At 61.7% G+C, this 115,343-nt stretch carries 102 protein-coding genes and 4 pseudogenes (2 of these 106 running past the window's edge); 68 read left to right on the top strand and 38 right to left on the bottom strand.

Features of this window, described 5'->3' with window-relative positions; genetic code table 11:
• Positions 1 to 342: the 5' portion of a GNAT family N-acetyltransferase gene (locus P5704_001305; protein ID WOF79171.1), read on the bottom strand. Its footprint begins 294 nt before the window's first position; 342 of the gene's 636 nt are visible here — the first part of the coding sequence; it begins with the start codon at positions 340 to 342; its stop codon lies off the left edge, out of view.
• Between the two features lie 252 nt (positions 343 to 594).
• Between P5704_001305 and xthA the strand changes: the two genes are divergently transcribed.
• The 10 genes from xthA (at position 595) to xylB (ending at position 12,602) form a co-directional block, all read left to right on the top strand.
• On the top strand, positions 595 to 1,407 hold the full coding sequence (xthA, locus tag P5704_001300) for an exodeoxyribonuclease III (protein WOF79170.1): 813 nt from the start codon (positions 595 to 597) through the stop codon (positions 1,405 to 1,407).
• A 95-nt stretch (positions 1,408 to 1,502) separates the two neighbouring features.
• Positions 1,503 to 2,867 (top strand): substrate-binding domain-containing protein, encoded by a 1,365-nt coding sequence (locus P5704_001295; GenBank protein ID WOF79169.1) that lies wholly within the window; start codon positions 1,503 to 1,505, stop codon positions 2,865 to 2,867.
• 99 nt (positions 2,868 to 2,966) lie between these two features.
• Positions 2,967 to 3,899, top strand: coding sequence for a carbohydrate kinase (locus tag P5704_001290; GenBank protein ID WOF79168.1), 933 nt, complete (start codon positions 2,967 to 2,969; stop codon positions 3,897 to 3,899).
• Between the two features lie 66 nt (positions 3,900 to 3,965).
• Positions 3,966 to 4,871 carry an AraC family transcriptional regulator gene (locus tag P5704_001285; protein ID WOF79167.1) on the top strand — a complete coding sequence of 302 codons (906 nt, stop codon included), beginning with the start codon at positions 3,966 to 3,968 and terminating at the stop codon, positions 4,869 to 4,871.
• 297 nt (positions 4,872 to 5,168) lie between these two features.
• Positions 5,169 to 6,476: a sugar ABC transporter substrate-binding protein gene (locus P5704_001280; GenBank protein WOF79166.1), complete on the top strand. Its 1,308-nt coding sequence runs from the start codon at positions 5,169 to 5,171 to the stop codon at positions 6,474 to 6,476.
• A gap of 74 nt (positions 6,477 to 6,550) precedes the next feature.
• Positions 6,551 to 7,495, top strand: coding sequence for a sugar ABC transporter permease (locus P5704_001275; GenBank protein WOF79165.1), 945 nt, complete (start codon positions 6,551 to 6,553; stop codon positions 7,493 to 7,495).
• Between the two features lie 10 nt (positions 7,496 to 7,505).
• Positions 7,506 to 8,339, top strand: a complete 834-nt coding sequence (locus P5704_001270) for a carbohydrate ABC transporter permease (GenBank protein ID WOF79164.1) — start codon at positions 7,506 to 7,508, stop codon at positions 8,337 to 8,339.
• Between the two features lie 38 nt (positions 8,340 to 8,377).
• Positions 8,378 to 9,481, top strand: a complete 1,104-nt coding sequence (gene ugpC, locus P5704_001265) for a sn-glycerol-3-phosphate ABC transporter ATP-binding protein UgpC (GenBank protein ID WOF79163.1) — start codon at positions 8,378 to 8,380, stop codon at positions 9,479 to 9,481.
• A gap of 107 nt (positions 9,482 to 9,588) precedes the next feature.
• Positions 9,589 to 11,067 carry a mannitol dehydrogenase family protein gene (locus P5704_001260; GenBank protein WOF79162.1) on the top strand — a complete coding sequence of 493 codons (1,479 nt, stop codon included), beginning with the start codon at positions 9,589 to 9,591 and terminating at the stop codon, positions 11,065 to 11,067.
• Positions 11,068 to 11,078: 11 nt separating this feature from the next.
• Entirely contained in the window at positions 11,079 to 12,602 is a 1,524-nt protein-coding gene (gene xylB, locus P5704_001255; protein ID WOF79161.1) for a xylulokinase, read from the top strand.
• 191 nt (positions 12,603 to 12,793) lie between these two features.
• Here xylB and P5704_001250 read toward each other — a convergent pair whose 3' ends face one another.
• Positions 12,794 to 14,020, bottom strand: coding sequence for an acyl-CoA dehydrogenase (locus P5704_001250; protein ID WOF79160.1), 1,227 nt, complete (start codon positions 14,018 to 14,020; stop codon positions 12,794 to 12,796).
• Positions 14,021 to 14,166: 146 nt separating this feature from the next.
• Here P5704_001250 and P5704_001245 point away from each other — a divergent pair, with 146 nt between their 5' ends.
• The gene (locus P5704_001245) at positions 14,167 to 15,078 is read left to right on the top strand and encodes a LysR family transcriptional regulator (GenBank protein ID WOF79159.1); all 912 of its coding nucleotides are present in this window, start codon (positions 14,167 to 14,169) and stop codon (positions 15,076 to 15,078) included.
• Between the two features lie 24 nt (positions 15,079 to 15,102).
• Here the strand turns inward: P5704_001245 and P5704_001240 are convergent, their stop codons facing one another.
• From P5704_001240 to P5704_001225, 4 genes and pseudogenes are all read right to left on the bottom strand, one after another.
• Positions 15,103 to 16,122, bottom strand: coding sequence for a LacI family DNA-binding transcriptional regulator (locus P5704_001240; GenBank protein ID WOF79158.1), 1,020 nt, complete (start codon positions 16,120 to 16,122; stop codon positions 15,103 to 15,105).
• Positions 16,123 to 16,180: 58 nt separating this feature from the next.
• Entirely contained in the window at positions 16,181 to 17,197 is a 1,017-nt protein-coding gene (locus P5704_001235; GenBank protein WOF79157.1) for a TRAP transporter substrate-binding protein, read from the bottom strand.
• Positions 17,198 to 17,261: 64 nt separating this feature from the next.
• Complete coding sequence (locus P5704_001230) at positions 17,262 to 18,539, bottom strand: TRAP transporter large permease subunit (GenBank protein ID WOF79156.1); 1,278 nt, start codon at positions 18,537 to 18,539, stop codon at positions 17,262 to 17,264.
• A 51-nt stretch (positions 18,540 to 18,590) separates the two neighbouring features.
• Positions 18,591 to 19,720: pseudogene (locus P5704_001225) on the bottom strand (gluconokinase, GntK/IdnK-type).
• Positions 19,721 to 19,896: 176 nt separating this feature from the next.
• Between P5704_001225 and P5704_001220 the strand changes: the two are divergent.
• Complete coding sequence (locus P5704_001220) at positions 19,897 to 20,175, top strand: peptidylprolyl isomerase (GenBank protein ID WOF79155.1); 279 nt, start codon at positions 19,897 to 19,899, stop codon at positions 20,173 to 20,175.
• A gap of 8 nt (positions 20,176 to 20,183) precedes the next feature.
• On the opposite strand, the gene zapE is transcribed toward P5704_001220, so the two are convergent.
• On the bottom strand, positions 20,184 to 21,293 hold the full coding sequence (gene zapE / locus P5704_001215) for a cell division protein ZapE (GenBank protein ID WOF79154.1): 1,110 nt from the start codon (positions 21,291 to 21,293) through the stop codon (positions 20,184 to 20,186).
• 41 nt (positions 21,294 to 21,334) lie between these two features.
• Positions 21,335 to 22,243 carry a LysR substrate-binding domain-containing protein gene (locus P5704_001210; protein ID WOF79153.1) on the bottom strand — a complete coding sequence of 303 codons (909 nt, stop codon included), beginning with the start codon at positions 22,241 to 22,243 and terminating at the stop codon, positions 21,335 to 21,337.
• A gap of 121 nt (positions 22,244 to 22,364) precedes the next feature.
• Between P5704_001210 and P5704_001205 the strand changes: the two genes are divergently transcribed.
• From P5704_001205 to P5704_001190, 4 genes are all read left to right on the top strand, one after another.
• On the top strand, positions 22,365 to 23,609 hold the full coding sequence (locus tag P5704_001205; protein WOF79152.1) for a D-amino acid dehydrogenase: 1,245 nt from the start codon (positions 22,365 to 22,367) through the stop codon (positions 23,607 to 23,609).
• A 21-nt stretch (positions 23,610 to 23,630) separates the two neighbouring features.
• Entirely contained in the window at positions 23,631 to 23,984 is a 354-nt protein-coding gene (locus P5704_001200; GenBank protein WOF79151.1) for a RidA family protein, read from the top strand.
• A gap of 75 nt (positions 23,985 to 24,059) precedes the next feature.
• Positions 24,060 to 25,040: a TAXI family TRAP transporter solute-binding subunit gene (locus P5704_001195; GenBank protein WOF79150.1), complete on the top strand. Its 981-nt coding sequence runs from the start codon at positions 24,060 to 24,062 to the stop codon at positions 25,038 to 25,040.
• 67 nt (positions 25,041 to 25,107) lie between these two features.
• Complete coding sequence (locus tag P5704_001190) at positions 25,108 to 25,989, top strand: aldo/keto reductase (protein ID WOF79149.1); 882 nt, start codon at positions 25,108 to 25,110, stop codon at positions 25,987 to 25,989.
• A gap of 88 nt (positions 25,990 to 26,077) precedes the next feature.
• Here P5704_001190 and P5704_001185 read toward each other — a convergent pair whose 3' ends face one another.
• The 3 genes and pseudogenes from P5704_001185 to P5704_001175 all read right to left on the bottom strand — a co-directional run bounded on the left by P5704_001185 (position 26,078) and on the right by P5704_001175 (position 28,762).
• Entirely contained in the window at positions 26,078 to 26,872 is a 795-nt protein-coding gene (locus tag P5704_001185) for an SDR family oxidoreductase (protein WOF79148.1), read from the bottom strand.
• Positions 26,873 to 26,939: 67 nt separating this feature from the next.
• A complete protein-coding gene (locus P5704_001180) occupies positions 26,940 to 27,845 on the bottom strand; it encodes an NADP-dependent oxidoreductase (GenBank protein WOF79147.1) in 906 nt (301 codons plus the stop codon).
• Positions 27,846 to 27,908: 63 nt separating this feature from the next.
• Positions 27,909 to 28,762: pseudogene (locus tag P5704_001175) on the bottom strand (SDR family oxidoreductase).
• Positions 28,763 to 28,852: 90 nt separating this feature from the next.
• Here P5704_001175 and P5704_001170 point away from each other — a divergent pair.
• The 7 genes and pseudogenes from P5704_001170 (at position 28,853) to P5704_001140 (ending at position 34,816) form a co-directional block, all read left to right on the top strand.
• On the top strand, positions 28,853 to 29,242 hold the full coding sequence (locus P5704_001170; protein ID WOF79146.1) for a helix-turn-helix domain-containing protein: 390 nt from the start codon (positions 28,853 to 28,855) through the stop codon (positions 29,240 to 29,242).
• Positions 29,243 to 29,432: 190 nt separating this feature from the next.
• Complete coding sequence (locus P5704_001165) at positions 29,433 to 30,053, top strand: TetR/AcrR family transcriptional regulator (protein WOF79145.1); 621 nt, start codon at positions 29,433 to 29,435, stop codon at positions 30,051 to 30,053.
• A gap of 145 nt (positions 30,054 to 30,198) precedes the next feature.
• Entirely contained in the window at positions 30,199 to 31,137 is a 939-nt protein-coding gene (locus P5704_001160) for an alpha/beta hydrolase (GenBank protein WOF79144.1), read from the top strand.
• Between the two features lie 44 nt (positions 31,138 to 31,181).
• On the top strand, positions 31,182 to 31,949 hold the full coding sequence (locus tag P5704_001155; protein ID WOF79143.1) for an SDR family oxidoreductase: 768 nt from the start codon (positions 31,182 to 31,184) through the stop codon (positions 31,947 to 31,949).
• On the top strand, positions 31,946 to 32,809 hold the full coding sequence (locus tag P5704_001150) for a pirin-like C-terminal cupin domain-containing protein (GenBank protein ID WOF79142.1): 864 nt from the start codon (positions 31,946 to 31,948) through the stop codon (positions 32,807 to 32,809). The genes P5704_001155 and P5704_001150 overlap by 4 nt, the downstream gene beginning before the upstream one ends.
• A 165-nt stretch (positions 32,810 to 32,974) precedes the next feature.
• Positions 32,975 to 33,192, top strand: a pseudogene (locus tag P5704_001145) (site-specific integrase).
• A gap of 34 nt (positions 33,193 to 33,226) precedes the next feature.
• Complete coding sequence (locus tag P5704_001140; protein ID WOF79141.1) at positions 33,227 to 34,816, top strand: ABC-F family ATPase; 1,590 nt, start codon at positions 33,227 to 33,229, stop codon at positions 34,814 to 34,816.
• Between the two features lie 87 nt (positions 34,817 to 34,903).
• On the opposite strand, the gene P5704_001135 is transcribed toward P5704_001140, so the two are convergent.
• Positions 34,904 to 35,863, bottom strand: a complete 960-nt coding sequence (locus P5704_001135) for an alpha/beta hydrolase (GenBank protein WOF79140.1) — start codon at positions 35,861 to 35,863, stop codon at positions 34,904 to 34,906.
• 93 nt (positions 35,864 to 35,956) lie between these two features.
• Complete coding sequence (locus P5704_001130; protein ID WOF79139.1) at positions 35,957 to 36,787, bottom strand: undecaprenyl-diphosphate phosphatase; 831 nt, start codon at positions 36,785 to 36,787, stop codon at positions 35,957 to 35,959.
• A 270-nt stretch (positions 36,788 to 37,057) separates the two neighbouring features.
• Here P5704_001130 and P5704_001125 point away from each other — a divergent pair, with 270 nt between their 5' ends.
• The 6 genes from P5704_001125 to P5704_001100 all read left to right on the top strand — a co-directional run bounded on the left by P5704_001125 (position 37,058) and on the right by P5704_001100 (position 41,978).
• Positions 37,058 to 38,692 carry a methyl-accepting chemotaxis protein gene (locus tag P5704_001125; GenBank protein WOF79138.1) on the top strand — a complete coding sequence of 545 codons (1,635 nt, stop codon included), beginning with the start codon at positions 37,058 to 37,060 and terminating at the stop codon, positions 38,690 to 38,692.
• A gap of 399 nt (positions 38,693 to 39,091) precedes the next feature.
• Positions 39,092 to 39,361 (top strand): hypothetical protein, encoded by a 270-nt coding sequence (locus P5704_001120; GenBank protein ID WOF79137.1) that lies wholly within the window; start codon positions 39,092 to 39,094, stop codon positions 39,359 to 39,361.
• Positions 39,362 to 39,500: 139 nt separating this feature from the next.
• A complete protein-coding gene (locus P5704_001115; protein ID WOF79136.1) occupies positions 39,501 to 39,782 on the top strand; it encodes a hypothetical protein in 282 nt (93 codons plus the stop codon).
• A 75-nt stretch (positions 39,783 to 39,857) separates the two neighbouring features.
• Positions 39,858 to 40,550: a DUF421 domain-containing protein gene (locus P5704_001110; GenBank protein ID WOF79135.1), complete on the top strand. Its 693-nt coding sequence runs from the start codon at positions 39,858 to 39,860 to the stop codon at positions 40,548 to 40,550.
• A 102-nt stretch (positions 40,551 to 40,652) separates the two neighbouring features.
• Positions 40,653 to 40,817 (top strand): hypothetical protein, encoded by a 165-nt coding sequence (locus P5704_001105; GenBank protein ID WOF79134.1) that lies wholly within the window; start codon positions 40,653 to 40,655, stop codon positions 40,815 to 40,817.
• Positions 40,818 to 40,877: 60 nt separating this feature from the next.
• The gene (locus P5704_001100) at positions 40,878 to 41,978 is read left to right on the top strand and encodes a DNA topoisomerase IB (protein ID WOF79133.1); all 1,101 of its coding nucleotides are present in this window, start codon (positions 40,878 to 40,880) and stop codon (positions 41,976 to 41,978) included.
• A gap of 168 nt (positions 41,979 to 42,146) precedes the next feature.
• Here the strand turns inward: P5704_001100 and P5704_001095 are convergent, their stop codons facing one another.
• The 4 genes from P5704_001095 to P5704_001080 all read right to left on the bottom strand — a co-directional run bounded on the left by P5704_001095 (position 42,147) and on the right by P5704_001080 (position 47,224).
• Positions 42,147 to 43,103 carry a diguanylate cyclase gene (locus P5704_001095; GenBank protein WOF79132.1) on the bottom strand — a complete coding sequence of 319 codons (957 nt, stop codon included), beginning with the start codon at positions 43,101 to 43,103 and terminating at the stop codon, positions 42,147 to 42,149.
• Between the two features lie 2 nt (positions 43,104 to 43,105).
• Positions 43,106 to 44,089: a response regulator gene (locus P5704_001090; GenBank protein WOF79131.1), complete on the bottom strand. Its 984-nt coding sequence runs from the start codon at positions 44,087 to 44,089 to the stop codon at positions 43,106 to 43,108.
• A 151-nt stretch (positions 44,090 to 44,240) separates the two neighbouring features.
• On the bottom strand, positions 44,241 to 44,825 hold the full coding sequence (nfuA, locus tag P5704_001085; GenBank protein WOF79130.1) for a Fe-S biogenesis protein NfuA: 585 nt from the start codon (positions 44,823 to 44,825) through the stop codon (positions 44,241 to 44,243).
• Positions 44,826 to 44,944: 119 nt separating this feature from the next.
• The gene (locus P5704_001080; protein ID WOF79129.1) at positions 44,945 to 47,224 is read right to left on the bottom strand and encodes a fatty acid cis/trans isomerase; all 2,280 of its coding nucleotides are present in this window, start codon (positions 47,222 to 47,224) and stop codon (positions 44,945 to 44,947) included.
• Positions 47,225 to 47,387: 163 nt separating this feature from the next.
• Between P5704_001080 and metH the strand changes: the two genes are divergently transcribed.
• A complete protein-coding gene (metH, locus tag P5704_001075; protein ID WOF79128.1) occupies positions 47,388 to 51,080 on the top strand; it encodes a methionine synthase in 3,693 nt (1,230 codons plus the stop codon).
• Positions 51,081 to 51,137: 57 nt separating this feature from the next.
• Positions 51,138 to 51,458 carry a DUF5629 family protein gene (locus P5704_001070; protein ID WOF79127.1) on the top strand — a complete coding sequence of 107 codons (321 nt, stop codon included), beginning with the start codon at positions 51,138 to 51,140 and terminating at the stop codon, positions 51,456 to 51,458.
• A 7-nt stretch (positions 51,459 to 51,465) separates the two neighbouring features.
• Here the strand turns inward: P5704_001070 and P5704_001065 are convergent, their stop codons facing one another.
• Positions 51,466 to 52,578: an acyltransferase gene (locus P5704_001065; GenBank protein WOF79126.1), complete on the bottom strand. Its 1,113-nt coding sequence runs from the start codon at positions 52,576 to 52,578 to the stop codon at positions 51,466 to 51,468.
• 236 nt (positions 52,579 to 52,814) lie between these two features.
• Here P5704_001065 and pnuC point away from each other — a divergent pair, with 236 nt between their 5' ends.
• Both pnuC and P5704_001055 read left to right on the top strand, forming a co-directional pair.
• Positions 52,815 to 53,378 (top strand): nicotinamide riboside transporter PnuC, encoded by a 564-nt coding sequence (gene pnuC / locus P5704_001060; protein ID WOF79125.1) that lies wholly within the window; start codon positions 52,815 to 52,817, stop codon positions 53,376 to 53,378.
• Positions 53,375 to 53,899: an AAA family ATPase gene (locus P5704_001055; GenBank protein ID WOF79124.1), complete on the top strand. Its 525-nt coding sequence runs from the start codon at positions 53,375 to 53,377 to the stop codon at positions 53,897 to 53,899. The genes pnuC and P5704_001055 overlap by 4 nt, the downstream gene beginning before the upstream one ends.
• Before the next feature lie 13 nt (positions 53,900 to 53,912).
• Here P5704_001055 and P5704_001050 read toward each other — a convergent pair whose 3' ends face one another.
• Complete coding sequence (locus tag P5704_001050) at positions 53,913 to 54,821, bottom strand: DMT family transporter (GenBank protein ID WOF79123.1); 909 nt, start codon at positions 54,819 to 54,821, stop codon at positions 53,913 to 53,915.
• Between the two features lie 107 nt (positions 54,822 to 54,928).
• On the bottom strand, positions 54,929 to 55,228 hold the full coding sequence (locus P5704_001045) for a DUF1883 domain-containing protein (GenBank protein WOF79122.1): 300 nt from the start codon (positions 55,226 to 55,228) through the stop codon (positions 54,929 to 54,931).
• Between the two features lie 330 nt (positions 55,229 to 55,558).
• On the opposite strand from P5704_001045, the gene P5704_001040 reads away from it, so the two are divergent.
• The 7 genes from P5704_001040 (at position 55,559) to P5704_001010 (ending at position 62,437) form a co-directional block, all read left to right on the top strand.
• On the top strand, positions 55,559 to 56,707 hold the full coding sequence (locus P5704_001040; protein WOF79121.1) for an MFS transporter: 1,149 nt from the start codon (positions 55,559 to 55,561) through the stop codon (positions 56,705 to 56,707).
• A gap of 22 nt (positions 56,708 to 56,729) precedes the next feature.
• On the top strand, positions 56,730 to 57,770 hold the full coding sequence (locus tag P5704_001035) for an RNA methyltransferase (GenBank protein WOF79120.1): 1,041 nt from the start codon (positions 56,730 to 56,732) through the stop codon (positions 57,768 to 57,770).
• Positions 57,771 to 57,853: 83 nt separating this feature from the next.
• Complete coding sequence (locus tag P5704_001030) at positions 57,854 to 59,170, top strand: leucine-rich repeat-containing protein kinase family protein (protein WOF79119.1); 1,317 nt, start codon at positions 57,854 to 57,856, stop codon at positions 59,168 to 59,170.
• Positions 59,171 to 59,195: 25 nt separating this feature from the next.
• Complete coding sequence (locus P5704_001025; GenBank protein ID WOF79118.1) at positions 59,196 to 59,645, top strand: 3-phosphoshikimate 1-carboxyvinyltransferase; 450 nt, start codon at positions 59,196 to 59,198, stop codon at positions 59,643 to 59,645.
• 87 nt (positions 59,646 to 59,732) lie between these two features.
• Positions 59,733 to 59,948 (top strand): DUF2970 domain-containing protein, encoded by a 216-nt coding sequence (locus P5704_001020; protein WOF81143.1) that lies wholly within the window; start codon positions 59,733 to 59,735, stop codon positions 59,946 to 59,948.
• A gap of 346 nt (positions 59,949 to 60,294) precedes the next feature.
• Positions 60,295 to 61,953, top strand: coding sequence for a nitrite/sulfite reductase (locus P5704_001015; protein ID WOF79117.1), 1,659 nt, complete (start codon positions 60,295 to 60,297; stop codon positions 61,951 to 61,953).
• On the top strand, positions 61,937 to 62,437 hold the full coding sequence (locus tag P5704_001010; GenBank protein WOF79116.1) for a DUF934 domain-containing protein: 501 nt from the start codon (positions 61,937 to 61,939) through the stop codon (positions 62,435 to 62,437). Before P5704_001015 ends, P5704_001010 begins: the two co-directional genes overlap by 17 nt.
• Before the next feature lie 57 nt (positions 62,438 to 62,494).
• On the opposite strand, the pseudogene P5704_001005 reads toward P5704_001010, so the two are convergent.
• The 3 genes and pseudogenes from P5704_001005 to sohB form a co-directional block, all read right to left on the bottom strand.
• Positions 62,495 to 63,472 (bottom strand): annotated as a pseudogene (locus tag P5704_001005) (transposase domain-containing protein).
• 316 nt (positions 63,473 to 63,788) lie between these two features.
• Positions 63,789 to 64,781, bottom strand: coding sequence for a YhdH/YhfP family quinone oxidoreductase (locus tag P5704_001000; protein WOF79115.1), 993 nt, complete (start codon positions 64,779 to 64,781; stop codon positions 63,789 to 63,791).
• Positions 64,782 to 64,794: 13 nt separating this feature from the next.
• The gene (sohB, locus tag P5704_000995) at positions 64,795 to 65,817 is read right to left on the bottom strand and encodes a protease SohB (GenBank protein ID WOF79114.1); all 1,023 of its coding nucleotides are present in this window, start codon (positions 65,815 to 65,817) and stop codon (positions 64,795 to 64,797) included.
• Between the two features lie 180 nt (positions 65,818 to 65,997).
• Between sohB and P5704_000990 the strand changes: the two genes are divergently transcribed.
• The 4 genes from P5704_000990 to P5704_000975 all read left to right on the top strand — a co-directional run bounded on the left by P5704_000990 (position 65,998) and on the right by P5704_000975 (position 69,168).
• Positions 65,998 to 66,696, top strand: a complete 699-nt coding sequence (locus P5704_000990) for a histidine phosphatase family protein (GenBank protein WOF79113.1) — start codon at positions 65,998 to 66,000, stop codon at positions 66,694 to 66,696.
• Positions 66,697 to 66,756: 60 nt separating this feature from the next.
• Positions 66,757 to 67,071 carry an SCP2 sterol-binding domain-containing protein gene (locus tag P5704_000985; protein WOF79112.1) on the top strand — a complete coding sequence of 105 codons (315 nt, stop codon included), beginning with the start codon at positions 66,757 to 66,759 and terminating at the stop codon, positions 67,069 to 67,071.
• A 206-nt stretch (positions 67,072 to 67,277) separates the two neighbouring features.
• Positions 67,278 to 68,345 (top strand): phosphotransferase family protein, encoded by a 1,068-nt coding sequence (locus tag P5704_000980; protein ID WOF79111.1) that lies wholly within the window; start codon positions 67,278 to 67,280, stop codon positions 68,343 to 68,345.
• Positions 68,346 to 68,400: 55 nt separating this feature from the next.
• Positions 68,401 to 69,168, top strand: coding sequence for an SDR family oxidoreductase (locus tag P5704_000975; GenBank protein ID WOF79110.1), 768 nt, complete (start codon positions 68,401 to 68,403; stop codon positions 69,166 to 69,168).
• 82 nt (positions 69,169 to 69,250) lie between these two features.
• On the opposite strand, the gene P5704_000970 is transcribed toward P5704_000975, so the two are convergent.
• Positions 69,251 to 69,898 (bottom strand): hypothetical protein, encoded by a 648-nt coding sequence (locus P5704_000970; GenBank protein ID WOF79109.1) that lies wholly within the window; start codon positions 69,896 to 69,898, stop codon positions 69,251 to 69,253.
• A gap of 193 nt (positions 69,899 to 70,091) precedes the next feature.
• Here P5704_000970 and P5704_000965 point away from each other — a divergent pair, with 193 nt between their 5' ends.
• On the top strand, positions 70,092 to 70,877 hold the full coding sequence (locus P5704_000965) for a TSUP family transporter (protein ID WOF79108.1): 786 nt from the start codon (positions 70,092 to 70,094) through the stop codon (positions 70,875 to 70,877).
• On the opposite strand, the gene nudC is transcribed toward P5704_000965, so the two are convergent.
• From nudC to dnaQ, 5 genes are all read right to left on the bottom strand, one after another.
• A complete protein-coding gene (nudC, locus tag P5704_000960; protein WOF79107.1) occupies positions 70,845 to 71,675 on the bottom strand; it encodes an NAD(+) diphosphatase in 831 nt (276 codons plus the stop codon). The genes P5704_000965 and nudC overlap by 33 nt on opposite strands.
• Positions 71,675 to 73,357, bottom strand: a complete 1,683-nt coding sequence (locus P5704_000955; protein ID WOF79106.1) for a ferrous iron transporter B — start codon at positions 73,355 to 73,357, stop codon at positions 71,675 to 71,677. Before P5704_000955 ends, nudC begins: the two co-directional genes overlap by 1 nt.
• A gap of 37 nt (positions 73,358 to 73,394) precedes the next feature.
• Positions 73,395 to 74,207: a crotonase/enoyl-CoA hydratase family protein gene (locus P5704_000950; protein ID WOF79105.1), complete on the bottom strand. Its 813-nt coding sequence runs from the start codon at positions 74,205 to 74,207 to the stop codon at positions 73,395 to 73,397.
• Between the two features lie 180 nt (positions 74,208 to 74,387).
• Positions 74,388 to 76,640: an Orn/Lys/Arg decarboxylase N-terminal domain-containing protein gene (locus tag P5704_000945; GenBank protein WOF79104.1), complete on the bottom strand. Its 2,253-nt coding sequence runs from the start codon at positions 76,638 to 76,640 to the stop codon at positions 74,388 to 74,390.
• A 116-nt stretch (positions 76,641 to 76,756) separates the two neighbouring features.
• Entirely contained in the window at positions 76,757 to 77,506 is a 750-nt protein-coding gene (gene dnaQ / locus P5704_000940; protein ID WOF79103.1) for a DNA polymerase III subunit epsilon, read from the bottom strand.
• Between the two features lie 119 nt (positions 77,507 to 77,625).
• On the opposite strand from dnaQ, the gene P5704_000935 reads away from it, so the two are divergent.
• The 13 genes from P5704_000935 to P5704_000875 all read left to right on the top strand — a co-directional run bounded on the left by P5704_000935 (position 77,626) and on the right by P5704_000875 (position 93,698).
• Positions 77,626 to 78,834, top strand: a complete 1,209-nt coding sequence (locus tag P5704_000935) for a site-specific integrase (GenBank protein ID WOF79102.1) — start codon at positions 77,626 to 77,628, stop codon at positions 78,832 to 78,834.
• Entirely contained in the window at positions 78,831 to 80,504 is a 1,674-nt protein-coding gene (locus tag P5704_000930) for a site-specific integrase (GenBank protein ID WOF79101.1), read from the top strand. The genes P5704_000935 and P5704_000930 overlap by 4 nt, the downstream gene beginning before the upstream one ends.
• Positions 80,501 to 82,564 (top strand): integrase, encoded by a 2,064-nt coding sequence (locus tag P5704_000925; GenBank protein ID WOF79100.1) that lies wholly within the window; start codon positions 80,501 to 80,503, stop codon positions 82,562 to 82,564. Before P5704_000930 ends, P5704_000925 begins: the two co-directional genes overlap by 4 nt.
• Complete coding sequence (locus P5704_000920; protein WOF79099.1) at positions 82,557 to 82,997, top strand: hypothetical protein; 441 nt, start codon at positions 82,557 to 82,559, stop codon at positions 82,995 to 82,997. Before P5704_000925 ends, P5704_000920 begins: the two co-directional genes overlap by 8 nt.
• A 284-nt stretch (positions 82,998 to 83,281) precedes the next feature.
• Positions 83,282 to 85,234, top strand: coding sequence for an ABC-three component system protein (locus P5704_000915; GenBank protein ID WOF79098.1), 1,953 nt, complete (start codon positions 83,282 to 83,284; stop codon positions 85,232 to 85,234).
• Between the two features lie 2 nt (positions 85,235 to 85,236).
• Positions 85,237 to 85,830 (top strand): ABC-three component system middle component 1, encoded by a 594-nt coding sequence (locus P5704_000910; GenBank protein WOF79097.1) that lies wholly within the window; start codon positions 85,237 to 85,239, stop codon positions 85,828 to 85,830.
• Positions 85,827 to 86,627: an AAA family ATPase gene (locus P5704_000905; GenBank protein WOF79096.1), complete on the top strand. Its 801-nt coding sequence runs from the start codon at positions 85,827 to 85,829 to the stop codon at positions 86,625 to 86,627. The genes P5704_000910 and P5704_000905 overlap by 4 nt, the downstream gene beginning before the upstream one ends.
• The gene (locus P5704_000900; GenBank protein WOF79095.1) at positions 86,621 to 88,819 is read left to right on the top strand and encodes a chromosome segregation protein SMC; all 2,199 of its coding nucleotides are present in this window, start codon (positions 86,621 to 86,623) and stop codon (positions 88,817 to 88,819) included. Before P5704_000905 ends, P5704_000900 begins: the two co-directional genes overlap by 7 nt.
• A gap of 428 nt (positions 88,820 to 89,247) precedes the next feature.
• Positions 89,248 to 90,075, top strand: a complete 828-nt coding sequence (gene phnC, locus P5704_000895) for a phosphonate ABC transporter ATP-binding protein (protein WOF79094.1) — start codon at positions 89,248 to 89,250, stop codon at positions 90,073 to 90,075.
• Positions 90,072 to 90,935: a phosphate/phosphite/phosphonate ABC transporter substrate-binding protein gene (phnD, locus tag P5704_000890; GenBank protein WOF79093.1), complete on the top strand. Its 864-nt coding sequence runs from the start codon at positions 90,072 to 90,074 to the stop codon at positions 90,933 to 90,935. Before phnC ends, phnD begins: the two co-directional genes overlap by 4 nt.
• 8 nt (positions 90,936 to 90,943) lie before the next feature.
• The gene (gene phnE / locus P5704_000885) at positions 90,944 to 91,771 is read left to right on the top strand and encodes a phosphonate ABC transporter, permease protein PhnE (GenBank protein ID WOF79092.1); all 828 of its coding nucleotides are present in this window, start codon (positions 90,944 to 90,946) and stop codon (positions 91,769 to 91,771) included.
• A gap of 8 nt (positions 91,772 to 91,779) precedes the next feature.
• Positions 91,780 to 92,790, top strand: coding sequence for a phosphonate dehydrogenase PtxD (ptxD, locus tag P5704_000880; GenBank protein WOF79091.1), 1,011 nt, complete (start codon positions 91,780 to 91,782; stop codon positions 92,788 to 92,790).
• Complete coding sequence (locus P5704_000875; protein WOF79090.1) at positions 92,784 to 93,698, top strand: LysR family transcriptional regulator; 915 nt, start codon at positions 92,784 to 92,786, stop codon at positions 93,696 to 93,698. The genes ptxD and P5704_000875 overlap by 7 nt, the downstream gene beginning before the upstream one ends.
• On the opposite strand, the gene P5704_000870 is transcribed toward P5704_000875, so the two are convergent.
• Together P5704_000870 and P5704_000865 are read right to left on the bottom strand one after the other, a co-directional pair.
• A complete protein-coding gene (locus P5704_000870) occupies positions 93,695 to 94,294 on the bottom strand; it encodes an inositol monophosphatase family protein (protein ID WOF81142.1) in 600 nt (199 codons plus the stop codon). The genes P5704_000875 and P5704_000870 overlap by 4 nt on opposite strands.
• A gap of 239 nt (positions 94,295 to 94,533) precedes the next feature.
• The gene (locus P5704_000865) at positions 94,534 to 94,983 is read right to left on the bottom strand and encodes a hypothetical protein (protein ID WOF79089.1); all 450 of its coding nucleotides are present in this window, start codon (positions 94,981 to 94,983) and stop codon (positions 94,534 to 94,536) included.
• Between the two features lie 85 nt (positions 94,984 to 95,068).
• Here P5704_000865 and P5704_000860 point away from each other — a divergent pair, with 85 nt between their 5' ends.
• A complete protein-coding gene (locus P5704_000860) occupies positions 95,069 to 95,359 on the top strand; it encodes a helix-turn-helix transcriptional regulator (protein WOF79088.1) in 291 nt (96 codons plus the stop codon).
• A gap of 416 nt (positions 95,360 to 95,775) precedes the next feature.
• Here the strand turns inward: P5704_000860 and rnhA are convergent, their stop codons facing one another.
• Both rnhA and P5704_000850 read right to left on the bottom strand, forming a co-directional pair.
• Positions 95,776 to 96,231 carry a ribonuclease HI gene (rnhA, locus tag P5704_000855; GenBank protein WOF79087.1) on the bottom strand — a complete coding sequence of 152 codons (456 nt, stop codon included), beginning with the start codon at positions 96,229 to 96,231 and terminating at the stop codon, positions 95,776 to 95,778.
• Between the two features lie 38 nt (positions 96,232 to 96,269).
• Positions 96,270 to 97,040: a methyltransferase domain-containing protein gene (locus tag P5704_000850; protein WOF79086.1), complete on the bottom strand. Its 771-nt coding sequence runs from the start codon at positions 97,038 to 97,040 to the stop codon at positions 96,270 to 96,272.
• A gap of 109 nt (positions 97,041 to 97,149) precedes the next feature.
• On the opposite strand from P5704_000850, the gene gloB reads away from it, so the two are divergent.
• Entirely contained in the window at positions 97,150 to 97,929 is a 780-nt protein-coding gene (gloB, locus tag P5704_000845) for a hydroxyacylglutathione hydrolase (GenBank protein WOF79085.1), read from the top strand.
• A gap of 100 nt (positions 97,930 to 98,029) precedes the next feature.
• Complete coding sequence (locus P5704_000840) at positions 98,030 to 99,586, top strand: LysM peptidoglycan-binding domain-containing protein (protein WOF79084.1); 1,557 nt, start codon at positions 98,030 to 98,032, stop codon at positions 99,584 to 99,586.
• Between the two features lie 11 nt (positions 99,587 to 99,597).
• Here P5704_000840 and P5704_000835 read toward each other — a convergent pair whose 3' ends face one another.
• The gene (locus tag P5704_000835; GenBank protein ID WOF79083.1) at positions 99,598 to 101,049 is read right to left on the bottom strand and encodes an HDOD domain-containing protein; all 1,452 of its coding nucleotides are present in this window, start codon (positions 101,047 to 101,049) and stop codon (positions 99,598 to 99,600) included.
• Positions 101,050 to 101,188: 139 nt separating this feature from the next.
• Here P5704_000835 and P5704_000830 point away from each other — a divergent pair, with 139 nt between their 5' ends.
• Genes P5704_000830 through fabI form a run of 6 tightly spaced genes read left to right on the top strand, consistent with a single transcriptional unit; the run spans position 101,189 to position 109,445 of the window.
• The gene (locus tag P5704_000830) at positions 101,189 to 103,018 is read left to right on the top strand and encodes an extracellular solute-binding protein (GenBank protein ID WOF79082.1); all 1,830 of its coding nucleotides are present in this window, start codon (positions 101,189 to 101,191) and stop codon (positions 103,016 to 103,018) included.
• Positions 103,015 to 104,910, top strand: a complete 1,896-nt coding sequence (locus tag P5704_000825) for an extracellular solute-binding protein (protein ID WOF79081.1) — start codon at positions 103,015 to 103,017, stop codon at positions 104,908 to 104,910. Before P5704_000830 ends, P5704_000825 begins: the two co-directional genes overlap by 4 nt.
• Before the next feature lie 2 nt (positions 104,911 to 104,912).
• On the top strand, positions 104,913 to 105,986 hold the full coding sequence (locus tag P5704_000820) for a microcin C ABC transporter permease YejB (protein WOF79080.1): 1,074 nt from the start codon (positions 104,913 to 104,915) through the stop codon (positions 105,984 to 105,986).
• 1 nt (position 105,987) lies between these two features.
• The gene (locus P5704_000815) at positions 105,988 to 107,007 is read left to right on the top strand and encodes an ABC transporter permease (protein ID WOF79079.1); all 1,020 of its coding nucleotides are present in this window, start codon (positions 105,988 to 105,990) and stop codon (positions 107,005 to 107,007) included.
• A 16-nt stretch (positions 107,008 to 107,023) separates the two neighbouring features.
• Entirely contained in the window at positions 107,024 to 108,670 is a 1,647-nt protein-coding gene (locus tag P5704_000810) for an ABC transporter ATP-binding protein (protein ID WOF81141.1), read from the top strand.
• On the top strand, positions 108,651 to 109,445 hold the full coding sequence (gene fabI / locus P5704_000805) for an enoyl-ACP reductase FabI (GenBank protein WOF79078.1): 795 nt from the start codon (positions 108,651 to 108,653) through the stop codon (positions 109,443 to 109,445). The genes P5704_000810 and fabI overlap by 20 nt, the downstream gene beginning before the upstream one ends.
• Before the next feature lie 355 nt (positions 109,446 to 109,800).
• Here fabI and P5704_000800 read toward each other — a convergent pair whose 3' ends face one another.
• The gene (locus P5704_000800) at positions 109,801 to 111,576 is read right to left on the bottom strand and encodes a PQQ-dependent methanol/ethanol family dehydrogenase (protein WOF79077.1); all 1,776 of its coding nucleotides are present in this window, start codon (positions 111,574 to 111,576) and stop codon (positions 109,801 to 109,803) included.
• Positions 111,577 to 111,854: 278 nt separating this feature from the next.
• Between P5704_000800 and P5704_000795 the strand changes: the two genes are divergently transcribed.
• The gene (locus P5704_000795; GenBank protein ID WOF79076.1) at positions 111,855 to 113,093 is read left to right on the top strand and encodes a substrate-binding protein; all 1,239 of its coding nucleotides are present in this window, start codon (positions 111,855 to 111,857) and stop codon (positions 113,091 to 113,093) included.
• Between the two features lie 52 nt (positions 113,094 to 113,145).
• Here the strand turns inward: P5704_000795 and P5704_000790 are convergent, their stop codons facing one another.
• The 3 genes in view from P5704_000790 to P5704_000780 are tightly spaced (at most 52 nt apart) and all read right to left on the bottom strand, a layout consistent with a single transcriptional unit that may run on beyond the window.
• Positions 113,146 to 114,075, bottom strand: coding sequence for a quinoprotein relay system zinc metallohydrolase 1 (locus tag P5704_000790; protein WOF79075.1), 930 nt, complete (start codon positions 114,073 to 114,075; stop codon positions 113,146 to 113,148).
• A gap of 52 nt (positions 114,076 to 114,127) precedes the next feature.
• Entirely contained in the window at positions 114,128 to 114,874 is a 747-nt protein-coding gene (locus tag P5704_000785; protein ID WOF79074.1) for a quinoprotein dehydrogenase-associated SoxYZ-like carrier, read from the bottom strand.
• Positions 114,875 to 114,924: 50 nt separating this feature from the next.
• Positions 114,925 to 115,343, bottom strand: the 3' end of a protein-coding gene (locus tag P5704_000780) for a transporter substrate-binding domain-containing protein (GenBank protein ID WOF81140.1). 496 nt of this gene lie beyond the right edge of the window; 419 of the gene's 915 nt are visible here — the last part of the coding sequence; its start codon lies off the right edge, out of view; the stop codon is at positions 114,925 to 114,927.

The raw sequence follows: 115,343 nt of genomic DNA, 5'->3' as shown, positions 1-115,343 counted from the left end.
GTAGTCCAGATAGCGCCTGGTGCAGCGGAACCCAGCGGTCAGAAGCATACGCGCGCGCCAGGCCCAGCTTTCGGTGACATCCAGCCGCCGTTGCGGCGGTGCGATCAGCGCGACGGCGATCAGCCGGTCGTCCAGCAGCAGCCCGAGCGCAGGTTGTTGTTGCAGAAAATGCTGGTTCACCAACTCCCGCACCGTGGCGCGCACGCGCTGTTGATAGCCGGGCCGGTCCGCCTCGAACAGGTAGGCGAAGGTCGGTTCGTGACGGTAGGCGTGATACAGCAGCGAGCGGGTTTCGCGGTCATAACCACTATCGAGTGTGCGAACCTCGGCAGACATCGGCATGGCAACTCTCGGCTTTTTCCAGAGGGATGCTTGCAACTTAGCAGCGCTTCGCCCGCCCCGCCACGCCGCCGGATCACCCGCCTTTCAAGCTCCTCGAAAGGCAATGCGGTAGCCGTCCGTTTCAGCGCGAAACGTGGAAAGCACGGTGGCACGGCTCTAGAATCGGCCTTCTTTGCCCATGGCAGATCGGCATCGGCAGCGCCGTGCCGGGTGCCCTTCCACTTGAGCCTCAGCCAGACTTCACGGAATCCCATGAAAATCGTCTCCTTTAATATCAATGGATTACGCGCAAGACCTCACCAACTTTCTGCGATCATTGAAAAGCACCAACCGGACGTCATCGGCCTTCAGGAAACCAAGGTTTCTGACGAACAGTTTCCCCAGGCGGAGATCGAGGCGCTCGGCTATCACGTGCACTATCACGGGCAGAAGGGCCACTACGGCGTCGCCCTGCTCTCGCGCCAGGCTCCGCTGGAAATACACAAGGGCTTTCCCAGCGACGGCGAGGAGTCGCAGAAGCGCTTCATCTGGGGCCGCTTCGCCGATGCCGATGGCCAGCAGGTGACCGTGATGAACGGCTACTTCCCCCAAGGCGAAAGCCGCGCCCACCCGGTGAAGTTTCCCGCCAAGACCAAGTTCTACGCCGACCTGCAGGCACTGCTCGAACAGCAGTTCCGCTCCGAGGAATCCCTCGCGCTGATGGGCGACTTCAATATTTCCCCGCAGGACTGCGACATCGGCATCGGCGAAGTGAACGCCAAGCGCTGGCTGCGCACCGGCAAGTGCAGCTTTCTCCCCGAGGAGCGCGAGTGGCTCGAGCGCCTGAAGGCCTGGGGGCTGCAGGACAGCTTCCGCACCCTCAACCCGGAAGTCGTCGACCGCTTCAGCTGGTTCGACTATCGCAGCCGCGGTTTCGAGGACGACCCGCGCCGCGGCCTGCGCATCGACTACATCCTCACCACCGCAGCGCTGCACCAGCGCGTGACCGATTGCGGCGTCGACTACGACATCCGCGCGATGGAGAAACCTTCGGACCACTGCCCGGTGTGGATCGAGCTGCGCTGACGACCGCTGCGCAATTCCGCCTGCGCCGCCCGCGCTGTCATTTATTGGTAACCGAACCGTCTTAATCTCGCGGCCTTCTACAAGGAGGTCGCGAGATGACGCCACGAGTGTTTGGACGGTTCTGGAATCGGGCATTGCCCCTGCTGTTGCTCACGCTGGGCGGCGCCTCCGGCAACAGCCTCGCCGCCCCACCCACCCCGCCAGACGGATCGGCCGTACTGCGTATCCACGGCTCCAACACCGTGGGGGCCAAGCTGGCACCGATGCTGGTGGCCGGCCTGTTCGAGGCCAAGGGCCTGCAGTCGGTCCGCATCGCCCCGGCCGGCCAGGAAAACGAGCAGCGCGTCACCGCCCTCGACGAGCGCGGCAGGACCGTGCAGGCACTGGTCGCCGCGCATGGCACCGGTACCGGCTTCTCCGGGCTGAAAGACGGTGCTGCCGACCTCGCCGCTGCTTCGCGACCGATCAAACAGAGCGAAGCGCAAAGCCTCGCCGCCCTGGGCGACATGCGCAGCGCCGAGAGCGAACAGGTCATCGCCATTGATGGCCTGGCGGTGATCGTCCATCCCGACAATCCTGTGCAATCCCTCAGCGTGGAGCAGGTGGCACGCCTGTTCGCCGGTGAGATCGCCAACTGGCGGGAGCTGGGCGGCGCGGACGTTGCCGTCGAGCTGCACGCGCGTGATGACCAGTCCGGCACCTACGACACCTTCAAGGAGCTGGTGCTGAACAGTCAGGGGCAGGCATTGGCCACCAGCGCCGTGCGCTATGAATCCAACGACGCCCTGTCCCAGGCGGTCAGCCGCCGTAGCGGCGCCATCGGCTTCGTCGGTCTCGCTTCTGTCGGCAAGTCGAAAGCACTGGCAATCACCGACGGCGATTCCCAACCCATGCCACCGAGCCAGGCGCTGGTCGCCACCGAGGACTACCCGTTGTCACGCCGGCTGTTCCTCTATGCCGACCCCAAGAAGCAGTCCGCATGGACCCGCGAATTCCTGAGCTTCGTGCACAGCCCGGAAGGACAGGCCATCGTCGAGAAATCCGGCTACGTGGCCCAGGCTATCGCGCCGATCCGGCTGCCGCTGCAAACGACGATGCCCGAGGCCTATCAGCAGCTGGCCAAGGAGGCACAGCGACTGACCGTCAACTTCCGCTTCGCCGAAGGCAGCGCGCAGCTGGACAACAAGGCCCAGCGCGATGTGCAGCGTTTGATCGACTATCTCAACAGCCACGACAAGCAGATGAACGCGGCGGTGCTGGTCGGCTTCGGCGACGCCCGCAACGATCCCGCGCGGACTGCATTGCTGTCCAAGCTGCGCGCCATGGCGGTGCGTCGCGAACTGGCGCGTGGCGGCATCCTTGTAAAGGAAATCAACGGCTTGGGCGATCAACTTCCAGTGGCATCTAACAGCGAAGCTGGTCGCATCAAAAATCGCCGCGTCGAAGTCTGGGTGTACTGAAACGAGTGCAAGATCGTATCGGCCGCCAGCCGCGGGCGTACTGTCCCGGTGCAGGCGTCGGGTTTAAGCTCGGGCGATTTCCGCCAGCAGGAATCGTCCATGTACCTCGTCTGTGGTGAAGCGCTTTTCGATGTGTTCGCGGCCTCGACTGACAGCCGCAGTCGCCTGAATCTGGAAGCCGTCGCAGGTGGCTCGCCGTTCAACGTTGCCGTCGGGCTGGCCCGGTTGGGCGCGCAGGCCGCGCTGTTCGGTGGGCTCTCGCGCGATCATTTCGGTCAGCGCCTGCTAGAGCTGCTGCAGGAAGAAGGCATCGCCACCGAGCACCTCGCCATCTTCGATGCGCCGACCACCCTGGCGATGGTCGCCATCGGTGCCGATGGCAGTCCGGTCTACAGCTTTCGCGGTGAAGGCTGTGCCGATCGCCTGTTGCACACCGAACAGCTGCAGCCGTTGCCTGCTGGCATTCGCGGCATCCATTTCGGTTCCTATTCGCTGGTGACGCCGCCGATTGCCGATACGCTGCTGGCCTTGCTGCATCGCGAGCATGCCCAGCGCCTGATTTCACTCGATCCGAACATTCGCCTCAACGTCGAACCCAGCCTCGAACGTTGGCGCGAGCGGGTCGAGGCGTTCGCCGAACGCGCACATCTGATCAAGGTCAGCGACGAGGACCTGGCCCTGCTCTATCCAGACATGGCGCCAGCGAGCATCGCCCAGCGCTGGCTGGACCATCACGCCGAGCTGGTGGTGCTCACCCGAGGTGCCGAAAGCGCACAGCTCTTCAGCCGCAAGCACGGCCAGTTGCACGTGGCAGCGCAGGCGGTGACGGTGCGTGACACCGTGGGCGCCGGCGACACCTTCCAGGCCGCGTTGCTCGCCTACCTGGCTGAACAGCAGCTGGACTCGCCGCACGGACTCGCACAGATGGCGCCTGCGCAACTGCAGGCCATGCTCGCCTTCGCCAGCAGCGCCGCCGCCATCACCTGTTCAAGGCGTGGTCCGGACCTACCCTACCGATACGAAATTGCCTGACCGTTTTGGCCGTTGCGCCTTCAGCGGCTATAACCCTTCGTGGCCTTTCACGACAACGGACCCTGCATGAGAGCGTTGAAGATTACCGACCCGTCCTACGAGCTGATGGACGACCACCACGGCAACTCGCTGATCTATCGCGAACATGGTTTCCCCTGCCCGCTGGTGCGGTGGCACAACCACAAGGAATACGAACTGCATCTGATCGTCGCCAGCTCCGGCAAGGTCTTCGTCGGCGACTACGTGGGCAATTTCGGCCCGGACAGCCTGTTTCTCACCGGCCCGCACCTGCCGCACAACTGGATCAGTCAGGTCGAGGACGGCGAGGTCGTGGCCAAGCGCGACATGCTGGTCAACTTCACGGACGAGATGCTCGAGGCGGGCCATGCCGTCTTCTCCGAGCTGCGGACCTTCACGCCGATGCTCGAGCGCTCGCGCTACGGCATCGAGTTTCGCTGTCCGCAGACCATCGCCCAGGCACGCCAGCTGATGCAGCAGATCGCCGACAGCCGCGGCGCCACCCGCCTCGGCTATTTCCTGATCATGCTCGAGCTGCTTGCCAGGTGCGACGACTACCAGCTGCTCTCCGGCGCCACCTCGGCACAGTTGAGCGACGAGCAGCAGGCCGACCGGACCAACATGGCGGTCAACTACATCTTCCAACACTACATGCGCGAGCTGCCGCTGGAGGAAGTCGCCAGCCATCTCGGCATGAAGCCCACCTACTTCTCGCGCTTCTTTAAGCGCGCCACCGGGCGCTGCTACGTCGAGTTCGTCAACAGCCTGCGCATCAGCAAATCCTGCGAACTGCTGCTCGATCAGGACAAGCCGGTCACCGATGTCTGTTTCGAATCGGGCTTCAACAACCTGTCCAATTTCAATCGCCGCTTCCAGCAGCTCAAGGGCATGACCCCGTCGTGCTATCGACGCCTGGTCGAACAACGCCTGACCGAGCAGAACCTGGCCAGCTGATACGCTTCCGGCCGGGCGGGTTCAGCGCCCTCTTCCTGGACTGTCTCTGCGTTCACGCCATTACGGTTGTGGCAAAGCCTCATTCTTGAGCCCCGGCGACGGGTCTGGTCGGTGCCGCTGCGAGCAGCCCGCCTCGCTCAACCGAGTGCAAAAAAGTATCGAAGCGAGTGCAGTCACGGCTTTGTCGCACGACCACTGCCGGCGTTGTAATGCCTGCCAGACGCTCGTAGCGCAGTACGCGGGTAACAACAAAAACAATAAGTGCTTCCAGGCCCCGATCTGGAAGAGGAGTTCACGATGAAAGCATTCAACTTGCTGCTCGGTACCGCCTGCATGGCCTCGATTGCGCTGGCCCAGGCCGCCGAAACCCTCACCGTCGCCACCGTCAACAACGCGGACATGATCCGCATGCAGCGCCTTTCCAAGACCTTCGAACAGCAGAATCCCGACATCAAGCTCAACTGGGTGGTACTCGAAGAGAACGTGCTGCGCCAACGCCTGACCACCGATATCGCCACCCAGGGCGGCCAGTTCGACGTGCTCACTATCGGCATGTACGAAGCCTCGTTGTGGGGCGACAAGGGCTGGCTGGCTCCGATGAAAGACCTGCCCGAAGGTTACGATCTGAACGACGTATTCCCCTCGGTACGCGAGGGCCTGTCGGTGGACGGGACGCTGTACGCCCTGCCGTTCTATGCCGAAAGCTCGATGACCTACTACCGCACCGACCTGTTCGAACAGGCCGGTCTGGACATGCCCGAGCACCCGACCTGGTCGCAGATGGCCGAGTTCGCCGAAAAGCTGCACTCGCCTGGCGAGGACCAGTACGGTATCTGCTTGCGCGGCAAGGCCGGCTGGGGCGAAAACATGGCGCTGGTCACGACCGTCGCCAACGCCTTCGGCGCGCGCTGGTTCGACGAGAAGTGGCAACCCGAATTCGACGGTCCCGAATGGACCAAGGCCGCCAACTTCTATGTGGACCTGTTGAGCAAGTACGGCCCGCCCGGCGCCTCCAGCAACGGCTTCAACGAAAACCTGGCGCTGTTCAACAGCGGCAAGTGCGCCATGTGGGTCGATGCGACCGTCGCCGGCTCCTTCGTCACCGACACCTCGCAGAGCAAGGTCGCCAACAAGGTCGGTTTCACTTTCGCCCCGCAGGAAGAAACCGACAAGGGCTCGGCCTGGTTGTACTCCTGGGCACTGGCGATCCCCACCAGCTCGCAGCAGCAGGACGCGGCCAAGCTGTTCACTGCCTGGGCGACCTCCAAGGACTACGCCAAGCTCGTTGCCGAAACCGACGGCGTGGCCAACGTGCCACCGGGCACTCGTGAATCGACTTATAACGACGAGTACATGGCCGCAGCGCCGTTCGCCAGAATCACGCTGGAGTCTCTGAAGCAGGCCGATCCCGCCTCGCCTTCGGCCAAGCCGGTACCTTATGTCGGTATCCAGCTGGTGACCATCCCGGAATTCCAGGCCATCGGCACGCAGGTCGGCAAGATGTTCTCCGCGGCGCTGACCGGGCAGATGCCGGTCGAGCAGATGCTCACCGCGGTGCAGCAATCCACGACGCGGGAAATGAAGCGCGCCGGTTATCCCAAGTAGGCATTTTCTTCCGAAGATGAAACCGGACAGGGCTCGCCCGAGCCCTCAAGGCCTTCTTTCAGCCGGAGCACACCATGGCCACCCCATCTGCAGCCTTGCCCAAGGCACCTGTCACCGATACGGCAAGCGAGCCGAGCGAGCGCAAGCCACGCCGCTTCGGCCCCAGCTGGTTTCTCGTCAGCCCGTCCGTTGCACTGTTGCTGTTGTGGATGCTGGTTCCGCTGTCGATGACCGTCTATTTCTCGGTGATCCGCTACAACCTGCTCTATCCCGGTGAGAACGATTTCGTCGGGCTGGAGAACTTCCATTACTTCCTGACCGATGCCGGCTTCATGCCCGGCATGACCAATACCCTGATCCTGGTCGGCAGCGTGCTGCTGATCAGCGTGGTATTCGGCGTGCTCATCTCCGCGCTGCTGGAGGCGGCGGACTTCGCCGGCCGCGGCTTCGTCCGTGTGCTGCTGATCTCGCCGTTCTTCATCATGCCCACCGTCAGCGCGCTGGTCTGGAAGAACCTGATCTATCACCCGGTCTCGGGCATTCTCGCGGCGGTGTGGAAATTCTTCGGCGCGCAGCCGGTGGACTGGCTCGCACAGCATCCGCTGGCGTCCATCGTGATCATCGTGTCCTGGCAATGGCTGCCCTTCGCGATCCTGATCCTGATGACGGCCATGCAGTCCCTCGACCAGGAGCAGAAGGAAGCCGCCCGCCTCGATGGCGCCGGCCCCATCGCGATCTTCTGGCACCTGACCTTGCCGCACCTGGCGCGCCCCATCGCCGTGGTGGTGATGATCGAGACGATCTTCCTGCTTTCGGTATTCGCCGAAATCTTCACCACCACCAGCGGGGGCCCCGGCTACGCATCCACCAACCTCGCCTACCTGATCTACAACCAGGCGCTGCTGCAGTTCGATGTCGGCATGGCCTCGGCCGGCGGCTTGATCGCGGTGGTGATCGCCAATATCGCGGCGATCATCCTGGTGCGGATGCTCGGCAAGAATCTCACCGAAAAATACTGAGGACAGACCGATGCTGACGCTCAAACAAAGTCGCCGCCTCAATACCCTGGTGGTCGGGCTGCTCGCCTGGGCCGTGGCGCTGCTGCTGTTCTTCCCGATCTTCTGGATGCTGCTGACCAGCCTGAAGACCGAGATCGACGCCTTCGCCACGCCGCCGCAATTCATCTTCACGCCCACGCTGGAAAACTACCTGCACATCCAGGACCGCAGCGGCTACTTCAAGTACGCCTGGAACTCGGTGACCATTTCCTTCGGCGCGACCGCGCTGGGCATGCTGATCGCCATTCCCGCTGCCTACTCGATGGCCTTCTACGAGACCAAGCGCACCAAGGGCACGCTGCTGTGGATGCTCTCGACCAAGATGCTGCCGCCGGTGGGCGTGCTGGTGCCGATCTACCTGCTGGCCAAGCAGTTCGGCCTGCTCGACAGCCGCGCGGTGCTGATCATCATCTACACGCTGATCAACCTGCCGATTCTGGTGTGGATGATCTACACCTACTTCAAGGACATCCCCCGCGACATCCTCGAAGCGGCCCGCATGGACGGCGCCACGCTGCTGCAGGAGATGCTTCGCGTGCTCCTGCCGATCAGCAAGGGCGGGCTCGCCTCGACCATGTTGCTGTCGCTGATCCTGTGCTGGAACGAAGCCTTCTGGTCGCTGAACCTGACCTCGTCCAATGCCGCGCCGCTGACCGCGCTGATCGCCTCGTACTCCAGTCCCGAAGGCCTGTTCTGGGCCAAGCTCTCGGCCGTCTCCACCCTCGCCTGCGCCCCCATCCTGATCTTCGGCTGGATCAGCCAGAAGCAGCTGGTGCGCGGCCTGTCGTTCGGCGCCGTGAAATGAGCGCCGCCTGACAATCAAGAACAACGGAGGATTCGAACATGGCAGACCTGAAGATCCACAACCTGAAGAAAGGCTTCGACGGCAACGAGATCATCAAGGGCATCGACCTGGACATCCGCGACCGCGAGTTCGTCGTCTTCGTCGGCCCCTCCGGCTGTGGCAAGTCCACCCTGCTGCGCCTGATCGCCGGGCTCGAGGAGGTCAGTAGCGGGCGCATCGAACTGGACGGGCGCGACATCACCGATGTCAGCCCGGCCAAACGCGACCTGGCCATGGTGTTCCAGACCTACGCGCTCTACCCGCACATGACGGTGCGCAAGAACATGTCCTTCGCCCTGGATCTAGCCGGGGCCGACAAGCAGGAAGTGGCGCGCAAGATCGAAGCCGCCGCGCGCACCCTGGAGCTGGAACCGCTGCTCGAACGCAAGCCGCGGCAACTGTCCGGCGGCCAGCGCCAGCGCGTCGCCATCGGCCGCGCCATCGTACGCAATCCCAAGGTGTTTCTCTTCGATGAACCGCTGTTCAACCTCGATGCCGCGCTGCGCGTGCAGATGCGCCTGGAGCTTTCGCGCCTGCACCAGGAACTGCAGGCCACGATGATCTACGTGACTCACGATCAAGTCGAGGCCATGACCCTGGCCGACAAGGTGGTGGTGCTCAACGGCGGGCGCATCGAGCAGGTCGGCTCGCCCATGGAGCTTTATCACCATCCGGCCAACCTGTTCGTCGCGGGCTTTCTCGGCACACCGAAGATGGGCTTTCTCAAGGGCCGCGCCAGCCGTGTCGAAGCCAGCGGCTGCGAAGTCGAGCTCGACGCCGGTTGCCGTCTGTTCCTGCCGCTGAGCGGCGCCACGCTGAAGACGGGCGATCCGGTCACCCTCGGCATCCGCCCGGAGCACCTCAACCGCGGCAGCGAAGGCAACTGCCAGCTGACCGTGCAGGCCGACGTCAGTGAACGGCTGGGCAGTGATACCTACTGCCACGTCATCACCGGCAACGGCGAGCAGCTGACCATGCGCATCCGTGGCGACTTCACCCCGCGTTATGGCGAGTCGCTGTCGCTGACATTGGAAGCCGAACATTGCCACCTCTTCGACAGCAATGGCGTTGCGGTCGGCCAGTCGCTGCAGCAGGCGGCCTGACCGACACATAGCCACCCGAGCCCTGACTTACCGGCAGATCGCTGCGGCCCGCAATGGCAGCGATCCGGCCCCCGGCTTTCCCACATTCAAGCCCCGCGAGGCCCGAGATGAAGTTGAACGAAGCGAATCTGCCACGGCTGCCGGTCCCTATCGCACGCCCCGACTACCGCCTGGCCGAGGCCACCAGCGGCATCGCCCACATCGGCGTGGGCGGTTTTCACCGTGCCCACCAGGCGGCCTACACCGATGCGCTGATGAATACCGGCGAGGGGCTGGAATGGGGCATCTGCGGCATCGGCACACGCGCCGAAGAACGCGCGATGCGCGACGCACTGGCCGCCCAGGACTACCTCTACACCCTGGTGGAGCTCGACGACCGGCCCGACACCGAGGTCCGGGTGATCGGCAGCATTCGCGACATGCTGTTGGTGGGCGAGGATGGTTCCGAGGCGGTGGTCGCCCGCCTGGCCGATCCGGCGATCCGCATCGTCTCGCTGACCATCACCGAGGGCGGCTATTGCCTGGACGACAGCACCGGCCAGTTCAATGCGCAACTGCCGCAGATTCAACATGACCTGCAAAACCCGCGCAGCCCGATCAGCGTGTTCGGCCTGCTCTGCGCGGCCCTGGCCAAGCGTCGTGGGCATGGCGTCGGCCCCTTCACGGTGATGTCCTGCGACAACCTCCCCCACAACGGCGATGTGACCCGCAGGGCCACGCTGGCCTTCGCCAGCCTGGTCGACCCCGACCTGGCCCGCTGGATCGAGCGCAACGTCAGCTTTCCCAACGCCATGGTCGACCGTATCACGCCCATGACCAGCACGGCCCATCGCCAGGACCTGGAGCGACAGCACGGCCTCGATGACGCCTGGCCGGTGGTCTGCGAACCCTTCGTGCAATGGGTAGTGGAGGACCGCTTCGTCGCCGGCCGCCCAGCCTGGGAAAAGGTCGGCGTGCAGTTCACCGACGACGTTTCGCCCTACGAGGAGATGAAAATCAAGCTGCTCAACGGCAGCCACCTCGCGCTGACCTATCTCGGTTACCTGCGCGGTTATCGCTTCGTTCACGAAACCATGGCCGATCCGCTGTTCGTCGAGTACATCCGCCGCTATATGGATGAGGACGTCACCCCACAATTGGCAGCGGTGCCGGGCATCGATCTCGCGCGGTACAAGCAGACCCTGATCGAGCGGTTCTCCAACCGAGCCATCGCCGATCAGCTGGAGCGGGTGTGTTCCGATGGCTCGTCGAAGTTTCCCAAGTTCACCGTGCCGACCATCAACCGCCTGATCGCCGATAACACCGCATTGGACCGGGCGGCCCTAGTGGTCGCTGCCTGGGCGCTGTATCTGCGAGGCGTCGATGAGAACGGCGAGCAGTACCGCATCCCCGATCCGCGCGCGGATTTCTGCCAGTCCCTTGTCGCGGAGGACGACGGCCTCGCCGAACGCCTGCTCGGTTGCGAGGAAATCTTCGGCACGCGGATTTCACGTTCGCTCGCCTTCCGCGAGGCCTTCGAGCGCAACCTGCTGCGGCTGTGCACGTTGGGGGTTAGCGGCACCCTTGATCTGTTGCTGACGCAGTGACGGGGCCCGGCATGTTTCTCGGAATCGATTGCGGCACCCAAGGCACCAAGGCGCTGGTACTCGACGCCAGCAACGGGCGCGTACTCGGCCAGGGCTCGGCCGGCCACGATTTGATCAGCGGGCCCAATGGCCGTCGCGAGCAGGACGTCACGCAATGGACGACCGCGTTTGCCACCGCGACGAGAGCTGCCCTTACCGAGGCCGGAGTAAACGGTCGCGAGGTGCTGGGCATCGGTGTGTCCGGGCAGCAACACGGGCTGGTCACGCTCGATCGCGACGGCCAGGTACTGCGCCCGGCCAAGCTCTGGTGCGACACGGAATCAGCTACGGAAAACGCCGCGCTGCTCGACTGGCTGGGCGGGGAACAGGGATCGCTCGAGCGCCTTGGCGTCGTCATCGCGCCGGGCTACACTGTCTCGAAACTCTTGTGGATGAAGGCGCAGCACCCCGCACTCTTCGAGCAGATTGCGCACATTCTGCTGCCGCACGATTACCTGAATCATTGGCTCACCGGGCGCGCCTGCGCCGAGTACGGCGACGCGTCCGGCACCGGCTATTTCAACGTACGAACCCGTGAGTGGGACCTTGGCATCCTGCGCCATATCGACCCGAACGGTCGGCTGGAGGCGGCACTGCCCGAGCTGATCGCACCGGACAAAGCCGTGGGCCGGCTGCGTCCGGAAATCGCCGGACAGCTCGGGCTGAACCCTGACGCCATCGTATCCAGTGGCGGTGGCGACAACATGATGGGGGCCATCGGTACCGGCAACATCCGCCCCGGCGCCATCACCATGAGCCTGGGTAGCTCCGGCACGCTCTACGCCTATTCGGACACGCCGCGCATCAGCCCCCAGCCAGCAGTCGCCACCTTCTGCTCGTCCAGTGGAGGCTGGCTGCCATTGATCTGCACCATGAACCTGACCAACGCTAACGCCGCGATCCGCGACCTGTTGCAGCTCGATCTCGAATCGTTCAACGCACTCGTAGCGCAGGCGCCAATCGGCTGTGACGGCGTCACTCTGCTGCCTTTCCTCAACGGCGAGCGCGTCCCCGCCCTCCCCCAGGCCAGTGCCAGCCTGCACGGCCTGACCACGGAAAACCTAACCAGAGCAAACCTCTGCCGGGCCGTTGTCGAGGGTGTGACCTTCGGCCTGCGCTACGGCCTGGACCTGCTGCGCGAAAGCGGAATCCGCAGCGAACGCATCCAGCTGATCGGCGGCGGCGCGAAGAATCCACTGTGGCGCCAGATCGTCGCCGACATGATGGAAACCCCGGTCGTCTGCACCACCCATAGCGAAGCGGCGGCGCTGGGCGGCGCGATACAGGCGGCGTGGTGCCATGCACGACAAAGCAACCCCATCGCCAGCCTCGCGGCGCTGTGCGCGCGCTGCGTGCGGGTCGATGAAGGCACAGCGGTCGAGCCGCAGGCGGAATCGGTTCGGGCTTATGAACAGGCCTATCGGCGCTATAGGCAGCTGGTCATCGACACCCATGGTCAACAAACGCCGCCGGATCTGCGCACAGTCGTGCCCTAGAACACGCCGAGCGAACATGGCTGCGGCTTGAGCTCACGCGCTCTTCGTGGAAAAGCTCGCGCCTACGGAGATCCGAGCGTTTCGTCGGTTCGAGCTCGCGCGCGAATGACGCGGGGCCGTCTACCCGAGCAGAAAAAAAGCAAAGCCACTCACGTGGCCTTGCTTTCAGCTGTTGCCCGATAGCGGAGGCCTCAGCGGCTGCGCAGCGCCTCGCGCGGCACGTACTTGCCCAGCTCGTGACGAGCAATGGCCACCCGATGCACCTCGTCCGGGCCATCGGCAAGGCGCAGGGTGCGCTGCATCGCCCACCAGTGCGCCAGCGGGAAGTCTTCGGAAACCCCGGCGCCACCGTGGATCTGGATGGCGCGATCGATGACCTTCAACGCCACGTTGGGCGCGACCACCTTGATCTGCGCGATCTCGCTGGCGGCGATCTTGTTGCCCACGGTATCCATCATGTACGCGGCGTTCAGCGTCAGCAGGCGCGCCATGTTGATCTCGATGCGGCACTCGGCGATGTGGTCGAAGTTCGCGCCCAGTCGCGCCAGCGGCTTGCCGAAGGCGGTACGGCTGACGGCTCGTTCGCACATCAGCTTGAGCGCGCGCTCGGCGACACCGATCGAGCGCATGCAATGGTGGATGCGGCCCGGGCCAAGACGCCCCTGGGCGATCTCGAAGCCGCGGCCCTCACCGAGGATGACGTTCTCGTACGGTACCCGCACGTTTTCCAGCAGCACTTCCGCGTGGCCATGCGGAGCGTCGTCGTAGCCGAACACCGGCAGCGGACGCAGCACCTTCATACCGGGGGTGTCCATCGGCACCAGGATCATCGAGTGCTGGGCATGGCGCGGTGCGTCCGGGTTGGTCAGGCCCATGAAGATCATGATCTTGCAGCGCGGATCGCAGGCACCGGAGGTCCACCACTTGCGGCCGTTGATGACCCACTCGTCACCCTCGCGCACCGCGCGGGCTTCCATGTTGGTGGCGTCGGACGAGGCCACACCCGGCTCGGTCATGCCGAAGGCCGAACGAATCTCGCCGCGCAACAGGGGCTCCAACCATTCGCGCTTCTGCGCCTCGCTGCCATAGCGCACCAGCACTTCCATGTTGCCGGTATCCGGCGCCGAGCAGTTGAACGCTTCCGGGCCGAGGCCCGAGCTACCCATGATTTCAGCCAGCGGCGCGTATTCAGTGTTGGTCAGGCCGGCGCCCAGTTCCGACTCCGGCAGAAACAGGTTCCACAGCCCTTCTGCCTTGGCCTTGGCCTTGAGCTCCTCGACGATGGCGGTCGGCTGCCAGCGATCACCCTCGGCGACCTGCTGGTAGAAAGCCTTTTCGGCGGGATAAACGTGAGCATCCATGAACGCTTGCACGCGCTCTCTCAGCTCTTGAACCTTCGGGGAGTAGGCGAAATTCATGGGCGACAACCTTCTGGCAGGTAATGTTTTGTAGTTTTGGATGCTAGAGGAGGCCTGATGATTTATCTAAGCTATTTTCCTCGTGTATAAACATTCATCACCGATATATGATCGGCGAATTCCGATACACGCCGGAGAGCACAACAATGAACCTGAACAAGGTCGATCTGAATCTATTCATCGTCTTCGACGCCATTTACACCGAAGCGAACCTGACACGCGCCGGGCAGATCGTCGGCATCACCCAGCCCGCCGTTTCCAACGCCCTCGCCCGTCTGCGCGAGACCTTCAATGACCCGCTGTTCGTGCGCACCGCCCAAGGCATGGTGCCGACGCCAATGGCGCAGAACATCATCGGCCCGGTGCGCAATGCCCTGCAGCTGTTGCGGGTGTCGGTGCAGGAAAGCCGCACCTTCAGCCCTGCGCAGGCGAACAAGACCTTTCGCATCAGCATGACCGACCTCACCGAGGCGGTGATGCTGCCGCCGCTGTTCCAGCGCCTGCGCCGGCTGGCGCCGAACGTGAAGATCGAGAGCATGCTGGCCAAGCGCCGCGAAACCACCAAGGAACTGGCTGCCGGCCGCCTGGATTTCGCCATGGATGCACCGCTCAATACCGATCCGCAGGTGCGTCACGTCAAGCTGCTGGAAGATCGCTACATCTGCGCCATGCGCCGTGGCCACCCGCTGGCCAAGGACAAGCTGACCCTGGAGCAGTACCTGTCGTTGTCGCACATCCACATTTCCAGCCGCCGCAGCGGCCTCGGCCTGGTGGACCTGGCGCTGGGCAAGATGGGCCTGCAGCGCAAGATCGCCCTGCGCTCACAGCACTACCTGATGGCGACCCAGGTGATCGACCAGACCGACATGGTGGTGACCGTACCCGAGCGCTTCGCCCGCCGGCATAACCTGCATCAGGTCGACCTGCCGGTGGACATCATGCCGCTGGAAACCCACATCTACTGGCATGAAAGCACCGATCAGGATCCGGCCAACCGCTGGATGCGCGAGCAGATGATCGAGATCGCCCAGCAGATCGCGGCACAGCAGGATCACTGATGTCCCGGCGGGCGTGAGCCCGCCTCAGGCGCTGTCGCGCATCACCACTTCGAAGCCCACATCGATACAACGCTCGGCCGGCTGCTGACCCCGCATCAGGCTCAGCAGCACCTGCGCCGCCAGCTCACCAATCTCGCCACGCCGGGTGCGTACCGTGCTCAGCGCAGGATGCATCCAGGCCGCCGCCGGTAGGTCGTTGAAACCGGCAATCGCCAGCCTCCCCGGCACATCCAAACCCAGCTGATGCGCGCGAAACAGCGCACCAAGGGCCAGGTCGTCGTTGTTGAAGAATACCGCGTCGATCTGCGGATGCTGCGCCAGCAGCCGATCCAGCAGCTCTGCGCCAAGACCGATGGATGACAGCTGCGGCGTCAGCAGCTCCAGAGTCGGCTCATAGCGACCCGCCTGGCGCATGGCCTGACGATAGCCTTTGGCGCGTTGCAGGGTGCGCGGGTCGAGCTGCGCGGCGGCGAAAGCGACGTGACGGTAGCCACGCTCGAGCAACGTACGGGTCATTGCCGCGCCGGCTTCCAGTTGCGAGAAGCCTACGCAGTAGTCGTCCGGCCGGTCGCTCAGCTCCATCAGGGTGACCATCGGTGCGGTGTAATTGGCCAGCACCGCACGCGCAGCGTCGCTGCGCTCGAACCCGGTGATCAGCAGGCCGGCCGGCTGATGGGCCAGATAGGCGCGCAGCAGCCGCTCGTCCTCTTCGGGCCGATAGTGGCTGACGCCGATCATCATTTCGTAACCCGCCGGCATCAACACTCGCTGGATGGCCTCGACGGTGTCGACGAACACCGCGTTGGACAGCGAAGGGATGATCACCGCCACCAGATTGGAGCGCGAACTGGCCAGGCTGCGCGCCGCCGGATGCGGCACATAGCCAAGCGTTTTGACCGCCTGCTCGACACGCTCACGCAGCGCATCGGAAACCAGCTCCGGTTGCGACAGCGCGCGGGATGCCGACATCAGCGAGCAGCCGGCGCTGCGCGCGACATCCGAGAGGGTTATCCGCTCGGCAGAGCGGCGACGGCGTGTGGTCATGGTCGATCCAGCGTATTGAAGGCGGCGAATTCTAGCAGCGGGCAGGAAAAGGTCGCGCCTAGAGCGCGACCTTTTCCACCTCGGCCTGCACCTGATCGAACAGCTCCTGGCCGACGGTATCGATCACCGTCTGGATCGCCGGCTGCGCCTGCTCGCGCATGCGCTGGATTTCCTCGGGACTGACCTCGTTGATCTGCATGCCACGCTCCTTCAGTGCCGCCAGCGCCTGGCTGGCCTCGCGACGGGTGTCCTCGCGCTCGGCGTCGCGTGCCTTTTCCGCAGCGTCCATGAGAATGCCCTGCTCGGTCTCGGACAGTCCGTCCCACCAGCGCTTGGACACCGTGACGATCCAGGGGCTGTAGACGTGATTGGTCACGCTCAGGTACTTCTGCACTTCATAGAACTTGGAGGACAGGATGGTGTTGTAGGGGTTTTCCTGACCGTCGACCGCCTTGGTTTCCAGCGCGGTGAACAGCTCGGAGAACGGCAGCGGCACCGCGTTGGCGCCCATGCGCTTGAAGGTGTCGATGAACACCGGATTGGGCATCACGCGCAGCTTGATGCCTTCGAAATCCTCGAGCTTCTCGATCGGCCGCGCACTGTTGGTCACGTTGCGAAAACCGTTCTCCCAGTACACCAGTCCGACCAGGCCCTTCTCCTCGAGCTTGTCCATCACCTGCCGACCTACCGGGCCGTCCAGTACCTGATCGGCCTGGCGCGGATCGGTGAACAGGAACGGCGTATCCCACACCGCCATCTCCTTGCTGATGCCGACCAGCGTCGCGGTCGAGCCGACCATCATCTCCTGCGCGCCGCCGATCAGCGCGCTCTGCATCTGGTCGTCGGAACCGAGGCTGGCGGAGGCGAAGGTGCGCACCTTCAGCTTGCCACCCGAGGCCTTGGCCACTTCCTCGGCCAGTAGCTTGGCTGCCCTGCCCTGGTTGCTGTCTTCGTTGAGCCCGTAGCCGAAGCGGATCATGCGTGGGCGGATGTCGTCCGCCGCCTGCGCGTAACCAAGGCTGAGCGTGCTGCCGAGCAAGGCGGCGGCCAGGGTGCTGATGAGGAGTCGTTTCATGTCGCGGTACCTTCTTGTTGTTGGACGTTGGATTGTTGAGCGCTGGGGGTTGCATGACCGGCGGTTACCGCAGCCAGGCCAGGGGTACGGTGATGATCGAGGGCACGGCGATGAGCAGCCCGACGATCACCAGATAGATAAGGAAGAACGGCATCACGCCACGCACCAGGGTTTCCATGCGCAGTCGGCCGATGCCGCCAACCACGTTGAGCACCGTGCCCACCGGTGGCGTGATCAGCCCGATGGAGCCGATCAGCACGAACATCACGCCGAAGTACACCGGATCGATGCCGGCCTTGATCGCGATCGGCGCCAGCACCGGGCCGAGGATCAGGATGGTCGGCGTCAGGTCCAGCACCATGCCGACGGCGATCATCAGCAGCATGATGGCGATCATCAGCAGTTTCGGGTCCTGCGCCAGCGGGCCGAGCATTGCCGCGATCTCGTCGGGCAGTTGCGCCAGGGTGATCATGTAGGCCGACACCGTCGCTGCGGCGCAGAGAAACATCACCGAGGCCGTGGTGCGGCTGGCCCGGGTCAGCACCTCGACCAGCCCGACCCAGTTCAGCTCGCGATACAGCAGTGTCGAAACGGCCAGGGCATAGACGGCGGCGACCACCGCCGCTTCCGTCGGAGTGAACAGACCGCCACGCAACCCGCCGACGATGATCACCGGCAGCATCAGTGCGGCCGCGCCATCCACCAGCACGCGACGGCGCTCGGCGGCGCTGGCCTTTTCCTGCTTCGGCTCGTCGATGCGCCGGGCGATCAACGTCCAGGCGACGATCAGGCCCATGCCCATGATCAGCCCAGGCACCATGCCGGCGAGAAACAGCTGGCTGATCGACGTGCCGGTCACCACGCCGTAGATCACGAACGGCATGGAGGGTGGAATGATCGGCGCGATGATCCCGCCCGCCGCCACCAGGCCCGATGACGAACTCAGCGGGTAACCGCGCTCGCGCATCATCGGCAGCAGCAGCGTCGCCAGCGCGGCGGTATCGGCCAACGCCGAGCCGGACATGCTGGCCAGCAGCACCGAAGCGGCAATCGCCACGTAGCCCAGGCCGCCACGCTTGTGACCGAAATAGGCCTGCGCCATGGCGATGATGCGCCGCGAGATGCCGCCGGCATTCATCAGTTCGCCGGCAAGAATGAAGAACGGCACCGCCAGCAGCGGGAAGCTGTCAGCGCCGGCCTGCAGGTTCTGCGCCAAGAGCTGCACGTCCCAGAAATCCAGGTACCACATCAGCACCGAGCCGGTGAGCAGCAGCGCGAAGGCGATGGGCATGCCAAGCGTCATGAAGCCCAGCAGCGATGAAAGGAAGACGACGACGGTCATGAAAGGTCCTCGGTTGGGCAGTGCCCGTATTGTTCTGAATGCGGCGTCGCTTCAGTCCGCGGTGACATTCGCAGCGGCAGTGGCCGATGGCTGATCGCGCCGCCAGACATTCACCAGCTGCACCAGCGCCAGTACCGCCAGCGCGACCATGCTGGCGGCCACGGGCAGCATCGCCAGGCCCAGCGGATAACCGACCACCGGGCTGTTGATGGTCCAGCCGAACTGCATCTGGTTCCAACCGCCCCAGGCCGCCAAGCAGCTCGCAGCTGCCACCAGCAGCCAGCTGAGGGAGTCGACGACGCGGCGAAAGAATCGCGGGAAACGGTCGCGCAGCATGGAGAAACTCATCAGCTCGCCGCGGCGCATGCTGGAAGCGACGCCGACGAACACCAGCCAGACGAACGCCAGCCGCGACAGCTCCTCGGCACCGGTCCAGCCGGTGCCGAAGGCGTAGCGCAGTACCACGCTGGAGAACACCACGATGACCATGAAGGCCATCAGCGCGGCCATCAGCCAGTCGGTCAGGCGGTCGAAGTGCTGAGCGACCGTGCCGCTGTAGATCGGCTCGTTGGTCAAAGCGGCGCCGTGGTAGCGCTATCAAACGGACGCGAGGAAAGATCGACACGGGTTTCGATGAGCTCATCCAGACCGGCGCCCTGCATCCATTCAACGATCTGGCGCAAGACGACCTCGCGCGGTTGACTGGCATCCACCGTCAATACGCCGGGTTCACCCTCGGGTGATTCGAGGGTGGCGAACTGGCTGTCGACCAGGGAGATCGGCATGAAATGCCCCGGCCGTCCGCCTACGCGCTGCACGGCGGTTTCGTAATCGATGGCCAGATGGGCGAAGCGCAGCTCTGGAACCGCACTGCGCAGCAACTCTCGATAGCTGCGCTTGAGCGCCGAGCAAGCCAGCACGAAGCCGCTGCCCGCCGCTAAAGTGCGCTGCATTTCAGCGATCAGCGCATGCAGCCACTCCACGCGGTCGGCATCGGACAGTGGCGTGCCGGCGCGCATGCGCGCCACGTTCTCTGCCGGGTGAAAGTTGTCTGCTTCGATGTGCGGCAGGCCGAGCGCATCGGCTACGGCGTGGCTGGTGTCCGTCTTGCCGGAACCGCTGACGCCCATGACGACCAACACCGGAAGCGCGGAAGCCTTTGAGGTGTGCACTGAAGGCATGCGAAGAACCCATTGTTTTGCTTGTTTGGCCAGATGTTAGCGCTATCACGCAACACGATAAAACTACCGCTCGTCGACCGTGCACCAACGAAACGGTTGTTTCGCTGCGGCATTGCGGTCGACATTCGCGGTGGCGCGACTACAATCGCGCCCCTGTGCAATCGAGGACACCGAGCATGCCCAAAGCCATGTGCCGCCACATTCTGGTCAAGACCGAGGCCGAAGCCACGCAGCTGAAAAAGCGCATCGCCAATGGCGAGGCGTTCGACGTGCTGGCGCGCAAATATTCGACCTGCCCGTCCGGCAAGAAAGGTGGCGATCTCGGCGAAGTGCGCCCAGGGCAGATGGTGCGCAGCATCGATCAGGTGATTTTCAAGAAGCCGCTGCGTGAGGTGCACGGCCCGGTAAAGAGCCAGTTCGGCTACCACCTGGTGCAGGTGTTCTACCGCGACTGAGCTGGCGCTTAGCCAAAGCGTTGCAGCTGCATTTCTCGCAGACGACTGAGCGTGCGGCGGAACGGGAACGCCAGATACCCCTCGGTATACAGCTCGTCCAGGGCCACCTCGGCTTCGATATACAGCGGAATCCGCCGGTCGTAGCACTCGTCCACCAGCGCGATGAAGCGGCACACGGCATCATCCCGCGCGGCGAGCCTGGGCAGTTGACGGTCGCCCGTCTCGACCCGCGCGGCTCCATCCTCGGTGCCGCGGGCAATGCGCCCATCGCGCTGCGTGCCGCCCAACCTCGGCACGCCACCAATCAGGATCGCTGCGAAACGGTCGCACAGCTCGATGAAGTCCAGCGCCGAAAACGGCTGCTCGCACAGATCGGCGAAGCGGCACCAGAGCACCGATTCGCTACGCCGCACGACGTCGAGCTGGCGACGGCTGAGGGCCAATGGCTCGATGCTGAACGCTCCATCGGCCAGCGCCTCGAACGTCGCGACCAGTGCACTGCCACTGTCGGGCGGGGCGATCCAGTAGCGCTGCAGTGCAGCGCCGGGACGCAGGCGGTGATCGGCGCCACCATCCACATCCACCACATGCATGTGTTGCACGATGGCGTCGATGGCCGGCAGAAAACGCTCGCGGTTGAAGCCGTCGGCGTACAGCTGCTCCGGCGGCTGGTTGGAGGTCGCGACGATCACCACGCCGTGCTCGAAGAGCACCTGGAACAGGCGTCCCAGAATGATCGCGTCGCCGATGTCGCCGACGAACAGCTCGTCGAAGCAGAGCACACGAATCTCTTGCGAAAGTTCTTTGGCCAGGGCCTGCAACGGATCTGCCGTGCCGTTGAGCTGGAACAGCCGGATATGCATCCAGCGCATGAAATGGTGGAAATGCTGCCGACGCGACGGGACCGTCAGGCTTGCGTGAAACAGGTCCATCAGCCAGGTCTTGCCACGCCCGACCGGTCCCCATAGGTAGACGCCAAGCGGCAGGCCCGCACCTGAAAGCAGCGCCTCATGACAGGCCTGAAGCCGTGCAACGGCGCGCTGCTGCGCCGCATCGGCAACGAAACCTTCTTGTGCGATGGCCTGCTGGTAGCGTTCAAGGGGCGATTCGAGGTGCATGATCGTCCGGCGCAAAAGCCGCCATGGTAGCGCGTGACCGCTCAGTTGTGCCCATCCTGCAGCAGTCGCTCGGCCTGGGTGCCGAGCTGCTCGAGCAGCATCGCCTGCGCCGGCAGCGGCTGCTCGTGAACACGGCTCAGCGCATAGACCGGCACGCTGATGGCCGGCTCGAGCAGGCGGGTCTGTACCTCGCCACCATTGGCCGCCAGCGCGGTGAACGGATCGACCAGTGCCACCCCCTGTCCCGATGACACCAGCTGCCGCGCCAACTGGTAGGTCTGCACCCAGGTAACGACGTGCGGCGGCGGATCGAGCTCCTCAATGTGGCCACGCAACAGGCTGCCCAGCGCATCGCGGGCGTCGATACCGATCAGCGCTTTGCCCGCCAATGCCTGCAGCCGCAGCGGGCTGTGCAGTTCGTCGGGCTGCCACCAGCCAGGTGGCGCGATCACGCGCATACGGCCCTCGGCCAACAATTGGCTGGTCAGCCCCGGATGCTCTACCGCCTGTGACGTCAACCCGAGATCGGCTTCACGCAGCAACAGGGCTTCGACGATTTCCGTCGTGTGCTGCGTGGCGAGCTGACAGACCGTGCGCGGAAAACGCTCGCGCCAGACGCGCAGCGCTTGTGGCAGCAGCGCCTGAGCCAAGGCCGGCGTGCAGATCAGACGTAATGCGCACTCCTCGCCCCGGCCGAGACTGTCTGCAAGCCGCCGCAGATTCTGCAGGTCGATGGCCAGGCGTTCGGTCTGCTGCTGCAGTACCCGCGCTTCGGCGGTGGGCTGTAGCTTGCCGCGCACCCGGTCGAACAGCGCAAAGCCCAGTTGCTGCTCGGCATGCTTGAGAATCTTGCTCGCCGCCGGCTGGGAGATATGCAGCAGCTCGGCCGCAGCCGTCAGGCTGCCGGTTTGCAGGATCGCCTGGAACAGTTCGATATGACGCAACCGCATGCACTGCCCTCCTTCAGTCAATCGAGCATAACCGCAGGTTATGGGAGCGCTCCATCCTTTCATTGGCCGCCTCGCTGGCCCGCGGCCTAGGCTGCGCTGATCGAGTCGCAGGAGCAATTGCATGCGGGTAGCAGTCATCGGCGCAGGTGTCATCGGGCTTGCCACCGCCTATTCATTGCTGCGCCAGGGGCATAGTGTCGAGCTGATCGAACGGCGCGACGACGTCGCCCTGGAAACCAGCTTCGCCAATGGCGGGCAGCTCAGCTACCGCTACGTTTCGCCTCTGGCCGATGCCGGCGTGCCGCTGCAGGCGATTGGCTGGATGCTGCGCGGAGCCGATGCCCCGCTGCGCTTTCGACCGCAGGCGAGCCTGCACCAGTGGCGCTGGTGCCTGAAATTCCTGCTGGCATGCCGGCGCTCTGTCAACCGGCGCAACGCGGCTCACTTGCTGCGGCTCGCCCTGCACAGCCAGCAGATCCTGCGCAACTGGCGCGAGCAGGACCAACTGGACGGCTTCGCCTGGCGCGCCAACGGCAAGCTGGTGATCTATCGCGATCAACACAGCCTGCACAAAGGCGCGGCGGCCATCGACGACGCTTCCGGGCAGCGGCTGCTGGATGCCGCGCAGTGCGTCGACGTCGAGCCGGCGCTGGCGCCGTTGGCGGCATCGCTGCAGGGCGGCATCTATTCGCCCGGCGACGAGGTTGCCGATTGCCATCTGTTCTGCACTGAATTGCTGCGGCGCCTGCGCGCATCAGCTCAGTTTCGTCTGCATATCGGGCAATCGGTGAACGCATTGCGCACAGAAGGCAAGCGCGTCCGCGCGGTCGTGCTCGGGCACGATGAAGTCGCCGTTGATCATCTAGTCGTGGCGGCCGGCACCGGCAGTGTCGGGCTGCTTCGGCCGTTGGGTATCGACCTGCCGATTTACCCGCTCAAGGGTTACAGCCTGACCGTTGCGCTGGCCAACCAGGACCGCGTGCCGCAGACCAACGTTACCGATTACGACAACAAGGTCGTCTACGCCCGCCTCGATGAGCAACTGCGCGTCGCGGCGATGGTGGATATCGCCGGCTGGGATGCCGGGCTCAATCAGAGACGCATCGCCACCCTGCAGCGTCTGGCTGGCGCGACCTTCCCCGGGGCCGGCGACTACCAACACGCGCAGCAGTGGGCAGGACTGCGCCCGGCGACGCCCCAAGGTACGCCGCTGATCGGCCGTAGCGGATTCGACAATCTCTGGCTCAACGTCGGCCACGGCAGCCTCGGCTTCACCCTGGCCTGCGGCAGCGCCGACCTGCTCACCAGCTTAATCGGCGGATCGCCACCCGCTGTGTCCCTGGCCGGCTTGAGCCTACCCGCCTGACCACTCAACGAGGAAAGCGATATGCCCGTTCAACGCATCGAGAGTAATCCACGCATGTCCGCCGCGGTCATTCATGCAGACCTTGTATTTCTCGCCGGCCAGGTGCCGGACGACCGTGGCCTGGATGCCGCCGGCCAGACCCGCGAGGTGCTGGCGAAGATCGACCGACTGCTGGCCGCCGCCGGCTCGAATCGCGAGCACCTGCTCAGCGCGCAGATCTGGCTGAAAGACATCGACGCCGACTTCGCCGCCATGAACGAGGTCTGGATCGACTGGCTGCCAGCAGGCTGTGCACCGGCAAGGGCGACGGTACAGGCGCGTCTGGCCTCACCCGAGGTGCTGGTCGAGATCATGGTGATCGCCGCGCGCGCCTGACCACGGCGGTCTATCGTTCCAGCGCCGGCCAACCGCAGTTGCAACCACCCACAATACAAACAAGAGGGAACCGCAATGAACCACCAGATCCGTAACGGCCTGTTCGGCATCACCCTGGCCGGCGCACTCGCCAGCACTTTGGCCAGCACCAGCGTGCTGGCACAGGAACGTTTCGTCACCATCGGCACCGGAGGGCAGACCGGCGTGTACTACACCGCCGGCCAGTCGGTTTGCCGCTTCCTCAATCGTGCCGAGGTGAAGCCCGCCATCAAATGCAACGCACCCTCGACCGCGGGCAGCGTGACCAACATCGTGTCGTTGCACAAAGGCGAGTACGACTTCGGCTTCATCCAGTCCGACCATCAGCACAAGGCGCTGCAGGGCCAGGCGCCCTTCGACAAGGAAGGCGCCGTCGAACTACGCGCCGTGTTCTCACTGCAGTCGGAAATTCTCACCGTGGTCGTTCGCAGCGACAGCGGCATCACCGATCTGGCTGGACTCGAGGGCAAGCGGGTGAACATCGGCGTACCCGGCTCGGGCAGTCGCGACACCTTCGAGGAAGTCATGCAGGCCAAGGGCTGGACGAACGCCAGCTTCTCTCTTGCCGCCGAACTGAAACCAGCGGAAATGGCTTCAGCCTTGGGTGACAACAACCTGGACGCCATCACCTACGTGGTCGGCCATCCGAGCGGTGCGATCCAGGAGGCGTTGACGAATGTAAAGGCCAGGATCATTCCAGTGCAGGGCGCCGAGATCGACAGCCTGCTGGCCAAGGCCGATTACTACAGCGCCGTGGAAATTCCCGCCGGACTCTACCCGGGCGTGGACGGCGCCATTCCGTCGATCGGCGGCAAGGCTGTGCTGGCGACCACCAGCAAGACCGACCCGGAGGTCGTCTATCAGCTGGTCAAGTCGGTGTTCGACAACCTCGACAGGTTCAAGCGCTTGCATCCGGCCTTCGCCGATCTCAAGGCCGAAGACATGATTCGCGTCGGGCTGACTGCGCCGCTACACGAGGGCGCCGAGCGCTACTACAGAGAAAAAGGCTGGCTCTAGCGGTACGGCAGCGTAGGGTGCGCTCCGCGCATCGTGCCCACTGAGAAGTAACCATGCGGAGCGCCAGATGATGAATCCAAGTCCGTCCTACACCCTGAACAATGGCGTGCAGATGCCGGCCCTCGGGCTGGGCGTCTTCCAGAGTTCTCCCGAAGAAACCATCGCGGCGGTATCCAGCGCCCTCGCCGACGGCTACCGGCTGGTCGACACCGCCGCCCGCTACGCCAACGAGCGCGAGGTCGGCGAAGGCATCCGCCAGAGCGGCATCGAGCGCGGCCAGCTCTTCGTCACCAGCAAGCTGTGGTTCACCGACTACGGCTACGAGGCGGCGCTGCGCGCCTTCGACCGCAGCCTGTCGCTGCTCGGCCTGGAGTACCTGGACCTGTACCTGCTGCACTGGCCGGTCCCCAGCGCCTTCGACGACACCGTCGCAGCCTGGCGGGCGTTGGAGGCCTTGTTGGCCGAGGGGCGCGTGCGCGCCATCGGCGTCAGCAATTTCGGCCCGGGCCATCTGCAGCGGCTGGGCGAGCGGGCAACGGTGGTACCGGCGGTGAATCAGGTCGAACTGCACCCGTTCTTCGCCCAGCCGCAACTGCGCGAGGCCCATGCCCAGCGCGGCATCCAGACCCAGGCCTGGTCGCCCATCGGCGGCATCCGCCGCTACTGGCAGGGCGAGCGGCCACGGCAGGAACCGCTGAGCCATGCGCTGATCACCACGCTGGCGCAGAAGTACGCCAAGACCCCGGCGCAGATCGTGCTGCGCTGGCACATCGAACTCGGCGTCTCGGCGATTCCCAAGTCGGTCAGGCCGGCGCGCATCGTCGAGAATTTCGACATCTTCGACTTCAGCCTGGCCGCCGACGAGGTAGCCGCCCTCTGCGCCCTGGACAGCGGCGAGCGCGGTGGGCCCGATCCGGAAAAGGTCAACCGGCAGTTCTTCGCCAGCTAGGCTCCTGCGTGCGTTGCCGGTGGGCACAGGCTTCGCGTGCCGGCGAGCAGCACCAACCCGTGCCTGCGACACGGTCCGGGACGATGCCTCAAAGGATGTCGTCGACCACGCCACCGTCCACCCGCAGCGCCGCGCCGGAGGTGGCCGAGGCCTGCTGCGAGCAGACGTAGACCACCATATTGGCGACCTCCTCGACCGTCGCCGCGCGCCGAATCAGCGAACTGGGGCGGTGCTCCAGGACGAATTCCGTGGCCAGTTGCTCCACCGACTTGCCGCTATGCTCGGCCTGCTCCTGCATCAACTCGACCAGGCCGTCGGAGAGCGTCGGCCCCGGCAGCACCGCATTGACGGTGACGCCGCTGCCAGCCACGCGCTTGGCCAGACCGCGCGACAGCGCCAGTTGCGCGGTCTTGGAAACGCCATAGTGGATCATGTCGAGCGGAATGTTACGCGCCGACTCGGAGGCGATGAACACCACCCGGCCCCATCCCTTGCTCACCATCGCCGGCAGCAGCGCACGCGACAGGCGCACGCCAGACATCAGGTTGGTCTGCCAAAAGTGTTCCCAGGTGGCGTCGTCGGTCTCGAAGAAGTCCTGCAGCCCATAGATGCCGGCGTTGTTGACGAGGATATCGACGCCGGCGGCGGCTTCGGCCAGCGCCCGCGTGCCCGCGTCGCCGCCGAGGTCCGCGGCCACGCCACGCACCTGCGCCCGCGGCAGCGCCGCCAGAAGCCGTTCGCTGGCGCGGGCGACGCTGGCGTCGCTGCGACCGTTGAGGATCACACTGGCGCCGCTCTCGGCCAGTCCCTTGGCGATGGCGAAGCCGATACCGGCGGTGGAGGCGGTGACCAGGGCAGTCTTGCCGGAAAGCTCGATCTTCATTGCAATGTCCTTCGGTTGGAGGGGAAGCCCGGCGGGGTCGATGATTGCGTTGCCCGCGCCATGCGGTTCAGCCCACGCGGATGACCAGCTTGCCCGCGGGGTGCCCGCCGATGCTGCGCGCGAAGGCATCCGCAGCTTGCTGCAGCGCAAAGACCTGTTCGAGCTGCACCCGCAGGGCGCCTTCGGCATACAGTCGCGCCGCCTCGGCCAGGGCCTGTTCCGGGTGTTCCAGGGGCTGGGTGGAAAACTGCGCGCCGTGCTCGGGCGCGGAAAAATCGGCGATGGACAGCACCCGCGAAGGCTCGCCGACGATCCCGATCAGTTCGGGGATGATCCCCGAGCCGGCCAGATCCAGCGCGGCGTCCACGCCCTGCGGCGCGAGTTCCCGTACGCGCTCGGCCAGGCCTGGCTCGTAGCTCGTCGCTATGGCGCCGAGTCCACGCAGATAGTCGTGCCTGGCCGGGCTGGCGGTGCCGATGACGGTGATCCCGCGCTGGCGCGCGAACTGCACCACGGCCGAGCCGACCGCGCCCGCCGCGCCGTTCACCAACAGGGTCTGGCCCGCCTGCACGCCCACCTGCTCGAGACTGCGCAATCCGGTTTCCGCGACCACGGCCAGGCCGCCGGCGATCTCGAACGGCATGTCGTCCGGCTTGGCGGCCCAGCTCGACAGCACGGCGTACTCGGCCAGCGTGGCGCTGCCAAGGCCGAACACGGCATCGCCGACAGCGACGCCGGTCACGCCGTCACCGACCTCGTCCACGATCCCGGCGGCCTCGAAACCCACCCCGGCGGGGAATTCGATCGGGATGAAGTCACGGAAGCGGCCGGTGAAGCGCTTCCAGTCCGCGGGATTGACGCCGACGCTGCGAACGGATATGCGCACCTGCCCCGCCCCGGCATGGGGTTCGCCGACCTCGACCACCTTCAGGACCTCGGGGCCGCCGAATTCGCTGTATTGGATCGCTTTCATGCTGTTCTCCCGTTGACTTCGTTACGCTGTTCATCGGCGCTGGCAGCGCCGTTGTGGCTCGGCTCAGGCACGCAGCGCATCGGCGAGCATCGAGCGCCACGGCGTGGTCGGCCGGCCGATCAACGCGCTCAACTGCCGCCCCTCGTCGAAAAGCCCGCCGCGGGCCGCGCCGGTATCCGAATCGGCGAGCAGTGCCGCCAGCGGAGCAGGCAGGCCGCCCTGTTCGAGTGCCGCCTGGAAATCGGCAACTGGCAGGTCGTGGTAGGCGACCGGCCTGCCCGTCAGGCGGGCGATCTCCGCGGCCAGCTCGCCCAAGGTGTAGGCCTCGTCGCCCGCCAGTTCGTAGACCTTGCCCGCCTGTCCAGTGCCAGTGAGCACCGCGGCCGCCGCCGCGGCGTAGTCGGCGCGCGCGGCCGAGGCGATCCGGCCCGCTCCGGCGCTGCCCAACAGCGCGCCGTGCTGCAGCGCCGGCGCCACGCTGGCGAGGTAGTTCTCGGTATACCAGCCGTTGCGCAGCAGTACGTGGGGCAACCCCGAATCCTTCAGCAAGGCCTCGGTCTGCCGGTGTTCGTCCGCCAGCCCCAGCGGCGAAGTATCCGCATGCAGGATGCTGGTGTAGGCGATCAGCCCGACCCGGCGCGTCGCGCAGCCTCGATCACGTTGCGATGCTGCGCGACGCGCTGGCCGACCTCGCTGGAGGAAATCAGCAGCAGCTTGTCCACTCCCTGCAGGGCCGCTTCCAGCGCCGCCGGCGCCGCATAGTCGGCCTGCCGCACCTGCACACCGCGTTCGGCCAGAGCGCCCGCCTTGGCGGGGTCGCGTACCACGGCCACCAGTTGCCCGGGCGCCACGCGGTCGAGCAGCGCTTCGATGACGAGACGGCCCAGCTGGCCGGTAGCGCCGGTGATGGCAATCATGTTGAAAGCTCCTTGGGGAACCATGGGGATGTCTGGCAGACTAGCAACCATGCGTACTTTCAGTAAGTACGCACACAAAGGTTAGTGCCGATGCGTCAAACACCCTCCGCTCCCCTCACCCTGTCCGAACATATGGCACGCGGCGAGCTGTTTTCGGAAAAATGCCCGGCCCGCGAAGTGCTCAAGCACATCACCAGCCGCTGGGGCGTACTGGTGCTGATCGCCCTGCTCGGCGGCACCCACCGCTTCAGCGAGCTGCGGCACAAGATCGGCGGCGTCAGCGAACGCATGCTGGCGCAAACCCTGCAATGGCTCGAAGCTGACGGCCTGGTGCAACGCACCGCTTATCCGGTCGTGCCGCCGCACGTGGACTACCGGCTCACCCCGCTGGGCCGGGAGGCCGCGCAACGGGTCGAGGCCCTGGCCGACTGGGTGGAGTTGCACCTGCCCGAGATGCTCGGCCAGGATCGACAGGCATGAAAACATGGACGCCGTGCTCCCGCCTGCAACGCCACCCGGGCGCCGCAGGACCGTGGATCGCGTGTGTTCCAGGCTTTCAAGTACCGGGCACACCCACCGGGTCACCCAAGGCAATGCGTTACTCGGCGATCGCTCCGCACTGCCGTGATCGGGACAGCATGAGCGCAGCGAACGCGCCAGGATTTCAGCCATGACCGACACGCCACCCGCGCGCCCGCGCGGACGCCCGCGCAATTTCGACCGCGACCAGGCACTGCGCCAGGCCATGCAGGTGTTCTGGACGCATGGCTACGAGGGCACGTCGATGCTGCAACTGGTCGAGGCGATGGGCATCGGCTCGCCCAGCATCTACGCCGCGTTCGGCTCCAAGGAGGCCTTGTTCCGCGAGGCGGTGGGCTTCTACATCGCCTCGGAAGCCGAGTCGGCATGGCAGGCGCTGGAGCGGATCGACGACACCCGGCAGGCGGTGCGGGGCCTGCTCTTCGCATCGATCGACGCCTTCGTCGCGACCGATCCGCCGCGCGGCTGTCTCATCGTGCTCGGCGCCGCGCATCTGGGCAGCGCCGACGACAGCGTGCGCGGCTTCCTGCGCGAGCAGCGCCGCCGCTTCCGCGCCCGCCTCGTGGCGCGCCTCGAGCGTGCCGTCGCCGAGGGCGACCTGCGCCCGGACAGCGATCCGGCGGCGCTTGCCGAATGCGTCCTGACGTTCTTCGCCGGGCTGGCGATCGAAGCGGTGGACGGCGTGCCGGAATCCGCGCTTCGCCAGTCCGCGCAACTGTTCTGTCAGCGCCTGTTCGCGCCCCGAACCTAGACCCCACCAGCCCGGCTCACGGCCCGCAAGCCTTCTCCGGCGGCATGCCGCCCATCGTCCCGGCCGGCCCGACGTTGCCGTTGCCCTGTGCTCATGTTATTTGTGTGTCATCCAGCATATAAATCAGCACGAGAAGGATGAACACATGGCCAGCGCCTCCCCACGCATCATGCCCCTGTCCGGCTTCGGCTCGGTTTCCAACGTTCCCCGACTGCCGGAAGGCTTCGCCAACGTCTTCCAGAGCCACAGCGTCGACACCGGCAAGCTCCGCCTGCACGCGGTGATCGGCGGCGAGGGCGAGCCGCTGCTGCTGCACTGCGGCTGGCCGCAGAGCTGGTACGCCTGGCGCTACCTGATGCTGCCGCTGGCCCGGCACTTCAAGGTGATCGCGGTCGATCCGCGCGGCCTGGGCATCTCCGACAAGCCGGTCGACGGCTTCGACGTGGATACGCTGGCCGCGGATATGTTCGAACTGATGGACGTGCTCGGGCACGAGCGCTTCGCCCTGGCCGGGCACGACATCGGCGTCATGGTCGGCTATGCGATGGCCGCCCTCCAGCCGCAACGGCTGACCCGCCTCGCCCTCGGCGAGGGCACCATCCCCGGCGCCTCGCCGTCCCCGGAACTGATTCCCGACAACCGCATCCTCAGCGACTTCCTCTGGCACTTCAACTTCAACCGCGCGCTGGAGGTCAACGAGCGGCTGGTGCAGGGGCGCGAGGACGTCTACTTCAACTACCAGTTCGCCTCCAAGGCCGGTTCGCCGGACGGCGTGCCGAAGTACGCGCGCGACTTCTACATCGAACTGCTGCGCCGGGTGCCGGGAACCCTGACCTCCAGCTTCAACTACTACCGCGCCATCGACCAGACCATCCCGCAGGTGCGCGTGCACATGGCGAACAAGGTCCAAGTGCCGGTGCTCGCCTTCGCCGGCGCGCTGGCCTGCGGCCCCATGGTGGAGAACGAACAGCGCAACCTGGCCAGCGACGTGCAGGCGACGATCATCCCCGACTGCGGTCATTTCCCCGCCGAGGAACAGCCCGAGGCCCTGCTCGCCATCCTGCTGGATTTCTTCAAGGCCTGATCCAGCCCCACACACGTACCAGCGCCTATGGAGCCTCCTGTCTCATGAACGCCACCATCGATCCAGACAAAATCAGCTACCCCGATCTGAGCGACCGCCGCGTCGTCATTGCCGGCGGCACCGGCGACGTGGGCGAAGGCATCGTCCGCGCCTGGCTCAAGACCGGTGCCGAGGTCATCGTGCCCTCGCGCAGCGAATCCAGGGTCGAATCCTTTCGCCAGGTGCTGTCCGACCTCGGCCAGCCCGAGCGCCTGGCGTTCGCGGTCGGCGACTACGGCAGCTTCGATTCGGCCAGGACGCTGGCCGAACGGATCGTCGCCGAACATGGCCCGGTCACCGACGTGGTCGCCGCGATCGGCGGCTGGTGGCAGGGCGAGCCGCTGTGGGACATCGCCCAGGATGACTGGCAGCGTTACTTCATCGACGCGGCCAGCGCCCACGTCGCCAGCGTCCGGGCCTGGAGCCCGCGGCTGCCGCGTACCGGCAGCTACCAGTTGATCCTCGGCGGCAGCGCGGTCGAGCCGGTGCCCGGCGCCTCGATCATCAACCTGCAGCAGGCCGCGCTGCTGATGATGCGCCGGGTGCTGTCGGCCGAGGCCGGCGACCGCCACCGCGTCGCCGCGCAGATCCTCGGCCCGGTCGTCACCCGCGCACGCCGTCACGTAGAACCGGACTGGGTCGCCAACGAGGAGGTCGGGCTGGTCACGGTGGGCATCGCCGCCAACCCCAAGGCGACCGATACCGACTACCATTCCTACGACAAGACGCAGATGCGCGAGAACCTGCAGAAACTGGGGGTATATCCGCAATGAGCCTGCTGCTGACGCCGGTGATATCCGCTGAGAGCGCCCGCCTCGGCGATGGCTTTTCCGCCCGCCGGATCGTGCCGGAGCGCTTCGGCGGGGCCGCCGACCCGATCATGGGCTTCGACCATTACCGCATGGACGCGGTGACCTTCGCGCCGCATCCGCACGCCGGGTTCTCGGCCGTCTCCTATCTGTTCGAGGACAGCCCGGGCGGGCTGCGCAACCGCGATTCGCTCGGCCACGATTTCGTGATCGAGCCGGGCGGCATCGTCTGGACCCAGGCCGGTTCCGGGGTGATCCACGACGAACTGCCCGCCGAGACCGGCCGACAGGTGCATGGCCTGCAGATATTCGTCAACCTCGGCGCGGCCAACAAGCAGAGTGCGCCGCGGGTGCTGCGCCTGGCCGCCCACCAGGTGCCGGCATGGAACAGCCCGCGCGGCAGCCGCCTGCGCGTGGTGGTCGGCCAACATGCGGGCATCGCCTCCGCGCTGACGCCGACCGAACCGGCCAGCCTCTTCGACCTGGGCCTGGTCGCTGGCGACGAAGTCGTCCTGCCGCTCGCGGCCGGCTGGAACATGCTGGTCTATGTCGAAAGCGGCGCGGCACAGGTGCGCGCCGACGGCGGCGAGGCGTCGCTGACGACGGGCCATGCCGTGGCGGCCACTGCCCACGATAAGCAAGCCGACGTGCGCATTGCCTCCGAAGACGGCGCCCGGGTCGTGGTCCTGGCCGGCCGCGCATTGCGCGAGCCGGTGTTCCAGCACGGCCCCTTCATCATGAACGACGAACTGGGCATCCACGCCGCCATCGCGCGCTATCGACGCGGCGCGATGGGCGTGCTCGAACCGCTCGACCAGGGATGACGTCCGCCGGAACGACAGGCATGCGCGCTCCACCCGTCGCTAATGGGCCCCAGCATCCTTAGCCATGCCGAAGCCAAGGCGCATCAAGTCATCAATCCTCTGCCCAGCGGGGGTGGGCTGTGGACCAAGCAGCCAAGTGTTACCATTAGGCCCTTTCACGCCGCGCTGGATGCCCTGGGTATCCGTAGGCGCCGGCGATACGACGCCCGACACACCTACGCAACCATGTGCCTGATGGCCGGCATGCACCCTGCCTTCATCGCTAAACAGCTTGCCATTCGTTACAAATTCTCCTATCCCGGTATGCCCGTTGGCTCGACGGAGAAGGCGATTGGAACGAGATGGAAAAGCTGAAAATGGGACCAAAACGGGACCAAGCGTAAATTCCCACCTCTGAAACCCGCGAGATAGAGCCTCTTGATTTCCACCGCCAACATCACCATGCAGTTCGGTGCCAAACCGCTGTTCGAAAACGTTTCCGTCAAGTTCGGCGGTGGCAACCGCTACGGCCTGATCGGCGCCAATGGCTGCGGCAAGTCGACCTTCATGAAGATCCTCGGCGGCGATCTGGAACCGTCCGCCGGCCAGGTGATGCTCGAGCCGAACGTGCGCCTGGGCAAGCTGCGCCAGGATCAGTTCGCTTACGAAGAATTCAATGTGATCGATACGGTGATCATGGGCCACGAGGAGCTGTGGAAGGTCAAGGCTGAGCGCGACCGCATCTATTCGCTGCCGGAAATGAGCGAAGAGGACGGTATGAAAGTCGGCGAACTCGAAGGTGAATTCGCCGAAATGGACGGCTACACCGCAGAATCCCGCGCCGGCGAACTGCTGCTTGGCCTGGGCATTCCGCTGGAACAGCACTTCGGCCCGATGAGCGAAGTCGCTCCCGGCTGGAAGCTGCGTGTGCTGCTGGCCCAGGCGCTGTTTTCCGATCCGGATGTGCTGCTGCTGGACGAACCGACCAACCACCTGGACATCAACACCATCCGCTGGTTGGAAACGATTCTGACGGCGCGTAACAGCACCATGATCATCATTTCCCACGACCGCCACTTCCTCAACTCGGTCTGCACCCACATGGCGGACCTGGACTACGGCGAGCTGCGCCTATTCCCGGGCAACTACGACGAGTACATGACCGCCGCCACGCAGTCGCGCGAGCAGCTGCTGTCGGACAACGCCAAGAAGAAGGCGCAGATCGCCGAACTGCAGACCTTCGTCAGCCGCTTCTCGGCCAACGCCTCCAAGGCCAAGCAGGCCACCAGCCGCGCCAAGCAGATCGACAAGATCCAGCTGGCCGAGGTCAAGCCGTCCAGCCGTATCAGCCCGTTCATTCGCTTCGAGCAGACCAAGAAGCTGCACCGCCAGGCAGTGACCGTCGAGCACCTGTCCAAGGGCTTCGACGACAAGGAACTGTTCAAGAACTTCAGCTTCACCGTCGAGGCCGGCGAGCGTGTGGCGATCATCGGCCCCAACGGTATCGGCAAGACCACCCTGCTGCGCACCCTGGTCGGCGAACTGATCCCGAACAGCGGCAGCGTCAAGTGGACCGAAAGCGCCGACTACGGCTATTACGCCCAGGACCACGCGCATGATTTCGAGGATGACGTTAGTCTGTTCGACTGGATGGGTCAGTGGACCCAGGGCGGCGAGCAGCTGGTGCGCGGCACCCTCGGCCGCATGCTGTTTTCCAACGACGAGATCCTCAAGTCGGTCAAGGTCATCTCCGGTGGCGAACAGGGCCGCATGCTGTTCGGCAAGCTGATCCTGCAGAAGCCCAACGTGCTGGTGATGGACGAACCGACCAACCACCTCGACATGGAATCCATCGAGGCACTCAACCTGGCGCTGGAGAACTACCCGGGCACGCTGATCTTCGTCAGCCACGACCGTGAATTCGTCAGCTCGCTGGCAACGCGCATCATCGAGCTGTCGGAGAACGGCGTGACCGACTTCAGCGGCAGCTACGACGACTACCTGCGCAGCCAGGGCGTACTGGTCTGATCCTCAGCCTCCTCCGCGTATCGCAGCGCCTTCAGAGAGGGCGCTGCAGGTTCATAGGCAACTCCCGGTAACGCGTGACGCCGTGCATCAGTTGGCAAAGCGCCGGGCGAGAAAGTCCAGCAACAGCGCATTCACCCTCCCCGCCTGCTCGTTCTGAATCCAGTGGCCGCAAGGCGCCAGCTCGTGCCGCTCCAGATCCGGCACCCATTCCGGCATCTTCTTCAGCGTATAGGCCTCGAGCTCGCCTACCGGATCGTGGTCGCCGATCAGAAACATGGTCGGCTGAGTGATCTTGCGCCCCTGCAGTGGCTCGGTGACCTGCCAGTTGCGTTCGAAGTTGCGATACCAGTTCAGCGCACCGCGAAAACCGTGCTCGGCGAACGTCTGCCGATACACCGCCAGGTCCTCTTCCGAGCACCAGTCGGGCAACGGCCCCGGCTGCATGTCGTTCTCGAACAAGGTGCCGCCGGCAGGCTTGTTCTGCAGCAACAGGTTCCTTTCCTGGTAATACATCAACAGGCGCAGGGTACGATCAATGTCGGCATCCAGTTCACGCTCGGCGCGACCGGGCTGCTGGAAATAGAGGATGTAGTTGAACCGATCACCGCTGGCTTCGCGCATGATCTCGGTCGCGGGCCGCCGCGGTCTTCCGGCGAACGGCACCGACATGGTCACCAGCGCGGTGACACGCTCCGGCTCCAGCAACGCGAGATACCAGGCGACCATTGCACCCCAGTCGTGCCCGACCAGCGCTACCTGCCGGTGACCGAAACGATCCATGGCCGCGCGAACGTCTCCACACAGCGTCAGCACATCGTAGACCGAGACGTCGTCTGGTGCGCTGCTGCGCCCGTAGCCACGCATCTCGGGAACGAACACGCGATAACCCGCCGCCACCAGCGAATCGATCTGATTGCGCCAGGAATACCAACACTCGGGAAAGCCATGCAGCAGCCAAACAGACCTGCCCTCTTCGGGGCCGGCGCTATAAAGGCTGAGGGAAATACCGTTCAGGTCGAGCTGAAAATGGTCCGCGGTCCTGTTCATGAGGCCTCCTGACTGGAGGCTTCACTATGGCAAAGCCAGGCACGCGTGTGCGCTGTATCAGCAGGGCGAACGCCGCAACATCGCGCTGATTGATCAACCCTGGGCGCTGGCCCAGTCGATCAGCCCGAACTGCCAGGTAGCCAGAATCAACAGGCCGAAGCCGATCCGGTACCAGGCGAAGGCCGCGTAGCTGTGATTGCCGATGAACTTGAGCAGCGCCCGCACGGCAAGCATCGCGAAGATGAACGAGGTAACGAATCCGACCGCGAACACGGCGAAATCGCCCGGCTGAAACAGCTCGCGGTACTTGTAGCCGGAGTAGACCGCCGCACCGACCATGGTCGGCATGGCCAGAAAGAACGAGAACTCGGTAGCCGCCTTGCGCGACAGGCCGAACAGCAAGCCGCCAATGATGGTCGAGCCTGACCGCGAGGTGCCGGGCACCAGTGCCAGGCACTGGGCGAAGCCGACTTTCAGCGCCAGTGCCCAGTTCATGTCATCGACGGTCTCGGCACGAATGGTGTGATCACGCCGTTCGGCCCAGAGCATCACGACACCGCCGATCACCAGCGCCGTCGCTACGGTGATGGGGTTGAACAGGTATTCGTGGATCAGATCGGCAAAAGCGACACCGAGGACCACTGCTGGCATGAAGGCGATCAGCAGGTTCAAGGTGAACTTCTGCGCCTGGGATTCCCGGGGCAGGCCAATCACTACATCCAGAATCTTGCGTCGATACTCCCAGATCACCGCAAGAATCGCCCCGAGCTGAATGATGATGTTGAAGGCCAGCGCCCGCTCGCCACCGAAACCGATCAGGTCCGCGACGATGATCTGGTGACCGGTACTGGATACCGGCAGAAACTCGGTTACACCCTCGACCACACCCAGAATCAGCGCCTGAATCGCAACCCAAAGATCCATCTATTCCCCTAAAGCGATGCAACCCATCGCGACTCAATGCAACCAAGGTATATGTCAGAAAGCCATCTGGCCGGCTGTTCTGACTCGCTCGAGAGAACTAAATTCCTCTGCAAACGAAACGGGGCTCATTTTTAGTCACGGGCGGCCGAAAAGCTATACAGGGTGCCGCGAAACGACCGGGACCAAAAGGTCGACAGCGGCGCGATAGACCCACCGATCAGCCAGAACAAAACGAAAAACGATAAGAAAGTCCCATCAGGAGCTCTATCCATGAATCTGCTGCGCAACGTCCCCATTAGCAAGCGCCTCTGGCTGATCCCCGTGGTCGCCGTCGTCATGCTGTTCATCCTCGGCATGCTGATGATCCAGCAGGTCCGCTCCGATTTGTATCGTGGCAAGCAGGAAGCTACACGGAACATTGTGGAAGCTGCCTCCGGCGTGCTCGAGTACTACCGGACACTGGAAACCAGTGGCGCCATGACCACGAGCGAAGCACAGAAGGCAGCCATGGAGCAGATCCGCCTGCTGCGCTACGACGGCCAGGACTATTACTGGATCAATGACTTGGGCCCGACGATGATCATGCATCCGATGCAGCCGAAGCTGGACGGCCAGGATCTTTCGAAGATCAAGGATCCGGAAGGTAAGGAACTGTTCAACGAGATGGTCAGGATCGCCCAGCGCGACGGAGCTGGCCTGGTCGACTACATGTGGGCCAAGCCTGGTGAAGAAGATCCGGTACCGAAGATCTCCTACGTGCAGTTGTTCAAGCCTTGGGGCTGGATCATCGGCTCAGGCATCTACGTGGACGATGTCGAGCAGGAATTCTGGAACTATCTGACTCGTTTCTCCCTGATTGGCCTGTTCATCTCGGCAATCATGGCCGTGCTGGTGGCGATCCTGATCCGCAGCATCGTGCGCCCCCTGCGCCACACCATGTCGGCCATGGCGAATATCGCCAGTGGCGAAGCCGATCTGACGCGGACTCTGGATGTATCCGGCAACGACGAGCTGAGCACCCTTGGTCGTGACTTCAACCGCTTCACCCAGAAACTGCGCACCGTGGTCGGCCAGCTGTTCGAGACAGCCGGCGCGTTGGACCAATCCTCCCGCTCGCTGAGCCAGCTTTCCGGTCAGGCCCATGAGCAGAGCCAGCAGCAGATGCTGCAAATGGAGCAGGTCGCCACCGCCGTCAACGAGGTCACCTACGCCGTACAGGAAGTCGCGAAGAACGCCGAGCACGCTTCCAGCGAAGTCGGCAGCGCCGAAAACCAGGCGGGCCAGGGTCAGCGCAATATCGAAACGAGTCTGCAGCAGATCGACGAGCTTTCCGCGACCATCGGCCAGGCTGTCGACGTGATTCAGTCGCTGGCTGATGAAACCACCAAGATCGGGTCGGTACTGGAGGTGATCGGTTCGATCGCCGAACAGACCAATCTGCTCGCGCTCAATGCCGCGATCGAAGCTGCCCGCGCCGGTGAGCAGGGCCGTGGTTTCGCCGTGGTGGCCGACGAAGTTCGCCTGCTGGCGCAACGCACGCAGCAATCGACTGCCGAGATCCACAGCATGATCGAACGCCTGCAGAAGAACTCCGGCGCTGCGGTAAACGTGATCATGGAAAGCAATCGCGCCTCCCAGCTCACCGTGGAGCAGGCCAGCCAGGCCGGCGAGAGCCTTGGCGAGATCGCCCAGGCACTGCGCAACCTCTCGGGTCTGAACGCATCGATCGCCAGCGCCACGCTGCAACAGTCCCACGTGGTCGAAGACATCAACCAGAACGTCACCCAGGCGGCCGGACTGGCACAGGAAAGCACCCTGGCTGCCGAGCAGTCCAGTGAAGCCGGCAAGCGCCTTGGCGAGCTCGCAGACCAGCTGAACCGTCTGCTGAGCCAGTTCAAGGTCTGATACCGCCTGCCTGCGACCCGCCAGATGAGCAGGCCGCAGGCACTTCGACGAAGCAGGCGCCCCGCCCCACGCTCCACCGCGGAGCACGCCCTTCGAGATTCGACACATTTCCCGTCGCGACAGGTTGTCGCACGGGATTTTTTTGCGCCTGACCGGTTTCCCCCACGCTGCATGAGGCGTTGCGAAGTTCTTCAATATTTACAGGGAGTTAGCTCCAAGGTACTAAGCCGACCCGGCCAGGCGTCAACGTTATACTTTTGGCTAATTGCAAAGCCCTTCAAATTTTTTCGAACTCGCATGTGACTCGTCAGTCCTCTGGGTACATCAACTGCAATGTAAGGCCAACGCCAACGAGCTTGGCTGCAGGTATTTTGGGTATCACACAGAGAGACATGCCCCATGCACACCCCGCTGCGTATCAACGAAGCCCTTTTGATCACCGACCGCGCGTTCAAGCCATTCCAGTGCGTTGCCTGGACCCTGCCCGAAGGAAACGGTGAAGTCAGCATCACCGTCGTCGACCGCGACGAGGCCCGTCTGCTAGGCCGCTGCAAGATGTCCAGCAGCGTATTCACCGATCCAGTGAAGCTCGGCGAAACCCTGGAACAGACTCGCGCACAGCTGAGCCGCGACGGCGCGCACCTGTCGCCCTGGCACATGCCAGAGTAACCGTGGCTTGCACGAACAAAGGCCTGCGGCGGTGCCCCAGGCCTTTTTTCATGCCCTGAACTCGGCTACGCCAACTGCTCTACTGATCCATTCACGTGTTTGACGGTCCTAACAGCAACACGCGAAACAGGAGAAGCTCATGAAAGGTGCAGAAGCGTACGTCAACGATCAATGGCAAAGCTGCGGCCTCGCCGACCTTCCGCAAGACCCTGGCGCCCATACCGTCACACTGCACTTCATCGTGCCGCGAGATGCCCAGATTCCGGGCCTGATCACGCATATCGGCGACATCGCACAGCGGCACCTGAGCGATTTCTATGACGGTCGGACTGTCAGCCACAAGCCCGCAACCGGCTCGGTTGTCGGCGACGGCAGCGGTGACGGAATCAACCTGGAATTCGAGATAGCAGCCGCGAGCTGAGCATGATGGGCACCGACATCGGCTACGAGCCGGGCCTGACAGATCGCACCGGAGCCCTTGGAGGGACGATTCAAGATGACCCCCTTCGACATGCAGCGCATGCTTCTGCACGAATTTCCCTTGATGTTCGTCGCCGAAGTCGCGTTGCGGGCATTGCTTGCCTTCGTCGCCGTATTCGTCTTTCTCAAGGTCAGCGGCCGTCGCGGCATTCGCCAGCTTTCGGTGTTCGAGCTGGTGATCATCCTGACCCTCGGTTCCGCCGCCGGCGACGTTTCATTCTACGAAGACGTGCCGTTGCTGCCGGTCGCAGCGGTATTCGCCACCCTACTGGCGCTGTACCGCCTCACCGTGTTCTTCATGAATCGCAGCCCGCGATTCGGAACCTGGCTCGAAGGCCGTCCCGTCACCATCATTCGCGATGGCATCTATGAGCTGCGTAGCCTCGACAGTCTGAACATTTCTGCCGATGAGTTCTTCATGGAACTGCGCCAGCAAGGGGTCGAGCATCTTGGCCAGGTCAGGCTCGGCATTCTCGAGAACGATGGCAACGTCAGCCTGTTTTTCCATGAAGACCATGCAGTACGCCCAGGATTGTCCGTCCTCCCGCCGGAATACAGACCGAGCTTCCACCAGGTGCCGGCGGCCGGCATGTACGCTTGCAGCCGCTGCGGCTTCCCCCAGGCGCTGGATAGCCAGCAAACCCAACAATGTCCGCGGTGTTCCAATCCGACCTGGTCGAAGGCGCTTTCCACGCTGAGATCGCGCTGATACACGGTCAGAACCGCCATCCAGCTGGCCGGTCAGTTGTTAGAGGCGCCGGAACCCGCTTCCGGGGTACGCCTTCTCTACTACCTACAGCAGGAGCACACCATGCTTGGCGACTATTCATCGATCAACGATCACCTCGACACCGCGCGCAAACATGCCGATCAGGCTGAAACCGAAGCCAAACCCGAGCTCTATCGCGAGGCCATCGACGAGCTGGTCGCAGCCATTCGATTGTTGATGCGCAACAGCAATGAAAAGGACAGTTGATCCCATCCAACAGCCTCGCCGGTAGCTACCCCGGCGAGGCCATCGCGGGAACGGTCATACATGCGCAACGACACCCTGATGGACGACCCGGTGCCTCTGGCCGAGGGCGCTCGCCCTGTTCCTGCCGACGAAACCGGCGACACCGGTACGCTGTTGTGCCCGACACTGCCGCCGGACCTGCATTACGTCGATGATTCCCAGCCAGGCATCCGCCGCAGGCGACAGCGCGGCAAATTCGTTTACTTCGAGCCCAACGGCGAGCGCATTCGCGACGAGGACGAAATCCGTCGTATCAACAAGCTGGCGATTCCGCCCGCTTATCGTGACGTATGGATATGTCCCGATGCTCAGGGACATCTTCAGGCGACCGGCCGCGACGCCCGTGGCCGCAAGCAATACCGCTATCACGCCCGCTGGCGAGAGATTCGTGACAGCGACAAGTACGAACGAATGCTCGAATTCGGTGAAGCCTTGCCGAAATTGCGCCGCGATCTGGAAAAACACCTGGCTAGCCCCGGCATGACGCGTGAGAAGGTCATGGCGCTGGTGGTCATGTTGCTGGAGTCGACCCTGATCCGGATCGGCAATTCTCGCTATGCGAGGGACAACCGTTCCTACGGGCTGACGACCCTGCGTACGCGGCATGTGGATGTCAAAGGAACCTCGATCCGCTTCCACTTTCGAGGCAAGAGTGGCGTGGAGCACGCAGTCACCTTGCGCGACCGCCGGCTGGCCAGGCTGATGCGCAGCTGCATGGAGCTGCCGGGTCAGCAGCTTTTTCAGTACCTGGATGAAGACGGCCAGCGCCGCGCGGTCAGCTCCAACGACGTGAACCTCTATCTTCGCCAGATGACCGGCTGCGACTTCACCGCCAAGGACTATCGCACCTGGGCGGGAAGCGCGCTGGCACTGGAACGGCTACGCAAGCTGGACGCATCCACGGAAGCCATCGCCAAGCAGAATCTGGTCGAGACGGTGAAGCAGGTCGCCAGCCAACTGGGCAACACCCCTGCGGTCTGCCGCCAGTGCTACATCCACCCGGCGATTCTGCAAGCTTTCAGTGCAGGCGGGCTGGCTGATCTGCGCACAGCGCGCAAACGCAAGTGGCTCAGTGCCGAAGAGGTCTCTTTGCTGGTCTTCCTTCGCAAAGCGGCAGGCTGAAGCGCTAGGGTCTGTTCCCGTTCGCACGCGGCCGCGCCGGAGCCATGCGGCGTTGCGGGACTTGGCAAGGGAACCACCATTACCTGCGTCCCGCGCCTTGCGGAACGCCGCCCGGTCATGGCGCCATTTGGCGCAGCAACGCGGCTTGCGACGAAACGGGAACAGACCCTAGGGCTGATGCAATGTGACGCGATTGCGACCGGCCGCCTTCGATGCATAGAGCGCCGAATCGGCCCATTCGATCAGTTGCGCATGACTGTGGGTGGGGACGCTGAGGTCCGCGACACCCAGACTGATGGTGAAGCGAATACGGTGCTGCTCGTGCTGAACCTCGCGGCTTTCCACCGCATGCCGCAAACGTTCCGCAAAGGTCATTGCACCTTGCTTGTCGGTGTCCGGCAGCAGCACCACGAACTCTTCACCGCCGTAGCGGCCAGCCACGTCCGAATCGCGCAGATTCTCGCGAATCAGTTCCGCGACCTGCTGAATCACGGTGTCGCCCACCTGGTGTCCATAGGTGTCGTTGATCGCCTTGAAGTGGTCGATATCGAACATGACCAAAGCCGCTTGGCTGTCATAGCGACGATGACGGGCGTAATCGAGGCGGAGCATCTCTTCCCAGTGTCCGCGGTTATAGAGCCCGGTCAGCCGGTCGGTGCTGGAAAGACGCTGCAGTTCGGCATTCGCCGCCTGCAACTGGCGCCGGTTCACGGCGACATCGGTGACGTCATAGATGATCAGGCACACCTGGTCGATGCTGCCATTGACGCCCTTGAGAGGCAGCAGCGTGGTGTTCTGGTACATGAAGTCTTCCAGTCCGGTGATCGGCTGGTAGTTCTTGAAGCGCAGCAGATAAGGGCGCTGCTCCCAGATGGTGAAAGAAGGCGTACCGAGGGTCATCACGCTTTCCACCTTGCGGCGGAACCAGTCTTCATCGACTTCGGGAAACAGCGTGAAGAACGACCGATTGCGCGCATTCTCCGGCTGCAAGCCGGAGCGGTTCTCCATGAAGGTGTTCCAGACCTCGACACGGTAGTCGCGGTCCAGCACGACGACGCCCACGTCGATGCTCTGGACGATCGCCAGCAACCAGTGAAGCTCGTTCAACTCGGCAGAATTGCTCATGCTCAATCCATTAGGTGGGCAAGCTTGCGCGTCAGCAGCTCGACCGAATCTTCCGTGAACAACAGCAGCAGGTCAAAGTGGATATCGTGGCCTTCCAGGCTGTAGCTGATCTCCACTGCCAGGGTCTTCTTCCATCGGGCGCTATTGAGTCTGATCAGCTCGTCGATCGATGCGTGCTGCCCCAGCACCTGCGGGTGTCCCTGGGAAAACACCACTTCGATCTGCTCGGCGATTCCGCTGAGGCATGCGCTGATCAGCAGGCTCGACAGATCCAGGAGCATCTCCATCTCCAGGTAGTCCTGTCGTCGCATCAGACGCGCCATGTCGGCCACTTCGGAGTCATGGAACAGCAGCAGCGCCTCGCCGGCGATACCGCCACCGATGTAGCCCTGGCAGACGGCGGTCAGCTTCTCGCCACGCGCCGCATCGGCCAGTGCCATATGCAGCTCGCCGACTTCGAGAATATTTACATTGGGAATCGGCAACTGGATGAACACACCCAGCACACGCGCCAGCAGCGCCGCAGCCCGTCCCATGGCGATGTTGACCACTTCACGAAAGGTATCGCGAAAACCGATCTTTTCTCCCGCGACCCTAGCGATCAGTGACGAGACATCGTCCAGCAGGCCAAGGCTGGCCAGCGTCTGGTGCAGATGCACCGGATCGGCGGGTTTCTTGATGAAGGCCAGCGCGCCGAGGGCCAGGACGCGCCGGACGGCCTCATCCTGAATGTCGGCGGAAATCACGATGGTCTTGCACTGCAGCTGCTCTTCGCGCAGCTGCGCGAGGACTTGATAACCATCCAGCTCGGGCATGGTGAGGTCGAGCAAGAGGACGTCGACGCCGCCCTGGCGGACCTGCTCCAGCGCTTCGAGGCCGGTGGCCGCCTGACTGACGTCGACCGGCCAGCCGGCAGGCAGCGCTTGGAGAAGCTGCTTGCGCGCCAGCGCGGAGTCATCGCAGATCAACAGGGAAATGGCAGACATGTGGTACGAGCTCTCGTTACCCGATCAACCTTGGCACGAGAGCTTATCGCAGGAAAGGCGCGCTGTGCGCGCAATGAAGGCAAAATAGTGGCATTTCACCTTAAAAACTGCCGAACGGCCCAACGGTGCTGCTCCGCCGGACTGCTCCGGATCAGTAGTAGGCGTTCTCGCGATTGGTGTGATCGGTCACGTCACGCACGCCTTTGAGCTCCGGAATCCGGGCCAGCAGGGTCTTCTCGATGCCTTCCTTGAGGGTGACGTCCGCCTGCCCGCAGCCCTGGCAACCACCGCCGAACTGCAGCACGGCGATGCCTTCCTCGACCACATCGATCAGCGTGACCTGCCCGCCATGGCTGGCCAGCCCCGGATTGATCTCGGTCTGCAGGTAATAATTGATGCGCTCGTTCATCGGGCTGTCTTCATTGACCATTGGCACCTTGGCATTCGGCGCCTTGATGGTCAGCTGGCCACCCATCCGGTCGGTCGCGTAGTCGACCAGCGCATCCTCGAGGAAAGGCTCGCTGGTGCCATCGATCCAGGCCGTGAAGCTCTTCAGCGCCAGTGCGATGTCGTCCGGCTTCTCCTCGCCCGGCTTGCAGTAGGCGATGCAGGTTTCAGCATACGGGGTGCCCGGCTGGGTAATGAAGATGCGAATGCCGATGCCGGTGGTGTTCTGCTTCTCGAGCAGGTCGGCCAAATAATCGTGTGCAGCTTCGGTAATGGTGATCGCGCTCATGGGAACTCCTCGCAGACATGCGCCGCAGTGTACGCCAAACCACTGCCGCGGTTAAGTCCTAGTATTTTAGTCGGGTTAGCCGTGATCGAGTTCCAGCCGGGGGCGCCGCTCGCGACGAATCAAAGGTTTTCATAGCGATTCATATCCAGTACGCCCGCTTCCAGTGGCTCGGTTTCTTCGAGATAGCGGGTCAGATCGTTGAAGTAATCCCAGAAACGCGGATGGCTGCGCCGCACACCCCAGCGCTCGACCAGGCGCTCCAGTTGATGACTCGCCTTCACCTCCTCCAGTGCTGCGACAAATGTCGGCACCTCGGCGGCAGGTACATTGAAGAGGAAATTCGGATAGCTGCTGAGAACGCCTGGATACACCGTCAGGGTGTCCAACCTCGGCTGCCAGCGCAGTGATTCGCCGTACATGAAGGCGACGTTGCTGTGCGCCCGGTTGCGCAGCAGGCTGTAGATTTCACGCCGATCGCCATCGTACTCGACACGCAGCAGCGTGGCTTCCGGCAGATGCTGGATCGCCGGCAAGCCTCCGGCGAGCCGATTGGTCAGGCGACTGAGCGCCTGCTCGGCCCGTTGCAAGCTCGCGGGCTGCCCTGCGCGATAGCAATGGGTGCCCTGGCAACGGTTGATCGGATCGAGGGCTGCGTTGATGCCGGCGTACCTTGTCAGCATCGCTCGAGCGAACGCGCGCTTCGGATCAGCCCTGTTCAGCGTCAGCAGCGACGGCGTCGAATCGTCGATGGAGGTGTAGGCCAGAAGCAGCTTCAGCTGCCCACCCTGCTCGTACCAGTCATCGAGGATGGCCTGGCGGGAGGCAGCCGGTAGCAGCCGCAGGAAGTTCAGCTCCGCGCCGTTGCGGATCAGATCGAAGTACAGCCGTGTCTGGCCTTGATGGGAGACGTTGCCGAACACGTCGAAATTGACCACAAGCTGGTAGTAGGTGCGCTCGAGCAGCGGATAGTCCATCCACCAGAGCGTCTGCGGAATCTCGCCGATCAGCCCTTTGCGCACCGAGGCGCTGTCATGCTGGCGGAAGATGCTCAGCAAGGCATTGTCATTGCCGGACCATATCTGCTCCCACTGCGCGGGCTTGCCCGCATACGCGCTCATGCGCAGCTGTTCGTACTGGTTGCGCTTGACCTGGTAGCTCTTCCAGAACGCGAGCAGGTCGCCCATTTCATCGAACTGCCCGGGCATCGCCAGCAGCGGCGTGGTCTGTTCGCGAAAGCGCCGGTCAGTGATGTACAGATCGTGCTGCGGATCCTGAAAGAACACCCAGAAGTTGTCGCGAATCACGTCCGTGGCGATCTGCCCGCGGCACACCGGCCCACGGATAAAGGTGCGGACGAAATACTCGGCGTTATCCAGCATGAACTGGTAACGGGCCTCGGCGGGAATGGCCTGGAAAGTCTTGAACGGATTGGCTCTGTGGCCTGCGCCGTATCCGGGAATCGCATCGACCTTCCAGTCGCCGCTGAAGAACAGCGAGCGAACCCGCTCCAGCTTCGCGGCACTGAGTGGATAGGTGATGTGCGTCTTGTGCACGATCACGTCGGTAATCGGTCGCAGGCGATAGCTGAACCGGGTACCCGGATCATCGTTCGGCCGTCGCGTCGCAATGGCATCGACCGGCTCGCCACTGGGCGTGCGCGAACGAACCAGTTGGTAGAAGCGACCGCCCTGCGCCCCTTCGAAGTACAGATGCGCGATGAAGAGGTGCTCATACAACCAGCGGCCAACCAGACTGCCGCGTGCACCGGGCGTATTGAGCAAGCGTTCCCACTCGTCGATCTGCAAGGATTCGGTCGTCGACGGCTCGGGCGGTAAGGACGCTTCGACTGATGCGCCCTGCTCCAGCCAACGCTGCAGGAGTGCGTACTCCGCATCGTTCAGCCCGGTTACGGCGAAAGGCATGCCGCCATGCATGTTGCGCCGCGCATAGCGGTCGAATTCGTCCGGCAGCGGGCAGGTGTTTTCCCGGCCGATGCCGATCTCCAGCGTCGACGGCAGCTTGGCATTGGGCATCAGCGGCTGGCTGCGGCCGAGTTCGAGCATTCGTGCCATCAGCGCGGCCTGGGTGCCCTTGGCATCGAGTACCGAATTGAAGCCCTTGCGCCGCCACGCCTCTTCGCCTACCGCATCGAGAAACAGGCGAGTCGGCTCCTGGGCCTTTACACGGGCGCCGTTGTAGACCGGCAGTTTGTGCGCGCCACGGGATGCACCCTCGCCGCTGCCAAGATTGAGCTGGCAGGGCGAGTCATAGCAGGCGTGGCAAGCGACGCATTTCGCGGTAAATAGCGGCTGAATATCACGCTCATAGGAAAGGGGTTCGGCGCGCGCAGAGGTGAGCGAGAGAAATAGAAAGCAACCAAGCCAGAAACGGAAAGACATGCAACGAGCGCCTTGAGGTGAGCGAGCATTCTATGCGGCTGTTCCGGGTCAGGGCCAATGTTGCCCAACCTGAATAATCCTCATGCAAAAGCGCGAAGGCTAAAAAAGCATGCAGCTTTGCTATCATTCGCGCTCTTTTGTCCCAGCTTTTCAGGTAGTCCCCATGTCCACTCGCAGCTCCCGTCTTCAGGCCCTTCAGCAAGCGCTCAAAGAGCGCATCCTGATTCTCGACGGCGGCATGGGCACCATGATCCAGAGCTACAGGCTGGAGGAGTCCGACTACCGCGGCGAGCGCTTCGCCGACTGGCCGAGCGACGTCAAGGGCAACAACGACCTGCTGCTGCTGACCCAGCCACAGATCATCGCCGCCATCGAGAAGGCTTATCTGGATGCCGGCGCCGACATTCTGGAAACCAATACCTTCAACGCCACCCAGGTGTCGCAGGCCGATTACGGCATGGAGTCGCTGGTCTACGAGCTGAACGTCGCCGGTGCCCGCGTGGCCCGCGAGGTCTGCGACGCCAAGACCCTGGAAACGCCGGATCGCCCCCGCTTCGTCGCCGGCGTCCTCGGCCCGACCAGCCGCACCTGCTCGATTTCCCCGGACGTCAACGACCCCGGCTACCGCAACGTCACCTTCGACGAACTGGTGGAGAACTATACCGAGGCCACCCGCGGGCTGCTCGAGGGTGGCGCCGACCTGATCCTGATCGAGACCATCTTCGACACCCTCAACGCCAAGGCGGCGATCTTCGCCGTGCAGCAAGTGTTCGAGGAAGACGGCGTCACGCTTCCGATCATGATCTCCGGCACCATCACCGACGCCTCCGGCCGCACCCTGTCCGGACAGACCACCGAGGCTTTCTGGAACTCCGTACGCCACGCCAAGCCGATTTCCGTCGGCCTGAACTGCGCCCTGGGCGCCTCCGACCTGCGTCCCTATCTGGAAGAACTGTCGAACAAGGCCGACACCCATGTCTCGGCCCACCCCAACGCCGGCCTGCCCAATGCCTTCGGCGAATACGACGAGACCCCGGCGGAAATGGCCACGGTGGTCGAGGAATTCGCCGCCGCAGGCTTTCTCAACATCATCGGCGGCTGCTGCGGCACTACGCCGGCGCACATCCAGGCCATCGCCGAAGCCGTGGCCAAGTACCCGCCGCGCGCGATCCCGGAGATCCCCAGGGCCTGCCGCCTGTCGGGACTGGAACCGTTCACCATCGATCGCCAGTCGCTGTTCGTCAACGTCGGCGAACGCACCAACATCACAGGCAGCGCCAGGTTCGCCCGGCTGATCCGCGAGGAGAACTACACCGAGGCCCTGGAAGTGGCCCTGCAGCAGGTGGAAGCCGGCGCCCAAGTGATCGACATCAACATGGACGAGGGCATGCTCGACTCCAAGGCGGCGATGGTGAAGTTCCTCAACCTGATCGCCGGCGAACCGGACATCTCCCGCGTGCCGATCATGATCGACTCCTCCAAGTGGGAGGTGATCGAAGCGGGCCTGAAGTGCATCCAGGGCAAGGGCATCGTCAACTCCATCTCCATGAAGGAAGGCATCGAGCAGTTCAAGCACCATGCCCACCTGTGCAAGCGCTACGGCGCCGCCGTGGTGGTGATGGCCTTCGACGAAGTGGGCCAGGCCGATACCGCCGCGCGCAAGCGCGAGATCTGCCAGCGCAGCTACGACATCCTGGTCGACGAGGTGGGCTTCCCGCCGGAAGACATCATTTTCGACCCGAACATCTTCGCCGTTGCGACGGGGATCGAGGAGCACAACAACTACGCGGTCGACTTCATCGAGGCCTGCGCCTATATCCGCGACCACCTGCCCTACGCGCTGAGCTCGGGCGGCGTGTCCAACGTGTCCTTCTCGTTCCGCGGCAACAACCCGGTGCGCGAGGCGATCCACTCGGTGTTCCTCTACTACGCCATCCAGAACGGCCTGACCATGGGCATCGTCAACGCCGGCCAGCTGGAAATCTACGACGAGATTCCCAAGGAGCTGCGCGACGCGGTCGAGGACGTGATCCTCAATCGCACCCCGAACGGTACCGAGGCGCTGCTGGCCATCGCCGACAACTACCGGGGCGATGGCGCGGCCAAGGAAGTGGAAAACGAGGAATGGCGTTCGCTGCCCGTCGACAAGCGCCTGGAGCATGCACTGGTCAAGGGCATCACCGCCTTCATCGTCGAGGACACCGAGGAATGCCGCCAGCAGTGCGCGCGCCCCATCGAGGTCATCGAAGGCCCGCTGATGAGCGGCATGAACGTGGTCGGCGACCTGTTCGGCGCCGGCAAGATGTTCCTGCCGCAGGTGGTGAAATCCGCGCGGGTGATGAAGCAGGCGGTGGCCCACCTGATCCCCTTCATCGAGGCGGAAAAAGGCGACAAGCCCGAAGCCAAGGGCAAGATCCTCATGGCTACCGTAAAAGGCGATGTGCACGATATCGGCAAGAACATCGTCGGCGTGGTGCTCGGCTGCAACGGCTACGACGTGGTCGACATGGGCGTGATGGTGCCGGCGGAGAAGATCCTGCAGACCGCCGTTGCCGAGAAGTGCGACATCATCGGCCTGTCCGGGCTGATCACCCCGTCACTGGACGAGATGGTCCACGTCGCCCGGGAAATGCAGCGCCAGGGCTTCAACCTGCCGCTGATGATCGGCGGCGCCACCACCTCCAAGGCGCATACCGCGGTGAAGATCGACCCGCAGTACAGCAACGACGCGGTGGTCTACGTCACCGACGCCTCGCGCGCGGTCGGCGTGGCGACCACCCTGCTGTCGCGCGAGCTCAAGCCGGCGTTCATCACCAAGACCCGCGAGGAATACGCCGTGATCCGCGAGCGCACCGCCAACCGCAGCGCGCGCACCGAACGCCTGAGCTACGAGCAGGCGGTGGCCAACAAGCCGCGGTTCGACTGGGCGAACTACCTGCCGGTCGCACCGACCTTCACCGGCCGCCAGGTGCTGGAGGACATCGACCTGCGCACGCTGGTCGACTATATCGATTGGACGCCCTTTTTCATCGCCTGGGACCTGGCCGGCAAGTACCCGCGCATCCTCGAGGACGAAGTGGTCGGCGAAGCCGCCACGTCGCTGTTCAACGACGCCCAGGCGATGCTGAAGAAACTCATCGACGAGAAGCTGATCCGCGCCCGCGCCGTGTTCGGCTTCTGGCCCGCCAACCAGGTGCAGGACGACGACCTGGAAGTCTACGGCGAGCACGGCGAGACGCTGGCCACCCTGCACCACCTGCGCCAGCAGATCATCAAGCCGGACGCCAAGCCCAACCTGTCGCTGGCCGACTTCGTCGCGCCGAAGGACAGTGGCGTCACCGACTATGTGGGCGGTTTCATCTGCACCGCCGGCATCGGCGCCGAGGAGCTGGCCAGGGCCTACCAGGACAAGGGCGACGACTACAGCTCGATCATGGTCAAGGCCCTCGCCGACCGGCTGGCCGAGGCCTGCGCCGAATGGCTGCACGAGCGGGTGCGCAAGCAGTACTGGGGCTACGCCAGGGACGAACAGTTGAGCAACGAGGAACTGATCAAGGAACAGTACAAGGGCATCCGCCCTGCCCCCGGCTACCCGGCCTGCCCGGACCATACCGAGAAAGGCACGCTGTTCCAGTTGCTCGATGCCGACGGCGTCAGCCAGGTCACGCTCACCGAGCACTACGCCATGCTGCCCACCGCCGCCGTCAGCGGCTGGTACTTCGCCCACCCCGAGGCGCAGTATTTCGCCGTCGGCAAGATCGACAAGGACCAGGTGGAAAGCTACAGCAAGCGCAAGGGCGAAGACATCGCCGTCAGCGAACGCTGGCTGATGCCCAACCTGGGCTACGACAACTGATCCCGCGGCGGGCGCCTTTGAGCGCCCGCCGTCGTTCCGCTCAATGGAGCTTGCACCATGTCATCCGAAACACCGCTGCTGATCGACGAACTCGAAACCGCCGACATGCTGATCATCGACGACCTGCATGCCTGGCAGTTCGCGCTGAACGAGGCGCTGCTCGACGATGCCGACGCCGCGGCCGAAGCCAATCAGCCATTCGCCAGTGAAGACATCCTGCTGACCATCGATCTGGTCGACGGCCGCACGCGTCGCCAATGGCAGTTCAGCTATAACCAGATCATGGAGGCCCAACTTCAGCCAGATGGCGAAAGCTGGCTGCTGGAAGGCCCGCATCGCCTGCAGTGCCTCAACGCCATCGGCGGCGAGGACGAGTAACGCCTATCTAGCCGCCTCGCCCTGCGCGGACGGCGGCTATTGGACCCACAGTCGTCCCTTCTCCGGTGGCTGCCGCTGGCTTCCCGCCCGCCATCAACGGCCGTTCGATATAGCGATAGCTCAGGCCTGCGACGATCAGCGACATCGTCACGCAAACCATCACGCGCGGCAGTAGCGGCTGCTCGTCGAGCCAAATCATGCACAGCAGCCAGACCGGGATATGGCACAGGTACAGCGAGAACGACAGCTGCCCGACTGCCTCCAACGGACGCGACACGGCGCCGAAAATCGCCTCGCTGGAACAGACCGCCAGCATGAATGGAACGGCCAGCACCAGTGTCGCCGCCGCCCAGCGGAACGAGGCAAGCGGTTCCAGGGCGATAGCCAGAATGCTCGCCGAAACCACCGCCAGACCGATCAGCAGCACTTTGCTGGTAGCGGTCATCGCCTCGATGTCGCGCTCGACGACACGAAACTGATCCAGCGACGACAGCTTCCATAGCAGCAGCCCCATGAACAGGCCGTTCGCCCGAAACAGCCACTCGGGCGCGAAAGGATTGGCGAAGCTGAACCAGAGCACGATACCGATCACCGCAGGCCAGAACGCCCGGCGCAGCAAGAGCAGCAGCGGGAACAGCAGGTAGAATTGCACCTCCAGAGCGATCGACCAGAAATAGCCGAAATCCGTCTCGTGCAGTCCGTTGAAGACATTGGCGAGGAAGAACGCGGCGCTCACCGTCACACCGAGCAGCGTATCCAGCGAGTAGCCCGGCGCACCACGCGGTGGCTCGATGAGGCTGAATAGCAGTACCACAGCCGCCCAGAACCAGGTCGGCAGTAGCACGCGGCGAATGCGTTTCTTGTAGAAGGCATACACCGACTCGGCTTCGAAGCCCTGCTGCTTGCGCAGAAAGGTCGCGCCCATCAGGTAGCCGGAAATAAGAAAGAACAGATCGACCCCGACACCAGGCAGGAAATGCTTTAGCAAGCCGTCCCACCACTGCGCCTGCGTGCCGACCAGCATCACCGAGGCATGGGCCAGCAGCACCATCATGATTGCCAGCCCACGTAGAAATTGAATATTGCGATTCTTGCCGTGCCGCGCTCCGGCATCACTCATAAGCCGTCCGATATCCGCAAGCCGCCGCGACTACCGGCCATTGCCAGGGTCACTCAGGAGCATCTCCTCTCCTCGGGGGCTTGGTTCAACTTCGGCGAGCCTCCCGCTGCGCCCTTGCTTCAACCATGACCAGTGGATACAGGAGGCGTTCAATCATCAAGCGGCGCAACACGTGCAGTCCTAGGCGGCGACGTCCGCTATGATCGCGCCCTCTTTCGCAAAGCTGGTCTTACGCCATGTCTGCACTCGAACTGATCGCCTCGCTACTCGGCGTGATCGCCGTATGGCTGACGGTACGTCAGAACCCGTGGTGCTGGCCGATCGGGCTGGGCATGGTGTCGCTGTATGCCTGGTTTTTCTTCCAGGCCCAGCTGTATTCACAGGTGCTGCTGCATAGCGTTTTCGCCGCGATGCAGCTCTACGGCTGGTGGGCCTGGACGCAAGGTGCCACAGGCGAACACGGTAGGCCCGTAACCCGAGGCAGCCCGCGCGAGGTAGCTATCGGCATCGCCTGCGCGGTGCTTGTCAGCCTGCTGCTCGGCAGCGCCATGGCGAGCTTCACCGAGGCTGCATTTCCCTGGATCGACGCCACCCTCACCGCATTCAGCCTGCTCGCACAGCTGTGGATGGCGCTCAAGCGACTGCAGTGCTGGATTTTGTGGGTCGTCGTGGATGTGCTGTTCATCGGTTTCTTCAGCTATCAAGGCTACTGGCTGACGGCCGGCCTCTACGCGCTGTTCACCGGGCTCGCGGTCATGGGGCTGCGAGAGTGGCGCACGGCGCTGGTGGCGACGCGATGAAGGTGCTGGTGCTAACCGGGCCGGAGTCCACCGGCAAAAGCTGGCTCGCTGGGCGGCTGCTGAGTGCGTTTGGCGGAGCGATGGTGGGCGAATACGTTCGCCATTACATCGAACAGACGCAACGCGACACGACGCTTGTCGACATCCCGACCATCGCCCGCGGTCAGTTGGCCTGGGAGGATGCAGAGCGCGCTCGCGCGCCGCACCTGTTGATTCTCGACACCCATCTGCTGAGCAACATGCTCTGGAGTCGCACGCTCTTTGGCGACTGCCCCGTCTGGCTCGAGGACGAGCTGCTGGCGCGGGATTACCACCAGCACCTGTTGCTCTCGCCCGGGGGTATCGAGTGGCATGCCGACGGCCAGCGCTGTCAGCCTGATCTCAGCGAACGGATGGACTTCTTTCAGGCATGCCGCAGCTGGCTGGTGCAGCGGGACCAGCCCTTCGTCGAGGTTGGCGGCAGCTGGACCGAACGCGAGCGGCAGGCGATCGCACATACCCGCGCACTGCTAGGCGAATGACAGGCTGCAAGCCCTATGGCTGGCGGTCGCGACGTAGCAACAGGCCAATGGCGAGCACGACCAACAGGCTACCGGGCAACCAGTGCACGCCCATGCGTGCTGGCTGATCGAAGAACAGCAGCAACATCGAGACGAAGGGCACCAGATAGCTGTAGGCCGTGACCGCACCAGGCGTGAGAACGGACGTCGCTCGCTGCTGCAGGAAGAAGGTCATGGCGCTGGAGAACACGCCGAGGTAGGTCACCAGCAGCAGATCCAGCAGATTCATGCGCAGCAGCGTGACCGGCGTTTCCCAGATCAAGCCCATCAGGCCTATCAGCAACGCGCCGGCGATGAGGCTCCAGAAGGTGCGCAAACCCGCCTGCCGCGGCAAAGTGCCGTTCGCCAGTCCCCATTTGCTGAGCACCGGGTACAACGCCGAAGCGACGCAGCCGAAGAAAAACCCCAGCTCGCCCAGGCCAAGCTGCATGCTGGAGAAATCGCCGCCGTTCTCGGCCCATGCCAGTCCAAGCGCCCCGCTCGCGCCAAGCGCCAGGATAGCCAGCAGACGCCCGGCAGGCTGCTCGACGCCGAGGCCACGGCCCAGGCAGTAAGCCAGCAGCGGCACGCTGACGAACAGCGTCGCCATCGACAATGCACTGACCCGATGAGCCGCCCAAAACATGGTGCCGAAAAAGCCTGCCAGGCATAGCCCCATGGCGGCGTACAGCAGTAGCGTGCGCCAATGCGGTCGCCCCTCGCTCTGGCTCCAGGCCAGCGGCGCCAGGACCAATGCCGCGATGCCGAAGCGCATGGCGGTCAGCAACAGTGGCGGCAACCCGTCACTGAGCAAACCCACCGCGGGAAAGGACAACCCGACAAAAAGTGCCCAGAACAGCATGCCCAGATGCGCGCGGGTAGTTCCGCCACGGCTATCGCTCATGCGCGTCTCCGGCGTGTGTTTGTCCAGACTGCTGTTGATGGCGTGCGGATGCTGACTGCGGTTCAAAAAATCGCTCCCTGTGAATTGCCTCGCAGCCCATGGGGCAATTACAGATGCGAGGGGGACCGTCGAATGACCCTGATCGAGTGACTGAGGTTCGGTTTGCGCGTCACGCTGATCGGGCGGCGGGTGACCGTATCGATGGTGATGTTCCAGAAGCCAGTGCTCGGCACGACGATTTTCGCCGGGAACTTATCGAACGCCCCACCATGGTAAGTGTGCCGACCGCCGTTCTTGAAACTGCGGAAATTGGCATCGTTCATCAGGCGGATGTTGCAGGTCTGCGAGCATTCGATGACGACGATATCGTCCTCGTTGAGGTGCTCGCGCTGGTGTATGAACTTCATCGACTGCTCCGGCAGCGCACATGGCGGCAAAGCGGCCAACAATAGCATGCGCACCCGTCGAATCGGGCCGGTTGTGCCCCACGCGGGAGGCGCACCATGGTACCGGCATGCGCTCGAGTTGTTCCGTAGCCCGGGTTGTGTATCCTCTGTGTACCTATCCAACAGCTGCCCTCCTTCCATGCTCAGCACGTCACTCCCCTGCTCTTCAAGCCTGCCCGCGGGAAGCCGACTGCTGTTTCTCTTCGATACCGGATTGCTGGCCCTGTGGTGAAACGCGGCTCGCCGCGCACTCAACCCATCGCCAACCCGATTCATCGAGGAATGCCGCCCATGCTTGCGGTCCGCAACACCGTTCAGATCGACGCCCCTATCGTGCGCAACGCAACCCGTTGCGGTTTCTTCATGGCCGGCTTCGGCCTGTCCGTCTGGGCGCCACTGGTGCCTTATGTGCGCGAACGCATCGAGATGACCGATGCAGTGTTCGGTCTTTTGCTGCTCTGCATCGGCATCGGCTCGCTGACCTGGATGCCGCTGTCCGGCGTGCTGGTGAGCCGCTGGGGCATCCGTCCAGTGCAGCTGTGCAGCGTCGTGCTGTTGGCGTTGTCTCTGGCCGGCATGGCCCTGACCGACTCGATGCTGTTGCTGGCCCTGGCACTGTTCTGCTTTGGCGGCAGTCTGGGCGTCATCGACGTGATCATGAATATCCAGGCGGTGTTGGTAGAGACTGCGGTCGGCCGCCGACTGATGTCGAACTTCCACGGCATGTACAGCCTTGGCGCCATCAGCGGTGCACTGATGCTCACCGGTCTGCTGACCCTCGGCCTGGCGCCGGAGATCGGCAGCTTTCTGATGATCGGGCTGATCGTTGCGGCGAATCTCGTTCTGGCCCGCGGCTTTCTGCCGAATCGTGCGCCGGGCGGCGGCTTCGCGTTCGTACGGCCCACAGGCGTGGTGCTGCTGGTGGGCCTGATGTGCTTTGTCGTCTATCTGGCCGAAGGCGCCGTGCTGGACTGGAGCGCGCTTTACCTGACCGGCGAGAAAGGCCTCGAAGTGGCCAAGGGCGGCCTGGGTTACGCAGCCTTCGCCCTCATGGTGACCATTGCGCGCTTCGCTGGCGGCCCGCTGGTGAATGCACTCGGCACGGCCCGCGTCATCGCCTTTGGTGGTCTGCTCGCTGCGTTCGGCATCGGCCTGAGTCTGGCCGCCCAGCACTGGGCCGTGGCGCTGATCGGTTACGGATTGTGCGGGCTGGGCTGCGCCAACGTCTCGCCGGTGCTGATTTCGTCCTTGAGCCGGCAGGACGGCATGCCGGTGCAACTGGCCGTCACCGTGGCGACCACCATCGGTTTCGCCGGAGTCCTCGCGGGTCCGGCCATGATGGGCGTAGTCGCCCATTTCAGCTCGCTGGGCATGGCCTTTGCACTGCTCGCCGTCCTGTTGGCCGGCATCGTGCCGTTCTGCCGTCGCTTCACCGCGTGACCCCGGATAGAATGCGCGCCCTATGCGAATCCCAGACTTCCAGCAACGCCTCGCCGACATCGGCGCCAAGCCCCGTCATATCGGGCGAATGACCCGCGCCTGGCTCAAGGGCCTGCCGCTCGATGTCGGCCGGCGCCAGCAACAGGCTGAGGACTTCCTGCCGCTGAGCGTGCGCGCAGGGCTGCCGGCGCTGAGCGCCGAAATCGACGGACTGGCGCGGCTGCGTTCCGAACATCCAGCGGCCGACGGTTCGGCGCGCTTGCTGGTGGAACTGGCCGACGGGCAAATGGTGGAAAGCGTGTTGCTTCCGCGCGACGGACTGTGCGTGTCCAGCCAGGTCGGCTGCGCGGTGGGCTGCGTGTTCTGCATGACCGGCAAGAGCGGACTGCTGCGTCAGCTGGGCAGTGCCGAGATCGTCGCCCAGGTCGCCCTCGCCCGGCGCTTCCGCCCGGTGAAGAAGGTGGTGTTCATGGGCATGGGCGAGCCCGCCCACAATCTCGACAATGTGCTCGAGGCCATCGATCTGCTCGGCACGGACGGCGGTATCGGCCACAAGAATCTGGTGTTCTCCAGCGTCGGCGATATGCGCGTGTTCGAGCGTCTGCCGCAGCAGCGGGTCAAGCCGGCGCTGGCCCTGTCCCTGCACAGCACCGATGCGACGTTGCGTCAGGCGCTGCTGCCGCGGGCGCCGCAGATCGCACCCGACGAACTGATCGAGCTCGGCGAGGCCTACGCCCGCGCGGCCGGATTCCCGATCCAGTACCAGTGGACACTGCTCAAGGGCATCAACGACAACAAGGATGAGATGGATGGCATCCTGCGGCTGCTCAAGGGCAAGTATGCGGTGATGAACCTGATCCCCTACAACAGCCTGGAAGACGACGAATATCAGCGGCCCGATGGCGAACGCATCGTGCAGATCGTGCGTTACCTGCACAGCCGCGGCGTGTTGACCAAGGTACGCAACTCGGCCGGCCAGGACATCGACGGCGGGTGCGGCCAGCTCCGTGCGCGGGCCGAACAGGTGCTCGATCGCAAGCGACGTGTTGATCGCGGCGCCTGAACCCGCAAGCCCCGGTCACTGTCCCAGCGCAATACGATCGACGGCCCGCCCGGCCTCATACAGCAAGGAAAGCGCGAATCCGCATGCACACATTGGAACAACTGGAACGTGGCGAGCTGGCTGGAATCCGCCGTCTCGATCTCTCGGCCGACCTGAAGAGCTTTCCGGAGGCGATCTTCGCTCTCGCCGATACGCTGGAAGTACTGAATCTCTCCGGCAACCGACTCAACAGCCTGCCGTCCGACCTGTCCCGTCTGCACAAGCTGCGCATTCTGTTCTGCTCGGACAACCTCTTCATCGAGGTGCCGGGTTGCCTTGGCGACTGCGAGCAGCTGGAGATGATCGGCTTCAAGGCCAACCAGATCCGCCATCTGCCCGCCACCGCGTTGCCGCCGGCGTTGCGCTGGCTGATCCTCACCGACAATCAGTTGCAGGCGTTGCCTGATGAGATCGGCAACTGCCGGCGCCTGCAAAAGCTGATGCTGGCAGGCAACCAGCTGTCTTCGCTGCCGGATACGCTGGCCAATTGCGTCAATCTCGAATTGCTGCGCATCGCCGCCAACCACCTGCCAGCGCTGCCCGCCTGGTTGCTGACACTGCCACGCCTCAGCTGGCTGGCCGCTGCCGGCAACCCGTTCAGCGATACCAACGAAGCGATGAGCCTCGCTCGCCATGCGCTACCGGCGATCCCGCGCGAACAGGTCGTCCTGCACGAGCAACTGGGCCAGGGGGCGTCGGGCATCATCTACCGTGCCGCGTGGCAGCCGAGCGGACAGTCGCCCAAGCAAATGGCCGCTAAGCTGTTCAAGGGCCATGTCACCAGCGACGGCCTGCCCCACAGTGAGATGGCCGCCTGCGTATCCGCTGGCGCCCATGCAAACCTGATCGATGTTGCCGGGCCGCTGGCTGATCAGCCGGGGCAAACACCGGGGCTGCTGATGGATCTGGTCGAACCTGCGTATCAGCCATTGGCTGGCCCGCCCTCGCTGGCCAGCTGTACGCGCGATTGCTACGCCGAGGCTCGAACCTTCACCGTGGAACAGGCGCTACGCATTGCCCGCGGCACCGCCTCGGCAGTCGCTCACCTACATGAGCGCGGCATCCTCCATGGCGACCTGTACGCCCATAATCTGCTGGTCGACCCGAAGGGCGAATGCCTGCTCAGCGATTTCGGCGCTGCCTCGTTCTTCGAGCCCGACAGTGCCACTGGCCAAGCGCTGAAACGCATCGAAACGCGCGCTTTCGGTTGCCTGCTGGAAGAGTTGCTGCAACGCTGCCCAGACCTCGAAAACGACTCGCGCCGACACATTCTGTTCGAGCTACAGGACCAGTGCATGTCCGAGCAGCCAGAAGGCCGCCCGAACTTCAGTCAATTGCACACTACTCTCGCCGCGCTCTGACGCGCTTTCCGGAGCGACCCCCGCAATGAACTCACCCAAAGCAGACGAAGAACATACGCCCTACCCTAAACCCTACTCGGATGCGGCGGTTGACCAGGACCCATTCATCCGTGGTTTGAAACAGCGCCTACCCGAGCATTTGCGTGACTCCTTCAGCGAAGAGCAGCTCAATGCATTGCGCGGGGTGTTCGGCGCGCGGTCATGGGTCAAACACCGCGTCGATCTGCGCGGTACGGTGAAGGTGTGGCGCGACCGCTATTACTTCGCAATCGTCGCCGGGCGCAACAAACGTAACCTGACGCGCCCCCAGCAAAATCTCTCGCTGATGGCCAAGGCTGCGTTGGCAACCCTGTTCCTTCTGTTCTCTGCGCTGTTGGGGCTGGTGATCCTGTATCTGCTCAAGTCAGCGCTGGGAATCAATCTTTTCCCGGGATTCTCGCTGGGGCTTTGGGACTGGCTCAAAGAGAGTCTGTAGACGGATCCCGCCGCAACGATGCGGCGAGAATGGATCGCTCAGCTAGACTCGGAGAAACCGCGATCCGAGGCAGCCATGTCAGAACCGATGAAAGACGATCAGGAAAAGACCCTGACGCTTCGCGAAATGCTGAGCAGCGTCCTGGCTGCGGCGCTGGGCGTACAGAGCGGCAAGAACAGAGCCCGGGATTTCAGCCATGGAAAACCCAGCCACTTCATCATTCTCGGCGTGGGTTTCACCGTTCTGTTCGTGCTGGTGATTCTGGGATTGGTGAAACTGGTGCTCTATCTGGTTGGGGGCTGAGCCCTTACTACTGGTGGCTGACCCAGAAGATCGCGGTGCCCACCGCAAGCATGATCAGACTGAAGATCGCCGCGGCGTCCACTACACTGTCGCGCTGTTCGTTTCTCATGGAAGTTCTCCTCTAGCGGGTTCGATGATATCGACAGCTTCTTTCAGGCAGTTAAGACCACGGTTGTGCGTTGCTCAAGGGCAGTAGGTTATAAGTCCATTTCGCTTGGTTTAGTTCTAAACATATTCCCAAACATCACTTTTGCGCATAACCACTAGCTGGTATCGTGCCGCCCTCCCTGAATGGGTGCGCGGCCGTGCGCGCGAATGCTGTAGACAGCCTGAAAACAGGACATTTATGTACGTTTACGATCAGTACGACCAACACATCATCGAGGATCGGGTCCGACAGTTCCGCGACCAGACCCGCCGCTTCCTGGCTGGCGAACTCGCTGATGAAGAATTCCGCCCGCTGCGTCTGCAGAATGGCCTGTACATCCAGCGCTACGCGCCGATGCTGCGCGTAGCCGTGCCTTACGGGCTGCTGTCCTCCACCCAGGTGCGCAAGCTGGCCGAGATCGCACGTCATTACGACAAGGGCTACGCACACATCAGCACCCGGACCAACGTGCAGTTCAACTGGCCCGAGCTGGAAGACGTGCCGGAGATTCTTGCCGAGCTGGCCACCGTGCAGATGCACGCCATCCAGACCAGCGGCAACTGCATCCGCAACACCACCACCGACCAGTTCGCCGGTGTCGCCAAGGACGAGCTGATCGACCCACGCCCGTGGTGCGAGATCATTCGCCAGTGGTCGACTTTCCACCCCGAATTCGCCTTCCTGCCGCGCAAGTTCAAGATCGCCGTCAACGGCGCGGTCAGCGACCGCGCGGCGATTGAAGTGCACGATATCGGCCTGGAAGCTGTGAAGAACGAGACCGGAGAGCTGGGCTTCCGCGTTTCGGTCGGTGGCGGCCTGGGCCGCACCCCCATCGTCGGCAGCTTCATCAACGAATTCCTGCCTTGGCAGCACCTGTTGAGCTATCTCGACGCCATTCTGCGGGTCTACAACCGCTATGGCCGTCGTGACAACAAGTTCAAGGCCCGCATCAAGATCCTGGTCAAGGCACTCACGCCAGAAGTGTTCGCCGAACGCGTCGAGGCCGAGTGGGCGCACCTGAAGGACGGCCCGACGACGCTGACCGAGGCTGAAGTTCAGCGTGTCAGCAAGTTCTTCGTCGACCCGGCATACAAGGTGCTGGAAGACCAGGGCGCCGCCCTCGCCCAGCTCGATGCCGAGCATCCCGGCTTTGCCCGCTGGCGCCAACGCAACGTGGTCGCACACAAGAAGCCCGGCTATGCGGCAGTCACCCTCTCGCTGAAGAGCACTGGCGTGGCACCCGGCGACGTCACCGACAAGCAGCTCGACGCCATCGCCGATCTGGCCGATCGCTACAGTTTCGGCGAGGTGCGCAACTCCCACGAGCAGAACATGATCCTGGCCGACGTCGAGCAGGCCAAGCTGTTCGAACTCTGGCACGAGCTGCGCGAGCTGGGTCTGGCCACACCGAACATCGGTCTGTTGACCGACATCATCTGCTGCCCCGGCGGCGACTTCTGCTCGCTGGCCAACGCCAAGTCGATCCCGATCGCCGAATCCATCCAGCGTCGCTTCGATAACCTCGATTACCTGTTCGACCTGGGCAACATCGACCTGAACATCTCAGGGTGCATGAACGCCTGCGGTCACCACCATGTCGGCCATATCGGCATTCTGGGCGTGGACAAGAAAGGTGCAGAGTTCTACCAGGTTTCATTGGGCGGCAGTTCCAGCCGTGACGCGAGCCTCGGCCAGATCCTCGGCCCATCCTTCGCTCAGGACTCGATGCCAGATGTAATCGAAAAGATCATCAGCGTTTACGTGGAGCAGCGTACTGAAGATGAACAGTTCATCGACACTTTCCGCCGCATCGGCATTGATCCCTTCAAGGAGCGCGTCTATGCAGCGAATCATTAAGAACGATCAGCTGGTCGATGAAACCTGGCACCTGCTGCCCAAGGAGCAGACGCTCGACGACCTGTGCAACAGTGACGACCTGATCGTGCCGCTGCATCTCTGGCTGGACCACGCCCATGCGCTGAAAGCCCGCGACGGCGGCCTCGGAGTCTGGCTCGATGCCAACGAGCAGGTCGAGGACATCGCGGACGACCTGGCGCACTTCCAGGTCATCGCGCTGAATTTCCCGAGCTTCACCGACGGCCGCCACTACTCCAGCGCCCGTCTTTTGCGCGAGCGCTACGGCTACAAGGGCGAGATCCGCGCCATCGGCGACGTACTGCGGGACCAACTGTTCTACATGCGTCGCTGCGGCTTCGATGCATTCGCCATTCGTGCCGATCGGGACCCGGTCGACGCGCTGGAAGGCTTGAAGGACTTTTCGGTGACCTACCAGGCCGCAGCCGACGATGAGCGTCCGCTGTTCCGCCGTCGTCAGGGTTGATTCCAGCCCCGTCGGATACCGGCAAATGAAAAGCCCGCCTATTGGCGTAAATGCTGTTCACTTAAGCGGAGCAGCCTTCCGATCCACTGGGTAGCGGGTCTTGGAAATCTTCACCGTCCTTGGCCTTGATGGCCTCGGACGGTGGTCCAGGAACAGTCCGCCGATTCCCGCCCTCAACTCCGACAACCGCCTTCCTGTTGCTGAAATCGGGTTGGTCGCAGCCATCACGATCAATTGCACAGCGATGTATTGGGCCACGGGCTTGAAGCAGATGTCGCATGGCCAAGGGCGACTGCCGCCTGACCGGCTTCACGGCGGATGATGTTGTAGGCCAGCAATAGCCCCCAGACCTCCTGGTAAATCAACTCCTTGGCCTTGCTCCGCAGGGTCATCGCATTCTGTTGCAGAGAACTCTTGATATCCCGGAAGCCCAGCTCGATTTCCCAGCGCGCCTGATACAGCTGGGCGACGGCTTTGGCGCGGACTCAGCTGAGCATCCAGAATCAGGTGCGAGCGCACGTTCATCAGCGCTACCAGTCGCAGCATGGGGTAAGGCGTTTGGCGATCATTGGGTGTATTGCCAGAGCCGAAATGCTCTCGAAGTTCGGGAGTATCCGGGATGCGCAGCAGGGCACCATCGATAGCCAATACGTGCAGACCCTGCCAGGTATCGCCGTCGTAGCGCTCGCGACCCCACTGGCTACCCGTTTGGCGGAACAGCCACTCCACCGGATCGGCCCAGTCGTTTGCGCGCCTCCGTATACCGCTTCTGGCCAGCAAGTCGTGAGAAGCCAGGCCCTGAGCGCAGATGTTCAGGCGCCGCGCTACTTCATGGACTGGCTCGTAGCGAAACAAAACCATGCCAAGCACCAGCCAGAGCACCTGATCGCCGGGCAGTCGCCGCCGGATGGAGGCCTGGGCGGAGAGGTCCAGCGCGGACGCGACCCACTCGATTGGAATGTTCTGAGTGAAGGTGCTCAGATCGGCGAAGTTGAACAGTTCACCCAAGTCGAGCAGTTGCTGTTGGAGAGACATAAAAAATCCGATGCCAGAAGCCTGGCATCGGATTTCGGGGAAGCCCCGCTGGGGCTCAAATGCTTAAGTGAACAGCATTTACGCCTATTGGCGGGTTTTTATTGCTTCACTGATACATCCAGAAGTTAGGGTGTTCGACTGGCGTGGCGACTACATCGGTTTTTTTTCCGGAAGCGATCTGTTTGATCTTTTCGGCGAGCTTCTTCATGAACGATTTCCTCGGTTGCGATCAGGAGTGGCGCTAGATTCCGCCAATTGCCGCTGCCGAGGAAATTCATTGCCGCTATCGCGGCGATAATCCAACGCGCGTTGGCATTCAGTCCACACGAACCAGCACTCGACCCACCTGACCGCCGGCCAGAATGCGCTCGATCGCCTTAGGCAACTCCTCCAGCCCAACCTCCTGCGAGAGCTCGTCCAGATTGGCCAGCTTCCACTGCAGCGAGAGCTTGTCCCACATTGAGGCTTTGACCACCAGCGGGATCTCCACGGAATCCACACCCAGCAGATTCACACCGCGCAGAATGAACGGCAGCACGCTGGCCTGGAAATGCGTCCCGGCGGTAAGGCCGCAACAGGCCACGCTGGCACCGCGCTGCAGCGACTTCACCACGTTGAACAGGATGTCCCCGCCCACGGTGTCCACTGCCCCGCCCCATTGTTCCTTGAGCAACGCCTTCTCCACGCCAGCTTGCAGCGCGGCGCGCTCGACGATCTGGCTAGCCCCCAGGCGAATGAGGAAGTCCGCCTGATCAGCTTTGCCAGTGACTGCCGCAACCTTGTAGCCAAGACTGGCCAATAGCGCCACCGCTATGCTGCCAACGCCACCAGTCGCACCCGTCACCAGTACGGGCGCACCGCCTGGTTCAAGACCAGCCTGCTCCAGCTTGTCGACGCAGAGGGCCGCCGTCAGCCCAGCAGTGCCGAGGATCATTGCCTCGCGCAGTGAAAGCCCCTGCGGGCGCTTGATCACCCAGGCCGCCGGAACGCGGATGTACTGGCCGAAGCCACCAGCGGTGTTCATGCCCAGGTCGTAGCCCGTGACGATCACCTCATCGCCCTCGGCGAATTCAGCGACGCTGGACGAAGCCACGACGCCCGCGGCGTCGATGCCTGGCGTATGCGGAAATGAGCGGGTCACGCCGCGATTGCCGCTCGCCGATAGCGCATCCTTGAAGTTGAGCGAGGAGTAATGCACCCGAATGAGCACCTCACCGGCTGGCAGCTCGTCGGTAGTACGTTCGACGATACGGGTTTCGAAACGGCCCTCGGCCGTCTCGCTGACTTGTAGTGCCTTGAAGCTGCTCATCGCGGTTCCCCTTTCATTGCCAAAAACGTTGTTCGTTCAGTCGGCTCCAACCTTTCAGCAAGCCATGCTCCATAACCGTGCTGGCCGCCATGCCGAAGCGCTCGGGCAGGCTTTTCTTCTGTATGTAATGCAGCTGGAACAGTTCCGCTTCCTGGGCTCGTTCGGCGAGATATTGATCGCTGGTCTTGAGCTCGTCCGCCAGATGCTTGCCCAACGCGGCAATGCCTAGCCATACCTCACCCGTCGCCACATCATCTATCGACAGGTTCTGTCGGTAACGCGCGACGAAGTTCTTGAACAGCTCGTGGGTCGTTTCCAGGTCTTCCTGAAACTTCTCGCGGCCCTTCTCGGTGTTCTCGCCGAACACGGTCAACGTGCGCTTGTACTCGCCAGCGGTCAGCACTTCGAAATCGACATCGTGCTTCTTCAGCAGTCGATGCACATTCGGCAGCTGTGCCACCACGCCAATGGAGCCGAGGATGGCGAACGGTGCGGTGAGAATGCGGTTGCCGATACAGGCCATCATGTAGCCGCCGCTGGCTGCGACCTTGTCGACACAGACGGTCAGCGGTACGCCGGCATCGCGAATGCGCACCAGCTGCGAAGCTGCCAAGCCGTAGCCATGGACCATGCCGCCACCACTTTCCAGGCGCAGAACCACCTCGTCCTGGGGCGTCGCCATGGTCAGCAACGCGGTGATCTCATGGCGCAGGTTGTCTACTGCAGACGCGCGAATATCGCCATCGAAATCGAGAACGAAGACTCGAGCTGGAGACTCGGCCTTCTTGTTCTGCTTGGCCGCCTTCGCCTCACGCTTGCGCAATGCCTTGAACGCGTCCTTCTCCATTACGGCTTGCTCCAGCCGCTCGCGCATCGATTTATAGAATTCGTTGAGCTTGTGCACCTCGAGGTGCCCACCACTGTGTTTGCTGCGTCCCCGCCGCATCGAAGCGAGCGCGATGAGCACGATCACGATCGCCACGACCAACGTGACGGTCTTTGCCAGGAAGCCGGCATAGTCGACAAGAAATTCCACGTATCCCCCTCGATGAGTTCCGGCCGCCGACTAGCTACCTTCGGCGGCATGCCGCCAGCATACCGACGGGCCTGTGGCTGAGCCAGCACGACCGATTCAAACAAACGTTCGAATTATCGTTGACACTCCCGAACGATGTCCCTACCCTCGCGAAAAACAGTGCCGGCCGGAGCAGCAAGCATGGGCAGTATCTACCTGATCAGGCATGGTCAGGCGTCTTTCGGCGCAGAAAACTACGACGTGCTCTCCCCGCTGGGATATCGCCAGTCCGAAGCCTTGGGTGACTACCTGGCGCAACTCGATGTGTCTTTCGATAGATGCCTGAGCGGCGAGCTGGATCGCCAGCAGGATACCGCCCGCGCCACACTGGCGAGGCTGGGCGTTCAGCCTGAGCTTGAAGTCGACGCTGCCTTCAATGAGTTTCACGCCGATGCGGTTATCCGCGCGCATCTTCCCGACCTGCTCCAAGTCGAGCCGAATGCGATGCACATCCTGCGCAACGCCGCGGATCATCGTGCCGACTTTCAGCGCCTGTTCACTTATGTAGTGCATCGCTGGATATCCGGTGAACACGAGAAGGACAACCTGGAGAGCTGGCAGCACTTTCTCGACCGTGTACGTGGCGGTCTGGAGCGCATTCTCGATCAAGCCGGCAAACGCGACCGCATCGCCATCTTCACCTCCGGTGGAACTATCACCGCACTGCTGCAACTGATCATAGGCGTACCGCCGATCAAGGCGTTCGAAATGAACTGGCAGATCGTCAATACCTCGCTCAGCCTGTTGAAATTTCGTGATCGAGATGTCGCGCTGGCTTCGTTCAACAGCCATGCGCACCTGCAACTCCTGAAGAATCCGGAGCTCGTCACCCATAGATGAGCCCAGCCCCAAGCGGCCAAAAGCTGCGTGTACCCATAACGACCAAAAAAGGAAACCCTCATGAGCAACGTCGCCGAGACTTTCAAAGGCATGCAGTCGAAGTTCAACCCCAGCGCCGCTGCCGGCCTGGATCTGGTCTTCCAGTTCAACATCACTGATGCCGAAAACTACTACCTGGTGGTCAAGGATGGCACCTGCGATCTGCAACAGGGTGATTCCAGCGACGCCAACGTCACCCTGATCATGGACAGCGAAACCATGCAGGGCATCGTCAGCGGTGAAACCGACGGCATGCAGGCTTTCATGGCCGGCAAGCTGCGCGCCGAAGGCGACATGATGCTGGCCATGAAACTCAGCGAACTGTTCCCCGGCTGAGACGGAAGCTGAACGCTGAGATGCAAAAAACCGAAGTCACAGACTTCGGTTTTTTTATGCCAGCGATTCGCTGCAGGGCGAATCAAGGAGTTTGATTAACTAGCAACACTCCGGCCAATAACAGCGGGCAGCGCTTGGTCTACACAACCTCGAGCATTAGATTACTGAATCATCTTGGGCACCGAACATAAGTAGAAGGGATAACAATGGCGCTTACAGATCAAACCACCCGCGTCCGTGTAGGCGAGGAATTGCCGGTCGATATCATCGACCAGTACTTGAAGGCGCATATCCCTGGCCTGAACGGTACACCGCAGATTTCCCAGTTTCCCGGCGGCGCATCGAATCTGACCTACCTGCTGCAGTACCCCGATCGCGATCTGGTCTTGCGCCGCCCTCCCTTCGGACACAAAGCCAAATCAGCCCATGACATGGGCCGTGAGTTTCGCATTCTCAATCAGCTCAACGAAGGCTTTCCCTACTGCCCGAAAGCGTACGTGTACTGCACCGATGATTCGGTGATAGGCGCAGAGTTCTACGTGATGGAGCGCGTCAACGGCATCATCCTGCGCTCGGAGCTGCCGCCGGAATTGAGCCTCGATGAAGGCCAGACCCGTGCCCTCTGCGAGAGCTTCATCGACAAGTTCGTCGACCTGCACAATGTCGACTATCAGGCCTGTGGCCTCGGTGACCTGGGCAAGCCGGAAGGCTACGTGAAGCGCCAGATCGAGGGTTGGAGCGAGCGCTACGAACGCGCCATCACCCCCGATGCACCCGCCTGGGAGGCGGTGAGGGCCTGGTTGAAGGAGAAGATGCCGGCGGATCACCCCAAGCCCGGGATCATTCACAACGACTACCGTTTCGACAACGTCATCCTCAACCCGGACAACCCGATGGAGATCATCGGTGTGCTGGACTGGGAAATGACCACCATCGGTGATCCACTGATGGATCTGGGCAATACGCTGGCCTACTGGATCGAAGCCGATGATCCCCAGCCAATGCAGGCGATGCGTCGCCAACCCAGCCATCTGCCCGGCATGCATACCCGGCAAGGCTTCGTCGATTACTACGCACAACGAGCCGGCATCGAAATCCCCTGCATCGATTTCTACTACACCTACGGCCTGTTTCGCCTGGCTGGAATCGTTCAGCAGATCTACTACCGCTTCTATCACGGCCAGACCCAGGACCAACGTTTCGCCTCATTCATCCACATGAACAAGTTGCTCGAACACAAGGCGCTGCAAGTGATCGGGCAATCGAAGCTCTGAAGCCATCCAAACCCTGTGGCGCGCCACAGGACCGAACAAGAAAAGAGGAACGACCATGTCCAAGACCACCCTGTTCGACCTAGACGGCAAGATCGCCTTCGTTTCCGGCGCCAGCCGCGGTATCGGCGAAGCCATCGCCAAACTGCTCGCGCAACAAGGCGCCCATGTGATCGTATCCAGCCGCAAGATCGAAGGCTGCCAGGCAGTGGCCGACGCGATCATCGCTGAAGGCGGCAAGGCGACCCCGGTTGCCTGCCACATCGGCGAGATGGAACAGATCCAGGCAGTGTTTGCCCAGATCCGCGAACAGTTCGGCCGCCTCGATATCCTGGTCAACAATGCGGCGACCAATCCCCAGTTCTGCCATGTGCTGGATACCGATGTTTCGGCCTTCCAGAAGACCGTCGACGTGAACATCCGTGGCTACTTCTACATGTCCATCGAAGCCGGCAAGCTGATGCGCGAGCACGGCGGCGGCAGCATCATCAACGTCGCTTCCATCAATGGTGTGACGCCCGGAAACTTCCAGGGCATCTATTCGATCACCAAGGGCGCCGTGATCAACATGACCAAGGCCTTCGCTAAGGAATGCGCGCAGTTCGGTATTCGCTGCAATGCCCTGCTCCCAGGCCTGACCGATACCAAGTTCGCCTCAGCGCTGGTCAAGAACGAATCCATCCTGGAGATGGCGCTGCAGCACATCCCGTTGAGCCGGGTCGCCCAGCCGAGCGAAATGGCCGGTGCGGTGCTCTATCTGGCCAGCGACGCATCCAGCTACACCACCGGTGTGTCACTGAACGTAGATGGTGGGTATCTGGCCTGAGCATTCGCCGCACAAAAAAGGGAGCCATTTGGCTAATGCCGGTCAGTTAAGCCAAACGGCTCCCTTTTTTGTCTGTCCACTCTTACCAGTTCTTCAGTGCCTCGGTCGCAGCGGCGTTCAGCGGTTTCGCCAGCAGCCCCGTCGGCGCCAGTTCCACGGCATAGACGGCCCCATCGGCAATCGGCATGTAGTCGACACGCAGCACTTGTGGTTCCAGGAAGTACAGGTCGCGGCGCTCGAGCTGCAGCGCGTCCCATATGTCCAGCCCCAGAGGGTTCTCGCTGAGCACAACGCGGCCATGGCGGGAGAGGTTCTGCTGCTCCACGGCGAGATAGCGCCCGGAAAGCCGCTCCAGTCGATACCCCGACTCCAGACCTATCAGTTCGGCAAGGCTCTTCCAGCGAAGCAGATGGAGATCGAGCTGCCATAGATCGCCTTCCAGCATCAGCGTTCGCGTCTCATTGCCCTGCTCAAGGCTGACTTCGTAACGCTGCGAACCCTGGGCCTGGAAACTCAAAGTGACCAGCGGCTCCTTGTCAGACAGCGCAGCATAGGTGCTGACGTCGTAGCCAATCAGGCCAATCAACCCGGCGAACACCAGGACCAGAAAGCCGCAGGTCCCGCGCAGCCAGCCCATGAACCAGTGACCTCCCAGCAGCAAGCGCAACGCGACCAGCAAAACGATGATAGCGAGCAGCGCAATCACGATCGCAAGCCCCAGATATTGCATAACCAAGCGTCCTTTTCATTGAGTGCGTCATTATCCGCGGGAGCGATCAGAGCAGCCAGCGCCGGCATGGGACGGCGATCACGGGCTCGCACTCTTATTCGTAGGAGCAGGATGTCTGTCATGCGGGCAAGCTCTTTCGCCAGTATGGCCAGCCGCATTATCCTCCGCTGTCGTTCTGCCTATTGAGGCTCGCATGCCCTTCGCACTTGAGCTCGCGCTCGATCCTGCCACATTGGTGATTCTGTTCGCCGTTGCCTTCACTGCCGGATTCATCGACGCCATCGCCGGGGGCGGCGGGTTGTTGACCATCCCAGCCCTGCTGACTGCCGGCCTACCACCGCATCTCGTACTGGGCACCAACAAGCTGTGCGCCACATTCGGCTCGGGCACCGCCAGCTACACCTTCTATCGCCGTCGGCTATTCGAGCCGGGCCTGTGGCGAAGAGCACTAACCGGCACGGCGATCGGCGCCGCACTTGGCGCAGTAGTCGCGCAATTCATGCCGGCGAGCTGGCTTAACCAGCTGTTGCCACTGGTGGTTTCTGCGTGCGGGATCTACCTACTCTTCAGCCATATGCCGGCCAAGTCCGGCAGCGATACAGTGGTCATCGGCCGTAAGCGCCAATGGCCACATAGCCTCTCTCTGGGCTTCTACGACGGAGTAGCCGGTCCGGGAACCGGCGCCTTCTGGACGGTCAGCAGCATGCTGCTCTACCCGCTCGACCTGTTGCGAGCGAGCGGCGTGGCGCGGACGATGAATTTCGTCAGCAATGCCATGGCCCTCGCGGTATTCATCATCGGCGGCCACGTCGCTTGGGTGCTGGGCGTTGGGATGGGATTGGCCCTGATGGCTGGGGCCTACTTCGGCGCGCGTACAGCGATCCGCGGTGGCTCGCGGTTCATCCGTCCGGTATTCATTCTGGTGGTGCTGGCGATGAGTCTGCGGCTAGCCTGGCAACACTGGTTCGGGGTGGCCTAGCCGGCGGGCCAGATAAAGCTCGATCAGGTAGCGGGCGATGGATTGACGCGCGGGCAGCGCCGGCAGGTTATCGATGGCGAACCAACGGGCATCCTCGATTTCCTCGGGCTGCAGCACGATATCGCCACCGGCATATTCCGCGTGGAACCCGAGCATGAGGGAATGGGGAAACGGCCAGCCCTGGCTGGCGATGTATTGCGGTGCATGAATGGCCACGCCGACTTCTTCTCGAACCTCGCGTGCGACGCACTGTTCCACCGACTCACCCGGCTCCACATAACCGGCCAGCGTGCTGTAGACACTAGGCGCGAAACGCGGTGAGCGTGCCAGCAACAATTCGTCTCCACGGGTGACCAGGACGATCATGCTCGGCGAAAGACGCGGGTAGTGCTGAACGCCACAAGCGGGACAGTACATGGCGCGCTCACCGGCTCGCGCCTGCATCGGCGAGCCACAGCTGCCGCAGAAACGATGCTGGCTGACCCAGGTACCGATCTGCGTGGCATAGCCGAGGAGCCGGAACAGATCGCGATCATCCTCCTGCATGAACTGACGCAGGCCCTGCCAGCGCGCGCCTGGTACATCGGCCGGAAAGTCCAGTTCGAAAAGAAACACCGGCTCTCCATCGAAATGTCCCAGACCCTGTTCGCTGAGCAGCGGCAGATCCAGACGCTTGAGCCAGTCCCGCGGAAAGAGCGCGCCGTTGCCATCGAGCAGAAACTGCTGCCGGCAGTGCACCACCGCCCAACCCCCTGCCACCGAGGGATCGAGCAGCGCCGCCTGCCAGCGCAAGCTCATCAGGCGGCGACCGGCATACCCAGCGCGCGTACGCTCTCGCTGGCCAGATCAAGCACGCTCACGCGCGAATCGTCACGTCGCAATACTGCGCCACCTTCGAGGTAGTACTCCAGACTGGTCAGCGCATCGGCCAGGGTTTCGAGCAGTTGCTCAGGAGGCATCTGGTTCGATTCGAGCATGTGCTTCTGAATGAAATCAGCGCAAGCGCCGATCAGGTCCGCCGCGCGTTCCTGCTCAAGGAAACGCAGGCCGCCGCGCACGGCCTGCAGGCTGAACGGCACGTTGGCCAGGTGCAATTTCTCTCCGTTTGACTCGAGATAAGCGGTGATCGCCCGTTTGGCCAGCGCCAGACCTGCGCTCGCCTCATCGATTACCACGATGCACGCTTCGGTGAGCTGGTGATTGGCAAAGGCTTCCGCTTCCATTCCGGGTCGGGCGACCTGAGGCTTGGTATCGCGTCGATCGCCGCGCTCGAGGCTGGCGACCATGCTCTCGACATACAGCACGGCATCGGCGAGACGCTGGATGACATGCGGTTCCGGCGCATGCTCCAGACTCCAGCCAGACACGTCGCCCAGCTGCGCCTGCAGCGTGCTGGCCGCAGAGGAAAGGCCAACCATGCCGAGAGTCTTGGCCATCTTCCCGAGCAGGTTATGCAGGTTCGAGTAAGCTTCCGCCTGGGCGGTACCCCGCTCGATCAGATCCAGCAGATCCTTCAGGCTCGCCAGTTCCTCACGGATCGCCGAGGACAGCGAACGCATGACGGCCTGGCCCGGGCCGGCCAGGCGCTGGGATTCGTCTTCCAGCAGGTGGTCGGTGAACGGCAGCGAACCCAGCGAAAACACCTCGCGGACCTGGCTGGCAATAGGCCCATGGGTGTCGGCCAGCGCGACGACATACAGCAGCTCCTTGAGCAAGCTGCGTGGAGCCTCGTATGCAGGGTTGCCAATGACCTGCTTGAGTTCCCGGTCCAAGCGGGAAAACAGCTGCTTGCGCGATTTGCGCGGCAACAGCTGGCCGTCCAATTGCGATTCGACAGCTGCGCTGCCGATCCAGCACAGCCGGCTGGCCGGTGATTCGATGAACAGATGATCCAAACGCGTCAAGGCGCGGCCCATTAGTTTCAGGCTGGCTGGCAGATTCTCTTCACGAATGAAGCCGAGCAACCCGACCTGATACATCTGACGCAGCCGCCGGGCCTCGGCAACTGGCGCAGCTCCCGAACGAGCCGGCACGTCCAACGCAGGACGGGCAAGGTCGAGCCGGACGCTGAAAAAGAAACTTTCCGGCAACGGCGGCTGTGCACAGGCCTGGCGCAGCGCGTTGATGGCTGGAAGCAGCAGTTCGGGTATTTCCTGGCGACTGGCATCGACGCTTTCCAGATAACGTCGCAGCACGTAGAGCGCGTTGCTCAGCGCGGCGAGCTGTACGTCGCGGTCCTCGCCGGCGCCGACCGGGATGTCGGTAGCCAGCTGCAATATCTCCTGCGCAAGCAACTCGGCGCCAGTCAGCTCGATGAGGTTGAGCGTGCCGCGCACCTGCTTGAGGTTTTCCACGGCCTGCTGCAACAGGCCGCCATTGTTGCGATCGATGATGAAATGTTCGAGGCTCTGCTCGGCCTCTTCCATGGTGGCGAACAGCTCGTCACGGACCAGACCGAGTGAAGTAGCTCCAGTAACCATGCCTAGTGCGCCTCCCGCGCAAACGTGTGTTGACGCATCAGTCGGCAAAGTCCGGCTTCTGTTTGCTCATGTGAGCGGCGATGGCGACCTTGATATCGGCCGATTGCAGCATGGCCGCATTCCAGGTGGCGATGTACTCGAGCCCATCGTCGACCCGGTGATCGCGCATGTAACGGATCATTTCCTTGGTGCCGCGAATGGCGATCGGTGATTTGCTGGCGATTTCGCGGGCCAGCTCCAGGACGGCGTCCATCAGCATTTGCTGATCGGCATAGCTGCGATTGACCAGACCGATACTGCACGCTTCCTCGCCACTGATCGTGCGGCCGGTAAAGGCCAGTTCGCGCATCATGCCATCGCCGATGATGCGAGGTAGCCGCTGCAAGGTGCCGACATCGGCTGCCATGCCCATGTCGATTTCCTTGATCGAGAATTTCGCGTCCGCCGTGCTGTAACGCATGTCGCAAGCGGAGATCAGATCGATGGCGCCGCCCAGACAGTAACCCTGAATCGCGGCGATGACCGGCTTGCGGCAGCTGTCCACGGCATTGAACGATGCCTGCAGGGAAAGGATCTTGCGCCGCAGTTGCTCGGCATTGCGGCCGACGTCGTTGCCAAGCTGGCTGCCAACCGAAGCCAGCATCTGCAGGTCGATACCGGAAGAGAAGTGGTCACCGGCGCCACTGAGGACGACTACGCGCGCTTCGTCGGTTACATCGATCCAGTTGAAGATATCGATGATTTCCGACCAGAACGCAGCGTCCATCGCATTGATCTTTTCAGGGCGATTGATCACGACGCGGGCAATCTTGTCTGCCAACTCTACGCGGAAGGCTTTGTATTCGGTCACGCTATCATCCTCGACAGCAGGGGCGCATAGGGAGCGCCGTGGCGGGCAAATCCGTACGACGGTGGGCAACTATAACAACTGCCACCACGACGAGTGAATGTCGATGCAGACGATGTGATACAGACCACGCCGGCAGACGACCTGCTCATGCCGTTATAGACAGCGGGAAGCATCGACGCATCATCCTTCGCGGATACAGTCGACGGTATACACATATCCATCCGCGCCAGCCTCATGTTGCAGGCCATGAACGTCGGCATCGAACCCCGGGAAACGTTCGGCGAAATCACGGGCGAAACGAAGGTAATCGAGAATCGAACGAGTCTCTTCGGTAAAGCGCTCGCCCGGCATGATCAACGGGATACCCGGCGGATACGGCACCAGCATGACCGCAGCGATCCGGCCCTGCAGCGCCTCGATCGGCACCGCTTCGACCTCGCCGCGAACCAACTTGTCATAGGCCTGAGCCGGAGTCATCGCGGGCTCCGGCAACGTCATGTACATCCTGCGCATGGCCCGCGCCGTGGCGTTCTCGCAATAGCAGGCGTGCAATGCATCGCAGAGATCACGCAGCCCCATGCCCGCATGGGCCGCTGCGCCGGCCCGCGCAATCGATGGCAAGGCCTCGACCAACGGGATATTGGCGTCGTAGTGACGCTTGAACTCCAGCAACTCGGTTAGCAGAGTGCTCCACTTGCCCTTGGTGATGCCCATGGAGAAAAGCACCAGCATCGAATACAACCCGGTCTTTTCCACCACCAGACCGCGTTCCCAGAGAAACTTGCTGACCACCGCCGCCGGTATGCCGCTTACGCCCAGTGCGCCGGACGCGGTAAGGCCTGGCGTGACAAGCGTGACCTTGATCGGATCGAGCAGTACGTAATCGTCGGCGATATCGCCAAAGCCATGCCAGTCGGCCGTTGGCTCGAGGAGCCAGTCCGGGGTCACCAGCGCCTCGGCGCCGTCGACCAGTGGCGGCTGCCAGATGCTGAACCACCAGTCATCGGCATCGATGTGCTGGCGCAGATTGGCCAGCGCCCGGCGAAAGCTCAGCGCCTCGTCGAATGTCTCCTGAATCAGCGAGCGTCCCGCCGGGCCCTCCATCATCGCCGACGCCACGTCCAGCGACGCGAGAATGCCGTACTGCGGCGAAGTGGAGATGTGCATCATGAAGGCTTCGTTGAAGCGATCGCGGTCGAGCTGCCGGGTCTGGCTGTCGAGCACATGGATCATCGACGCCTGGCTGAACGCCGCCAGCAGCTTGTGTGTTGAATGAGTGGTGAACACCAGCGGACCCTGCTCCCGCGTATCCATGCCGTAGCGGCCGTCATAGAACTCGTGGAATGCCGCGTAGGCGTACCAGGCCTCGTCGAAGTGCAGCACTTCGACGTTGTCAGCCAGGGTGCGCTTGATCAGGTTGGCGTTGTAGCAGAGGCCGTCGTAAGTCGAGTTCGTCACCACCGCCAGCTTGACCTTCGGCGGCCGACCTCGCGCCAACGGGTTGGCAGAGATCTTCGCCTGAATGGACTCTCGGGTGAATTCTTCCAGCGGAATCGGACCGATGATGCCCAGCTCGTTGCGTGCCGGGCTCATGTACAGCGGTATCGCGCCGGTCATGATGATCGCGTGTAGGATGGATTTGTGGCAGTTGCGATCCACCAGCACCAGATCGTCTCGCGCGACCATCGAATGCCAGACGATCTTGTTCGCCGTGGAGGTGCCGTTGATCACGAAGAACGTGTGGTCAGCGCCGAAGTTGCGTGCAGCGCGGGCTTCCGCTGCCGCCAGCGGCCCGGTGTGATCGAGCAGCGAGCCGAGTTCCGGCACCGAGACCGAGAGATCAGAGCGCAGCGTGTTCTCGCCGAAGAACTGGTGGAAAGCCTGCCCCACGGGGCTTTTGCGATAGGCCACACCGCCGCCGTGGCCGGGCGTGTGCCAGGAGTAGTTGGACTCGCCGGTATGTCGGACCAGCGCACTGAAGAACGGCGGCAGCAGATCCTCGAGATAACCGCGCGCGGCCCGAGCGACCTGGCGCGCCAGAAACGGCACGGTGTCCTCGTACAGGTAAAGCAGGCCACGCAACTCGTTTAGGTCGGCCATTGCCTCAGCGGGCGCATTCTCGATGGTGATCTGCTCGCCCAGCGCGAAGATCGGCAGACGCGGCGCGCGGCGACGAGCGACTCGGATCAGCTCCACCACGTCGTGCAGTAGGCGCTGATTGTCACCAGCACCTTCCGCCGCGACCAGGATGCAGGCCAGCCCGTGATGAGTCGAGGCGACGATTCGTCCCTCGTTCGAGCTGGCTGTGGGCAGGATATTGAAGCCGTCGCGCTCCAGCTCGGAAGCGATGCCACGCACTCGCTCACCGGCAACGGTGTCGGCTTTTATGTCACGGTGAACGATGAGGATGGGGAATTTCAGGTCTTTGTACATGCGCACTCTCTGCGAACGATCCACCTACAGGGTAGAAGCGTCCGCAGCAAAGCAACAGTGCATTGAAACGAGCGGTTGTGGGGCAGCGACGCAAGTCGGCGGCAATGCCGAGCCATTCAGCCGTCGAGCTGAGTCCAGAGCGGAGCCGCGCCGGCGGCCTTCTCGATCGCGGCCATCCGCGCCATGTGCGCAGCAACTTCTTCTTCGGTAGCGCGCAGCACCGCAGTGCGCGGCCGATCAGCCGGTAGCCGGCGGATCGGCGTGGGCTGGGGCCGACCGCCGTCGGAACTTTCACCATCACCGGCGAGGGACAGATTGGTCTGCCCGCCGGTCATGGTCAGCCAGACGTCGGCGAGAATCTCGGCATCGAGCAGAGCGCCGTGCAGGTCGCGACCCGAGTTGTCCACGCCGTAGCGTTTGCACAAGGCATCGAGGCTGTTGCGCTGGCCCGGGTGACGCTCCCGAGCCATCAGCAGGGTATCGAGCACCGAGCAATGGTCGGTGATCTCGGCACGCTCCTGCTGACCGAGCAGGGCGAACTCGTTATTGATGAAGCCAAGGTCGAACGCGGCGTTGTGGATGACCAGCTGCGCGTCCTTGATGAATTCGAAGAACTCGTCGGCGACGTCGCGGAACCGAGGCTTGTCGACAAGAAACTCGTTGGTGATGCCGTGAACGGCGATCGCGCCCTCATCCACTTCACGATCGGGTTGCAGATAGACATGGTAGTGCCGCCCGGTCAGGCGGCGGCCGATGACTTCGACACAGCCAATCTCGATGATCCGGTGGCCATCGGTCACCGGCATGCCGGTCGTTTCGGTATCCAGCACTACCACCCTGTCAGTATTCGATTTGTAAATCGTCATAGCGCACTTGCCCCAAAGTAGTCACAAACACTGGCATCCAGCTCAAAATTGCTCGCGATGCCCAACGCAAAGATGTAAACCAAAAATCGTCTTCCACTCAACTGCGCAAAAATGTAAACATGCCCTACACAATCAAAACCTTCATGACAAGGTCCGGCGAGCGGTTTTCCCAGCTTTACGACACAGAGACGCCAGGCCTCCCTTTATTCTACCCGACAGCCTTTGTCGCTCGCTTCCTCCGCTCAGCCACTCACGAGACGCAGAAAGTCTATCTGGCCGTGATCAAGCGCATCTGCGAATGGGAATTTACCAAACAGGTGGACCTCGCCAACTGTTTCCATAGAAGTAAGTTTCTCACCTGTGCCCAGATTGATGACCTTGCTAACCATCTAAGAGCCAGCAAGCTCGGAGGAAAAGGCGAAGTCATCGGAAGCCCGAAGTACAACACCTATGTCGCCTATGCAACAGAGTATCTTCGCTGGCTTGCCCAAGAGGTTATTACGGACTGGAACACAGTAAACGTAAGAGCATCAATCGAAGCTCAAAGCGATATGCTCTTAAAAAAGAAAATCCGAAAAAGCGGTTCAAAATCCTCGCAAAACCGTCGTGTAGTTACCAAAAGCCTGACCACTGCCTCCAGCGGCAAATTATTGAGCCTGTTCGAGCAACCATTCGAAGGCATAACGCGCACTCAAGATCTAGGATCCAGGATACGGAATATCGTAATGCTCCGTATTCTCTACGAAACTGGCATGCGCGTCGGCGAGCTACTAGGCCTCAAGCTAAAAAACTTTAGCAATGCAACTGGCGAGGATAGTGCCACCTTAGAGATCACCCGCAATCACCATGATGAATTCGATTCAAGACTGAACCAGCCAGTTGCTAAAACACTCGGCCGTACGCTTCCAATATCGGAAAGCCTCGAGGCACAACTTGATGAATACTGCAACAACTGGCGAGCTGAAGTCGAAGGTGTCGGTTTCTCTGACGAAGACTTCATTTTTGTAATCCATCGAGCCGGGCGAACCCTAGGCCAAGCACTCCCTAAAAGTTCTTTCGACTCCGGACTTTCTAACCTCAAAAAATCCTTTCCGGCACTAACACCGATTCACCCGCACCTTTTACGCCACGATTGGAACTATCGATTCTCAATGAAAGTAGATGCGATCGGCATGTCATTTGAAGAAGAACGACAATTAAGAGAGTATTTAATGGGCTGGGCCCCCGGCTCAGCCATGTCAAACCGCTACAACTATCGACATGTGCAAGAAAAATCGCTCGAAGTCGGCTTATCCATTGCATCTGACTCAGCGAGGGGCCTACAGTGAATAGCACGCCAACACATGCAAACATCTCAACAGAGCTTGACATCGATCTACAACGCACGGATCGCCCTGAGCCTCATGGAGATTTGTTTTATTGGGATAATGACACTTTAGTTAGAACAGGTCAAAAACGGATCGACATGACCCATGGCCTGTCGCGATTACTCTCATCAATCAAGACCTCCTTCAAACTTCACCTAATCTCCTTCAGCAAACAGGGAACTTATTCAGCCACCTCCTGCACGACTTTCTTCATGAACTTCAGGGCAGCATTGAACTCCAACCCTCCTGAAGAATTCAACGCAGGCTGGATAGCGCATTCCATTGCCAGACCGGGATTCCATGGCGCGAAAAGAGTCGCCATCGAATTTTTCCTGCACTGGAAGGAGCGTTACGATTCAGCCATTAAGATAGACGCATTGCACTTGCTGCAAGAAACAGCTGCTCGCCCTAACGGCCCACGTAACGTGCTCTCAGACGACCCTGAGAAGAGCTGGCTAACCGAGGATGAATACGAGTCCTTGTTGATGTCCACTTGGAACAACTACGACACAGGAGTCTCTGACACCCAAGTAACACTAATTAAAATCTTGTCTATGCAATACGCGCGAAGGCCAAATCAAATCGCGCTACTAAAAGCTGGCGATATAAGGGGCTTTGATGAATCAAAAGAAATCGGACTAACGGGCCGAATCATCGATTTCCCAGGAATCAAAGACCAAGCAGCCGAGACTGGCTTTCGAGACAGCAAATTCGAACCACACCCACTGGCAGATCACGTATGGGGGCTTTGCCAAATTCAGCGCCAAGAAGTCAGAGAACTTTATGAGCATACTCTCGGCCTCTCTCTCACGGACGACCAACTAAATCTACTACCTTTCTTCTGCAGTGAAGAACGCATTAAAGAAGCCCGCAGCCTGATTGAAACCCACCTCAAACTAGAGCTTCTTGACAGCCTAGACTCTCCTCATTTCCATCTTGAACGGCATTCAATTACTGAGATATTAAGATGGAAGAGAAACACCCCGTCCTGCGCATATGGCGCAGCTAAGGGTCAGTACTCTAAATGCCCGAAGGCACCAATCAGCCCCCGCACCAGTCGGGTAATGATTATTAATGCGACCCGAATGCGTCATACACGAGCACGTCAACTTGCGCGAAAGGGCGTACCAAAAAATTTGCTTTCGCACTGGCTGGGCCACACAACAGAAAGAGCACTCGAAGCCTATTATAACGACCCAGCGGAACAGGCCCGTGTCATAGACGAGGCCATGGGTCCGGCCTTGGCACCGCTAGCAATGGCTTTTGCTGGAGCTTTGATCGATTCAGATGAGCAGGCCACAAGAGCCACCGATCCGACTAGCAAACTCGAGTTCTCACGCCCTGGAGAGCTACTTAGCGTCGGACGCTGTGGCAAGCACAGCTTCTGCGCTACGACCTCGGTTCCTATACCCTGCTACCGCTGCAAGCATTTCGAACCTCTCGTACATGCGCCACACCATGAAGTACTAGATGCTCTGCTACAGAGGCAGTCTGAGGAGAATCAAGCGTTAAGAATTGGCGGGCAGCGAAATCTACTTATTCCCATTGATCTCTCTGCCGACATTCTTGCAGTAAAAAATTGCATTACCCGCTGCAACAACCGAATTGTCGAACTGGGGCTAACTCAATGACCCAGATTATCCAATTTATTCCAAAGCACGAAATATCAGCCAATCAGAACCTAGACGACTTCATCAATTTTGCTCATAACGAATTAACGCTTTGGTCCGACCTGCGCGGCTTTACTTGGACAGCTGATAGGTGGCAAACAACGCACACGGGCATCCGTTTTATAAACTTTGAAAATAAAGACCTACCACCCAAGTCCCGAAGCCAGCCAATCCATTTGATGCATCCATCCTTTATCGAATTCGCCAAGGCATTTCTCCGATACAAACACACCCTGCACCCAACCAAGGGAATAAGCAGAGACATCGCTGCATTACGACTGATCGAATTTTCGTTGCGCCAAAACATGGCAACACCCGACATCACTAAATTTGACCAGCGGCATTGGGAAATAATCGTCTGCACTTTGGAGTCAAGCACTATACGGCAATCGCTCTGCAACATAGTGCTTTCCATTCTAAAATCGTTATCAGATCTCTTCATAATACAGGTCGACCCGCGTTTTTGGAGGCACCCTTACCTAGGTGCGCGCAGTTACGATTACTTAAATGGTTCTCAAGCACCTGCTGAAGTAAAGGCTCAGAAAGCTCCTGATCAGGATGCGCTACTTGCGATTGCAGAGGTATTCTCACGTGGCGCCTATGAAGTGCAGATTGATAATGACGTTATGGTCACTTGCATTACCGCTTTACTACTAAGTGCACCCATGCGTATAGGTGAGACCCTGCGCTTTCGCATTGATTGCTTGCGAGACGATCACGACAAAAACGGGGAGATTCAATACTATTTAGTCTACTGGGTCCCAAAGACCAAAGAGTTTGCACGCAAACCAATTCCGAAAACACTAATAAATATCACTACAGACGCAATAAATCGGCTAGTAAAAATCACTGACGAAGGCCGCTCCTTGGCCCGTTACATGGAAACCAACCCATCGAGATTCTACCGCCACGCCAATTGCCCTAATGTTCAAGACAACGAGCCACTCTCGGTAAAGCAAGTAATGCAGGCTCTAGGTTTTACCGATCGAACCTGCTGCCAATCCCTTATCCATAGACTAACCGGTAGTTGGTCATTGTCCGGATTTACTCTAGACTCGCTTTGGAAACTTATACTAATAGAGCACAAAGCCACCAACCCATATTTCCCCTACCAGGAGCCACACCAGGGATCTACCAATCCTCCATTGAAAATGTCTGAGTCACTGCTATGCCTTCGTCGCAACCAATTGCGCTTGCGGAGCACTGCAAGTCCCGTTCTGTTAGCGCCATTTGATCCTAGTTTTTATGGGAAGCGCCTGGACACTGGAAACGCCGCGGCCGAGTCCATTAACTTTTTCGCCTATCACGGATACAAGGCATTTAAGTTAAAGTCACACAGCATTCGCCACCTAATTAATAGACTCGCTCGCAGCAGCGGCATTTCATTGGATCTGATCACGGAGTGGAGCAGTCGCGCCACCAGTCGGCAGACGCGCACATATTTGAATGATGACCCGCTCACGTTCGTCGCCAAAGGAGCAGACATACTAGGTACGGTCCAGAAAAATGAGCCACTTCAACCGGTTACTGAAGAACATGCAGAAAAATATGGCCATGGTCCATTCCATCGCAGCCGCTACGGTATTTGTCGTCGTAGCTGGCGAGCTGGCCCTTGCAACAAATTCGCAGACTGTCTTAATTGCTCTGAGCTATTGATGTGTAAAGGAGATAGGCTGGCCACTGATACGATTCAACATGATCTAGATAGCCTTAGACAGACGTACGATGCCGCACAGCAGGCGATATCAGATGGAGAAAGGTCGGCGTCGCGCTGGACGCTTGTTACGGCCGCACAAATTAAGCAAATCACTAATTTGCTTTCAATTTTGAATGATATATCGATCCCGGATGGGAGTCCCATCGAAATAGAGGGCAGGGACTTCAGCCATGAACAGACAATTGTTTCCGAAAAAGCCGAAGCAGCCGCGATCAGGCTGCCTGACAAACAAATGCTTGGAATAACTTATGGCGATGACCTTCTAGCTTGCCTAGAACTTCTCCGGAGCACCGACAATGCCTAAGATCATCTCTGACAAGAATGAAAGGCAGATCGCGCAACTTGTTAGAAACTGGCCGACTGATCATTCACTGAACTGGAACAGCATCTGCCTTGGTGCTCAAGAAATTTTAGGCTGGGGAGCCCCACCAACTCGTCAAGCACTCAATAAAAAACTGCTGATTAAAAGCGCCTACAAAGCAAAGAAAGGTCAACTCAAGTCCGTCGAAACAAAACTCGATGGGATGTCGAAACCAAGAAGCACACTAGATGCGATGAAAAAAATTTCCCGACTTCAAGCTGAGAATGACGCTCTGAAGGCACAACTTTCCACAATGGCTGAACTCGCCAACCGACTTATCTATAACGCATCTATAGCAGGACTTTCACGAGAGAGACTCATGACCCCGCTCCCTACAGTCCATGAGCCAAAGAAAAAGCTCAAGCCCAGAAAATAGCCTGCATGCCTCACCAGTCCGACCAGCCAAGCTAGTTCTTGACTGCTCGCAATTGGCCGATAGCTGCGTGTCACTAGCGTCCGCCACCGGCCAAAAGCAGCCTGTCGTAACAAGCCTGAACCAGCAGCTTTCTTACAGACTGCTCGCCGGCTGGACTCTAAAGCCAGCTGCCACTGAATACGGGGAGACGGCGGGAGCCCTGTTTCTTCGGCCAAACCGTCTCGCTAGTATGTGGACACCTGCCACTGGTGCCTTGGGTGCCGAAATGTTTGAAGGGATTCAGAATGATCCGAAGGTTCCGGCTTGAGCAAAAAGGCCGCTACGAGAAGCTGGTAATAGCTCAACGTTTGTCGGACATGGTGGACAACTACCTGGATGGGCGCCCTGCACCGTTGCTGATCGGTGCCGAACAAGGTGGTATCGGCGAATGGGATGACGTGGTCATCTACCATGCGGATGAGCATTATGAGCACTTCCAGATCAAGCGGCAGACGACCCCCTTCAGCGATAAGCACATCGATAAAGCCGACTACATAAAGTCCTATAAACCCAAGGCCGGCAACAAGGCAGCAGCAAGTGCAACGCCAGTTGTCCCGTCCGATAGCGCCATCGACTCTGAGCTCGATAAGGCCATGAAGAGCTTGTCTGCCTGGAGTCTCACACCCCAGTCCAAGCAGCCGCCAGTCCGCGCTTTTTCACTCATCCTGCTCGGCCTGGAAGTTGTCATCAAGGGCAAGCCAAGTGACTCCATCACCGCCAATCACCTGCACGAGTTTTGTCGACTCTGCAAGCAGGACGGTCTTGATCTGGCTGCCCTATCTAGCCGCCCCGATACCCCAACGCAAAACGTCTATAAATGGTTGACGACCTGGTGTGGCTTTACCGACTGGGATCATGTTCGACAAACCATGCGGACACTTACGATCCATGCCGTAGGGAGCGAAGAGAACCTTGAAGAGCGTGCGTGCGAGTCGTTAGGACGGCACTTTAATGATTCGCGGGCAACCCTTGAGAAGCTAGTGGGGTACATTTCTACAAGTACCACGGATGTTAACGCCATCAGCTGTCATGCGATGGCTAACCATCTCAAAGACGCACGCCGGTCAGATGCTGTGACTTGGACGCAATACCTCATGAGGCCGCAGGCTGGATCCAGTTGGATGGTCGCCGGTACCCACAGCTTGAATGGTACGACGAGCTTGCCAGCGGCCCATGCTGCCGCGGAAGTTGTCGGTCACCACTGGACAGCGGGCGGTAACAACAGAAGGCTGCGGTTGCACGCTACCTATTGCCCGCCTACGCCAAATACCGTGGCCCTCCACTCGGCCATCCTTCGGCTGGCCCTGCACTTGAAGAGCGGGAGCCATTGCCTGCTTCTGGGTGAGCCGCTTTGGCGCCAAGGCGCTGGGAACGAGTTGGGTAGAACGCTTGGGATCAGCGAGAGTGATCTTGATGAGCTTCCTTGGATAGACAATTCAGAGGCGCTGTCCTGCGCGTCGGGTCGCGAAATCTCGTCGATCCTGGAGGCGCGAGATGAATCTTCAGCACTTCACCGGGCAATGAACAATCTTGTGTGGGAGCAGCTACAAGCCCGCATCACGGCCAGGTTGAACTCGGTATCCGACATGCCATTACTGGCAGCATTGGAACCGAAGTGGCGCTCTTGGGCCGCTGAGCTAACAGCCGACGCCGCTGCGCGTGAGTCACTGTTAGAACAACTCATGTACCCCAAAACAGAAGGCTTAGACGGGAAACACGCGCTGCGCGTCGGGCCTCGTACTGCAGACCTGCTGGAAACCGCCATTCTGATGCTGCTTCTGGTTTGCGTCGCAATCGGTAACGACGATGGCAATTGGCGCGAAATCCCTGACGTTGGGGATGTTCTCAGCATTGCATTGCAGAACTGGTCAGGCGCTTCAGGCGATCACAGTGGCGCCAGGCCTGTTGCCGATGACCTGATGGCCATTTTGGGGCCTTCGCCAGCGTCGGTAGTCATTCTCGCGGGAGTCGAAGGGTCTCCCACGAGCCTACTCGAGTCCGGTATGGCTGATGATTTTGAGACCAGTAACAGCATGGCGGCTGAGCGCCAGCCCAGATTGCTGGTGACACGATTTGGGGTGCTCAAGCACTTGCGTAACGGGACACTCGCCCAGCTAAAGCAGCAATTCCAACGTCATTGGGATGCTTGGCGCGACGCGCGTGAAGCAGCAATCGAAGCTTATAGGGAAGGACACTAATCATGCTGACACTGCAGGAAGTGGCTGGCGCAATCATTCAGCGTGTAGAGGGTCGGTATGACGTGTGTCCCCGGGACGTAACGGAGCTAATGCTGCCTGAGGTCGACTACGACTCGCATGTTCTTCGACTCAAGCGCTCCCACATCGAACGGGCGGGCTGGCGGACGGTTCTGCTCATCGAGCTTCCACTGACGGCCCTTCAGGCAGCCAACCAGTGGGCAGCCGATGTCCGGGATGTGCTGCCCGAACCTGAGACTGCAGACCTCTATATGTTTCTGATGATCAGCGGTATCGCCAAGGATGACGCTGCACGGATTGAGACGGATGACAGATTTTGCCGCAAGGTTGTTGTGCGCGAATCTGAAGCAGCTGGTGATTTTCTTAACCGGACATTCTTGGCGGCCTTGGATCCCGCTGGCGATGTCGAGACGCTGAGCGATCCATTGGTGTCGGCGCTGAACACGCTGTCCAATGCATACCCTTGGTCTGCTCCACACATCGCTGCTTGGAAAACGCAGTTTCTGACCAACCAAAACGGAGCGGATGTGGTGCGTGTTCTTACCGACTCGCTGGGTGAAAGCGAGGTTCAGTCGTGAGCAAGTTGAATTCAATCACCCTGTCGAACCTGCGCAAATTCGGGTCGGAAGTCACCATCGAGCTGAGTCCCGGAGCGACTATTTTGCTCGCGCCCAATGGTACTGGCAAAACAACGGTATTTGAGGCGATCGAGTTTGGCCTAACCGGGAAAATCGCGCGTCTCCGTGACGACCTTGCCCACATCATTCGTGATGATCAGGCGGCAGCGACAGTCAGTCTGAGTTTTTCTGAGTTAACTGCGACATCACGCGTGACTGCAGCGGGCGAGGTCAGCCGGGACGGAGACTTGAGCAGCGTCTTCCCTAATGTGTCTGCAAATGACATCCCATTCTTGCTGCGTCTAACTCACCTCTTGGATCAGAGGGAGAACGGGTGGATCGTTAATGCAGAAGAAAAGGAAGCCGGAACCCAGTTGGCGAAGCTGCCGATTGGTCGCGACGGTTCTAAAGCTCGCGCCAACCTCGCTGCCGTTCGACGGTCGCTGACGGAGCAAAAAGCCCGTGCGGAAGAAGTGTTGATTGGGCATGAGACTGATTTGAGCGAGTGGACTCGCCTACTTCAGGAGCGTGACATAGCTGCTGCCGGTGCAGTAGGTGCATTACGACCGCTCGATCGAATTGCCGACGCTCTCTCTGACGCTGCAAACCAGACGCAAAGCCTGAGCCAGATTCCACCTGGCTTATTGACCGGGCCTGCAAGCCAGGAGGGGCTGACGATTGCACACTCCGCACTGACCGAGATCTTGCAAGGGAAGGTCGAACGGACTCGGGCGCATATTCAAGCCTTGCCTTGGTAAACGATCTTGTTGAAAGCTTTGTTGCGGCGCAGGAGCAGCTCGAAAAGCTCAATGAAGACCTCGCGGCAGCTAGTCAGACACTCGATAAACACGCGAACACGAGGGCTGACGGCAATGCCGCCTTGCAGGAGCATCAGGCCAGTATCCACTCTGCACAGCAAGAACTTACCAGCATCGGGCAGCAACTTGAGCGTCTGATTGGAGAAACCACTGCAAAACAGGAGATCGCTCACCGAAATGACGCGTTGACGTCAGCGATTGCTGCCCTACGCGAGGCTGAAGAAAATTCTCGTGTACTTCGCGAGCAGCATGAGCGCAACCAACGGGTTCGCAACCAGCATGCTCAGATTGACGCCCAGCTTCATGGCATCAACCAGACTGAGCAGCGCTTGGAGGCGAGCCGTCTAATGCTTGCCGACTGGCAGGCCACTGAGCAGCAAATCAGCGAGGTTGTTCAGCAAATCACGGATCTCGGAGTGCTCATCGATAAACAGAGCATCGATCGGGATGCCGAACGTTCCTCGTATGAGACGTGTAAAGCTGCGGAGGCCACTGCCCGATCATTTTATGAGATGCTCAGTTCTTCCGCCGACGCAATCCGTCAGGCCGTTGCATCCATAGCGCAACATCTTCCCGCTGACCAAGATCAATGCCCGCTTTGCCTGGAGCCGCATGGTGCAACCAAGCTTCAGTCCCGTGTGGCTCAAGCCCTTGAAGCGATCAATCCGAGTTTGACTGCAGCTGAGCAGCGATTGCGAGCTGCTGTGGAAGCGTTGACGGCCAGTGAGGTCGCGGTTGAGAAAGCGCAGCAAGCACTAGACTTCAGCCGAATGGAGCTGGGTGCTTTGGAGTCCAGCCGCCAGGATCTGGGAAGACGAGTTGCGCAGTTTCGTACCGATCCGATTTTGGCTAGTGACTCGCTCCCATTGGCAAGGGAGTCGCTCAGGCAGCAACTCGATAGTATTGCTCCTGCCAAAAAGCGTTTGACTGATCAGCGAGCGGCTTTGGACGCTCTCCCTTCCCCTGAAGCCTTTGAACAAACCGAGGGGGCCTTCAACTCGGCACAGCAGATGCTCGACTTGGCCCGAGTTCAACAGAGCGAAGCGTCTACGCGGCTGGATCAAGCAGTTGCCGCACTGGCCGCGCTCACCTCTGGAGAACCGCTGGCTCGTACGCTTGAGCAACTCACTGCAGAAAAAGCGCAGCTGGAACAGCAGATCAGCGATCTGAACGGGAAGGTTGAGACTGTGCAATCCGCCCTAGACACCCAGCAGCATCAGTTGGTTGAGTCATTAACCGCAGTCAAGGAGATCGAGGAAGAAATCCGAAGGGTTCAAACGCTCCTTCTTCAAATCCGCGCGAGCTGGCAAGAGCAGGATTTGACCGGCGACCCACTTGCGGAAGCTGCGCAGGCCCGTGAAGCGACACTGCGCGCTACGTTGACCCTCCTGGAGGGGTATGTTTCAGCACTCGAAGGCATTGGGGTGGAGATCTCTGCTTGGGCCAAGCTGAACGATTCACAACTGGCTCAGCGGTTGATTGATGCTCAGCGTCTTGACCGATCAGAAGAGGCCTTCGAAGCGTACCTCAATGACAGCATCAACGCGGCACGCTCCAGCTTCTTGCAGTTGTCCTTGATCTCGGACGCGATGGATTTGCTGGACGGCTCACTCAAGAAAGAAATTGAGAATGTTCAGAAGCATGTCGGCAAGGTGGTACCCCGCTGGCAGGCGCTGCTAAAGCGTGTCGTGCGAGAGTCCAGGTTCCACGAGGCAAGCCTGAAATTCTTCAACTCGTATAACAAGGATCGTGCCGGCGTTTCTGTACCGCTTGGCAATAAAGCGGTACCGGTACCTGATATCGCGAGTGAGGCACAGTTGACGGATCTTCAACTGACCTTCCTGCTCTCAATGGCGATGAGTCATCAGTGGTCTCCTTGGAAAGCACTGTTATTGGATGACCCGACTCAGCATCACGACCTGGTACATGCCTCTGCGGTTTTCGATTTGCTGCGTGACTACATCGTTGATCATGGTTTCCAGGTCGTTATCGCTACCCATGATGCTCTGCAGGCTCGTTACTTCATGCGCAAGCTGCAAAACGACGGAATTGAGGCCAAGATCTGGACGCTCGTGCCGACTGAAGATGGCGTCACTGCGCAAGCAGGGAGCTGGAAACAGCGCATTCAATAATGCAGATATCTTTCCGGGCCTTGATTTAAATGTAAGCTGGGCGCAAGCCAAGTCCTCACGGAGGTTGGCTTTCGCGCAGCGGTAGGTACGCATCTATAGATCCGCCATCTTGGGGCCGAAACAGCTCTTGGGGTATGACTGCTTCTGGCCGCTAGTGTGCGCTCTCTTGCTTGGATGGCATTACGTTCTGGCCCAACGTTACTGTAGCGAATCCGCAGCAGTATCAATCAAAGCCTCCTGTATCCCGCGTGAAGAAAGACGCTACGTTGCGCCCGTTCTTCCACGGCTTCGCTTGCCGCCCCGCTACGGCAGATTCGAAGCATTCATCGAAATGTCATCATTTAGAAGCAGTGCGTTAACAAGGAATTTCTACCCTTTGCATCGCGAACCGCAATTGTGCGGCCAGCAAATTTGCGAAAGGTGATCAAATGACGCCCCATCCGATACAGGACGCCGTGCTGCGGGTCGACCGGTTGAGCGTCGTCTACCCAGGCGGCGTGACAGCCCTACGCGATACCTCGATTGCATTTCGGCGTGGTGAGTTCACCGTGCTGCTTGGTCTCTCGGGCGCAGGCAAGTCGACCTTGCTCCGTAGCCTCAATCGACTCGTCACGCCCACTCGCGGCAGTGTCACCAGCGAGCTCGGTGAGCTCGGCAGCGGCTCGGCCTTGCGTCAGCATCGTCGGCGTACCGCCATGATCTTTCAGCACCACCAGCTAATCGAACGTCAAAGTGCACTGGCTAATGTGCTTACCGGTCGGCTGGCCTTTCACAACACGCTCCGCTCGCTGTTTCCTCTGCCGCGTGCCGATCAGGAGATTGCGCTCAGTTGCCTCGCTCGGGTCGGTCTGGCAGACAAGGCGCTAAGCCGGGTGGACAAACTGTCCGGTGGCCAGCAGCAGCGGGTAGGCATCGCGCGTGCGCTAGCGCAACAGCCCGCGATCATTCTTGCCGATGAGCCGGTAGCCAGTCTCGACCCGGCCACTTCGGTCCGTGTTCTCGGACTGCTGCGCGACATCTGCAAGGAAGACGGCATCACCGCCATCGTTTCGCTGCATCAACTCGAATATGCCCGCCGCTTCGCCGATCGCGTCGTCGGGCTGGCCGATTCTCAGATCGTTTTCGATGCCGCGCCCTCGGAACTCACCGATGCGCAGCTTGAGCGCATCTATGCAGGCCGCTCTACGACTCAGCCAGCAACTGCTCCGGCTGAAACCCCTGTCATGCTCGCACCTTCACTGGAGATGTCCCGATGAAACGCTTATCCGCTCTCTTATTGACCTGTTTGCTGTCCGCTGTTTCAAGTCTGTCCGCCGTAGCGGCCGATGCCGATCCGGATGTGCTAAAGGTTGCGCTGCTGCCGGACGAAAACGCCTCGGAGTTGATCAAGCGAAACCAGCCGCTGAAGGATTATCTGGAAGAGCATCTGGACAAGAAGGTGCAGCTGATCGTAACCACCGACTATTCCTCGATGATTGAGGCGATGCGCTTTGGCCGTATCGACCTGGCGTATTTCGGTCCGCTGTCCTACGTCATGGCCAAAAGCAAAAGCGACATCGAGCCCTTCGCTGCCATGGTCATCGACGGCAAGCCGACCTATCGCTCAGTGATTATCGCCAATGTGGCGTCAGGCGTGAATGAGTATGCCGACCTTAAGGGCAAGAAGATGGCCTATGGTGACCGGGCATCGACGTCCAGCCATCTGATTCCCAAAACCGTGCTTCTTGAGACGGCCGAGCTGACGGGTGGGCAGGACTACGAACAACATTTTGTGGGCACGCATGACGCCGTTGCCGTCAACGTGGCGAACGGAAACGCCGATGCGGGTGGGCTGTCGGAGGTAATTTTCAATCAAGTAGCCGAACGTGGCCTAATCGATCCGAGCAAGGTGAAAGTACTTGGTTACAGCGGCGAATATCCCCAATACCCCTGGGCGATGCGCTCGAACCTGAGCCCCGAGCTGAAAACCAAGGTGCGGGATGTATTCGTCGGTATCGACGATCCCGAAGTGCTGCGCAACTTCAAAGCCGAGGCCTTCGCGCCAATCACCGACGCCGACTACGATGTGATTCGCAACATGGGATCGCTGCTCGGCCTCGACTTCGCCACGATGTGAGCACCGATATGTCTACTCATCATGACGTGCAGGCGCTGCCTGCAGAGCAACGCGAGCACATCCTTCGAGGCTTCGGCCTCGGTTGGTGGCGCCAGCTGGGGCAGGTGGCAATTGTACTCGGAGTGGTGCTGTTGGCCTGCTGGTACGTGGGGCTGCTCGATGCCACCACGCTGCTGAACGGGCTGCCCTCCATCGCGACCCTGGCAGGCGAGGCCATGCCGCCAGACTTTTCGGGCTATCGAAGCTGGATTCGCCCGTTGATCGACACGCTGGCGATGAGCATCGCCGGCACGGCCATCGCAGTGGTGTTCTCGCTGGTGGTGGCCTTCGTTGCAGCGCGCAATACGGCGCCGCACCCCCTTGTGTTCGGTGTTGCCCGGGTGCTGCTCAATGCCCTGCGGTCGGTGCCGGAGCTGATCATGGGCATCATCTTCGTTGCAGCCGTAGGGTTCGGCGCCTTGCCGGGCGTGCTTGCCCTGGGTCTGCATTCGATCGGCATGGTCGGCAAGTTCTTCGCCGAGGCCATCGAGCACGTCGACGAAGCGCCGGTGGAAGCCGCTCGGGCGGCGGGGGCTACGCCGATGCAAGTGCTGCTGCACGCGGTTTTGCCACAGGTGACTCCGCAGTTCGCCGACGTGGCGATCTACCGCTGGGAATACAACTTTCGCGCCTCCACCGTGATGGGCATGGTTGGCGCCGGCGGTATCGGCTTCGAACTCATGGGCTCGCTGCGCATCATGCAGTACCAGGAGGTTGCAGCAATCCTGCTGGTCATCCTGGCCATGGTCACGCTAGTAGACGCCTTCAGTGGCGTGCTGCGCAAACGTTTCAAATAGGACAAACCATGCTGCCGAAACTCGTTATAACTCACCGAGTACACGATGAGATCCTGCAACTGCTGGCGCCACATTGCGAGCTGATGACCAACCAGAGCGACAGCACGCTGACGCGCGAGGAAATTCTGCGCCGCTGCCGCGATGCTCAGGCGATGATGGCGTTCATGCCCGATCGGGTCGATGCAGAATTTCTCCAAGCCTGCCCCGAGCTGCGTGTGGTCGGCTGCGCGCTCAAGGGCTTCGACAATTTCGATGTGGACGCCTGTACTGCCCGCGGGGTCTGGTTGACCTTCGTGCCTGATCTGTTGACGGTCCCGACTGCCGAGCTGGCGATCGGACTGGCGGTGGGGCTGGGGCGGCATCTGCGCGCAGCAGATGCGTTCGTCCGCTCTGGCGAGTTCCAGGGCTGGCAACCACAGTTCTACGGCACGGGGCTGGATAACGCGACGGTCGGCATCCTTGGCATGGGCGCCATCGGACAGGCCATGGCTGAGCGCTTGCAGGGATGGGGCGCGACCCTGCAGTACCACGAGGCGAAGGCTCTGGATACACAAACCGAGCAACGGCTCGGCCTGCGCCAGGTGGCGTGCAGCGAACTCTTCGCCAGCTCGGACTTCATCCTGCTGGCGCTTCCCTTGAATGCCGATACTGAGCATCTGGTCAACGCCGAGCTGCTTGCCCTCGTACGGCCGGGCGCTCTGCTTGTAAACCCCTGTCGTGGTTCGGTAGTGGATGAAGCCGCCGTGCTCGCGGCGCTTGAGCGAGGCCAGCTCGGCGGGTATGCGGCGGATGTATTCGAAATGGAAGACTGGGCTCGCGCGGACCGGCCGCGGCTGATCGATCCTGCGCTGCTCGCGCATCCGAATACGCTCTTCACTCCGCACATAGGGTCGGCAGTGCGCGCGGTGCGCCTGGAGATTGAACGTTGTGCAGCGCAGAGCATCATCCAGGCGTTGGCAGGTGCGCGCCCAATCAACGCTGCGAACCGTCTGCCCCAGGCCGAGCCTGCCGCATGTTGAATCCGGTCTGGCTGAAGAGCCTGGTAGCGATCGTTCAAACAGGCAGTTTTCAGAGCGCGGCGAGGGCGTTGGGGCTGGCCCAGCCGACGGTGTCGCAGCACTTGCAGAAGCTTGAAGAGCAGGTCGGCGTAACGCTGGTGCAGCGCAGTCGTAGAGGCTGCCAGCCTACCACACGTGCGCTGGCCTTCATGCCGCATGCGACCGCCTTGCTCGACATGCACGCCCGGGCGCTAGAAGCCCTGCATGGAAATAGTGAGCGCGTCGGGGCCAGCTCCAACATCGGCACCTACCTTCTCCAGCCATTCGTGCGCAGCTATCTGACGACCGCAAATGAGAGGGGCGAGGTGGATCTGCGCATCGCCGCCAACCCGGATGTGGCCGACCAGCTACTGGCGGGCCAGCTCGACGCCGCGATCATGGAATGGTGGCTACCTCACCCCGACTTCGAACACCGCCTCTGGCGGGTCGAGCCGCTGGTACTTATCGTCAGCCCCGACCATCCGCTGGCTGAAGCAGGGTGCATAGAACGCGATCGTCTGGTGGACCTGCCGATGCTGGGAGGTGAACCGGGTAGCGGTACCGGACGGCTTCTGACCGAATACTTTGGCGAGCTGGGCGTGCCTCGCAGCGGTATGCAGCTAGGCAGCACCGAGGCAGTCAAACAAGCAGTCAGGGCGGGACTCGGCGTGTCGTTGGTGATGGCTTCCGCAGTACAAGACGAAGTTCGCAGTGGCGCGCTGGTAGCTCTTCCCATCCCGGGGCTTGAAAAGCGTCTCCAACTGATCTGGCGCAAACCGCCCGGAAATCTGCACCCGCCGGGATTTGTGCGGCACTTATTGGCCGATAGCTACAACTCGCTAGAAGCTGTTATCAGCTACGCGCCCGCGATGCCTAATCTCACCGTCTAAGCGAAAACCTGACTCCAATCTCTATCTACTAGGACAGTGCATGCCTGCGGCGCTCCACCGAAACATCGACTCGAAACCTTTGAGAGCTTCGCAACAGAGTCATAGGTAATAGGTTCGCCAGATTGATTGATCAGGACGCCGCCAGCTCCCCGCAGAATTGCGTGTCCAGCCACCACATCATGAGCAGATACAGGAACAACTGAGACTGCCGCAACACCATCTCCAACGGCGACCGTAGCCAGTCGGTAGGCAATACTAGGCATCGGTAAGCACACAGAAGGAGCGCAAAGCGCTGCGTTGACCTCTGGCCTCGCCAAAGCTCCCGTACTTACCAGCACGTTGCTGTCCGCTCCTAGCTGGAGTGTACTAATCGAGCTTTTCAAAATCTGTCCATTTCTACTGATGCCGGCCAGCCCCTCGCACCAAGCGATACAGTCTGGTCCTCTCCCGTTCGTGACCGGCGCATGAACCACGCCGAGGACAGGCTCTGCCCCCCTCAATAGGCCGACAGAGAGCGCTGTCCCTCTGAAGCCCCGAAGGAAATCCCGGGTGCCGTCGTTAGGATCAACTACCCAACAATACTCAGCACCAGTCAATGTTGAGCCCGTTTCCTCCCCCAAAAATCGCAGTCCAGAGCAGCCAGAAGCTCTTCTCTCAGCAGGGCTTCAATCTCTACGTCGACCTCCGCCTTGTCCCCATATCCACGTGGACCCGATGCAAGCTCACATTCCGCTGCTAACAACTCTCCGGCGCCGAGAACAATCCGAATCGTGCAGTTCAAGAGATCAGTCAGAATCATGACGGGACCCTGTGTCATGCCTAAGCATGGGCTGCTTCAAGATTCAGCGACCGCGCTAGGCGCTGCCGAACAATATATTCTCGCCTTAGTTCCCCCTACCGCCCCTTCGTGGCGACTCTCCACGTAACACCTCCCCGTGCCGGTTTTGAACTCATAGCCAAACACCTGCTTTGCTTGATCGTGAACTTTCACCAGCTCGGTTAGCGGCTCCATGCTCCAGCTGTCCGTCCCGTTCAAGCGCGCAGGTACAACCAATGCGACCGACGCAATCTGCAGATCTGGAGACTGCTCCCCAAGAAGTGACTCAAAAGCATCCTCGTTCGGGATCAAGAGCATCGTGTCCCAGGACACACCATCGCTGGCTTCGCGAACCGTCACGTAGAACCATGGACGATGCTGCCTGTGCTCCACGTATTGCCACATTTGATAGTGGTCCCCAAATAGAGGCTCGAACGGGATTTCAGCATGCCTATAGGTAGTAAACATCTGTGGATACTCGAAATTAAGCTATATATAGCATAGCCGAATTATCACCAAGAAGGCTTCATCGTTCCCTTTGCGAGAGTGCAAAGTGGAACTGAACAAAGCACTTGGATTGGTAATGAAAGACATTCGGCAATCGCGCGGGCTGCCACAGGAGGGCCTTGGCCCAAGCCAGAGCTATATCAGTGCGCTTGAGCGAGGGAAGTGGAAAGCATCACTAGATAAGGTGGAGCAAATCGCAGGAATTTTGACCCTTCATCCCGCAACACTCCTTCTTCTCGCCTACCTGAGAAAGGACCCCTCGCTTGATGCGCAGGCGTTACTTTCGCAGATCCAAGCTGAGTTAGATGTCCATCAAAGCAACCTTGGTGCACGTTGAATTAAAACCCAAGGCAGGATCTAAAACCGCCGCAGTCAGATCGACACAGGTAGAAAACTGAAAACCCCAGCCTGAGACCGTCCCTGTAAGACCTCAAACCTAGGCCCAGGTGAGCCTCAGGCGCAAAAAGCATTGAGGCTTTTACCTTGCCTATGCATCATGACCTAATGGCGATGAGTATCTGAAACACTGGGGGTCGCCCCCCAAATCCAAAATGTAAACGATGGGCCCAATTAGAGGCGCACGGTTTACATTTTCCCCTGCCAGCTCTTAACGAAAGAAACTGATCCACCAAAACACCAGCCTTAAACCCGCATTTTTAGAGGAGTAGAGATCAAAAGAGGGGGCTCAGCGCACGTTTACAGTGATGCGCACTGGGTGGAACAGCACTACGCTGCGCATATCGTTCAGCTCACTTACACTATCGGTTGTCGTTTTGCCTGTACCACGCCGCGATTGGCCAGCAGGTCGGCGTGCTCGTTGCCGGGATGGCCGTTATGGCCGCGCACCCACTCCCAGCTCACCTGATGGCGGTTGACCTGCTCATCGAGCTGCTGCCAAAGGTCGGCATTCTTCACCGGCTGCTTGCTCGCGGTTTTCCAGCCGCGCTTCTTCCAGTTGGGCATCCAGTCGTTGATACCCTGCATGACGTACTGCGAGTCGGTCACCAGCCGGACTTTGCACGAGCGCTTCAGTTCGGCGAGCCCACGGATCGCCGCCATGAGCTCCATGCGATTGTTGGTGGTGTCGGGCTCGCCGCCCCAGAGCTCACGCTTGACACCCTTATAGATAAGCAGCGCCCCCCAGCCGCCCGGGCCGGGATTGCCCTTGCAGGCACCATCGGTGTAGATCTCGACCCAATCGTCGCTCATGTGGATTGCTTACTCTGTCTGCCGGCAGGCTCGGAACGTCAAGGGAGCCGGTGTTGTTCGGCTTCGCGGCGGCTGACTTTGGCGACTGGCATCGGTAATAGCTTGCCCATGCGTTCGCGGCGCTCCTGGCGCAAGGGCCGCAGGCCGATCATCAACTTGCGCGCCACCAACAGATAGAAACCGCCAGTTGGCGTCTGCAACTGCTGCCCGACGGACTCCAGACGAGACAACCGCACCTGCCAGTCGCTCGAAGAAAGCGGCGGACAATAGCATCCGAAGCGGCGTTTCTCCAGCGCGAATCCCAGCAGGTTCAACCAGTCTCCGACCCTTGAAGGACGAATGCAACGCGCCTGCCGGAACGCCTCGCGCGAGACCAGATGACGCAGGCCCCAGGCGCTCCAAGGGTTGATACCGACGATCAGCAGATGCCCGCCCGGACGAACGCCACGCGCCGCTTCGCGCAACAACCCATGGGGTGACAGGCTGAAATCCAATGCATGCTGCAGCACCACGACATCAGCGGCATGCTCGCCGAGCGGCCAGGCCTGCTCCTCGCAATGAATCTCCACGCCAGGCAGCGGCGCACCGAGGCGAACGCTGCGTTTGATGTTCTGTGGTTGCACCGGCTCGCCGCTGAACGGACCGTTGTGCACCAGGTAGCTGCCGAAACAACGCGCCAGCTCTTCGGTCAGGACTTGCTTCTCCTGAACCAGCAGCTGCTGGCCCAGCGGCCCCTCGAACCAGGCGGACGCCTCATTGATCATGGACAGCCAATGGTCGCTGCCTTGGGTGGACGGTCGATCGTTCATCGCTAGGCTCCGTTCGCTGCGCGATCTGCGCGGCGCTGAGTTCGCTCGGGTTCAACTTTCCCATGGGACTGCTAGGATGCGCCTTTGTCACTCAATTGGCGACCCGCCCATGTTGAAGATCGAAGCCCTGCCCGCCTTCACCGACAACTACATCTGGTTGCTTCTGGACGAGGCGGCCCAACGTTGCGCCGTCGTCGACCCCGGTGATGCCACGCCTGTCCTGAACTGGCTGCACGACCACCCGGGCTGGCGGCTCAGTGACATATTGATCACCCACCACCATCACGACCACGTCGGCGGCGTCGAACGGCTCAAGGCGCAGACCGCCGCGTGCGTTCATGGGCCGGCGACCGAGAACATTCCTGCGCGCGACGAGGCGTTGAGCGACGGCCAGCGTATTGAGATACTCGGGACGGCCTTGCAGGTCATCGCCGTCCCTGGCCATACGCTTGGCCATATCGCTTATTTCCATGCCGACCCCGTGCAGCCCTGGCTGCTCTGTGGCGATACGCTGTTCGCCGCCGGCTGCGGGCGTCTGTTCGAAGGCACGCCCGAGCAGATGTTCCGCTCGCTGCAGCGCCTGGCCGATACACCGGATAACACCCTCATTTACTGCGCCCACGAATACACGCTGAGCAATCTGCGCTTTGCTCGGGCGGTGGAGCCGGGCAACCCGGCCATTGAGAAACGCACACGCGAGGTGACCGAACTGCGCGAAGCGAACCGCTTCAGCCTGCCAAGCAGGATGGACATCGAGCGCGCGACCAACCCTTTTCTGCGTTGTGCTGTCGCGGCCGTCCAGCATGCGGCAAGCGAGCGCAGCGGCGGCCGGCTAGACAGCGACGTCGCGGTTTTCGCGGCTTTGCGCGCCTGGAAGGACGTCTTCTGACAAGGTCGACAGGTTCCCGAAACGGGGCATGCAACCTTGACCCCACCAGGGGGCGTTCCTAGAATCCCCCGAATTTTGTTTCCGGGGAAGATTCCAGCCAATGCCGCCAGCTCCCAAGAAACGCCTCGAACCGGACGCCTTGGCAGCCTCTGGTCGGGCGTTGGCTCTAGCCGTTTGCGTCGCCCTAGCGGGCTGTCAGAGCAACGCCGTGCGTGACGATGCACGTGATCGCGCAAGCCACACCGCGGCGCCTGTGGCACAAGAGCCCATCTGGCTGAACAATACCCCCATCATCACCGAACACCAGGACATCTGGGCGCGAATCCGCGAGGGTTACAAGCTTCAGGAGCATCTGGACAGCAACCCCCGCATCGAGCAACAGCGCCTGCTGTTCTCCAGCCGCCCAAGATCCATCGAAATCGCCAGCGAGCGCGGCAGCCCCTATATCCATTACATCGTCGAACGCCTCGAAGAGCGCGACATGCCGCTGGAACTGGCTCTGCTGCCGATCATCGAAAGCTCCTACGACCCCTTCGCCTATTCGCCCGCCCATGCCGTCGGGCTCTGGCAGTTCATTCCCGCCACCGGCCGGCACTTCAATCTACGGCAGACCAATTGGTACGACGGCCGCCGTGACATCACCGCCTCGACCAACGCAGCCCTGCGCTATCTGAGCTACCTGCACGGCCTGTTCAACGGCGACTGGCTGCTGGCACTGGCAGCCTACAACTCGGGTGAAGGCACCGTGAGCCGGGCCATCGAGCGCAACCAGAAACTGGGCCTGCCGACCGACTACTGGAACCTGCCATTGCCGCAGGAAACCCGCGACTACGTGCCGAAGCTGCTGGCCCTGTCGCAGTTGATCCAGGCACCCGAGGCCTATGGCATCAACCTCAACCCGATCGCCAACGAGCCCTATTTCGAAGTCATCGCGCTCAAGCAGCGCATGGACCTGGCGCGGGTCGCCAAGCTCGCCGACCTGGACGAGGACGAGCTCTACCAGCTGAATCCCGCCTTCACCCGCCGGATTACCCTGGACGGCCCGCAGCAGCTGCTGGTGCCAATGGAAAAGGCTGAAATGCTGGCAGCCAACCTGGCACTGATGAAACCGCAGGACCTGGTCGACTGGCAGCAATACCAGGTGCGCGCAGGAGACACCCTTGGCGTCATCGCCAACCGTCATCACCTGACCGTCAACATCATCCGCGATGTGAACCGATTGAAGAGCGACACACTGCGAATCGGGCAGGTCCTCAGCCTGCCAACCAGCGGTGACGCCGGCGCCTCGCGGGAGCTTCTGCACGCTGTAGCGCGTCAGCCAGCCGCAACGCCGCGCAGCTATCGGGTCAAATCCGGCGACAACCTCTGGGACATCGCCAAGGCTCAGCGTGTCTCGGTACGCGACCTGCAGCGCTGGAACGAGCTTTCCGGCAGCCAGCTCAAAGTGGGCCAGGCGCTGTTCCTGCAGGGGCCGGCGGTAGCCAAAGCCCAGAGCAAGGGAAATTCGCCTACCTATTACAAGGTGCAGAAAGGCGACTCGCTGTATCAGATCGCCAAGCGTTTCAACGTGCAGCTGAACAACCTGAAGACCTGGAACCCGAAAGGCACCAGCGTGCTGCGCCCCGGCCAGCTGCTGACGCTATACCTCGCCAACTAGCCGCTCGCCACTCACCCAGACGGACGCTTGCCTAGGGATTCCAGACAGCGTCCGGTCAGTTGGGTAAAGCGCTGAAACGCGACGAACTGTTCGTGTTTCAGCGCCCGCCCCGATAGCCGGCAATCGCCGTAGATCACGCCTATCTCACGCGTTCCTGCCATCAGCGGGGCGATGAAGAACATCCCATTGCCAAACCACTGCCGCAGCGGCTGGGTCACCAGGTCGGCCAGGTTGTAACTTGCCGGGACACCCATCCAGAGCGACTGTCGATGGCGCAATACGTAGCTGAACACATTCGGCTGCTCGGGTTGGTCAGCGGGAAGCAGGAAGCCCTGAACCCAGGTATCGGTCCCTTCACCGACGGCGCAACGCACCTTGAAACGCGTCTGCTGATCGGCCAGCGCCGCCACCATCACACGTTCCAGGCCAACTCCTCGGTGCAGTCCCTTCAGTAACGTATCCAGAATCAACGTGGCATCGCCGCCACCCGTGGCCATGAGCCCCAGGTCCTGCAGCGCCTGTTGCATCAGCAACAAATCCGGTTGCAGCAAGGCAGCCTGACGCTGGTCCTGCTGCAGGCGGATCTGTTCGGGATCGGTACTGGGAATGAGCCGGCCCAGGCGACTGGCGCCGAATGTGGTCGCCACCTGCACGGTTTCATCGGCGCTGGCAAGTATCTGCTGCAACGCATCAGCTTCATCCACGCCGGTGAACTCGGCCACGGCTTTGGTCAGAGCTGTCATCTGCTCACACTCCCAGCCTCCAAGTGCGGCTTCGCTGATCTGTACGCCCAACGCGACCGCGCGGGCGGCCGGATCGCTGCTGGCCACCTGGCTGTGCGCAAGACTGGTCAACTCTCCCAGGTTCCAGCTTCTGACCAGGCCCAGGCTGAGCTGTCGGAAGCTGGTACCCAGTACGCTCTGCACCGCATCGTCGGGCTTGACGCCCGGCTGCGTCAGCTGCAGGGCCAGCTCGTCCGCCTGCTCGCCACCGCAGCCCCAGAACGCCAGCTCGCCCACGTTGTAAAGCAGCGCGGCGATAAATACTTCTTCCTCGTGGCGCGAAAGCACATAGCCCGCGATGTTGCGGGCCTGTACCGCGGCGTGAAACGAGCGAGCCAGCAGTTCCAGCAACTGCTCCCTCGGGGCGCGCTCGAGCAGGCTATCGATCAGCGTGACCGACAGACTGATCAGGCGCACGTTCTCGAAGCCGATCATCACGATGGCCCGAGAAATCGTCTTGATGGTCTCCTGAGAGGGGTTGTAATAGCTGCTGTTGCCGACCCTCAGCACCTTGGAGGTCAGCGAGGCATCGCGAAGCAGCACATCGGCCAGTTGCTGCACCGAAGCATGTTCATGCACGGCAAGGCGCTGCAGATCCTTGACCACGGACGCCAGCGCAGGCAGCTCCGATTGATTCAGGCGGTCGATCCAGGCCTGAAGACCCTGGGCACGTACATCCAAGAGGTCACCTCTGCACAATGCCATTACGGGAAATGACCGGCAGTTTGCCCGAGTTGCCCGGCCTTTTTCCAGCGCATACAAGCTGTTACTGTACCGGCCCGAGAAGCCCCTAAGCGCCAAGGATCGGATTCCCCGTCTGATGCGAGCCCTGCTACCGTTACTGACCTGCCTGGCCTTGAGCTTTCCCGCCTTCGCCACCATCAGCGAAAGCCATGGTTATGCGCAGTTCGGCACCCTTAAGTATCCGGCTAACTTCACCCACTTCGACTGGGTGAATCCGCGCGCGCCGAAGGGTGGCCAGATCAAACTGATGGCCTCCGGGACGTTCGACACCCTGAACCCCTACACTTTCAAGGGCACCAGCCTGAGTTCGGCGCCCGGCTTTCTGCAATACGGCATCAGCGAGCTGAACGAACCACTGATGGTCGGCACCGGTATCTACGACCCGTCCGGCGACGAGCCTGCCTCCAGCTACGGGCTGATTGCCGAATCAGTGGAGCACAGCGACAACTACAGTTGGGTTGTTTTCAACCTGCGCCAGGAAGCCCGCTTCCATGACGGCAAGCCGATTACCGCCTACGACGTCGCCTTCTCCTATCGCACCCTGATAAAGGATGGCCACCCCCAGTACCGCTCCAACCTGCAGGGGGTGAAGCGCGTCGACATCCTCAACCGACATCGCATCCGCTTCGTCTTCGAGCGACCGAACAATCCGCTGCTGATCATGCGCCTGGGCGAACTGCCTGTACTGCCGCAGCACTACTGGAAGAATCGTGACTTCAGTGCGACCACCTTCGAACCCCCGCTGGGCAGCGGCCCCTACCGCATCACCCATGTGCAGCCCGGCCGGCAGGTGGTGTTCGAACGGGTGCGAGACTGGTGGGGCGCCAAGCTGCCGGTCAATCAGGGCAAGTACAATTTCAACCGAGTCTCGGTCGAGTTCTATCGCGATAGCGTGGTGGCCTTCGAAGCCTTCAAGGTCGGTGAATTCGACTTCTTCATCGAGCACCAGGCGAAGAACTGGGCCAACGGCTATCAGTTTCCTGCAGTGATGCGCGGCGACATCGTTCGTACAGAAATTCCCCACCAGATTCCGACCCAGACCCAGGCGCTGTTCATGAACGGACGCCGCGCGACCTTCGCCGACAAGCGTGTGCGCGAAGCGCTCGGCCTCATGTTCGACTTCGAATGGACCAATCGCGCCCTGTTCTACGACGCCTACCGGCGCAGCGAAAGCTACTACCCCAACAGCGACTTCACAGCGACAGGCAAGCCCGAAGGCGGCGAGTGGCTGTTGCTTTCGCCGTACCGCAAGCAGCTCCCGCCCGAACTGTTCACCGAGCCCTTCCAGCTCCCGCAGACCGAAGGCCGCGGTATTCCGCGGGAAACCCTGCGCCATGCGCTGAAGCTGCTCGCCGACGCGGGCTGGAAAGCCTCTGATGCCGGCCTGCTCAACAGCGCCGGACAACCGCTGCGCTTCGAGATCCTGCTGGTCAACCCGCGGCTTGAGCGCATCCTCCAGCCTTACGTCGAGAACCTGGCGCGCATCGGCATTCAGGCCAATCTGCGTACCGTGGACAGCGCACAGTACAAGCAGCGCCTCGATCACTACGACTACGACATGATCCTGATGACGCTGGCCCAGAGCCTCAGCCCAGGGATCGAACAGTATCTGTACTTTCATTCCAGTCAGGTCGACGTCAAGGGCGGTCGCAACTATGCCGGCATCGCCAATCCGATCATCGACGACCTGATCGACAAGCTGCTCGCCGCGCAAACCCGCGACGAGCAAGTCGCCGCCGTCCGCGCAATCGACCGCGTGCTGCTGTGGAACCACTACACCATTCCGAACTGGTTCATCAGTAACCACCGCCTGGCGTACCGCAATCGGTTCGCCCACGTCACCACGCCGCCCTATACGCTGGGTTTGCGCGCCTGGTGGCTGAAGAGCCTGGAGAAGAGCAAATGAACAATCGCGTGCGCCATTCGCTGTTTCGCGCCAGCCTGCTGGGGCTGCTCTGCATGGCTACCCTGGCCGAGGCCGCTCCCCGCCATGCCCTGACGCTGTATGACGAGAAGCCCAAGTATCCGGCCAGCTTCCAGCACTTCGAGTACATCAATCCCGAGGCCCCCAAGGGCGGCACGCTGCGCCAGGCTGGCTTCGGCAGCTTCGATTCGCTCAACCCTTTCATCAACAAGGGCGTTGCAGCTGACGATATCAGCCTGATCTACGACACCCTCACCACCAACAGCCTGGACGAACCCTTCACCGTCTACGGCCTGCTGGCGGAAAAGATCGAAAAAGGGCCGAACAACAGCTGGGTACGCTTCCACCTGCGCCCGCAGGCACGCTTTCATGACGGCGAGCCGGTAGAGGCCGAAGATGTGGTGTTCACCTTTGAAACCCTGATGAACCAGGGTGCTCCGCAATACCGCGCCTATTACGCCGATGTGGATAAAGTGACGGCGGAAAGCCCGCGGCGTGTGCGCTTCGACTTCAAGCATGCCGGCAATCGCGAGCTGCCGATGATTCTCGGGCAACTGCCGGTGCTGCCGAAGCACTGGTGGGAAGGAAAAGACTTCACCTCAGGCAGCCTCGAACCGCCTCTGGGCAGCGGCCCGTACCGCGTCGAGAAAGTCCAGGCCGGACGCTCGATTCGCTACGAGCGCGTTAAGGACTACTGGGGCAAGGACCTACCGGTGAATCGCGGTTTCTACAACTTCGATCACATCAACTTCGATTACTACCGCGACAACACCGTAGCCTTGCAGGCGTTCAAGGCCGGACATTTCGACTACTGGTTCGAAACCAGTGCAAAGAACTGGGCGACCGCCTACAACATCGATGCGGTTCGGGATGGCCGCATCATCAAGGATGAAATCCGCAACCACAACCCGACCGGCATGCAGGGCTTCATCTTCAATATCCGCCGACCACAGCTGGAAGATCGTCGCGTCCGTGAAGCCCTCGGGTTGCTGTTCGACTACGAATGGACCAATCGTCAGCTGTTCAACGGTGCCTACACCCGCACCCGCAGTTACTTCGACAATTCCGAGCTGGCGTCATCCGGCTTGCCGAATGACGACGAGTTGAAGGTGCTCGAGCCGCTGCGCGGCAAGGTCCCGGACGAGGTATTCGACAAGCCGTTCGAACTGCCGCGCACCGAGGGCAATGGCGTGATTCGCGAACAGCAGCGCGAGGCATACCGGCTGCTCACCGAAGCGGGTTGGAAGGTCGAGAACGACCGCATGCTGGATGCTACCGGCAAACCGGTGAAACTCGAGTTCCTGCTGGTACAGGCCGAGTTCGAACGTGTGCTGCTGCCGTACAAGCGCAACCTGGCCGATCTCGGCATCGAACTGGAAATTCGCCGGGTCGATGTCTCGCAGTACATCAACCGCCTGCGTTCGCGCGATTACGACATGATCGTCAGCGGCTTCAGCCAGTCCAACTCGCCCGGCAACGAGCAGCGCGAGTTCTGGCACTCGGTAAGCGCCGACAACCCGGGCAGCCGCAACTTCATCGGCCTCAAGGATCCGGCAATCGACACGTTGGTAGAAGGTCTGATAGGCGCCGACTCGCGCAAGGAACTGGTCACCTACACTCGCGCCCTGGATCGTGTACTGCTCTGGGGTCATTACGTGGTGCCGAACTGGCACATCAAGACCTGGCGCGTGGCGTACTGGAATCACCTCGCACACCCAGAGGTAACTCCCAAACAGGATATCGGCCTGATGACCTGGTGGCGCAAGCCGGATACCCCCGTGCCCGTCGCCGACCCGGCGGAAACCAAGAAGGCCGAGAAAGCCGGCGCTCCCACGCCTGCGGCCACGCCGGATGACGCCGGGGCGGAGCGTTAAGCATGCTGGCTTACATCGTTCGCCGACTGCTGCTGATCATCCCCACGTTATTCGGCATTCTGCTGATCAACTTCATCATCATCCAGGCCGCGCCCGGCGGCCCGGTGGAGCAGGCGATCGCCAAACTGGAAGGTTTCGAAGGCGCCACCAGCCGGATCGCCGGCGGTGGCTCGGAAGTCGCAGTCGCAGGCACCAGCTACCGGGGTGGCCAGGGTCTGGACCCCGAGTTGATCGCCGAGATCGAACGCCTGTACGGCTTCGACAAGCCACCCGCCGAGCGCTTCTGGATCATGCTCAGCAACTACCTGCGGCTGGATTTCGGCGAGAGCTTCTTCCGCGACGCCAAGGTCACCGACCTGATCATCGAGAAGATGCCAGTCTCCATCTCGTTGGGCCTGTGGAGCACGTTGATCATGTACCTGGCCTCGATTCCACTGGGGATCGCCAAGGCCACGCGCCACGGCAGCAAGTTCGACGTCTGGACCAGCTCGGCGATCATCGTCGGTTACGCCATTCCGGCCTTTCTCTTCGCCATCCTGCTGATCGTGCTGTTCGCCGGCGGCAGCTACTGGAACTGGTTTCCGTTGCGCGGTCTGACCTCGACCAACTTCGACGACCTGACGCTGGGCGGCAAGATCATCGACTACTTCTGGCACCTGGCCCTGCCCGTCACAGCGCTGGTGATCGGCAACTTCGCCACGCTGACGCTGCTGACCAAGAACAGCTTTCTCGACGAGATCAACAAGCAGTACGTGATCACGGCACGAGCGAAGGGCCTGAGCAAGAATCGCGTGCTCTACGGTCACGTGTTCCGCAATGCCATGCTGATCATCATCGCCGGCTTTCCAGCCGCCTTCATCGGTATGTTCTTCACCGGCTCGCTGCTGATCGAGGTGATCTTTTCCCTCGACGGGCTCGGCCTGCTCAGCTTCGAGGCGGCAATCAACCGCGACTATCCGGTGGTGTTCGGCACCCTCTTCCTCTTCACCCTGCTCGGACTGGTGGTGAAACTGATCGGCGACCTGACCTACACGCTGGTCGACCCGCGCATCGATTTCGAAAGCAGGGAGGCCTGAAATGCAGTTGTCCCCCCTCAACCAGCGCCGCCTGGCGCTGTTCAAGGCGCACAAGCGTGGCTGGTGGTCGCTGTGGATCTTCCTCGCGCTGTTCGTGCTCAGCCTTGGCGCGGAGATCATCGCCAACGACAAGCCGATCGTGGTGCGCTACGACGGCGAATGGTTCTTCCCGGTGTTCAAGCGTTATCCGGAAACGGCCTTCGGCGGCGAGTTTCCGCTGCAGGCGAACTACAAGAGCCCGTATATCCAGGAACTGATCGCCGAGAAGGACGGCTGGATGGTCTGGCCGGTCATTCCCTTCAACTATTCGAGCATCAACTACGAACTGCAGGTGCCCGCCCCCGCGCCACCGTCACTGGAGAACTGGTTGGGTACCGATGATCAGGGGCGCGATGTGCTGGCCCGGGTGATCTACGGCTTCCGCATCTCGGTGCTGTTCGCCCTGACCCTGACCCTGATCAGCTCGGTGATCGGCGTCATCGCCGGCGCCCTGCAGGGCTTCTATGGCGGCTGGGTCGACCTGGTTGGCCAGCGTCTGCTGGAAATCTGGTCCGGGCTGCCGGTGCTCTATCTGCTGATCATCCTCGCCAGCTTCGTGCAGCCGAACTTCTGGTGGCTGCTGGGCATCATGCTGCTGTTCTCGTGGATGAGCCTGGTGGACGTGGTGCGTGCCGAATTCCTCCGCGGGCGCAACCTCGAATACGTGCGCGCCGCCCGCGCGCTGGGCATGCAGAACGGCGCCATCATGTTCCGCCATATCCTGCCCAATGCCATGGTTTCGACCATGACCTTCATGCCGTTCATTCTCACCGGTGCCATTGGCACGCTCACCGCGCTGGATTTTCTCGGTTTCGGCCTGCCGGCCGGTTCGCCGTCGCTCGGTGAGCTGGTCGCCCAGGGCAAGGCCAATCTGCAGGCCCCCTGGCTGGGCATCAGCGCCTTCATGGTGCTGGCGGTGATGCTGACCTTGCTGGTGTTTATCGGGGAGGCGGCGCGCGATGCCTTCGACCCAAGGAAATAACATGGCCGAACAACCGATAGCCGAGAATCTGGTCGAGGTCCGTGATCTGGCCGTCGAGTTCGTCACCGGCGAGCAGGTCCAACGTGTCGTCGAGGGCGTGACGTTCGACATTCGCAAGGGCGAAACCCTGGCGCTGGTCGGCGAAAGCGGCTCGGGCAAATCGGTCACCGCCCATTCCATCCTACGCCTGCTGCCCTACCCGCTCGCCCGCCATCCGCAAGGGCAGATCCTTTTCCACGGTCAGGACCTGTTGAAAGCCGATGAAAAGGCCATGCGCAAGATACGTGGCAATCGCATCGCCATGGTCTTCCAGGAGCCGATGACCTCGCTCAACCCGCTGCACACCGTGGGCAAGCAGATCAACGAGGTGCTGGAGATTCACAAGGGCCTGCGTGGCAAGGCGGCAACCGCCCGCACGCTGGAGTTGCTGGAACTGGTCGGTATCCCGGAGCCGCGCAAACGCATCCGCGCCTACCCGCACGAACTGTCGGGCGGACAGCGGCAACGGGTGGTCATCGCCATGGCGTTGGCCAACGAGCCTGAACTGCTGATAGCCGACGAGCCGACCACGGCGCTGGACGTCACCGTGCAGCTGAAAATCCTCGAACTGCTGAAGGAGTTGCAGGCTCGCCTGGGCATGGCGCTGCTGCTGATCAGCCACGATCTCAACCTGGTTCGGCGCATTGCCCATCGCGTATGTGTCATGCAGCGCGGTCGCGTCGTCGAACAGGCGTTGTGTGAAGATCTGTTCCGCGCACCTCAGCATCCGTATACCCAGGAACTGCTCGCGGCCGAGCCCAGTGGCGGTCCGGTGGCGGTCGAAGAAGCGGCGCCATTGCTGGAAGTGGACGACCTGCGCGTGTGGTTCCCGATCAAGAAAGGGCTGCTGCGACGCACCGTCGACCACATCAAGGCGGTGGACGGTGTGAACTTCAGCCTGCCCAAGGGGCAGACGCTGGGTATCGTCGGCGAGAGCGGTTCCGGCAAGTCCACGCTTGGATTGGCTATCCTTCGATTGCTGGGTAGTCGCGGCGAGATCCGCTTCCAGGACCAGCGCCTGCAGAACATGTCGCAGCGCCAGGTACGGCCGTTGCGCCGGCAGATGCAGGTGGTCTTCCAGGACCCCTTCGGCAGCCTGAGCCCACGCATGTCGGTTGGGCAGATCATTGGCGAAGGGTTGCACATCCACCGGATGGGCAATGCCAAGGAGCAGGAACAGGCAATCATTGACGCGCTCGTGGAGGTTGGCCTCGATCCGGAAACTCGGCATCGCTACCCCCACGAGTTTTCCGGCGGACAACGGCAACGCATTGCCATTGCCCGGGCTCTGGTGTTGAAGCCGGCGCTGATACTGCTCGACGAGCCGACCTCGGCGCTCGATCGCACGGTACAGCGTCAGGTGGTAGAGCTTCTGCGCTCGTTGCAGGCCAAGTACAACCTGACCTACCTGTTCATCAGCCATGACCTGGCGGTGGTCAGGGCGCTCAGCCACCAGATGATGGTGGTCAAGCAGGGCCAGGTGGTGGAACAGGGTGCGGCCGCTGACATTTTTGCGGCACCGCAACATCCGTATACACAGCAGCTGCTGGAATCCGCCTTCATGGCGCCCGGCGCTGCCGAACAACCAGAAGAGGGACAAGCACATGGGTTTTCTCACCGGTAAGCGCGTACTGATCGTCGGCGTTGCCAGCAAACTTTCGATTGCCTCGGGCATCGCCGCCGCCATGCATCGCGAAGGTGCAGAACTGGCTTTCACCTACCAGAACGACAAGCTCAAGGGCCGCGTCGAGGAATTCGCCGCCGGCTGGGGCTCGGGCCCGGAGCTGTGCTTCCCCTGCGACGTCGCCAATGACGAAGACATCGCCCGCGTATTCGAAGAACTGAGCAAGAAGTGGGACGGCCTGGACTGCATCGTGCACTCGGTCGGCTTCGCTCCCGGCGACCAGCTCAACGGCGACTTCACCGAAGTCACCACCCGTGAAGGCTTCAAGATCGCCCACGACATCAGCGCCTACAGCTTCGTCGCCCTGGCCAAGGCCGGTCGCGAGATGATGAAGGGCCGCAACGGCAGCCTGCTGACCCTCTCCTACCTGGGTGCCGAGCGCACCATGCCGAACTACAACGTCATGGGCATGGCCAAGGCCAGTCTGGAAGCCGGCGTTCGCTACCTGGCCGGCAGCCTTGGCCCGGAAGGCACCCGCGTCAACTGCATCTCCGCCGGCCCGATCCGCACCCTGGCCGCCTCCGGCATCGCCAGCTTCCGCAAGATGCTCGCCGCCAACGAGAAGCAGACCCCGCTGCGCCGCAACGTCACCATCGACGAAGTCGGTAATGCCGGAGCCTTCCTCTGCTCGGATCTGGCTTCCGGCATCAGCGGTGAAATCCTCTACGTCGACGGCGGCTTCAACACCACCGCCATGGGCTCGCTGGAAGATTGATCCCGCGCCCGTCTACGTAAGCACCGAACCCCGCCTGTTGGCGGGGTTCGTGTTTCTGCGGAACGCTGTCAGCCGGCTGCGGGGCGGCTTCCTCACGCAATACGAGATAGTCCCGGACTGTCCTCACCACATCGTTGAGGATCTTTTCATCACATCGCTGGCACCGATGACGCTGATCGAAACGCAGCGTCATCGGGCTGGAGGTGGATTATTCGAGCCCAAGCCATTTACCCCAGGTATCACGCCCCGGCGCCTATCGCTTGCCTGGCGCCAGAACGGCAAAACCCCGGCCATGGCGACCGGGGTTCTGTTTGCGCAAACCCGACGATCGCCGGGTTTGCGTAACGCAGGCTGATCAGCGCTTGGCGACCAGATCCTTCGGCAGCTTGAAGGTCCAGAGCATACCGCCCTGGTTGAAGTCCTTCACGCGCTTGGCCACTTCGCCACCCCACAGCGGTACCGCACCACCCCAGCCGGAGAGAACGGAAACGTACTGCTCGCCATCCATTTCCCAGGTGACCGGAGAACCGATTACGCCCGAGCCGGTGTTGAACTCGTAGACCTTCTTGCCGGTCTTGGCGTCGAAGGCCATCAGGTAGCCCTCGGGGTTGCCGGTGAACACCAGGTTACCCTTGGTGGCCAGCACGCCGCCCCACAGCGGAGCGTAGTTGTTGTAGCGCCACACTTCCTTGCCGGTCTTCGGATCGATGGCGCGCAGCACACCGATGAAGTCTTCGTTGAGCGGCTTGATGGTGAAGCCGGCACCCAGGTAGGCCGCGCCCTTCTTGTAGGCTACGCCTTCGTTCCAGATGTCCATGCCCCACTCGTTGGACGGCACGTAGAACAGGCCGGTGTCCTGGCTGTAGGCCATGGGCATCCAGTTCTTGCCACCCAGGAAGGACGGTGCGACGAACACCGACTTGCCCTTGTCCGCGTCGGCAGGATTGCCCGGACGGTGGGTTTCGTCGTAGAGCGGACGGCCGTTCTTGTCCAGGCCCTTGGCCCAGGTGATCTTGTCGACGAACGGGAAGCCACGGATGAACTTGCCGTTGGTGCGATCGAGCACGTAGAAGAAACCGTTACGGTCTGCGGTGCCGGCGGCCTTGATGGTCTTGCCGCCGTCCTGGTAGTCGAAGGAGATCAGCTCGTTGACGCCGTCGAAGTCCCAGCCGTCATGCGGAGTGGACTGGAAGTGCCACTTGATCGAGCCGTCGTTCGGGTCCAGGGCCAGACGCGAGGACGAGTACAGGTTGTCGCCTGGGCGCAGGTGCGAGTTCCACGGCGCCGGGTTACCGGTACCGAACAGCAGCGAGTCGGTGTCCGGATCGTAGTAGCCACCCAGCCATGGAGCTGCACCGCCGGTCTTCCACAGATCGCCCGGCCAGGTCTTGCCGGCTTCGCCGCCGGAGATGCCGCTCTCGACCTTCTTGCCGTCCTTCCAGACGTAACCCATGTGGCCTTCCACGGTCGGACGGGTCCACAGCAGCTCGCCGTTCTTCGCGTCGTAGGCCTCGATCTTGCCGACCACGCCGAACTCACCACCGGAAACGCCGGTGATCAGCTTGCCATTCACCACCAGCGGCGCGGCGGTCAGCGAGTAGCCAGCCTTGTAGTCGGCGACGGTCTTCTTCCAGACGACCTTGCCGGTGTCCTTGTTCAGGGCGACCAGCTTGGCATCCAGCGTGCCGAAGATCACCAGGTCGCCATACAGCGCCACACCGCGGTTGATCACGTCACAGCACGGCATGATGCCGTCGGGCAGGCGGGCGTCGTACTGCCACAGTTCCTTGCCGGTCCGGGCATCCAGTGCGTATACGCGCGAGTAGGAACCGGTGATGTACATCACGCCGTCCTTGATCAGCGGCTGCGCTTCCTGGCCACGCTGCTTTTCACCGCCGAGAGAGAAACCCCAAACCGGTCGCAACTGATTGATGTTATTGGTGTTCAACGTGTCCAGCGTGCTATAGCGCTGGCCCTGCAAACCCAGACCGTTGGTGACGATCTGATCGATGGATTTGGCGTCGTTGAGGATTTCCTGGTCGGTTACGGCCCAGGCGTGCAGGCTGGACATCGCCACCGCGGCGCATAGCGCCGTCAAGGCGAAGGGCTTGCGAAGACCGGTGTGCTTCATTGCGGCTACCTCTGCGGGTTCATTGTTATGCCGGGAAATTTTCCCGGTCTGTGGGTGATTCTTGGTTTGCACCGCCTCGCCAACAATTGCCCGCAGTACCGATTTTCCTCCTCCCTTGGTAGCAATACGCCGCTGCAGGCCACGAAAGACGCGTGATTCGGCCCGCAGTCAATGCCGGGCGGCACCGAAAGTCGCACCCATATGGCCGGAAAAGACTATTCCGCTGAGCCTGTCCAAGCCCCTAAAACGGACACCCCTCGCTCAGAAGGATAAGAGCCATGCTTCGCTCCACCCTGATCTTCGCCCTTCTCATCTTCACGCTACAAAGTACCCAGGCGGCCGAGCCGATCCGCCTGGGCCTCAACTACCCGAGCACCGGAAACTACAAGTCCGAAGGTCTGGAGCTGCGCCGTGGTGCCCTGCTCGCCGTCGACCAGATCAATCAGGGGGGCGGCTTGTTGGGCCGGCGCCTGGAGCTGGTCAGCCTGAATTCGGCGGCACGCGCGGAAAAGGCGCGTGCCAATGTCGACCGTTTCGCCAAACAGGGCGCAGCGATGATCTTCGGCGGCGCCAACAGCGAAGAGGCGCTGAGCGCCGGCCAGCGCGCCCGCGAACTCGGCCTGTTGTACTTCCCCACCCTCGGCTACGCCAACGAGATCACCGGGCGGGACGGCCATCGCCACCTGTTCCGCGAGTCCAACAGTGCCTGGATGAGCGCCCGGGTACTCGGTGAATACCTGAGCTGGCACATGCCCAACCGCCGCTACCACTACATCAGCCTCGACGATGCCTGGGGCCACAGCATGGAGCAGGCCCTGCGTGAAGCGACCAAGAGCCGCGACCGCGCACGCCATGGCTACTCGAAGATCGCCGCGCGAGGTGCCCGTCGCGACGACTACCTGAGCGCACTTCAGAAGGCTGCCGCCAGCGACGCGGATGTGCTGGTGATCGTCCTGCTCGGCCAGGATCTGGTACAGACCATGCGCCTGGCGCACACCCTGGAACTGGGCAAGCGCATGCAGATCATCGCGCCCAACCTCACCCAGAGCATCGTCGAGCAGGCCGGACCGCTGGTGATGGAAAACGTGATCGGCACCGAAGCCTGGACCTGGCGGGTACCGCAGCGGGAGAAAAGCGAAACCGGCCAGGCGTTCGTCGATCGCTACATCGCGTTGCATCAGGCCTACCCCGGCAGCACCGCAGCGTCAGCCTACGGCATCGTCCGGCAGTGGGCCGATGCCGTGGGGCGGGCCGGCCGACTGGATAGCGAAGCCGTCATCGCCGAGTTGGAGAACCATCGCTATAGCCTGTTGAAGGACGAGCAGTACTGGCGCGAATTCGACCACCAGAACGTCCAGAGCATTTACGCGGTAAAGGTTCGCAATCGCAGCGAGATCATGCAGGATCGCTTCAAGCAGGACTATTTCACCATCATCCACCGCATGGCTGGCGAGGAAGCCGCACCCAGCCTGGACGACTGGCAGCAGGAACGTGGCGATCAGCTACAGCTGCAGTGATTGAAGGTAGCGACTGGAGTGGAACATCAACCGGCGCGCCGCGGGCGCGCCTTCACTCGTCGACACGCTGCAGCGCCATCGCTTCGTAACGCGGATACAGATGACTGACGCTGCGGATCAGCTCATAGCGGGTCAGGCTGATGCCGGCGAAGCGCTCGGGGATCGGGCTCTGGATCACCTCGTTCATGTCCGCCCCGCCATTGGCGGCTTCTCGCAGCAGGCCGTCCAGCCAGCCGAGGTAGTCGCGCATCTGCAGGAAAGGCGCGGCGTCATCGGCCACCGGGCCGTGGCCAGCGACCAGGCGCGTCCAGGGCAATGCCTCGAGCGTATCGAGGTCTTGCAGCCAGACATCCAGGCCTGGACTGTTCGGCGTGGTCAGCGCGCGCTGGTAGAACAGAATGTCGCCGGCGAAGAGCACGCCACTGCGTTCGTCGAGAATGGCCAGATCGGCGCCGGTGTGACCGCGCAACGCCAGCAAACGCAGGGAACGCCCGCCGATCTCCAGCGTGCCGGGCGCCAGGGTCTCGGATGGCAGCACCACCTCCGTACCGCGCATCCAGTCACCAACCAGGCGGTACATGTTCTCGGCCATGGCGTTGCCCTGCTCGCGCAACAGCTCGGTCGTACCGGCGAGCGCGGCAATGGGCACATCGGCAAATGCCTGGTTGCCGAGGACGTGGTCGGGGTGATGATGAGTCAGCAGCAGCTTGATGACCGGGCGATCGGTAACGCTCGCGATAGCCGCGCGCATCGCCTCGCCATAACGCCGCGACGGGCCGCTGTCGATCACCACCACGCCGGCGTCGGTGACGATGAAGCCGGTGTTGACGATATTGCCGCCGTTGGCCTTGTCGAAGTTGTCCGTCGAGCCTTCCAGCAGCCACACGTCATCGGCGATCTGCCGCGGCTGCAGGGTGTAACGCAGCTCGGCGTGTGCGGGCAGGGTCAGGCAGAACGCGAACATCAGGAGCAACAGGCGCATGACGCCTCCTTGGCTTGGTTGCTGGCTCTAGGGAGAGTGCGGGCTGGTCAGCTCAGAGCGCGGCTTCGAACTCGTTGCCGTTGTTGTCACGCAGCCACAGGCGAGTGTCCTGCGCGCCCTTCACTTCCAGGCTCAGACTCGGGTTTTCGGCGACCGCCGGATACAGTTCCAGCTCCGCCAGGACCTGCCCGTCGGCATCGCGCAGCTCGGCCTGGTTGAGAAAGAATTCGGGAATGCCGCCGACCAGGCCGTTATCCATCGGATGGGAGACCTGCAGGCGCAAACGACTGAAATCGCCGCGGGCGAAGCGCCCACCGATGACCTCACCGAGGCGATCTTCCCAGCCTGGCTGGGCGCGTACCACGCTCGGCGCCGTGCAGCCGCCACCGGCAGCATCGACCTTGGCCGAGCCGATGTGCCAGACACCGTCACGGGTCAGCACCGCCGCACGGATCGGTGTCGCCTGTTCCACACGTATGCGGATGGCGACCAGCGGCACGACCTGCTCGCCAGGCGTGAAGGTGAAAATCCGTGGGATGGGATTGAGGTCGGCCCAGGCTTCGATGCGCACCACCTCGTCACCGAGGGCTCTGGCATCGATGTGCACCGGCACCTGCCGCGAATCCTCGGCGAATGGCGGTACCTGCACCTTTACGCGCTCATCGAACACGTAGGGTTCGCTGTTGAGCAAGCCCTTGTGGTGGTATTCCCACATCACCGACTGCAGTGGATCGGCCTCGGCCGCCAGGGCGCTCGGCGCATGAAGGACCATCATCAGCAGCAAGGTTCGGACGCTCATGTCGACTCCTCGAACGGCGATCCGCAGCGGGATCGGCATGGCGCAACCGGTCAGCGTCCGGCCACGTCGCTCTCCACATCCTGGTACAACCCGGGCAACTCGTAGCTCAAGCCGTAGCTGGCGTAGAGCTTTTCCAGCTCGCCGTCGAGAATCAGCGGCTCGAGCACTTCTTCCAGCGCGTAGGCCAGCTGCCGGTTGGATTCATGCACCGCCATGCCGAGATCCCACACCTGCTTGCCCATGTTCGGGTAAGCGTTCTCGGCGAGCTTCAGGTGTTCGTCGTCGGCCTGGTCGAGCAGCCACTCGATCTCCGCGCGCATGGCCATGGTGGCGTCCACCTCGCCCTGCTGCAGCGCAGCGAATGCCTCGCGGATGCTCGGGTAGTGGTGGGTGTGCTTCGCCAGCCGGCCCTCGAATACCGAAGACAGGTAGAACGAAGGCACGCTGTCCACTTCAACGCCGATCGGGT

The organism is Pseudomonas sp. FeN3W, from assembly GCA_030263805.2.
GTDB lineage: Bacteria > Pseudomonadota > Gammaproteobacteria > Pseudomonadales > Pseudomonadaceae > Stutzerimonas > Stutzerimonas stutzeri_G.
Note: the sequence above shows the minus strand (reverse complement) of the source record. Positions and strands in the feature narration are given on the sequence as shown.

Coding starts and splice junctions, on each gene's coding strand:
- P5704_000925 (WOF79100.1), top strand. CDS start 80,501: ATGACCCAGATTATCCAATTTATTCCAAAGCACGAAATATCAGCCAAT.
- P5704_000850 (WOF79086.1), bottom strand. CDS start 97,040: ATGAACGATCGACCGTCCACCCAAGGCAGCGACCATTGGCTGTCCATG.
- P5704_000820 (WOF79080.1), top strand. CDS start 104,913: ATGCTGGCTTACATCGTTCGCCGACTGCTGCTGATCATCCCCACGTTA.
- P5704_001170 (WOF79146.1), top strand. CDS start 28,853: ATGCGTCAAACACCCTCCGCTCCCCTCACCCTGTCCGAACATATGGCA.
- P5704_001020 (WOF81143.1), top strand. CDS start 59,733: ATGAAAGACGATCAGGAAAAGACCCTGACGCTTCGCGAAATGCTGAGC.
- P5704_001270 (WOF79164.1), top strand. CDS start 7,506: ATGCTGACGCTCAAACAAAGTCGCCGCCTCAATACCCTGGTGGTCGGG.
- P5704_001090 (WOF79131.1), bottom strand. CDS start 44,089: ATGTCTGCCATTTCCCTGTTGATCTGCGATGACTCCGCGCTGGCGCGC.
- dnaQ (WOF79103.1), bottom strand. CDS start 77,506: ATGACGATTTACAAATCGAATACTGACAGGGTGGTAGTGCTGGATACC.
- P5704_000975 (WOF79110.1), top strand. CDS start 68,401: ATGTCCAAGACCACCCTGTTCGACCTAGACGGCAAGATCGCCTTCGTT.
- P5704_000955 (WOF79106.1), bottom strand. CDS start 73,357: ATGGTTACTGGAGCTACTTCACTCGGTCTGGTCCGTGACGAGCTGTTC.
- P5704_001070 (WOF79127.1), top strand. CDS start 51,138: ATGTCATCCGAAACACCGCTGCTGATCGACGAACTCGAAACCGCCGAC.
- P5704_001285 (WOF79167.1), top strand. CDS start 3,966: ATGAGAGCGTTGAAGATTACCGACCCGTCCTACGAGCTGATGGACGAC.
- P5704_000985 (WOF79112.1), top strand. CDS start 66,757: ATGAGCAACGTCGCCGAGACTTTCAAAGGCATGCAGTCGAAGTTCAAC.
- P5704_000990 (WOF79113.1), top strand. CDS start 65,998: ATGGGCAGTATCTACCTGATCAGGCATGGTCAGGCGTCTTTCGGCGCA.
- P5704_001280 (WOF79166.1), top strand. CDS start 5,169: ATGAAAGCATTCAACTTGCTGCTCGGTACCGCCTGCATGGCCTCGATT.
- P5704_001120 (WOF79137.1), top strand. CDS start 39,092: ATGCACACCCCGCTGCGTATCAACGAAGCCCTTTTGATCACCGACCGC.
- P5704_001190 (WOF79149.1), top strand. CDS start 25,108: ATGATGAATCCAAGTCCGTCCTACACCCTGAACAATGGCGTGCAGATG.
- P5704_001135 (WOF79140.1), bottom strand. CDS start 35,863: ATGAACAGGACCGCGGACCATTTTCAGCTCGACCTGAACGGTATTTCC.
- P5704_001290 (WOF79168.1), top strand. CDS start 2,967: ATGTACCTCGTCTGTGGTGAAGCGCTTTTCGATGTGTTCGCGGCCTCG.
- phnC (WOF79094.1), top strand. CDS start 89,248: ATGACGCCCCATCCGATACAGGACGCCGTGCTGCGGGTCGACCGGTTG.
- P5704_000865 (WOF79089.1), bottom strand. CDS start 94,983: ATGTTTACTACCTATAGGCATGCTGAAATCCCGTTCGAGCCTCTATTT.
- P5704_001295 (WOF79169.1), top strand. CDS start 1,503: ATGACGCCACGAGTGTTTGGACGGTTCTGGAATCGGGCATTGCCCCTG.
- P5704_001200 (WOF79151.1), top strand. CDS start 23,631: ATGCCCGTTCAACGCATCGAGAGTAATCCACGCATGTCCGCCGCGGTC.
- pnuC (WOF79125.1), top strand. CDS start 52,815: ATGTCTGCACTCGAACTGATCGCCTCGCTACTCGGCGTGATCGCCGTA.
- P5704_001080 (WOF79129.1), bottom strand. CDS start 47,224: ATGTCTTTCCGTTTCTGGCTTGGTTGCTTTCTATTTCTCTCGCTCACC.
- zapE (WOF79154.1), bottom strand. CDS start 21,293: ATGCACCTCGAATCGCCCCTTGAACGCTACCAGCAGGCCATCGCACAA.
- P5704_001210 (WOF79153.1), bottom strand. CDS start 22,243: ATGCGGTTGCGTCATATCGAACTGTTCCAGGCGATCCTGCAAACCGGC.
- P5704_001230 (WOF79156.1), bottom strand. CDS start 18,539: ATGACCGTCGTCGTCTTCCTTTCATCGCTGCTGGGCTTCATGACGCTT.
- P5704_001165 (WOF79145.1), top strand. CDS start 29,433: ATGACCGACACGCCACCCGCGCGCCCGCGCGGACGCCCGCGCAATTTC.
- P5704_000980 (WOF79111.1), top strand. CDS start 67,278: ATGGCGCTTACAGATCAAACCACCCGCGTCCGTGTAGGCGAGGAATTG.
- P5704_001065 (WOF79126.1), bottom strand. CDS start 52,578: ATGAGTGATGCCGGAGCGCGGCACGGCAAGAATCGCAATATTCAATTT.
- fabI (WOF79078.1), top strand. CDS start 108,651: ATGGGTTTTCTCACCGGTAAGCGCGTACTGATCGTCGGCGTTGCCAGC.
- P5704_001095 (WOF79132.1), bottom strand. CDS start 43,103: ATGAGCAATTCTGCCGAGTTGAACGAGCTTCACTGGTTGCTGGCGATC.
- P5704_000945 (WOF79104.1), bottom strand. CDS start 76,640: ATGTACAAAGACCTGAAATTCCCCATCCTCATCGTTCACCGTGACATA.
- P5704_001045 (WOF79122.1), bottom strand. CDS start 55,228: ATGAAGTTCATACACCAGCGCGAGCACCTCAACGAGGACGATATCGTC.
- P5704_000840 (WOF79084.1), top strand. CDS start 98,030: ATGCCGCCAGCTCCCAAGAAACGCCTCGAACCGGACGCCTTGGCAGCC.
- P5704_001155 (WOF79143.1), top strand. CDS start 31,182: ATGAACGCCACCATCGATCCAGACAAAATCAGCTACCCCGATCTGAGC.
- P5704_000800 (WOF79077.1), bottom strand. CDS start 111,576: ATGAAGCACACCGGTCTTCGCAAGCCCTTCGCCTTGACGGCGCTATGC.
- rnhA (WOF79087.1), bottom strand. CDS start 96,231: ATGAGCGACGATTGGGTCGAGATCTACACCGATGGTGCCTGCAAGGGC.
- P5704_001195 (WOF79150.1), top strand. CDS start 24,060: ATGAACCACCAGATCCGTAACGGCCTGTTCGGCATCACCCTGGCCGGC.
- P5704_001130 (WOF79139.1), bottom strand. CDS start 36,787: ATGGATCTTTGGGTTGCGATTCAGGCGCTGATTCTGGGTGTGGTCGAG.
- P5704_001015 (WOF79117.1), top strand. CDS start 60,295: ATGTACGTTTACGATCAGTACGACCAACACATCATCGAGGATCGGGTC.
- P5704_001150 (WOF79142.1), top strand. CDS start 31,946: ATGAGCCTGCTGCTGACGCCGGTGATATCCGCTGAGAGCGCCCGCCTC.
- phnE (WOF79092.1), top strand. CDS start 90,944: ATGTCTACTCATCATGACGTGCAGGCGCTGCCTGCAGAGCAACGCGAG.
- xylB (WOF79161.1), top strand. CDS start 11,079: ATGTTTCTCGGAATCGATTGCGGCACCCAAGGCACCAAGGCGCTGGTA.
- P5704_001235 (WOF79157.1), bottom strand. CDS start 17,197: ATGAAACGACTCCTCATCAGCACCCTGGCCGCCGCCTTGCTCGGCAGC.
- P5704_000965 (WOF79108.1), top strand. CDS start 70,092: ATGCCCTTCGCACTTGAGCTCGCGCTCGATCCTGCCACATTGGTGATT.
- P5704_001115 (WOF79136.1), top strand. CDS start 39,501: ATGAAAGGTGCAGAAGCGTACGTCAACGATCAATGGCAAAGCTGCGGC.
- metH (WOF79128.1), top strand. CDS start 47,388: ATGTCCACTCGCAGCTCCCGTCTTCAGGCCCTTCAGCAAGCGCTCAAA.
- P5704_000935 (WOF79102.1), top strand. CDS start 77,626: ATGCCCTACACAATCAAAACCTTCATGACAAGGTCCGGCGAGCGGTTT.
- P5704_000825 (WOF79081.1), top strand. CDS start 103,015: ATGAACAATCGCGTGCGCCATTCGCTGTTTCGCGCCAGCCTGCTGGGG.
- P5704_001275 (WOF79165.1), top strand. CDS start 6,551: ATGGCCACCCCATCTGCAGCCTTGCCCAAGGCACCTGTCACCGATACG.
- P5704_000970 (WOF79109.1), bottom strand. CDS start 69,898: ATGCAATATCTGGGGCTTGCGATCGTGATTGCGCTGCTCGCTATCATC.
- P5704_001010 (WOF79116.1), top strand. CDS start 61,937: ATGCAGCGAATCATTAAGAACGATCAGCTGGTCGATGAAACCTGGCAC.
- P5704_000915 (WOF79098.1), top strand. CDS start 83,282: ATGATCCGAAGGTTCCGGCTTGAGCAAAAAGGCCGCTACGAGAAGCTG.
- P5704_001110 (WOF79135.1), top strand. CDS start 39,858: ATGACCCCCTTCGACATGCAGCGCATGCTTCTGCACGAATTTCCCTTG.
- P5704_000920 (WOF79099.1), top strand. CDS start 82,557: ATGCCTAAGATCATCTCTGACAAGAATGAAAGGCAGATCGCGCAACTT.
- P5704_001025 (WOF79118.1), top strand. CDS start 59,196: ATGAACTCACCCAAAGCAGACGAAGAACATACGCCCTACCCTAAACCC.
- P5704_001205 (WOF79152.1), top strand. CDS start 22,365: ATGCGGGTAGCAGTCATCGGCGCAGGTGTCATCGGGCTTGCCACCGCC.
- P5704_001050 (WOF79123.1), bottom strand. CDS start 54,821: ATGAGCGATAGCCGTGGCGGAACTACCCGCGCGCATCTGGGCATGCTG.
- nudC (WOF79107.1), bottom strand. CDS start 71,675: ATGAGCTTGCGCTGGCAGGCGGCGCTGCTCGATCCCTCGGTGGCAGGG.
- P5704_000785 (WOF79074.1), bottom strand. CDS start 114,874: ATGAGCGTCCGAACCTTGCTGCTGATGATGGTCCTTCATGCGCCGAGC.
- P5704_001220 (WOF79155.1), top strand. CDS start 19,897: ATGCCCAAAGCCATGTGCCGCCACATTCTGGTCAAGACCGAGGCCGAA.
- P5704_001040 (WOF79121.1), top strand. CDS start 55,559: ATGCTTGCGGTCCGCAACACCGTTCAGATCGACGCCCCTATCGTGCGC.
- P5704_001000 (WOF79115.1), bottom strand. CDS start 64,781: ATGAGCAGCTTCAAGGCACTACAAGTCAGCGAGACGGCCGAGGGCCGT.
- P5704_001030 (WOF79119.1), top strand. CDS start 57,854: ATGCACACATTGGAACAACTGGAACGTGGCGAGCTGGCTGGAATCCGC.
- P5704_001055 (WOF79124.1), top strand. CDS start 53,375: ATGAAGGTGCTGGTGCTAACCGGGCCGGAGTCCACCGGCAAAAGCTGG.
- P5704_000815 (WOF79079.1), top strand. CDS start 105,988: ATGCAGTTGTCCCCCCTCAACCAGCGCCGCCTGGCGCTGTTCAAGGCG.
- P5704_001260 (WOF79162.1), top strand. CDS start 9,589: ATGAAGTTGAACGAAGCGAATCTGCCACGGCTGCCGGTCCCTATCGCA.
- gloB (WOF79085.1), top strand. CDS start 97,150: ATGTTGAAGATCGAAGCCCTGCCCGCCTTCACCGACAACTACATCTGG.
- P5704_000830 (WOF79082.1), top strand. CDS start 101,189: ATGCGAGCCCTGCTACCGTTACTGACCTGCCTGGCCTTGAGCTTTCCC.
- P5704_001240 (WOF79158.1), bottom strand. CDS start 16,122: ATGACCACACGCCGTCGCCGCTCTGCCGAGCGGATAACCCTCTCGGAT.
- P5704_001245 (WOF79159.1), top strand. CDS start 14,167: ATGAACCTGAACAAGGTCGATCTGAATCTATTCATCGTCTTCGACGCC.
- P5704_001160 (WOF79144.1), top strand. CDS start 30,199: ATGGCCAGCGCCTCCCCACGCATCATGCCCCTGTCCGGCTTCGGCTCG.
- P5704_001105 (WOF79134.1), top strand. CDS start 40,653: ATGCTTGGCGACTATTCATCGATCAACGATCACCTCGACACCGCGCGC.
- xthA (WOF79170.1), top strand. CDS start 595: ATGAAAATCGTCTCCTTTAATATCAATGGATTACGCGCAAGACCTCAC.
- P5704_000875 (WOF79090.1), top strand. CDS start 92,784: ATGTTGAATCCGGTCTGGCTGAAGAGCCTGGTAGCGATCGTTCAAACA.
- ugpC (WOF79163.1), top strand. CDS start 8,378: ATGGCAGACCTGAAGATCCACAACCTGAAGAAAGGCTTCGACGGCAAC.
- P5704_001185 (WOF79148.1), bottom strand. CDS start 26,872: ATGAAGATCGAGCTTTCCGGCAAGACTGCCCTGGTCACCGCCTCCACC.
- P5704_001125 (WOF79138.1), top strand. CDS start 37,058: ATGAATCTGCTGCGCAACGTCCCCATTAGCAAGCGCCTCTGGCTGATC.
- P5704_001100 (WOF79133.1), top strand. CDS start 40,878: ATGCGCAACGACACCCTGATGGACGACCCGGTGCCTCTGGCCGAGGGC.
- nfuA (WOF79130.1), bottom strand. CDS start 44,825: ATGAGCGCGATCACCATTACCGAAGCTGCACACGATTATTTGGCCGAC.
- phnD (WOF79093.1), top strand. CDS start 90,072: ATGAAACGCTTATCCGCTCTCTTATTGACCTGTTTGCTGTCCGCTGTT.
- P5704_000795 (WOF79076.1), top strand. CDS start 111,855: ATGCTTCGCTCCACCCTGATCTTCGCCCTTCTCATCTTCACGCTACAA.
- P5704_001180 (WOF79147.1), bottom strand. CDS start 27,845: ATGAAAGCGATCCAATACAGCGAATTCGGCGGCCCCGAGGTCCTGAAG.
- P5704_000910 (WOF79097.1), top strand. CDS start 85,237: ATGCTGACACTGCAGGAAGTGGCTGGCGCAATCATTCAGCGTGTAGAG.
- P5704_001035 (WOF79120.1), top strand. CDS start 56,730: ATGCGAATCCCAGACTTCCAGCAACGCCTCGCCGACATCGGCGCCAAG.
- ptxD (WOF79091.1), top strand. CDS start 91,780: ATGCTGCCGAAACTCGTTATAACTCACCGAGTACACGATGAGATCCTG.
- P5704_001250 (WOF79160.1), bottom strand. CDS start 14,020: ATGAATTTCGCCTACTCCCCGAAGGTTCAAGAGCTGAGAGAGCGCGTG.
- P5704_000790 (WOF79075.1), bottom strand. CDS start 114,075: ATGCGCCTGTTGCTCCTGATGTTCGCGTTCTGCCTGACCCTGCCCGCA.